Consider the following 115,343-nt stretch of genomic DNA (forward strand, 5'->3'; position numbering starts at 1 on the left):
CCCGAGTAATTTTGTTCATTTCCGAAAAAGAATTGGCGAAAAAGGTATCGAAAAAATCTTTGCCTACAGCGTAAGAATGCACGATGCCAAGACGAACACCTCAAATTTTGTTTTGTCCGATACTACCGTTCAGGAGAATAATACCTCTTTTCCTACCGATGCAAAATTGTGCAAAAAAGTGATTGATTATTGCAACAAAATAGCCGGAAATGAAGGCATAAAACAAAGACAACGCTACACAAAAGTCAGCAAACAAATGGTGCGCAACACCTACAACGGAAAACATCCCAAGCGGGCAAAAGCGGCAAGGAAATCTCAAAGACAGCTCAAAACCATCGCCATGAGACTGATTCGTGAATTGCAACGGAATTTTAATGCAGAACAGCAAGAATTTTATAAAGATTTAATGACATTGTACACCAAGGTTGTCACACAAAAAAGAAACGATGCCGATAAAATTTACAGCATTCACAAGCCTTTTACCCGATGTATTGCCAAAGGAAAAGCGCATAGCCAGTATGAATTTGGGAATAAGGTAGGTTTGATAACCACCGCCAACAAAGGCAAGAAAATCATTCTCGGGATTAAAGCATTTTTGCAAACTCCTTACGATGGTCACACCATAGAACCACTTTTGGAACAGATGGAAACCGGTGGTCAAAAGCTCCCAAAAGAACTCCTTTACGATAGAGGTGGCAGAGGAAAATCAGAAATAAAGGGCGTGAAAATCTCCATCCCAAGCACTCCAAGAAAAAAAGACACTGCTTATCAAAAGCAGACAAAGCGCAAAAAATTTAGAACCAGAGCGGCAATAGAACCTATCATCGGACATTTAAAAACCGATTTTAGGCTGGCAAAAAATTACTTCATGGGAGAAACGGGACCACAAATCAATGCATTACTAGCTGCAACCGCTTGGAACATGAAGAAAATGATGGAACTACTGAAACAGAAAATTATTTTCTTATTTTATAAGATACAAATTATGCTGTTTTCTAATCCTGTTTTTAAATATAAATTAAATAGTGGGTTTTGTTAAGGAACGACTAATTAAGGAAGATTTCAGAGAGGAATTACAAAAATATATTTCCGGAATAATTGGAAATAAAAAACACCACCTAATTTCTATCTATGCCAATCCGGATCATATTCACATCTTCTTAAGTTTAAAAGATTTATCTTCCTCCATTTCTCAGCTGGTAAAAGAAATAAAAGTTTCCTCAACAAATTTCATCAATGAAAAAAAATTCTTGGATACTCCATTTTATTGGCAAGAAGGTTATGGATGTTTTTCATATTCTAAAAGTCAAAGAGACAGTGTAGTAAATTATATTCAAAATCAGAAACAACATCATGCAAAGAAAAGTTTCAGAGAAGAGTATATAGAATTTTTGACAAAATTTGAAGTGAATTTTGATGAAAAATATGTGTTTGAATTTTATGATAACCCCGGTTAAAAGACATAGCGTTCCTACGGAACGCCCTTTCACTAACTGATCTAACCTACTACACACATTCGGTTCCTCCGGAACCGCTCACTCTTTTGTCAAAAAACCAATCGACACAAAGCAACACGTTCAGTTTCTAACGAAAGCTTTTATAAACTTCCACTTTAAGCCTTCAAAGCAGCAATTTCATCTCGCAATTTCGCAGCTTTGATGAAATCTAGATTTTTGGCGGCAGCTTCCATTGCTTTTTGCTTTTCTTCGATCATTTCTGTGACGTCTTTTCCATAGTTTGCTTTCTCTTCTGCAACTTGTTTTAAGATTTCTTTCTGGGTGTATTTCGGATCCGGGAAATCTTTGGATCTTCCGACTAGAATTTCAGAAATTTTCTTGTTCAGTGCCATCGGAACAACACCATTTCTTTCGTTGTACGCCATCTGCTTTTCCCGACGATAATTGGTTTCATCAATCGCTTTTTGCATTGAACCGGTAATCTTATCTGCGTACAAAATCGCTTTTCCGTTGACGTTTCTTGCAGCTCTACCAATGGTTTGAATTAGGGAACGGCGAGAACGAAGCATCCCTTCTTTATCTGCATCGAGTATCGCAACCAGCGAAACTTCCGGCAAATCAAGACCTTCTCTCAACAAATTGACGCCGACCAAAACATCAAACAAACCGACACGCAAATCCTGCATAATCTGAATTCTTTCCAAAGTTTCCACATCGGAGTGGATATAACGAGTCCGAATACCGAATTTCGTAAAATATTTGGTGAGTTCTTCCGCCATTTTTTTTGTTAAAGTCGTTACCAAAACCCGTTCATCAACTTCGGTTCTTTTTTGAATTTCTTCAATCAAATCATCAATTTGGTTCATAGAAGGACGAACTTCAATCACAGGATCTAAAAGTCCTGTCGGTCGGATGATTTGCTCCACATATTCGCCGCCGGTTTTTTCCAATTCATAATCTGCGGGAGTTGCAGAAACATAAATCACCTGATTCTGCATCGCTTCGAATTCTTCAAACTTTAAAGGTCGGTTGTCCATCGCTGCCGGAAGTCGGAAACCATGCTCTACTAAAACTTCTTTTCTGCTTCTATCACCTCCGTACATCGCATGAACTTGCGGAATTGTTACGTGACTTTCATCAATGACCATCAAAAAATCTTTCGGAAAATAATCTAAAAGACAGAATGGTCTGGATCCAGGTAATCTTCGGTCGAAATAGCGTGAATAATTTTCAATTCCGCTACAATAACCAAGTTCTTTCATCATTTCCAGATCGAGTTCGGTTCTTTCCTGAAGCCTTTTTGCTTCAAAGGGTTTCCCTATTTCATTGAAAAATTCAACTTGCTTGAGCATATCGTCCTGAATTTCACGGATCGCGTTGTTTTGTGTTTCTTTAGAAGTGACAAATAAATTGGCGGGATAAATATTCATCTCATCAAACTCAGCCATGACATTTCCGGAAAGAGGATCGAAACTTTGGATTCTTTCAATTTCGTCTCCGAAAAACTGAATCCTCACTGCATTATCCGCATAGGCCGGATATACATCAATCACATCACCTTTCACACGAAACGTACCTCTCGTAAACTCTCCCAATGTTCTAGAATACAATGCGTTTACTAATTTATGAAGAAAAGCCGTTCTGGTAATTTTTCCATTTTTTTCAACTTCAATTAAAGACTTGTTGAACTCCGTTGGATTTCCAATACCATAAATACAAGAAACCGATGCGACGATCAACACATCTCTTCTCCCCGACAGCAAACTTGCGGAAGCTGAAAGTCTCAGTTTTTCCACTTCTTCGTTAATGGAAAGATCTTTTTCTATATAGGTGTTCGTAGAAGCAATAAATGCTTCCGGCTGGTAATAATCGTAATAACTCACGAAATATTCTACGGCATTTTCAGGGAAAAATTCTTTAAATTCCATGAAAAGCTGCGCTGCCAAAGTTTTGTTGTGTGCCAAAACGATGGTTGGTTTCTGAACGTTTTGTACCACATTGGCCACGGTAAAAGTTTTCCCGGAGCCGGTAACGCCCAAAAGCGTTTGATATTTATCCCCACCTTCAATAGCTTTCACCAATTTTTCAATGGCTTGAGGTTGATCTCCGGTTGGTTTATATTCTGATTGAAGTTTGAATTGCATATGTTTTAAATCCCGAATTCACTGATGTTTGGTTAAATAAAAATATTCAAATAATAAAATGTACGTGATTGGGTGTACAAAAATACGAAAAAGAAAAATTGCGTTATTTCAATTTCTGAATGCTATTCAAAAGAAATTCTAGATTAGAAGGCGAGCTTTTTTCTCCAGACTTTATTGCGATGGTTATTTTTCTGTCATCAATGATCGTGTCCCTATAAATGAAATTATTTTTCTTTATTTTATTATTTAGTAGAAGATAGTAATCGGTTTCAATGGTGGAAGAAGTTCCAAAAAGAATAATATTTTTAAATTCCAAATTTCTTTTCAACTGAAACTTTCTGAACTCTTTTTTACTGTTTGCAACTTTGAAAGCACCAAAGGAAGTAAACTTTATATTTAAAGAATCGTTGCTTATACACACATAGCCTCCACAACTTTGCGTGCTATTATATTTTGAAAATTTACTAAATGAATTGCATGAACACAATAAAATTAAAACAATGATTATTAAAATGCTTTTCATTTTGGATAAGTTATTTTATGGTTAAGTTCAACAGGATTATTGTTTTCACGAATTTTTTTCTGTTCCCTTTCATTCATTTCTTTAAAGTTCGGAGTGAATTCTCTTCCGTTTTCATCCTGCCATTTTATAATTTGCATAGAACCACCTGTATTTTTACCATTTATTTCTCTGGTAGGATCTGAAAAATAATCCAGCGCTAATTTTTCATATTGCTTCCAACTAATTGGAAGCGCTTTATCTTTATCATATAATTTACCATCACTATTTTTAATCTGAACCAATGAAAAATGATAATCATTATTATCATCGTAAATTTCTAATATTAATCCTGGTAAAGATTGGAACACATAAGGACCGTCCGAAATTGGAATTTCATTTGTAAACCATGCTGTCCAGTTCCTCCCCCCATAAATAACTTTTGCTTTTTGAGTTTTCATCTGCAGGATTTCTCTTGTTTCTTCTTCGATTTTCCAATTCAGTTCTTCTTCAATCTTGATTGTAAAAAGATTTTTAAAATTATGGATAAATTTATGGGTATGACCTGATTTCAAATCTTTATCTACGCTTAAAAAATCTTTAAAAGACGTCGTGGTAAATGAACGTCTCCTTGTGGCATGAAAAGTTGAATCTGACTTCTTCTCTTCTATCGTTCTAAATATTGATTTTCCGTTTAGAACATCTAATACAAATCTTTCCTTTGCAATGCTGTCCTTAGTGAGGCTGGGCCTAAATTCGAGTTCGTATATAAAACTTTTATTCTGTGAAAAAACAAATCCGAAGGTAAAAATAACAACAAAAAATAAAATCTTTTTCAACATTTGCTTAGCGTATTTATTACCAAAGATAGTAATTTCTCGGCGTAATTTTTGTTTCTTAACCTTTACCAAACCGCCAAAATTCTCATTATGAAAACATTGTCAATAAAAACTCTGCCTCTTGTGGGACTGCTGCTAGTGCTTTCCTGCACCGGAAATTCCAAAACCGCAAATCAGCAGAATGAAGTCGCTCTGGAAAACGGAAAACTGCCAAATCCTGAAACTTACGATAAAAACTCTCCGGAATATCAACCCGCCTTTGCCGGACAAACACGAATTGAAGGTTTAAAAACCAAAACTCCCTACCAAGTTGATGTAATTAATTCAGATTTAAGAAATCCATGGGGAATTATAAATTTACCTGACGGTAGATTTTTAATTACTTCAAAATCTGGATACTTCAATATTGTTTCTGCGGACGGAAAAACGATTTCGAAAGTGGAAGGTTTACCAAAAGTTGATGCCAAAGGTCAAGGAGGATTATTAGATGTCGCTTTGGATCCCGATTTCCAAAATAATAGAATGATTTTCTGGAGTTTTTCGGAACCTTATTCTGGAGGTAATCATACCGCGGTCGCAAAAGGAAAACTTTCTGCAGACGAGAAAAAAATTGAAAATCCAACGGTAATTTTCCGGGCAACGCCAACTTATGATGGTGATAAACATTATGGAAGTCGCCTTGAGTTTGATAAAGATGGCTACCTTTTCGTTAGTACGGGAGAGCGTTCCGATCTGGAAACCCGACCGTATGCACAGAAACAAGATTCTTATTTGGGTAAAATTTTAAAAATTACCAAAGACGGAAAACCCGCACCTGGAAATCCAAACCTTGCAGGCTGGAAACCCGAAATCTATTCTACAGGTCACCGAAATCCTCAGGGAATGGCGATTGATGAAAAAGGACAGATTTGGGAAGCTGAAATGGGTCCAAGAGGCGGTGATGAAATCAATTTAATTCAACCCGGCAAAAATTACGGCTGGGGCGATGTAACATACGGAACCGAGTACAGTGGTAAAAAAATCAACAACGGGACCACAAAAAAAGAAGGTACAGAACAGCCAGTTTATTATTGGGATCCATCAATTTCGATGAGTGGAATCGCTTTCTACACCGGCAATATTGACGAATGGAAAAACAATTTGATGATTGGTTGCCTTAGTGGACAAAAAATTATTCGGTTGGTGATTAAAGACAATAAAGTGGTTGGTGAGGAATGGCTATTGGAGGATAAAAACGATCGAATTCGAGACGTGCTCAACGGAAACAACGGCAATTTGTATGCAGTTTCGGACAGCGGAAAACTTTACAAAATTTCTAAAAATTAGAAAAACTATTCTTCCAGATAAACCAAATGATTATCGTGGTCTTCTTCTAAGTTAGTGAGAATTTTTGCAGTTTTTATCTTTTCAAAAAGGCGATCGACGATAAATTTTTTCTCGAAAAATTGTCGGTGAATGCCTGGAAGCATTTCCATAAAAAGATTCATGCCGACTTGGTTGTTGTGCAAATCCATTTTCTTTTCCAACGGTTCATTAGGAAATAATTCTTCGTGCAAATCCGTCATTTCTTTACAGAATTTTAAAGCTTTCTGAGGCGAGGAAATTTTGCAGCAATACATCATGATTAACGCTGACCATAATCCATGTCTGAAAGAATTTCCCACTCCATTAGTAGAGCTACTGTTCGGGAAGAATTTTTGAGCGAGGGTAAAACTTTTTACCGTAGCATAAAATCCTAAAATAGAAAACAGAGGATGTGGAACAACTAATTTTAAAAGCATCAAAAGCTTTTGAAAACTCAGCGTTCTTAAAGTATTGAAAAGTATTTTTACAATTTTTCTCATAATAGAAATCTCTCCTAATTAGGAGAGATTTTCAATGATTTGTTACTTTATTTTTTCTTAATGCACCAAAAGATTCACCGTTTTAGAAACTTTTTCTTTGATTTCTGTTCTTTTCACGATGAAATCTACAAAACCTTTTTCCTGCAAAAACTCGGAAGTTTGGAAGCCTTCCGGAAGATCTTTTCCGATGGTTTCGCGAATCACTCTTGGCCCTGCAAAACCGATCAAAGCGCCCGGTTCTGCCATAATAATATCGGCAGTCATTGCAAAAGACGCGGTAATTCCACCAAAAGTAGGATCGCATAAATAAGCGATGTACAGCAATCCGGCTTCTGAAAGTTGAGCCAATTTAGCCTGAACTTTCGCCAATTGCATTAAGGAATAAGTTGCTTCTTGCATTCTGGCACCTCCGGATTGACAGATTATCATGTAGGGAAGCTTGTGTTCAATACAATAATCTACTGCTCTTCTTATTTTTTCGCCCATTACAGAACCTAAAGAACCTCCGATAAATTCGAAATCCATGCAGGAAACTACCATTTCGGTTCCGTTAACTTTTCCTACCGCATTTCGAATAGAATCTGTGAGTTTGGTTTTTGCTTTTACTTCTTTCAGACGGTCGGTATAAGACTTGGTATCTTTAAAATTAAGCATATCCACACTTTCTACGTCCGCGTCAAGCTCAGTATACTTATTATCATCAAAAAGGATGGAGAAGAATTCGTTACTTCCAATTCTAACATGAAAACCATCTTCCGGAGAAACGTAATTATTTGCTTTAAGTTCCTCGTGCTCAATTATTTTACCGGTTGGTGTTTGATGCCAGAGACCTTTCGGCACATCTTTTTTATCCTCGGTGGAAGTAGTAATATTTTTTGTTTTTCTTTTAAACCAGTCGAATGCCATTTCTTAGAAAATTTTGATTTCAGGAGTGCAAATTTATGGTATAAGTTCTAAACTTTCGTGTAATTTGAAACTTATCCTTTAAAATTTGAAAAATTAGTTCAAAGTATTTACGTTGTTCAGATCTTCGAAAGCTTGTACCAATCTTTTGCTGAAGGTTTCTTCGCCCTTTCTCAACCAAACTCTAGGATCATAGAATTTCTTGTTTGGCTTTTCTTCACCTTCTGGGTTTCCGATTTGAGTTTTCAAATACTCCACATTATTAACCATATAATCTCTGATACCTTCGGTATAAGCAAACTGTAGGTCTGTATCGATATTCATTTTTACTGCACCATAACTGATGGCCTCTCTGATTTCTTCGACAGTAGAACCTGATCCACCATGGAAAACGAAATTCACAGGTTTTTCGCCTAATCCGAATTTCTCTTGAACATATTTTTGAGAGTTATCTAAGATTTTCGGTGTCAATTTCACATTACCTGGTTTGTAAACTCCGTGAACGTTTCCGAACGCTGCTGCGATGGTAAAATTAGGAGAAATCGCATTTAATCTTTCATAAGCATAAGCAACTTCGTCCGGTTGGGTATATAATTTAGAAGAATCTACACCTGAATTATCAACACCATCTTCTTCGCCACCTGTTACCCCCAATTCGATTTCCAAGGTCATTCCCATTTTTGCCATTCTTTCGAAATATTTGCAAGAAATATCAAGGTTTTCTTCGATTGGCTCTTCAGACAAATCAATCATGTGAGAAGAGTATAAAGATTTTCCGGTTTGCGCAAAGAATTCTTCGTTAGCATCCAGCAATCCATCAATCCAAGGCAATAATTTTTTAGCACAGTGATCAGTATGAAGAATTACGGTAGCTCCGTATGCTTCAGCCAAAGTGTGGATGTGTTTTGCACCAGCAATTGCGCCTAAGATAGCCGCTTTTTGTCCATCATTACTTAAGCCTTTTCCTGCATTGAAAGCAGCACCACCATTAGAGAACTGAATAATTACCGGAGAATTCAATTTTGCTGCAGTTTCCATAACCGCATTTACGTTACTTGATCCGATAACATTTACCGCCGGAAGCGCAAAGTTATTTACTTTGGCATAATTAAAAATGTCTGTAACCAATTGACCTGTGGCAACACCTGCCGGAAAACGTCTGCTCATAATAAAATTATTTTTGTAAATTTTGAATAGGTAAAAATACAAAAATAATGATGATTATCACGAAAGCTTGGCAATGTATTTTAAATAATGATGTTCATCATTGCAGAATTCATTATCCGAAAAAAAAGGAGTTTTGTTTTGAAAATGGGGTTTTAGTTTCGTTTGTCTTTTCCCCAAAGCAATTTCTGGCGGATGGTTTCGAAGAAACTCAAATTATTCGGAAGAACAAGCAAAATCTGGAAGCGGGCTTTTTTCAGTACAATCTCCACATTGGTTTCCATGTGAATTAGCCTGGAATCCAGCGATAAGGAATACTGCGGAACGCGGCTTTCAACTTTTAATCGAATTTCAACATCGTCATTTAAAATTAATGGACGGACATTCAAATTATGTGGAGCAATCGGTGTGATGACAAAATTTTCGTTATTAGGAGTGATGATTGGCCCACCGCAACTCAATGAATAAGCTGTAGAACCGGTTGGTGTAGAAATAATGACTCCATCGCCCCAAAAAACATTTAAAAATTCCCCATTAATATAGGATTCCACGGTAATCATGGCGGTAGTTTCCTTACGCGAAATAGTAATATCATTTAGAGCATAGGGAAAAAACATCGATTTGTTGGGCGAAACAACTTCTATAACAGATCTTCTGCTGATTTTCACTTCTCCTCTGATGATTTCATCGAGTTCCAGGAAAACTTCTTCTTTGCTGAAACTTGCTAAAAAACCAAGCCGTCCGGTGTTAACTCCTACTACCGGAATTTCCAAATCTTGTACAAATAAAATAGAGTTTACGATGGTTCCGTCGCCTCCAAAAGTAAAAAAGAGGTCAACTTTTTTCTCTTTCAGGTCTTCTTTTCGGGTAAAAGTTTCGAAAATTTTCGAGAATTGCATAGCATTGGCCATTTCATCGTACAACACGGCTTGCACTCCCCGTTTTTCTAATTCAGAGACAAATTTACTCAGATACAAAAAGGTATCGAGATCGTTTTTTTGGGAATAGATCGCTGCCTTCATTCTTAAAATTCCAGGTATTTTTGGAAAAATCCGAATCTGTCTTTCAACAAATCTTCTTTTTCATCATCATAATATTTTTGTACAACGGTGTAGCCATAACGCTCGAAAGTCTCATCAATAGAGCTTGGATTTTCGGTGCTGATTTTAAGGGTGATCTGTATGAAATCATCACCAATTAAATTGATAAAGCATCCGTAAACTTTGCCATTATTGGATTCCACAATTTTGCAAATTTCAGTCATCGAATAATGTTTTCCATTTGTTTGAATCGTCAGAATAGCGCCGCTCTCCGAAAAAAGCGGGTATTTCGAAAACTCACAAAAAATATCATCGCAGGAAATATATCCTAAATATTTTTCGCTTTTGGAAACAACGGGGACAACATTGGAATTAAATGTATAAAATAGCTTGATGGAATCCAACAAATTACCATCATCGAAAATTGCGAATTTTTCATAATGCATCTCCAAACTTGCCAAATTACCTTCCGGACTTTCTTCTAGAAAAGACTGACTGATTGCGCCTTGGTAAACTCCTTTTTTCTTGACAAAAATGTGTGAATAACCGAATTCTTTCGCCATTTCATTAGCATCTTCTATCAAATCCGTTGAATTGAAAACTGGATAATCTTTGGAAATATATTCTTTGATAAACATTAGGCTAATTTAGGAAAATATTAAAGACCTGAAGGAATTTATGAAATAATTTAAAAATATTAAAAAAATTTCTTGCATGATATGGAAACAATTATATATCTTTGTCGCCTTTCATTTTTACTTTTTATTAGATTTATTTCAAACTGCAACGCTCACAAGGCTTTGCGGTTTTTTTATTTCTGTTTGGAAGGCATTTGACGGAGAAAAATAAGTCCCGCGAGGATAATTACCGCGCCGAAGACTTGCATAGAGGTCAATTTTTCACCATCCAATATCCCCCAAATTATCGCAACGATCGGCATCAACAAAGTAACCGTTGAGGCAAACAATGGTGTAGAAACGCTCAACAATCTATAATTCAGCATCATCGCCAATCCGGTTCCGAAAACCGATAGCAAACTCACAAATCCGAGTCCCACCAATAGATTATTATCCATTTTTAATTCATTAAAAAAACCAGCAAAAACCAAGGCAATTAATGATGGAAAAATTAAAACAAACGAAAAAACAAACGCAGATAAAATTTTTGCCGGAATATCGCTAAGTTTCGATTTCACGGTGGTTGTACTAATGGCATATAGCAATGTTGCCAATAACAGTAATAGAATAGGAATCAGCTTGAACTCCCCACCTTCGCCTCCTGAAAAAGCAAGAATGCACGCTCCGGAAAAGCTAATCAACACTCCAATAATTTGTCTTTTGGTGGTTTCAAATTTCCACAAAAGCGCTCCTACAATAATAACGAAAATCGGCATCATCGAATTGATAATTCCTGCAATACTGCTGCTGACTTCTGTTTCTGCAATCGGGAAAAGAAACATCGGAATAAAATTTCCGGTAATTGCAGCGAGAATCAGCCATTTCAAATTTTTCTTGGGAAATTTTCGGATATTCTTAATGGCAACCGGAAGCAAAACGAGTCCGGCAATTAATACTCGTAGCGCTCCGACTTCGTAAGGATTAAAATGATCGAGCGATTTTTTGATTAAAATAAATGATGAACCCCAAATCAAGGAGAGTAAAGCCAATAAAATCCATTTTTCTTTTTCGGGATTCATGAGGTTTGTTTTTGTAAAATTTTTAAATATTCTTTTTTAGGAATCATTTTGGCCCCCAAACTTTCCAAATGCGCAGAATGTATTTGGCAATCAATAAGTTCTATATTTTCATTATTTAAAATAAAATGAATAAAGCCGGCTTTCGAAGCATTGCTTACTTTCGCAAACATACTTTCACCGCAAAAAACGTTTCCGATTTGAACTCCATAAAGTCCGCCAACCAATTCGTCATTTTGCCACACTTCGATGCTTTTAGCAAAACCATGTCGATGAAGAATACTGTAGGATTCGATAAAACAATCCGAAATCCAAGTTCCGTCCTGATCTTTTCGGTACGCATTTTTACACGCCAGCATTACCTCTTGAAAACATTGATTTTCAGTGAAAGAAAAAACCCCGTCACGCAAGATTTTCTTCATCGATTTTGAAACTTTCAATTCTTCAGGAAAGAGAACAAAGCGGGGATCGGGACACCACCATAGAATTTCCTCGCCTTCATTAAACCAAGGAAAAAGGCCTAGCTGATATGCAAACAGAATTCTTTCCGGTGACAAATCTCCACCAACAGCTAATAAACCATCTGTAGAATTGATCAACGCCGGATCCGGGAAAGAGATATCATCGGGATCGAGAAGAACCATATTATTTAGGAAAAATTAAATCCCGCCCTTTAAAAAAAGCAGGATTCTATTACAGTGTGTTTTTCGAAATTAAAATGGCAGATCATCATCTTCTTCTGCGAAAACATCGGTTTTATTTTCAGAAGAAGCACTTCCGCTCTGTTGAGGTCTGGCCTCTACGGGCTCATTAAAATTACCACCTTCAACTTTTTCAAGTCTCCAACCGGTAATTGAGTTGAAATATTTCACTTCACCTTGCGGAGAAGTCCATTCTCTTCCTCTGATATTGATGCTTACCTTCACTTTATCACCTTCTTTGTAGGCATTTAGCAAATCGCATTTATCTTGCAAAAATTCCACATTAATCGGTTGTGGATATTGCTCTTCGGTAAGGATTACCATTTCTCTCTTCTGAAAACCGCTTGCAAATGTCTGAATATCAGATATCTTTTTGATTGTTCCTTGTAATTCCATAATTGATTGTTAAAGGTGTAAAAGTAATAAATAAAGAAGAGAAAAAGAAAATAGAAGATCAAAAAAATAAAAAAAAGTAAAAAAATTAAATTTTTCTTGTTTTAAAAAATAAAAAGTCATTATATTTGCACTCACAAAAAAAGAGAAGAAGATATTTGCGGATGTGGTGTAATTGGTAGCCACGCCAGACTTAGGATCTGGTGCCGTGAGGCGTGGGGGTTCGAGTCCCTTCATCCGCACTTTTTTTTGCGAAAATAGCTCAGCTGGTAGAGCACGACCTTGCCAAGGTCGGGGTCGCGGGTTCGAATCCCGTTTTTCGCTCATCCACTTGCCTTGGTGGTGGAACTGGTAGACACGCAGGACTTAAAATCCTGTATCCGCAAGGATGTACGGGTTCAAGTCCCGTCCGAGGTACATAAACGCTGTTAATCTTTATGATTTTCAGCGTTTTTTGTTTTTAAATTAAATGCTTCGGCAAACATTTTGTTGCTTAATTAACATTAAAATCATACAACATTATGTCAAGTCACAATTTAAAAACACTTTCTCAAGTTCTCGATATTCTTCGTGAAAGAGGAATTACTAGAGAAATACGGATGAATGAAGAAAAACAAATCGTTCTGGAAGGAACCAATACCACGTACAAACCCGACGATTTGTGTATTATAAAAACCTATCGTTTCGAGGGCGACAGTGATCCTGAGGACAACGCAGTGCTTTATGTTTTGCAGGACAAGGATGGTTTACAATCAATCATCATTGATTCGTACGGAGCTGAAACAAATTATGGCGGTGAATTTGATGATTTTATAAGGCAAATTCCAGTCGAAGAAAGAGACGATTTTAATATTGATTAAAAAAAATTATCCGAAATTTATTTTTCGGATTTTTTTCTGAAAACATTCTTGAGCAAGGGTTTTCCTTTGATATTTTCTTTTACGTTTTGTACTTTTTCCTTCACTTCCTGTTTGGTTTCCTTCAGTTTCTTTTTGTTTTGTTCCAACGCAGTTTTAGTGTTTTCAACCGTATTTTTCACTTTCTTTTCGGTGACTTCAATATTTTTTCCGATTAGTGTTTTCTTCAAACCCTCTTCGATTCCTTTCCAAAAAAGGTTGAAAAATGATTTCGTTTTGTCGCGCGGCACATCATCCACAGGAACCGATTCGGGATATTTTCCCGAATCTGTTCTCACGAAAATATTGGCTACCGCAGAAAGCAACTTGTGTTTTTCACCGGTTTCTTTCAATATCGAAACCCGCAAATTTTTATGTTTCATTTTCAAGAGACCATTCAAACCTTTATAATTTCCTTTAAAATCAAAAATCAAATCAGAGATATATCCAGTAGCGCGGATTTTCAAATAAGGTTCAATAAACGGATTAATTTCAGCAGCCGGCAAATCTGAAATATTCCCGGAAATTGCAAAGGCATCATCCATTTTGGCGGTATCGAAACTCCATTTTACATTCATTGGTGAAACATTCATGAATTTGCAATGAATTTCAATCGGAACATTCGTGGGCTTTCCATTCATTTTTCCAGAATTCAGGTTTTTCACATTCATATTAAAATGATTGAAAGTCAATTTTCCAGGCCCGTCACTTTTTTTGGTGTCTTCCTCGTATTGCAAAAACGAATTCTTCACTTCCATCTGCTCAATAAACATCGGCATTTTGATACTTCTCAATAATTTGGAATACAGAGGCTTTTCCGAAAGATCATCTTTAGGAATCTTACTTCTGAAAATTTCCGCATTCATTCCATTTAAAGTCAGTTGAGAAGCGTTTAAATAAGGATTTGAAGACTCAAAATCCCAATTCCCATTCATTGTAATTTGATTGACTTTCAAATTGTAAAGATCTTTTTCAGTAGGAATTTTCCTGATAAATTCTGCTCGCGAAAGTGTGGGTATCATTTCGAAATTGGAAATCTGTGCAGCATTTTTATTCAATTTCAGCAACGAAGCTGAGATACGATAAAATTGCGTTTTGTAATTGAAATTCCTGGTCGAAAATCCATAATATCCAACTTTAAAAGGTATTTTACCTTTTATCGTCGATTCGTTCATTTCAAGATTTTTTAAAGTAGCATTTAAATCATTTAACTGTAACGGATTATTTTGTTTTCCCAGAATAAGATTCGAGTTTTTCAGCTGCACATTTCTTACCATTAATGGGAAAGCAATTCCATCAAAAGTTGGTTTCTTATTTTTAGGATTTTCAGGAGACTTAATTTTTCCGTTCAGGTTGGAAATCAACACATTATCGACATCTATTTTAAGTTTGTTATCAATAAATTTCCATTTATTAACCTTCAAAAAAACTTGTTGCGAACTCAAATCCATTAAAGTTTTATCGGATTTTGAAACCGTTGGCTTAACTGAAATACCCCGAAGATTTGCAGATTCCGAATTGAATACTGCAGCTGCAACTTTCACGTTTTGAGAAGTCGTTATATAATTGATTTTCTGTGCATTAATCTTAAAATCATTATACTCAAACGGAATATTTCCCTTCGCTGTTTGGTCGTCCATCAGCAACTTATTGATGCTCATATTAAGTTTTTCAGTGGCAAATTTTGGTGTTCCGTCGGGTTTCAAAATCAGGATTTTCGCTTCCTCCATGATCACATCTTCTAGGTTCACCACATAAGTAAAACTTTTTTCTTTTTCGGCAGGTTTCACATCGGTAGTGTACATCTTGAGATCTGGATTTACAAAACGAACCTTATTTAGTGCAATTTTATCATCTTTTAAAATGAAATCTTTAAACTCCATTTCAGAAGTTTTCAAATCGAAAAGATTACGTTTTTTTGGATAAAATCGTCTGAAATTAGTGTAAGACAACAAAGGATGCATCGCAAAATTCTTAATGCTGAGTTGGCCAGTTTTGGTGGTAATATTAGTCGCTGTGAACGCATAAACATTATCGGGACGAAAAAAAACATTGTTCGCATTAATGTCGTACTGATCGAAGATGACGGGCAATTTACCCGCTTTCGGATCATTATTCAGTTTTAATTTTTCAAGCTGAAGATTAAGATCTTTTACCGACAAAAATTTTTGCTTATCGTGTCGAAAAATCTCTAAATTACCTTTCCTAATATTGATGTTCTCCAGGACAAACGGATTTTTCTTCGTACCTGTATTTTTATCTGACGGTTTTGGAAGATTAATTTTCAAATTAGGATTATTCAATTCAAAATTGTTGGCGCTAAATCTTTTATTGACAATTACATCATAAATCCCGATTCTGGAAACGGAAAGCGTATCCACGGTTCCCTGAAGTCCTATTACGCCTTGGTTTTGCGGGTTTTTACTATTCACAGAAATTCCTGTGGCGAAAATCGCACCCGTTCCTAAATTAACCTCGAGTTTTTGGTAAGAAATTTTGTAATCGGTATTGTTTTTAATGAAATTCGGAAGTTGATATTTTAACCAAAAATTCATTCCGAAATTGGCGATTAAAATCACAAGGAATATAATTCCCAAAGTAATAGACAAAATTTTCAGGTAAACTTTCTTCATTATGCTGAGGATTAAAATTTTGTGCCAATAAATTTATTTAATGAATAAAAACTATTTCTCCTTACTTATTTGGAAACCTCCAATTCGACCACATATCCTTCGTGACCTCGTACATTGATGAAATTACCGCCTTCAAAACAGAGATATTGACCTTTAATTCCTTTTAAAACACCTTCAAATTCAGGCTTTTTATCCAAAGTAAAAGAATTGATTTTTTCGGGTGCTTGGTACGGATAATCGAGTCGAGTCATTTCCTGTTCCATCAAATAAAAGCTCTTGAAATCTTCCGGAAAATAGTCTTTAATTTTCTCCCGAAAATTCGCCATATCCAAATCATCTTCGAATTCATCTTCAAGCATTTTTCTCCAGTTGGTTTTATCTGCAAGATGTTCTTTCAAGGCAACTTCGATCATTCCTGCTTCGTATCTATTTTCAGTTTTGGCAATAGGAATCGCAAAAGTCGCTCCTTGATCGATCCACCGGGTCGGAATTTGGGACTCTCGCGTCACCCCCACTTTCACATCTCCTGTATAAGCCAAATAGACTACATGCGGTTGCAATTGTATGGATTTTTCAACCTCCAAATCCCGTTCTGCAATTCCAAGATGAGCGGTTGAAAGCTCCGGACGGATAATAGTATCGCTAGCATACGGGCTTTCGAAAAAGCATTTTTTGCAGAAACCCATTCGATAAATTTTCTCATCATTTCCGCAGTTTACACATTGGTAACCGATATGTTTTATGCGTAGATTTTTGCCGATCAGCTGGTTCATATTGATCAAATCATCCGAAAGATTCAGAAAATATTGAATCGGTTTGCCGTTTTGGGTAATCATTTTTCGAATTTGTCCGGAGAATTGCATAATTAAATATTTTCGTAAAAATAATGATTTGATTTTAATTAAATTTGTGGGAATTAAAAACCACAAATGAAATATTTGGTCACCGGCGGAAGTGGATTCATAGGATCTCATCTGGTAGAATGTCTATTAAAAAATGGACATTCTGTCATTAATATTGACAACTTTGATGATTTTTATGACTATAAAATTAAAGTCAAAAATACTTTCGATTCAGTCAACAAAACTTCAGAATTTACGTATCGCGACAAGGAACACGACATTCAGAAATTAATTTTTGAAACTTCCAGCAAACATTATCAACTTTATTATCAAGATATTAGAGATCTAGATGGCCTAAAAAATATCTTCTCGAAACATCAGATCGATATCGTGATTCATTTGGCTGCTTTAGCGGGAATTCGCCCCTCTATCGAAAACCCTCTCGATTATGAGGAAGTAAACGTTCGCGGAACCATGAATCTTTGGGAATTATGTAAAGAATTTAAAATTGAAAAATTTATATGTGCTTCCAGTTCAAGCGTTTACGGAAACAACAGTAGAATTCCATTTACAGAAACTGATAATGTTGACCGGCCTATTTCGCATTATGCTGCAACCAAAAAATGTGGCGAAATCATGGGACATGTCTACCATCATTTATATGAAATCGACATGATTCATCTACGTTTTTTCACTGTTTACGGACCTCGGCAACGTCCGGATTTGGCGATTCATAAGTTTGCAAAAATCATCCAAGAAAATGGAAAAATCCCTTTTTATGGTGATGGTTCCAGCGCTAGAGATTACACTTATGTTGATGATATCATCGATGGAATCCTGAAATCGATTCATTATTTAGAACGAAACAAACCCGTTTATGAAATCATCAATTTAGGTGAAAACGAGGTGATTAATTTGAATGAAATGCTTTCGACTTTAGAGGAAAATCTGGACAAAAAAGCCCACAAAAATCACCTACCCTCACAACCTGGCGATATGCCAAAAACCAATGCAGATGTACAAAAAGCTAAAAAATTAATCGGCTATCATCCTACAATTCGTTTCCAAAATGGCATAAAAAAGTTTGTGGAATGGTTTTTGAGAAACGCTACTTGAAAAATTTAAAATTAAAAATCTAAGTTTATTGAAAATCAGCGGCAAATTCCCTTTTTTATGTCGCCTATTTTTATACTTTTGCAAAAAAATAATTATATGTATTGGACATTAGAATTAGCTTCTTATTTAAGCGACGCGCCTTGGCCGATGACTAAAGCGGAACTTATTGATTACGCAATTAGAACAGGTGCACCAATGGAAGTAGTTGAAAATCTTCAAGCGATTGAAGACGAAGGGGAAATTTATGAATCCATAGAAGAAGTTTGGAGCGATTATCCGACGGATGACGACTTCCTATGGAACGAAGACGAATATTAAAAAAAATGCAGTCGGTAGTCGGCAGCGATTACCAACTTTTCATATTTTAGAAAAATTCTAAAACTAAATTCTTTTAAATGGTCACGCTTTTTCAGCTGGCCGAAAGCAAATACTTATGGGTTTTATAGACAAAGTTCTTAAGGGTTTCTTGGGCGATAAAAATGCGACCGACCTGAAAGAAGTAAAAAAAGTACTGAATAAAATAAAAGCGGTTGAACCAAAAATTCAAGAATTATCTGATGATGTGCTAAGAGGAAAAACAGCGGAATTTAAAGAGAAATTAAAAGCTGCTACCACAAACTTTACCTCTCAGATAGAACAAAACAAAGAACAAATTAAGAATTCAACCAATGTTGATGAAAAAGAGGAACTTTTTACCAAAGTAGAACAGCTTAAAAAAGATTCATACCAGGTAGAAGAGAAGGTCCTCAATGAGATCCTTCCGGAAGCATTTGCATTAATTAAAGAAACAGCCAGAAGATTGGCGCAAAACGGAGAAATCCGCGTTACTGCGACCGATTTGGATCGTGAATTGGCGGCAACTAAAGATTTCGTTGAAATACAAGGCGACACTGCTATCTGGAAAAACAAGTGGGATGCTGCCGGAACTGCCGTACATTGGGATATGGTACATTACGACGTGCAATTCATTGGTGGTATCGTTCTTCACAGCGGAAAAATTGCCGAGATGGCAACCGGTGAAGGTAAAACTCTAGTAGGAACTTTACCAATTTACCTCAATGCGTTACCCGAAAGAGGTGTACATGTAGTAACCGTGAACGATTATTTGGCAAAAAGGGACTCCGCTTGGATGGGACCACTTTACCAATTCCACGGTTTAACAATCGATTGTATCGATTTGCATCAACCCAATTCGGATGCAAGAAGAAAAGCTTACAACTCCAGTATTACTTACGGAACCAACAACGAATTCGGATTCGATTACCTTAGAGATAATATGGTAACCAACCCAAATGAGTTAGTACAGCGCGAGCTGAACTTTGCCATTATTGATGAGGTAGATTCTGTTTTGGTGGATGATGCAAGAACACCATTGATTATTTCCGGACCTGTTCCACAGGGTGACCGACAAGAATTCGATGTTTTAAAACCTTCAGTAGATAGAATCGTTGAAATTCAGAAAAAAACGGTTTCAGCTATTTTTAATGAAGCTAAAAAATTAATCGCCAACGGAAATACAAAAGAAGGTGGTTTTAAATTATTACAAGCCTACAGAGGTTTACCAAAATCCCGACCTTTAATTAAATTCCTGTCTGAAAGCGGAAACAAAGCCCTTCTTCAGAAAACTGAAGGACAATACATGGCAGACAACAACCGCGATATGCCGATTGTTGACAAGGATTTATATTTCGTAATCGACGAAAAAAACAACCAAATCGATCTTACTGACCGAGGAGTAGAATATATGTCAGCCGGTAACGAAGACAAAGATTTCTTTGTACTAAACGATATCGCTACCGAAATTGCTGAGCTTGAAGCTAAAAATTTATCTAAAGAAGAAGAATTTGAAGCAAAAGAAAAACTTTTCACTGAATTTGCTGTAAAATCTGAAAGAGTTCACACCCTTAGTCAACTTTTGAAAGCCTACACCCTTTTCGAAAAAGACGATGAATACGTAGTTATCGATGGGGAAGTAAAAATCGTAGACGAGCAAACCGGCCGTATCATGGAAGGTAGAAGATATTCCGACGGATTGCACCAAGCAATTGAAGCGAAAGAAAATGTAAAAATTGAAGCCGCTACCCAAACTTTTGCAACCATAACACTTCAGAATTATTTCCGTATGTACAACAAACTTGCGGGGATGACCGGAACCGCGGAAACTGAAGCAGGGGAACTTTGGGAAATCTACAAACTCGATGTGGTGGTAATTCCTACCAATAGACCAATACAACGCGAGGACAAACAAGATTTAGTCTTCAAAACAAACCGGGAAAAATACAATGCAGTAATCGAAGAAATCGAAAGATTAACCGCTGCTGGAAGACCAGTGTTGGTGGGTACAACCTCAGTGGAAATTTCTCAATTACTTTCTAGAGCTCTTCAACTTAGAAAAATAGAACACAACGTATTGAACGCAAAACTGCACGCCAGAGAAGCAGAAATTGTTGCAATGGCAGGTGGACCAGGCGTTGTAACCATCGCTACCAACATGGCAGGTAGAGGTACAGATATTAAACTACAAGGCGATGTAAAAGCCAACGGTGGTTTAGCAATCATCGGTACCGAAAGACACGACTCCCGAAGAGTCGACCGCCAGTTACGTGGTAGAGCCGGCCGACAAGGAGATCCGGGTAGTTCGCAGTTCTATGTTTCTTTGGAAGATAATTTGATGCGTCTTTTCGGTTCGGAAAGAATTGCGAAAATGATGGACAGAATGGGACACAAAGAAGGCGAGGTAATCCAGCACGGAATGATTTCCAAATCCATCGAAAGAGCACAGAAAAAAGTAGAAGAAAATAACTTCGGAATCAGAAAAAGATTGCTCGAATACGATGATGTGATGAACAAGCAGCGTGATGTAATCTATAAAAGAAGAAAAAATGCGCTCTTCGGAGATCACTTGAAATATGACATTTCGAATATGATTTTTGATGTTGCCCAATCTATTGTTACCAAAACAAAATTAGAAGGCGACTACAAAGATTTTGAGTACGAAATCATCAAAAATTTCACCATGGAAGCTCCCGTTTCTGAAACGGAATTCAAAAACAAAACCGTTGCGGATATTACCAATGCTGTGTTCAAAGCAGCTTCAGAAGATTACCGCATGAAACTAGAACTTTTGAAAGAAAAAGCGTTCCCAATCATTGAAAACGTGTACCAAAACCAAGGTTCTATGTTCAAAATGATTCAGGTTCCTTTCACCGACGGAATCAAAACAATGACCATCATTACCGATCTGAAAGAAGCTTACGAAACCAAATGCGAATCTCTTATTAATGATTTCGAGAAAAGTATTTCACTCGCTATCATCGATGAAAACTGGAAATTACACTTGCGAGAAATGGATGATCTAAGACGTTCTTCTCAAGGTGCAGTTTACGAACAGAAAGATCCATTGGTAATCTACAAACAAGAATCCTTCTACCTTTTCAGCGAAATGATTGAAAAAGTAAACAAAGAGATTATTTCTTTCTTGTACAAAGGCGAAATCCCTGCATAAAACAGGAAAATAAAATTTAACAAAAAAACTTCTCCAACTTTGGAGAAGTTTTTTTGTTAACGTAATGTGAATTTGTTGTACTTTTAAAGTCTAAATTTTATTTTGAATGGCACTAATAGATTTGTCAAAACAGATTGCTTTAGGAATCGATATCGGAGGAACCAACACCAAATATGGCTTTGTGAACCACCGAGGAGAAATCCTGGAAAAAGGCAACATCAGAACCGATGAATACGAGAAAGTTGAAGATTTCATCGATGCGTTATACCAAAAAATATCGCCTTTGATGAAGAAACATAGCAACCAAACAAGACTCGACGGAATTGGTGTGGGTGCTCCCAACGCAAATTATTATACAGGAACCATAGAACAGGCTCCGAACCTCCGCTGGAAGGGCATTATTCCCTTTGCAGAACTCATGACTAAAAAATTCGGACTTCCCTGCAAAATGACCAACGATGCCAACGCTGCAGCACTAGGCGAAATGATGTTTGGCGCAGCAAGAGGAATGAAAGATTTCATCATGATGACTCTCGGAACAGGCGTTGGAAGCGGAATTGTTTCAGGTGGAAGTTTGATATACGGACACGATGGTTTTGCAGGGGAATTGGGACACACCATCATCAAACCGGGAGGACGAAAACACTGGAGTACCGGTTCCGAAGGTTCTTTGGAAGCTTATGCATCGGCAACAGGAATTGCGATTACCGCCAAAAAAATGCGTGCAGAATTTCCCGATTCTATGCTAAATCAGTATCCTGAAGAAGAAATTAATTCTCTGGTTGTCCATGAATGTGCAAAAAAGGGAGATCCAACTGCCATCGAAGTTTTCCGGTATACAGGGCAAAAATTAGGGGAAGCATTAGCAAATTTCGTGATGTTTTCTTCACCCGAAGCGATTCTTCTTTTCGGTGGGGTCATCAAAGCGGGAGATTTTATTTTAAAACCTACCAAACTCCACATGGAGCGAAACCTTTTCCCAATTTTCAGAAATAAGGTTAAATTAGTTTTCAGTGAACTAGACGAAGCTGACGCAGCGATACTCGGTGCAAGCGCTTTGGTTTGGGAAAAGTAACCTAAATCTACATTAAATATAAAAACGAACATCTCAATATTGGGATGTTCTTTTTAATTATGGTTACCAAACCAATTTTTTGAGGTTCCATCGCTCATGGTTTAGGTTGTTTACCGAAAATTTGCGGCTTTAAGGCTCAAATTTGGGGTCGGGAGGCTTATTTTTGGGGTTCCGAACCTCATGTTTGGGGTTCAGAACCTCATTTTTGAGGTTCAGAGGCTCATTTTTGGGGTTCAGAGCCTCATTTTTGGGGCTCATTGCCTCATTTTTGGAGTCCAGAGCCTCATTTTTGGGGTTCGAAACCTCAAGTTTGGGGTTCAGAGCCTCATTTTTGGAGCTTGGAGGCTCATCTTTGAAGTTGCATATTTGGAATTTGAACCTGTTGACCTCAATTTGCATCTATCCGCAATTCGTCATTAAACATCATTATGAATTAAAATTTTTATGATAGAAAAGCGTTATTAAAAAATGAATAAGATTTTAGTATTTTTGATGGGTCTAATGTTGATCTCCTGCAACGGTCAGGAGGCGAAGAAACCTTTAACAAATAAAAAAAAAATGGATAAACAGAATTTAGAATATATCACCTTCGGTGGCGGCTGTTTTTGGTGTGTAGAAAGTTGTTTCAATATGCTGAAAGGTGTAGATGCAGCAATTTCAGGATATTCCGGAGGACATAAAGCGAACCCGACGTATGAAGAGGTTTGCACGGGCGAAACCGGTCATGCTGAAGTGGTACAGATTGCGTACGACCCAAAAATTATTTCTTACGAACAGCTGATGGATGTTTTCTTTTTCCTACACGATCCTACTCAGCTCAACAGACAGGGAAATGATATCGGAACCCAATACCGGTCAGTAATTTTCTATAAGGACGAGGCTGAAAAACAGAAAGCTGAAGCTGCGCTAAAGGCATCTGAAGCTTCCGGAAGATGGCAAGGAAATTATGTAACCGAGCTTGCTCAATTTGAAAAGTTTTGGCCTGCAGAACAGTACCATCAGGGGTATTACAACGCAAACCCTACTCAACCTTATTGCAGCGCAGTTGTAGGACCAAAAATTGCCAAGTTCAAAAAACATTACGGAGAATTGGGAATGTTGAAATCAGAAGTCACAAATTAAATAAATAGTCTCTCCTTAAACCACTTATAATTTACTGATTATTAGTATTTTGGGTTTAAAATAGCTTGTTTTTTATTGCAAGAATTTGTATATTAGAGCTTTAAAACCTTGCAAATATGTTAGGAAAAAATCCAGAAAAACTGCCAGAATTATTCCGCCCGATGTTGGTTGATTTTATTGATGATAAACACGAACTCGTTTTGCTTTCAGATAAAATAGATTGGAATTATTTCGAGAACGAATTTTCGCCGTTGTACTCTAAAGTGGGCAATCCGAGCCATCCGATTCGTTTTATGGTGGGCTGTTTGCTTCTGAAACATCTTTATAATTTGGGCGATGAGACTTTGGAAAAAGCTTGGATCATGAACCCTTACATGCAGTATTTTTGTGGAAGAGTTTTCTTTGAACACGAGTTTCCTTGTGACCCGAGTAATTTTGTTCATTTCAGAAAAAGAATTGGAGAAAAAGGCATCGAAAAAATCTTTGCCTACAGCGTAAGAATGCATGATGCAAAGATGAATACCTCGAATTTTGTTTTATCGGACACGACCGTTCAGGAGAATAACACCACTTTTCCTACCGATGCAAAATTGTGCAAAAAAGTGATTGATTATTGCAACAAAATAGCCGAAAAAGAAGGGATAAAACAGAGACAACGCTACACGAAAGTCAGTAAACAAATGGTCCGCAATACTTACAACGGAAAACATCCCAAGCGAGCAAAAGCGGCAAAAAAATCTCAAAGACAGCTCAAAACCGTCGCCATGAGGCTGATTCGTGAGTTGCAACGGAATTTCAATGAAGAACAGCGGACTTTTTATCAACCCGAGATGGATTTATACACGAAAGTAGTCAACCAAAAACGAGGAGATAAAGACAAAATTTACAGCATTCACAAACCTTTTACCCGATGTATTGCCAAAGGAAAAGCCCATAAACAGTATGAATTTGGCAATAAAGTAGGTTTGATCACCACTGCCAATAAAGGAAAGAAAATCATTCTCGGGATTAAAGCATTTTTGCAAACTCCATACGATGGTCACACCATAGAACCACTTTTGGAACAGATGGAAACCGGTGGTCAAAAGCTCCCAAAAGAACTCCTTTACGATAGAGGTGGCAGAGGAAAATCAGAAATAAAGGGCGTGAAAATCTCCATCCCAAGCACTCCAAGAAAAAAAGACACTGCTTATCAAAAGCAGACAAAGCGCAAAAAATTTAGAACCAGAGCGGCAATAGAACCTATCATCGGACATTTAAAAACCGATTTTAGGCTGGCAAAAAATTACTTCATGGGAGAAACGGGACCACAAATCAATGCATTACTAGCTGCAACCGCTTGGAACATGAAGAAAATGATGGAACTACTGAAACAGAAAATTATTTTCTTATTTTATAAGATACAAATTATGCTGTTTTCTAATCCTGTTTTTAAATATAAATTAAATAGTGGGTTTTGTTAAGGAACGACTACATAAGGTTGATCGCCATCGCCCAAAGCCCATTCTGCCTCTATATTATCAGAACCAAAGGTATTGTTGTTGTATGAAGCGCTTAATACCGCACCCAATTTACTATTCAAAAATCGGTTACCATATACAAATCCGGAAGTATAGTTGCCATGCTCACGAATAGGAGAATACCCACCTGCTAAAGTAGCCGAAATACGCTCTTTGTTTGGTGCAGCTCTCAAAATAAGATTTACAGATCCACCAATCGCATCAGCATCCATATCAGAAGTCAAAGTTTTATTCACTTGTATGGTAGAAATCATATCAGAAGGAATAAGATCCATTTGCACATTTCTATTATCGCCCTCTGCAGAAGGGATTCGATCTCCGTTTAATGTTACCGAATTCAAGTGTGGAGCCAAACCTCTTATAATGATATTTCTCGCTTCACCCTGATCGTTTTGCATCGTAATTCCTGGAACTCTTTTTAAAGCATCGCCCACATTCGCATCCGGAAAACGCCCGATTTGATCTGCCGAAATAATGTTGGTAATATTCGCATTGGTCTTCTGTTGGTTCATCGCTTTTGCCTGCCCACGAAGATAATCACCCAATACCACCACCTCTTTTATGTCTTGAAAACGAGCTTTCAACTGAAAATCAGCCGATGAGGTTTGGTTTTGAGTAACCACAATTTGTTTCGATCCCGAAGTGTACCCAATATAATCCACATAAACGGTATAAGTTCCTACGGGCAAATTCAAAAATTCATAACTCCCGTTTTGGTTGGAAATTGTAGTTCGGTTAGAATTTTCAATCTTGATTGTAGCACCCGGCAATGAAAACAGGTTGCTTTCATCCACAATTTTACCCGCAATAACACCCGATTGAGCATAAGACCAGACACTAACAATAGAGGTAAGCGAAACAAATAAATACTTCAATTTCATAATTACATTTTTTATTAAATGCGAAAATACAGTTTAAAATATCCCATGTTATTAAGTCAAGGTTATATTTTTATCAACAATTTTTAACAAAAGAGTTCCCTATTGATCATTTAGAAATGAAGGGTGAAAAAATTGGTAACCACAAACGCTGCTACAAAAAAATTCTCATTATATTCTTATTAACCTCTTTTCACCTTTGTTTTTCTTTAAAATCGAAAATAGAATAGAAATGATTGAAAGAATTATTCAAAATCAGATATTGGAGCCATTGACAGAAAACTTCGCGTGAAATCGCCTTTTTTTGAAGGAACATAATGCCCTAAAAACAACAAAGGTGAAACCGAAGCTTCACCTTTATTTGAGTATTTAGAAAACAGATTAATATCCGAAAATTTCTTCCAAAGTTACTTCATGGAAAGTTCCCATTTTGTTGATGGCCGACATATCCAAGTTCTCTTTTTTGCCGATGATTGCGGTGTTATACTTCATCGGTTTCACTTCGTTATTGTAGAAATTGGTCACATCCGCCAAAGTCAGTTTTTCAATTTCCGCATACATATCTTTTCTTAAATCATAATCGATTCCCAGTTTTTTAAGGTTCATTTGATTGAAGAAAATGTTCGTTCTGTTGATCCTTCCGGAAGCAATTTGTTTCAAGGCTGCATTTTTAGCATTTTCGAATTGAGCAGGAACTTGTGGTAAATTCGCCATCAATTCATCCATTGCGTTCACCGCTTGCGGAAGTTTGTTTGCTTGCGTTCCGATATAAGTCGTCACATAATCCGGGTGATTCAGCTCACCATTGGCAGCATAAGAAACATACGCAGAATACGCCAAACTCTTGCTCTCACGAATTTCTTGGAAAACGATAGACGACAATCCTCGACCAAAATATTCATTGAAAACATTGATTTTTCCTAAATTTTTCAAGTTCACATTGTTCCCCTTTCCTACTTTGCTCATTTCGGTTTGCACCATGTCGTAGTTGGTGAAGAACACTTTGCCTTCAGTAGCCGGTTCCGGGTAGTTTTTCTTTTCTGGAGCTTTTATGGTTTCCTTTTCTACAAAAGGTTTCGCATATTTTTTGAACGCATTGAAATCATTTCCGTAGAAGAAGATTTCATAAGGCATATTCAACAGGTTTTTGATTTTCGCAGTCATTTCTTCAGACTTGATGGATTTCAGTCTTTCCGCAGAAACTACATCCGAAAACCTTGAAACTTTTCCGTATTTCGCATAGTTAGAAAGTGCAGCCATGATTCTCCCTTTGTCTTTTTTGGCTATTTCACGGCTTTCGAGAATGGTTTTTATGTTTTCTTCGTAAACTTTTTGGTCAGGTTTTGCGTTTTCCAACCAATTTTTCAACAATTCGATTCCTTTCGGCATGTTTTCTTCCAAACCACTTAAAGAAATAATCAACTGATCGGGAGCAGTACGGAAATCGTTGGAAATTCCCAATTTGAAGAATTCTTTTTTCAAATCTTCCGCAGAAAGTTTGTTGGTTCCAAGATACTGCAACACCTGAGTCGCCAATCCCAATTCCTTGTCGTTATCGCTACCGAATGGGAAAATGAAGTACGTTTGCGCAATATCGTTGTATTTGTTCTTTACAAAACTCGCTTTTTTACCTGCAATTTTATCGGTTTTAATAGCTTTGGAATAATCAATAAATTCCGGTTTAATTTCGGAAGATTTTTCGCTAATGATTGATTTTAAGAATGGCGATTGATCTTCTTTGTTGAGTTTAATTGGCGTAATTCCCGGATTTTCAACTCGAACCAACTTATCGTTTACCCCTTTTTCTTTCTTAATGATTACGTAATTATCCTTGAAAAACTCATTGGCAAATTTCACCACATCATCTTTGGTAATTTTCTCGTACTCATTAATTTGGTTGAGTTCGCTATCCCAATTTTGATTGTTGATATAGCTTCCGTACAGTGCAGTTGCCAATCCATCGGCAGTTTCCAGAGATTTCATCTGCTGAATTTTCATATCATTAATGATTGCCGGAATTTGCCAATCCTGAAATTCTCCTTTTTTGATAAGTTCAATTTGATCGAGCAATAATTTTTTGGCTTCATCTAAAGTTTGTCCTTTTTTCGGAATAATCATCATTGAAAAATTCCCATAAGTTTTGAATGGAGACGAATAAGCCATCGCACGAAGGGCTTTTTGGCTTTGGTTGATATTTAAATCGATCAAACCGGTTTCTCCGGAATTGGAAAGCAAGTTGGCTACAATTTCCGCAAGTCTTGCATCTTTAGTTCCGTAAGAATCTGTTCTCCACGCCATTTGCAAACGCTCTGATGAAGGACTTTTCACAGTTCTTTCCACGATTTTAGTCATAGGATCTTCCGAAACCATTTTCTTCATTGGCAATTCTTTGTATTCGAAAGAACCGAAATATTGATCCACAAGTTTGATGGTTTTATCGAAATCCAAATCACCCACCAAAACCATCGCATAATTATTCGGAACATAATAAGTATCAAAATACTTATGAATCGCTAGCATTGAAGGGTTTTTCAAGTGTTCGGATTTCCCGATGGTGGTTTGCTGCCCATTCGGATGTTTCGGGAACAAAGCGTCCATCAGTTCATAATTTACCAAGCGAGAATCGTTGTCTTGCGCACGATTATACTCTTCGTAAACAGCCTCTAATTCTGTATGAAACAACCTCAGAACCAATTCAGAGAATCTTTCTTTCTCCACTTTCAACCATTTTTCCAGTTCGTTGCTGGGAATATTGTTTTTGTAAACTGTTTCGTCGAGCCAAGTGTGCGCATTGGTTCCTGTTGCTCCCAAAGACGAAATTGCTTTATCGTACTCGTTCGCAATCGCATATTTGCTGGCTTCTTGGGAAACCTCATCAATTTTTTTATAAATTTCCTTTTTCTTCTCAGGATTTTGTTCAGCTTTATGTTGTTCATAAAGTGCTGAAATTTGGTCCAAAAGCGGTTTTTCTTTAGCCCAATTCGCGGAAGCCAATTTGGAGGTTCCTTTGAACATCATGTGCTCCAAATAATGCGCTAAACCGGTATTATCAGAAGGATCGTTGTTACTTCCTGTTCTTACCGGAATATAGGTTTGGATTTTTGGCGCATCAAAATTTTGAGCGAGATAAACTTTTAAGCCATTTTTTAAGGTATAAACTCGTACTCCACTTTTATCGTTGACTACTGTTTCATAGGTATAGCCGGCTTTGTCGGTCATTTTTTTTGTTTCAAATTGTTGTGCATTCATCATTGTTAGCGCTCCTATTAATGTTAATGTAGTGAGGATTTTCTTCATATATAAATTGTTAAAATAGTTGTCTTTAATTAAAACTGATGCGGTTTCAGCATGTTTTCCGGATCGAGAATTTCATCTAATTTTTCTTGAGAAAGAAGGCCTTTTTCTAAAACCAGATTGTAAACACTTTTTCCGGTTTCAAAAGCTTCTTTGGCAATTTCAGTAGAGTTTTTATAACTGATATACGGGTTCAGTGCCGTTACAATTCCGATGCTGTGTTTCACCATATTGAGGCAAACTTCTTTGTTAGCGGTAATTCCGGTGATGCATTTTTCTCTTAAAGTATCCAAAGCATTTCCCAAGAAGTTGATACTTTCCATGATGGAATGCGATAAAACCGGTTCCATCACGTTGAGTTGTAATTGTCCGGCTTCTGCGGCAAAAGTCACTGTCAAATCATTTCCTATTACTTTAAAACACACTTGATTTACCACTTCCGGGATTACTGGGTTTACTTTTCCGGGCATAATCGACGAACCAGGTTGCATCGGCGGAAGATTGATTTCAAAAAATCCTGCGCGCGGACCCGATGAGAGCAGTCGTAAATCATTACAAATTTTAGAAAGTTTCACTGCAAGCCTTTTCATCGCAGATGAATAAATTACGTAAGAACCTGTATCCGGTGTAGCTTCCACTAAATTTGGCGCGGAAACAATGGGATAACCGGTAATTTGAGAGAGATTTTTTGCGCAAAGATTTGCATAACCAACCGGTGCGTTAATTCCTGTGCCAATCGCCGTTGCTCCCATATTAATTTCTACAAACAAATTTGCATTGCTGTTGAGTTTAGAAATATCTTCTTCCAAAGTTGCTGCAAAAGCTTCAAATTCCTGTCCTAAAGTCATCGGAACCGCATCCTGAAGCTGGGTGCGTCCCATTTTTATTACCTTGCTGAATTCCTGTCCTTTTGCTCTGAAAGCAGCAATGGTTTTCTTGAGTTTTTCTACAAGCTCCTCATTCATCTGAATAAGCGCCATTTTTATTGCAGTTGGATACGCATCATTGGTCGATTGGGAAAGATTGATATGGTCATTTGGTGAACAAAACTGATAATCCCCTTTTTCTTTTCCTAATTTTTCCAATACACGATTAGCGATTACTTCATTCGCATTCATATTGACCGAAGTTCCGGCTCCACCCTGAATCATATCGATAGGAAATTGATCATGAAGTTGCCCTTCCATGATTTCATCGCAGGTTTCTGCAATTTTTTTGTAAAGATTTTCTTCCAATAAGCCCAACTCATAGTTGGTTTTTGCAGCTGCTTTTTTCACCATCGCCAAAGCTTTGATAAAATGAGGATAAGAAGAAAGATACTGCCCTGAGATTTTAAAATTTGCAATAGCACGCTGAGTCTGAACACCATAGTAAGCATTTTCTGGCACCTGCAAAGTACCTAAAAGATCGCTTTCATTTCTGAAATTTTCCATAAAAATAATATGATGAAAAGTTAAGGTAAAATGTTGAATTTGAAAAACGGATTTGATTTTTTTCCAGTAAAAACGGGCGATAGATTACCGCCCGACAAATTTTGTTTGATGATGTTTAAAATTATTTATTCGGATATTTCGAATTTAAAGCCTGCAAAATCGCCCATGTTTCCGCATCCATCACGCCATCAAATTTCCCCGGCCTGAAATGGAACTGAAAAGCTTCAATCGTCTTCTTGGTTGCGTCATCTACTGTTCCAGAAGGTTCTAAGCCATAACCTAACGATTTCAGTGCAGTTTGGTACTTAAAAATAAATTGAGGAGTAGAAAGTTCGGTTACGAAAGTTTCCGGAACAATTTGGTCGGAGAATCTTTGTTTTACTACTTCATCATACCACATTCCTATTTGGTATTCATCATATAATTTTTTCCATGGAAATTTCGGTCCCGGATCTTGTTTTCTGGTTGGTGCAATATCCGAATGAGCAAGAATATTGGTTGGGGGAATCATATAACGATTGGCAATATCTTTAACCAAAGCTGCAACTTTTTTAATTTGCGCATCAGCAAATTCAGGGAAAATTCTATTTCCTGAAGCATCAGTTTTGTAACCTGGATTTACAATTTCGATTCCTATCGAAGTATCATTAAGCATTTGATCGTTTCTCCATGAGCTTACTCCGGCGTGGTAGGCTCTTTTATTCTCATCTACCAATTGATAAATTTCGTTGTCGCCTAAATTATTCACCAAATAATGTGCGCTTACTGATTGTTGAGTGAGCACGGTAACCGATTTATCATCATCTAAAGCGGTATAATGAAGAATAATGTATTTCTGACGAAAATTTTGTGCGACAGCCGGAAAATAAGTATATACCACTTTATATCCCGAAGGATTTGCCGAAACAATAGAGCCATAACTAATCGTATTATCGTTTTTGGTAGCGTCGGCGATATTTACTTTATAAAAATAATGCCCATTTTCTCTTTTTAATTCCGAGTGAGCAGCCGTCGGAGCAGGCTTATTAACCGGTGTTTTTACCGTTGGAACATTTTTTTGTGGTGTTGGTGAATTTTTCTGAATATTTTTTTGAGAAGTGCAAGAAAAAAGCACCACGCTTAATCCCATGAAATATAATGAATTACGCATTTTCATTCTTTTTTAATTGATTTATTTTTCAAAAATACAAAAAAAATATTGCAAAAAGTTTTGGTTAGTATCAAAAACAATCCTATATTTGCACTCGCAATTACAGAAAAGAAGTTCTTAAAATTATTGCAAAGGAGGGTTGCCGGAGTGGTTAACGGAGCAGTTTGCTAAACTGTCGACCCGAAAGGGTCGCGTGGGTTCGAATCCCACACCCTCCGCAACCTTTGCACAAATTATTCGGGGCGTAGCGTAGTCCGGTCATCGCGCCTGGTTTGGGACCAGGAGGTCGCAGGTTCGAATCCTGCCGCCCCGACTTTTTTCTCACAAATTCCTTCGGGAATTTTTTATTTTCTCTTCATATGGGTGCGTAGCTCAGCTGGATAGAGCATCTGCCTTCTAAGCAGACGGTCTCAGGTTCGAATCCTGACGCGCTCACTTATTGAAACCAAAGACTTACAAGAAATTGTAGGTCTTTTTTTATTTCATTAAATCAAGAAACCAAATTCTTTTTTTTGAAAATTCTAATCATCAAATCCCCAAACTCGGAACAAGAAAATAGGTCATCACAGCACTTGCCAAAATAATGAATAATGTGATGATAATCAGTAGTAATGAATTTGGTTGGTAACTGTCGGAATTAATTTCTCTTTTAGTTTTCTCAAATGAAATATAGCCCAATACCGCGGTGATGCCACCGAAAATAATCATTGCAAGACCTATTTCTGCGGAATAAGTTTTCGGCAGGACGATTGGATTACCGCCCAATCCGGCTGAAATCTGGCGAAGGAAAACCGCAAATTTCACTACCACGAAGCCGAAACCCATCAATGCAATTGCCGTTCGAATCCAAGCGAGAAATGTACGCTCGTTGGCTAAATGATCTCTTGCAAAATTCGGATTGGGTTTTGGTGGTAGGCGCTCTTCCATTTTTCTAAGTTTTACACAAATTTAGATTTTTTTTATTTACCGGATCTGCATAAAAAAACACCGAAAATCAGTGCTTTTTATCTTGTTTTAAAGGCGAAAATACTATTTCCTCACCCTTTTCGGTTTCTTGGCCTCTTCTTTCTGTTTTGCATCATCTATAGCTTTCTGAGCAGCGTTATATAATGCATCATCGGACTCGTATTTCACTTCTTCGTAGCCGGGCGAGTCGAGGAAGATATCTTCCCATTTTCTTAGCCGATCTTTGGTATTCCAATTGAAGTCGGGGAAAAAGCGTTTCTCGCGGGAGATTTTACTCATCGGATAAATGTCGGTATTGGCTCCCACATTGCAAGAAATAATTTGAACTTTGTTTTCTTCAAATTCCGCTTCGATGGTTCCGCAGGTTGATAAGGACACTCCTATTCTTTCAGTTTCTTTGGTTTTCTCGTTCTGATCATCGGCATAGGTGATTGCTTGGGCATTTCCGATTACTTTAGCCAAATTAACTTTATTTTCTTTGTAGTAAACCGTCATCAGCTTCCCTTTCACTTGGTTGAATTCATCTTTTAAATTTAATGAATCGGCTTTACTGATGGCGAAGGCATTTCCCACTACTTTCAATGAATCAATATACTCGTTTTCAGTATCGAAATAGGCCTCAATTTTATCTCCAGTCACTTGTTTTTCGCCGCTCCACGCGATAGGTTTCCCGAAGAGATGCATGATTCCGTCGGTTTCATTAAAAGTTAAAGAATCTGCGCGAACCTGAATATTGGACTTGAACATTCTTGATTTTTGGTACGCACGGAGGAAACTTTTCTTTTTCAGCGGGTCGGTTGCGTCAACCTTTTGATAGGCAAGGATCTTTTGTGCGGAAAAATACATGGAATCCTTCTCCAAAATCTTCACTGCATACGGACGATCGGTCATCATCGCTGAATCTTTCTTCTCGAAAATCTCACCATAACCGCCTTTCATAAAGCGTCTTTCTTTAGGATCACGCAACGTAACATTGCCTTTTGCCCTACCAAAACCTGTAATTTGATTAAAGTACATATCGTCTCCCGTAAGGATTTTACCATTATAGTTAATCCTGGAATTTTTCTTGAGGTACACTTCTTTGGAATTCATGTTGTACGAACCTCTTTCGGTGTACACTTGATTTGCCGGATTTTGCTTATTAGTAATGGTGGTTGGACCAAAGAAATCCGCAGTATTGGTGTTTTGGTTTTGTTTTATGTTGGTTCCTTCCACCGTATATTCGGGGTTGTTGATTTTCACATTACCGGTGAAATCGATCATTTTAGAGCTGAGATCGTAGGTAGCGGATTTGGTGTACATCACATTGCTAGCGTCCGAAATAGTTCCTCCGGTGTTGAAATAGGCTTTATTGGAAATCCTGTCGTAGTAGAGTGTTTCGGTTTTTATGGTCTGTTTTGGGTCTGTAAGGACTACATTTTTCTTAGCAATTCCTTTTTGGGAGTTACCGTCGTATTCCATTTCTCCCGCTGTAATTACGGATCCGTCGGCATTTTGCAGTTTCACATTGCCTATGGCTTTCACAAAATTCTGTTCTTCATAGAAAATTACTTCATCTGCGCTGAGCAAAGAGCCTTGATGTTCGAACTGAACATTGCCTGAAAAATACGGATTTCCATTATACTTTTCTGGAGTTTTCTGAAAGAAATCTGAGTGGATCAGACGCACCTTTTGCCCTTGTGGAGCATTCTGGGCGCTATTGAAATACGGATCTTTCACCAAAGGATCCTTTGGCGTGGTGGTAATCTGTGAGAAAACATTCCCACTGATTAACATTAACAAAACGAAAAAGTTCTTCATTAATCTTTTTTGGTACCGTAGAAATAAAGTGAGTGAGAATCAATAGTTACGCCAAATGCACTTTCAATGGCTTCTTTAATTCCCTGAATTCTCGGATCACAGAACTCGATAATTTCTTCGATTTCCTTGTCGGAATCTTTCTTGTAAATCACCAAATGATCATGTTGTTTATCAAAATATGATTTTTCGTAAGACGAGGAAGTAAGGGTTTTCTCACCAAATTGATGCTTGCGTATAAGACCAGCGTCGAGAAAGATTTCGATGGTGTTATAGATCGTAGCTTTGGAAACGTGATACTTTTTCTGCATCATGAGGAGGTAAAGATCGTCCACATTGAAGTGATGCTCCATATTGTATATTTCTTCCAAAATAGTGTATCGTTCGGGCGTATTTCTAAAACCTTTTTCTAGGAGGTATTGTCTTAAAACCTCTTTTATCGTTGTTATATTAAGTTCTTTCTGTTTAGTGTCCATTGAAAAAATTATCTACAAATTTATTGATTTTATTCTAAATGAAAACCGGTGAACCAACCACTAAAAAAATTCCCGGCAAGAACCGGGAAAAATTTGTTAAGCGTCGTAATGTTTAAAATTGACTTGCTGAATTCTTTTGGTAACAATTGTTTGATCCAGCAATGGTGCGGATTCAACAACAACATTGTGTGGCGAAACTCCCCATGCTTTGAAATCGTCACTACCGATATATTTCACAAAATGGTAAATACTTAAGGTCAATTTTTCTTTCACCGTTAATAAAGTATCGTTAATATAGGTGTTATCAATAATTACATACTTCAAATCTGGTGGGATATTGTGGATTCTAAGCGACGGATGACTGCTTCGGGAAGGTATTGTACCTTCTTTCATCATATCCTCTAAAACCTGATCGAAATAATCGTTGATTCGTCGATCAATCTTAAAACCAAGTAGGAAATTAATTCGGTAAATCGTACCCGGCATAATTTCATCAATCGTATATTTAAAAGTAAAAGGATCTTCCTGATTGATAATATTCAGAATAAAATAATGATCTGCTCGCTTCGGTTGCTTTCGAAGAATGGAATAAATAATCTTGGCTTCGATTTCATCTTCTTTTTTAGCACGGCTCAGAAAAGCAAGATTTGTCGCATATTTAGGAATTGTTTCATCGAGTTTTAAATCTTTAATGATAGAAACATATTTTTCCAGTTTTACGAATTTGATGAATTTAGCTTTAATTAATCTACCGTTATACCAAGCATACATGCAAACCGCAATGAAACCGCCAAGCGCTACTGTAAGCCAACCTCCATCGAAGAATTTGATGACATTTGCATAAAAGAAACCGAGTTCGATAAATAAATAAACAGTAATAAAACAGATGGCAAAAACCTTGTTCACACGAGTTCTGCTGAGCCAAAAGAACAGGAGTATCGTCGTCATAATCATCGTGATGGTAATCGTAAGTCCGTATGCTGCTTCCATAGATTCGGAACGCTGAAAATACATTACCACGATAAAACACAGCACCATCAGTCCCCAATTGATTCTCGGGATATACATTTGTCCTTTAACTCCGGATGGATAATCAATTTGCTGGTTCGGCCAGAAGGAAATCGACATTGCTTCTGAAAACATCGTAAACGAGCCTGTAATTACAGATTGACTGGCAATAATCGCCGCTGCAGTTGCCAAAATAACTCCGGGCAATATGGCCCAAACCGGCATAATGCCGAACATAGGATTGATTCCTTCCGCTACTTTATGATGATTATCCAGCAACCAAGCTCCTTGACCTAGATAATTCAGGATAAGCATTGCTTTTACAAAAGCCCAACTCACCCGGATATTTTTAATTCCGCAATGACCAAGATCAGAATAAAGAGCTTCTGCACCGGTAGTACAAAGAAAAACCGCTCCCATAATGACAATGGCACTAGGTGAATGAGTAATTAAATTATATGCGTAATATGGATTAAATGCTTTGAAGATTTCGATATGATCGAAAATATGCATTCCACCGAAAATTCCTAAAACAAGGAACCAAATAACCATCACAGGACCGAAAAACTTCCCGATAGAAGCCGTTCCGAATTGCTGAATAAAAAAAACGACCGCCAAAATAATCATCGTGATAGCAACTACAGGGGTGTTTGGACTATAAATTTTCAAACCTTCCACTGCAGACATTACCGTCAAAGAAGGCGTTATAACACTATCTGCCACCAATGTGGATGCCCCAATAATCGCCACCACATACAGCCATTTTTTCTTGAGTCTTTTAACTAAAGAATACAAAGAAAGTATTCCACCTTCTCCTTTGTTATCCGCCCGAAGTGCGATAACTACATATTTAATGGTGGTTTGCAGCGTAAGAGTCCAAATAATACATGAAAGTGCTCCTTCAATATACTCATCGAAAGGTAAATTACCACCTTCTTGCCTTGCGTTCACAATTGCTTTCATTACATAAAGCGGTGAGGTACCAATATCTCCGAAAACAATTCCAAGTGAAACCAGCACTCCCATTGCGGTGAGTTTTTTCGTGTCAAAATGGTGACCACCTTCTGTTACTTCTGCCATTATTCAGTTTTAAATATTGCGTAAATTTAAATTAAAAAGTCATTCAGCAATGAATTTTCATACATAATATAAACTTAAAAAACTCCTTTTCAGGAGTTTTATTTTTAAGCTTTGATGTACAATGCATTTTTTATTTCTGCTTTCACTTTTTCAAGTTTCGGGAACCACTCCGCAAATAATGCAGCCGAATAAGGCGCAGGTGCATCTGGTGTTGTAATCCTCTTAATCGGAGCATCAAGATAGTCAAAAGCTTTCTGCTGAACCATATATGTAATTTCCGAAGAAACAGACGCAAAAGGCCATGCTTCTTCCAAAATCACCATGCGGTTGGTCTTTTTTACAGAAGCAATTACGGCATCGAAATCTAACGGACGAACTGTTCTAAGATCAATTACTTCCACTGAAATACCTTCTTTCTCCATATCTTCAGCCGCTTGCATCGCCAGTTTCATAATTTTACCAAAAGAAACCAAAGTTACATCTTTACCTTCTTTTTTGATATCCGCTTTTCCGATCGGTAGATAATATTCTTCGTCAGGAATTTCCATTTTATCGCCATACATTTGCTCTGATTCCATGAAGATTATCGGATCGTTATCCTGGATTGCAGATTTCAACAGACCTTTTGCATCGTATGGGTTTGAAGGTACAATAACCTTTAAACCTGGAACATTTGCAAACCAACTTTCTAGAGCTTGGGAGTGTGTTGCTCCTAACTGACCAGCTGATGCGGTAGGACCACGGAAAACGATTGGGCAATTCCACTGTCCGCCACTCATTTGACGGATTTTAGCAGCATTGTTGATAATTTGATCAATTCCTACTAATGAGAAATTGAAGGTCATATATTCTACAATTGGGCGATTACCATTCATTGCAGATCCTATCGCAATTCCTGTGAAACCCAACTCGGCAATCGGAGTATCTATCACTCTTTTAGGGCCAAATTCATCGAGCATACCTTTTGATGCTTTATAAGCACCGTTATATTCCGCAACCTCTTCACCCATTAAATAAATTGATGAGTCTTTGCGCATTTCCTCGCTCATTGCTTGTGCAATTACTTCTCTAAAAGTATATTCTGCCATAATTTTTGAAAAATTTAGAGTACAAAAGTAAAGTTTTTTTCGCAAATTTTCGGGCGCAACAGGACAAAAAAAAAGCAACTCTTTCGAATTGCTTGTTTTTTCTTGTTGTAATGATTCTTTTATTTCACTGCGTGCCAAGTTTGGCTTCTTCCGATCAGTGAAAATCCAATATAACCTCTAACATTCAATTTATCGCCTTCTCTGGTGATATTGCACTTGTACGTTTTTCCTGTTTTAGGATCAGTGATGGTTCCTCCGGTGAATTCTTTCCCTTCTTTTTTCATACCTCTCACGATTTCCATACCCAAAAGCGGTTTGTTTTTTCTATCGTCTTTACAATCTACACAATTTGGATTAGCAGGTTTTATCAAAAGTTGAGAGATTTTTCCGTAGTATTTACCGTCAGACTTTTTGTAAATCTCTACAATAGATTTTGCTTGTCCAGTTTCATCATCGATGGTTTTCCATTTTCCTTCGATTTGTGCATAAGATAGTGTTGCGAAAAATAAGGCAACGAAAGCGAAAATTATCTTTTTCATAAGATTAATTATTTTTAAATTTTTAGTTTGATAAATGTAATTAAAAAAAGTTAAACACCAAATTTTTAATTATTCGCAACATACTAATGATTGTATTTAGGAAATTTTAAAAATCTAAACACTTCAAAATTATTTTGATTAATGAAGTTTGCGGTTGATCACCCGATTCATATAATCTTGGTACCATGCCTTACTCTTCATCATTCCCAAATCGGTTTCCGGATTTTTCACTTTTCCGAGAAGGTTTTTTTCGTACCCCAAATCTTTGATATCATAAATACCCGTAAAATCTTTCCCATCAAACAAATAAATATAATTGCCAATCATAAACTGCTCTACTCCACTGGAATTTACAATTAAATAATTTTCTTTCTTCTCAGAAACCAAGCTTCTTCCCCAACTTCTGATTTTCTTATTGTAACCCATCAAATCGGCTAAAGTTGGATAAACATCCATCTGTTGTGCAGGTTCGGTAATTTCACCTGTCAATTGGTATTTCGGATTCGGGGAGTAAAACAAAATCGGAATAGCGAAACGGTTCATCGCTTTTTCATACTCCGGATAAGCAATCTGGTTGGTATGATCGGCTACCACAACGAAAATTGTATTTTGATACCAAGGCATTTTTTTTGCCGTTTCGAAGAATTTTTTCAAAGCAAAATCGGTGTAACCAATTGGTTCATGGATTTCCAGCGGACCCTTTTTGAACTTTCCTTTGTATTTTTCCGGAATTTTAAAAGGATGGTGCGAAGACGCCGAAAACATCGTCGCCATAAACGGAGATTTTTTGGTGTTTAAAGTTTTAGCAAAATATTGAAAAAAAGGTTCATCCCAAATTCCCCACATTCCATCAAAATCGGCATCATTATTATATTCCGTTTTGCCGTAATAATGCTTAAAACCCAAAATATTTCCAAAACCGAGAAATCCCATTGATCCATTTGGCGCGCCATGAAAAAACGAAGTATCGTAACCCATTTCATTAGCAACCGAAACAATCGACTGAATTTTCTGGTTGGAATATGGCGAACTGGTAAAAGCATCTTTCAAACTCGGAATTCCCGCCAAAACAGAACTCATCCCATGGATCGACTGTCTACCATTAGCGAAAGCGTTCGTGGCAATCAAACTGTGAGTTGCCAAACTATCAAAAAAAGGCGTGTAAGAAACAAAATTCTTAATCCTGGTATTTTTATTAAATGCTCCGGAATATTCTTTCCCAAAACTTTCAATGATAAAGATAACCACATTGGGTTTAGGTTCCGCATTTTCACGAGGATAAATTTTATAAGGTTGAATATTTTTCTCAATAAATTCCTCATTTACAAAATGAACTTCCCGGAAATTATTCGTATTCATCGTTCGAAAAAATGAGAAAACACTGTTCAACACTACATTTGCTTGCAACGGATTTTTCACATGTCGGTTAGCATCCACCAAATTAATCGGTCTTGTGGAATGTTTAAAATCTCCACGAATTCCGCCCACAACAAGCGATGCAACGATGCATAAATTCAAAACCCAAAAAACAAAATATTTCCACTTTTTCTCAGGTTTTTGTTCCTCAACTTTCACTTTTTTATAAAGAAAAATCCAGAAAATCATCAAAACAATGAACCATAAAATTACGAACGGATGTTCCAAAACCGAAACCATGAACACTTTTCCGATATTATCCTCATGTTTTGCCACATTCAAAGCTGCCGTGGTAAGCCTCGACTGCGAAAATCGGTAATAAATAAAATCCCCGAAATTCATTCCGTACGCAATTCCGTTGGTAATGAAATAAAGATAAAACAGAAATTTCTGATAACTTTTTTTCGTGTTAATGACCAGCGGAAGCAAACTGAGCAAAATAAAAGGCGAATTCACATACAAAATCGCTGTGGTATCGAACGCTGTTCCGTGATAAGAAATACTGAAATAATCGGACACAGAATCAATCGGTATAAGTTTTCGATTGAAAAACCAAAACAGAAAACGCGCAATCTGATAAAAGAAAAACGCCAAAAACAATCTATAAAAAAGAGCAAAAACCTCTTGTAATCTTATATCTTTCATTCAAAAATTCTAAAAAAACTGTGCAAAGTTACATTAAATTCACATTTCGTTAATAACTAGTTTTTTCAGGAAATTGCAGATGAAAATTTTAATAAAAACCCTATTTTTGCTCCTATGAATTTCATTAAAAACAATCTGGCAAACGCCTTCACTTTGGCCAATTTATTTTCCGGAAGCATCGGTGTCATTCAATTGCTTGCCGGCAATTACCAAATCACGGCGATTTGCATTATCGTTTCTTTAATCCTCGATTTTTTCGACGGGTTTATTGCGAGAGCGCTGAAATCCAATTCCAATTTGGGTGCGCAACTCGATTCGCTTGCCGATATGGTGAGTTTCGGTTTGTTGCCGGGAATCGTGATGTACAAAGCATTAGAACCTTTCGGAACTGAGATTTTCGGAATCGAACTTCCTTTTGAAATTAAATATTTCGGGCTTTTCATCACTTTATTTTCATGTTTGAGGTTGGCAATTTTCAATTTGGATGAAGAGCAAACGTATTATTTTAAAGGATTGAACACGCCTTCAAATACCATTTTAATTTTCGGACTTTATTACGCATTTCTCGAAAACGGAAGCTTTCAATTTATCTTTGAAAACCCTTTGTTAATGGTAATATTCACGATAATTTCTTCGTGGATTTTAGTAAGTCCCATAAAAATGATCTCGATGAAATTCAAATCGATGAAATTAGAAGATAATTATCCGAAAATCGCTTTGTTGATCGGCGCTGTATTGATTTTAATTATCTTTAAAACCGTCGGAATTCCATTGGTGATTTTATACTATATTTTGATTTCACTTATTTTTCAAAAACAGTTGAAATAGGAATTAGATTGTAACAATTATTAATGACAAACCAAAATATTTTCAAATTACCAAATTAGTACATTTCCAAATAAAAAAAATGAATTTAAAACTCTATAAACCGCTCTGCATCTTCGATCTGGAAACTACCGGAACCAATGTAGCAAAAGACCGAATCGTGGAAATCTGCATCCTGAAAGTGAATCCGGACGCTTCCCGAGAAAGCAAAACCTGGCTCGTGAATCCCGAAATGCTCATCCCAAAAGAATCAACCGCAGTACACGGAATCACTGATGAAGACGTGAAAAACGCTCCGAAGTTTAAAGAAATCGCTCCGAAAATTATGGAAATGATCGCAGGTTCCGATTTGGGTGGCTTCAATTCTAACCGATTTGATGTACCGCTTTTGGCTGAAGAACTTCTGAGATCCGGGATCGATTTCGATTTAAGCAAATTCAAGTTGGTTGATGCGCAAACGATTTTCCACAAAATGGAACCAAGAAATTTGACGGCAGCTTACAAATTCTACTGTAAAAAAGAGTTGGAAAACGCCCATTCTGCTGAAGCTGATGTTTTAGCAACTTTCGAAGTATTGGATGCGCAAGTTGCTCACTACGAAGAACTTCCAAACGATATTGCTGCACTAAGCGAGTTTTCTTTTCACACCAAATTTGCAGATTTAGCGGGAATGATTCATTTTGATGAAGAACATCAAGAGATTTTCGCGTTCGGGAAATACAAAGGACAACGCGTGAAAGACGTTTTCCAAAAAGATTTGGGCTATTACGGATGGATCCAAAGTGCTGATTTTCCGTTATATACTAAGAAAATTTTGACAGGAATTCAACTTCGTTCGAAATTTTAATTTTTTTTAAGTCACAAAAGATTTATTTAAGGATAAGTTTTTCAAAAGGTAACAATTTAATTATGAAAATAATTTGCATCGGCAGAAACTACGCAGAACACGCCAAAGAACTCGGAAATGAAATCCCTGAAAATCCCGTGATTTTCATGAAACCCGACACAGCGGTTTTAAAGAAAGGTTCGGATTTTTATATCCCGGAATTTTCGGAAGATATTCACTACGAGTTGGAAGTGGTTTTGAAAATTTCAAAAGGCGGAAAATATATTCAGGAAGAAAAAGCCGGAAATCATTTTGACGAGATTGCTTTGGGAATTGATTTCACTGCAAGAGATTTACAAACCAAACTGAAGGAAAAAGGACTTCCGTGGGAACTTGCGAAAGGTTTCGATGGTTCTGCAGTGATTTCGGATTTTTATAAAAAAGAAGATTACGATTTGAAAAACCTTCAATTTTCTTTGCATAAAAATAAAGCGGAAGTGCAGCATGGCAACACATCATTGATGCTTTTCAGTCCAGGAAAAATCATTGCATTTGTTTCGCAATATTTTACCTTAAAAACCGGAGATCTTATTTTCACGGGTACTCCAAAGGGTGTTGGAAAAATAGCTGAAAACGATATACTGGAAGCTTATCTTGAAAATAAAAAAATGCTGGATCTCAGAATTCAGTAAAAATTCGTAACTTTATACAACAAAATTTTTAAATTATGATCAATATTATACTACCTGTAGATTTCAGTGATTCTACAGACCAATTGATTGATGGATCAATAAAATTTGCAAAAGAAATCGGGGGAAAACTTTGTTTAATCCATGTTGCGCCCGCAGATATTGGTTTTGCAATTGGCGATATGGGATTTCAGTATTTTCCGGAAGTGGAGCAAAATGAGATTAAAGAAGAGCTGCTTCGGTTGAATAATATTCAGCAACGTGTACTTGCGGAAGGTGTCGATTGTGAACATCTATTGAAACAGGGTATTGCAGGCGATATTATCTTAGAATACGCCAAAGAAAAAAATGCGGCTTATATGGTGATGGGTTCACATGGCAGAAGCGGAATTTATGATGTATTTGTGGGAAGTCTTACCAAAGAACTTACTCGCCGCTCGCCAATTCCTGTACTGGTAATTCCGATTCATTAATAATTTTTCTACAAAAAAAACAATCCCGTAATTCTGAGAATTACGGGATTTTTATAAATAATATAAGAATCAATTATTTAGTTTTCTTAGAATGGATTTTTGGATCGTAGTAAGGGTGATGTCCTTCTGTCGGTGAAAAATATTCTTTGTCTTTGTCACCTCCTAAAGTAGCAACCAAAACATAGCACCAATAGGTAAACAATGCCGAAGCAACGAGAAATAAAACCCAGTTAAGAACATTACCTGCAACATCAAAAAATCCGAAAGACCATTTGAATGCATCGCTTAAGAAGAGAAAGAAAGACGTCATTATTTTCCTTTTTTAAATTAACTTTGCACAAAATTAATAAAAATGTTTCGATTACTTTCAAAAGAAAGCAATATTTTTTCAATACCCATTTACATTGTCATTCTTCTTTTAATTGTAATAGGATTTAACTTCCTTGATTTCAATTCATTAGACATAATTTCTGCAGTGATAACTTTTGCAGGTGTTGCTTTGGGATATTTTTGTTTTAATGCTATTTCACTGAATTATCAAACGCATTTGCCTTTATTTCTTTATACTGTCTTTATATTTGCGCTATATCCCGGTGATTTGGATATCGGAATTGCGGTTTCACTTTTCACCAATTCGATTATTCTGCTGTTGCTTACCGATAATGATTTGGCAGTTCGCAAAAACGCAATCATCCTTGTAGGCGCTATTTTAGCTCTGAATTTTATTTTTTTACCCACCACTTGGCCAATGTTTATTTTTGTGATTTTTCATCTCATTGGGACTTCTGATCGGGTTGGACTTCATATTTTCAAACTGCTGTTTGGGATTTTGCTCGTTGCAATTTCCTATTTTAGCATTGCGTTATTTCTTGGAATGAATTCTTGGAATGAGGTTTATTTTCCGTTTCAAAATTTTGAACCATCAAAAAATATTAAACAATTACTCTGGCTTTTGCCCGTTGCTTTGATGCTGATTCATTCGGTGATTGATCATTTTAGAAATTTTAATAAAAAAAGTCCGACAAGTAAATTTAAATATACTTTTTTATTGATTTACTCTTTGGCACAGCTCATTACCATTATTTTATATATGGGAAATGTGTATGAATATTTACTTTTTCTTGCGCTTCCGGCTTCCATTATTTTGAGTAGAATGTTGAAGTTTTTACCCAAATATTGGATGAAAGAAACCGGACTTTGGGTCATTATTATCTCTTTGATACTTTTTAAAATGACCAATTATTTACAATTTTAATACTAAAAAAACATGATACAAATAGGCAATAAACTGATTTCTGAAGATATTTTTGAAGAAGAATTTGTGTGTAACCTCAGCAAATGCAAAGGCGCGTGTTGCGTTGCAGGCGATGTAGGCGCACCGCTGGAAAAATATGAAACAGAAATCCTCGATAAAATTTTCGATCAAGTGAAACCGTATCTTCGTCCGGAAGGTGTGGCTGCGTTAGAAGAACAAGGAACTTGGACCATCGATCCACATGATGGCGATTATGTAACTCCGATGGTGAATGGCGAGGAATGTGCCTACGTGATTTTCGACGAAAAAGGAATTACCAAATGCGGAATTGAAAAAGCTTACGAAGATGGCGCGGTAGATTGGCAAAAGCCTATTTCCTGCCACCTCTACCCGATTCGCGTGACCGAATACTCCACCTTTACCGCGATGAATTACCACGAGTGGGAAATCTGCAACGATGCGTGTGTTTTGGGCAAAGAATTGAAAGTTCCGGTATATAAATTCCTGAAAACGCCGCTGATCCGAAAATACGGCGAAGAATTCTACACCACGCTTTGCGAAGCAGCCGATGAATGGAAAACGGAATTTGGTTCGTAAAAAATTTCTATCTTTAAATAAAAAATGTCGGAACATTTTGAATTTTTAGATATTTACAAAGCAATTATTTCCATTATAGCAGGGCTCATTTTAGGTTTTGAAAGGGAAATGAAGGACAAATCCGCAGGGTTGAAAACAATCACCATCATTTGTCTGGGTTCTACTCTTTTTTCGATTATTTCCTACAAACTCGCCGGTGATGGCGATCCTACCAGAATCGCTTCCTATATCGTGAGCGGAATCGGTTTTCTGGGTGCCGGCGTAATTTTTAAAGAAGGTTTCACCGTGTACGGACTTACCACAGCGGGCATTATCTGGATTGCCGCCGCGATCGGGATGTCGATTGGATTTGGTGAGGTTTATATTGCTTTTACCTTCCTTATTTCTGCCATTATCATCATTAATTCGGCACAATATGTTTCGAAAAATTTGCTTCCGCAGCATCACAGTAAACTCCTGAAATTGCAGCTTCCTATAGAAAAGTTTTCGCGTAAAGATGACATTCTCACGGAAATCAGAAGCATTACGAAAGATGTTTCAGAAATTGCTCTCGAGAAAAAAAACAGCAGTGTTCTGATTACACTCGATATCCATATCAAAAATAGAGACATCAGAAAACTGGAATCTTATCTTATAGGAAACAGTGATCTGGAATATTTCAGCTATTAAAAATCCATCATTAATTCATAAAAAAAATCCGTTCTGCAAAAACAAAACGGATTTTATATTTATTAAAGTAAAATTACTTTTTCAGTTCTTCTAAAAACTCGTCGTGAGAGATTTTAGTTTCTTTTTTAGATGCTTTCTCCAGGATTACATCTTTTAGTTTTGCCATTCCTACTTCACTAGAAATCTGACGAACTTGCTCCTGATCTTTCAACATTTCTACTGCGTATTTCTGAATTTCTTCATCGCCCAAATGGTGAATTCCGTAGATTGCCAATTGATTTCTTACCAACTGCTCAGCTTGGGCCAAAACATCGCTATAATCTAATTTGATTTCGTTATCGTTCATCAATTTACCTTCCAAAATCTGGTATTTCAATTGATTTTTTTCTGCTTCAAGAATTTCTTTTGCCTGTTCTTCAGACTGGATATTTTGGTTACTGAACATTAACCATTTTACCAAGAAAGTTTCAGGAAGTTTCACATCTTCTTTCTCGTTGATTTGTTCCAAAATCTTGTTCACGAAATGTACATCTGCATTTTGCTGGAAATATTCGTCAAGTTCTGATTTTACTTTTTCTTTAAGTTCGTCTTCAGATTTAATGTTTCCTTCACCATATACTTTATCGAATAATTCTTGGTTAAGTTCTGCCAAATTCAATCCGTAGAAATCTTTCACAGTAACTTCTAGTTGGTCGTGGTGCAAATGTTCAACTTCATCTTTGCTGAAGCCTAATTCTTTTGCTAAGTCCTCGTTTTTCTGTAAATCTTCTTTAGAAATTTTTACAGATCCATCCATTTTCAAATCTTTTACCAATTTGAAAGCTTCCTTCTTCTCAGCATCTATTACCACATTTTTCGGGTGATGGTGGTGCTCTCCTTCTGCATCTTCTTCTACAACTTGGCTGATTTGCAAAGCAACTTGAGAATCATCAGCGATGTTTTCTTGTACTACTTTTTCTGCAAATCTTTTTTGCATGTTTTCAATGCTTTGGTTGATTTCTTTATCAGAAGCTTCTACTTTGAAGTGTGGCGCTTCGTATTTTGCCAAATCAATTTTGAAATCTGGTTCGTAACCTACTTCGAAAGCAACGGTAACCTGATCAGCATTGTGGTTAAGCTCTTCAACCGGTTGTGGAACTGGCTGCCCAACCAATCTTAGATTATTTTCGTTCACATAATTATTAAGCGCTTCAGAAACCTGCTTGTTGATTTCCTCAAAAGCGATTCCTGCTTCATATTGTTTTCTTACCATGCTCAATGGCACTTTTCCCTTTCTGAAACCTGGAACTTGTGCATTTTTAGCATAATTGATAAGTTGTTTTTCAACTTTATCTTTATAATCTGCTTTATCTAGTGTAACTGTAAGTAACGCGCTTACTTCATCATGGTTTGTCGCTGTAACGTTCATTGTTATGTTTTGAAAATTTAGGTTGCAAAAATAGTAAAAATTTATTAAAAGATTCTCGCTAAAAAATCATAAAAAATACTAAAAAAAAATCATCTGCAATTAAGCAAATGATTTATTTAAGCAAAATACCACAAATACACGCTTACCGAAGATTAATCGCATATTTGTGCATGAAAAATTTTTTAATGAAGATTTACCAGTACATTCACATCGGTTTCTCCACCGGAAGTTTGACCTTGTTGGTTATCAGCTGTAGGATAATTTTGATTCACAGAATTTGGGGTATGCACCAGTTTGATATTGGCTTTCCCTGTTGCTAAAACCGAATTAATTTTCCATTCCGTGCTTAAACCTACTTTATTTCCATCAGTTCTTTCCACATCATCCGAAGCTCGGTTTACGGCAACATCAGAATCAGAGAATTGGAAAGTAATGAAATGCTCATCTTTTTCTGCGGTAATTTCTTCGTTTACACTTTCATAATGATCATCGTGTTTCACCTGGAAGTCCAATTTCACAGCGTAAGTCGCGCCTTGTTGCAATTGTAAAGATCCATCTGCTACACCTCCGATATAGTTTATTACATGAACATCGGAAGTATTATTTTTATTGGTTGCAGTAATTACCAATTTTTCAATTTCTTCGTGTTCATGAATATCTTCGGGGATTTCGTTGCTATTTCTACAAGAAAACAAGATAAAAGCCGCAAATAAAAGTAAAGTGGTATTATATAAATTTTTCATTTTTTTATTTTTTTAAAGGTTAAAGGTTCTTATTAATGAACTATTCGATTTTTTATTTAAAATTTAAATTGAACTGTCGCCACGAAATTTCGTCCGGGTTCCGGCATGAAATACCTCAATCTATTGAGATATTCTTTGTAACTGGTATTAAAAATATTGTTGACTCTGAAATTGATGTTCATATTTTTTAAAACATCAAACCCAAAAGCGGCATTGAAAATTGAATATGAAGCCGGTGTAGAACTGTAATCTATTTCTCGGGTAACAAAAGTTCCGTTTTCAATGAAATCCACATTTTGGTTTCGGATTGGATATCTTTTCTGCTGAAATACGGTTTCGTTTTCCAACTTTACAAATAGATTTCCAGCTTTTTCAGATTTCCATTCCAGGGAATTTCTCCAATTGGTAGGCATCATTAAAATTAATGGTTCTTGATTTCCCAAATCGTCACCGCGCAAAGTACTGAAGGAAGAATTCAACTTCAACTGATCGGTAAATTTCAATTCCGCATCAGCATCCACTCCGAAAATCCTCGCTCTGTTTTGCTGATAACTCCACACCACAAACACCCCTCTGTTGGTAGATTTCACCCCGGTTGGGATCTGGTTAATAAACGAATCCGAGAACATAAGATATGGATTGATTTCGAAAGATAATCCCATCAAAAAGTCCACTTTTGCGATGGTAGAAAAATTCAGATGGTAGATGCTTTCTTTTTTCATGTTCAAGGCACCTTCTTCCATAATTGCGGCAGAATGGTGTAGCCCATCCGCAAACAGTTCCGCCGCATTCGGAGCGCGTTCTGCTCGGGAAAAATTCAGTTTGAAATTCCAATTTTTATTCAATAGATAATTGAATCCCACATTTCCCGAAAAGTTATGATAATCTAAAACAGGATGTGTCAAAACTCGGCTATCGCTTTCTTTTACAAAGAATTCCGGAAAAAGGTTCGCATATTTTTCCCAAACGGATGCATCGTAATATTTGTAAGCATCGTATCGGTTGAAATCGTATCTCGCACCGGCTTCTGCATTTAGCTGATCATTGATTTGAAATTTGAAAACAGAAAAAATTCCGGCATCGTAGCGAAAATAATCTGGAATCAAACGCCTTGCTTTAGTAGCCGGATTCGGAAAATTATCTTGCAAACCAACAGAAATTCCGCTTTCAATGTTCCATTTTCCTCTCTCCAAAAGATGGGTCAAGCTTGCATTATGAGTAGTTAATCGCAAATCCATCGAAGGAGTTTCGCTCAAATCACCTTTCCTGATGTCGTATTCTTTTCTATTATTCAACTGAAAACTATATTGCAAAGAGATCTTCCCGATATTGTAAAACCGTTTGTACGCAGAAATTTTTGCCAAGTGATGACTTACTTCCTGCTTTGGATTTTCGATATTATAACTGAATTCATCCAAAAAATAAGGCTGCCCCAAATTGATGGCTTTATAAAAATCTTCCGGGCCGCCAAGATGCGCACCTTTGAAAATTCCAAATTCCTGCTGAATTCCGCTGTAAAAAACATCAAAACCCTGCTTGAAAGAATGATTTCCGAAGGAAAAATCAAAAGAGCTAACTTCCGCTCCCGTGTTTTGCAAGGTATGATGTGGAATGTATTGATCGCCCAACTTTTTATAGGATCCACCGGACTTTACAAACCACTGGTTTTCCCAAGTTTTAGCGACATCTACAGCAACTTCTCCTCCTTTTCCGTTCGATATTCCAGAGAATTTCAATCGTCCTAAAATAGTATCTTTTTTTGGGGTAATTGCCGGTTCCAAAATCACCACTCCACCCACACTTTCGTTGCCGTATTTCAATGCAGATGCACCTTTTACTACATCAATATGTTCAAACATTTTCACATCAACATTCGGTGCATGCTCCACTCCCCACTCCTGTTCCGCCATTTTCACACCATTGTTCATGATCGAAACTCGCGTTCCGTACAGCCCGTGAATAACAGGTTTGGAAATATTATTTCCCGTTTTCAAAGCAGTGACACCTGAGATTCCGGCGAGCAGATTACCGAGATTTTCGGTAGAATTCCGGTCGATTTCTTCTTTGTTTAATGTTTTAATCAAAACAGATCCCTCTTTTTTATGAATGGCGTGAATTTTCACAGTTTCAATTTCGGAGATATGATGTTCCAGATTCAGAGTAATTTCCAGATCTTTATTCACCGTTATTTTTTCTGTTAATGGTTCGCAATCTGGATGGTTTGCGGTGATGATGTAATTTCCTTTTTTAATGGAACTGAAACTGAAGTTTCCGTTTGTATCGGAGTTTTCTGTGTAATCACCGATCTTGATTACTGCGTTTTTCAAAGGAACTTTATCATGAAAATCGATGATTTTACCTTGAATTTTAAAAGTTTGCTGTGCGCTGAAGAATGTGAATCCAAAAAGGATCAACAAAATATTGAAAGTAAATTTCATTTAAATATAAATTTCAAATTAATTAAATACGGGAACTTTAAAGATTCAATCATGAACCTTTAACAATACATTTCGCTGCAAATGTGTTAATTAAATGAAATTTGAAGGAGGTCCCCGAAGTTCGAAGTAACGGATTTCAAGTTTAGAAAACCGCTGTGCATATGCGGAAATTTCTTTTTGAAAATCATCAGTTTGAATAAATGCCAACTGAAAATCTTCAGGAAGCAAAGAATGGCCATCGTGCAGAAGATGACAGGATAAACAGTCGATGAAATCTGTTGAAAAAGAACTTTTGGAAAATGTTTTTTCAGATTTTTTTAAGTGATAATCCTTGAAAACTTCGCCACTCCCATGATTATGAAAATTCTGAGAGAACAAAGCCACGAAAAGATAAAACCCTGTAAATACAGTAGCTAAAAAACTTCGCAGATGTTCTTTAATCATCATGTTGCAAAACTAATGTTTTTTTACCAAATGTTATCAAGCAAAACTTTATTCTTTAAACTTGTTTTTGTAAATTTGTAAAGAAATTATTATGTATGAACGAAAGCGCAGTAAAAAAGATTGCGGTTCTCACTTCCGGTGGCGACGCACCCGGTATGAATGCCGCTCTAAGAGCAGTTGTAAGAACTGCTAACCATTATGTTATTGAATGTTTTGGGGTAAGAGAAGGTTATAACGGCCTGATTAATGACGATTTTACGAAAATGGGTCCCCGATCCGTAAAAAACATCATCGGCGCAGGTGGTACCATTTTGCGTTCCGCCAGATCTTTAGAATTCAAAACTAAAGAAGGCAGACAAAAAGCCTACGACAACTGCATAAAACACGGCATCGACGGGCTAGTTTGCATCGGTGGTGACGGTACATTTACTGGAGCAAAAATCTTCAATGAAGAATTTGGCATCAAAGTAATCGGAGTTCCGGGAACGATCGACAACGATATTTTCGGAACCGACAATACAATCGGCTACGATACTGCCTTGAATACCGCAATGGATGCCATTGATAAAATTCGTGATACCGCAACTTCCCACAACCGCGTATTCTTCGTTGAAGTAATGGGTCGCGATGCCGGATTCATTGCATTGAATAGCGGATTAGCAACCGGCGCTGTAGACATTCTAATTCCTGAAAAGAAAGACAGCATTGAAGATCTTTTTGCTACTTTCGAAAGAGCAGAAAAAGCAGGTAAATCATCAAGCATCGTGGTAGTAGCCGAAGGTGAAAAACTAGGCAGTATTTACGATTTAGCAAAAGCTACAAAAGCAGGTTTCCCTGATTATGATATTCGAGTTGCGATTTTGGGGCATATCCAAAGAGGTGGTTCACCAAGTTGTGCCGATAGAGTTTTGGCGAGCCGTTTAGGTTTTGGCGCTGTAGTAGGATTAATGAAAGGAAAAACCAATGTGATGGCCGGTTTGCAATCGAATAATTTGGTCTTCACCCCGTTTGAAGAAGCCATTAAAAAACACAATGAAATCAATCAAGAACTTATGTTGCTATCCGAAATTTTAGCGATTTAAATTCTAAAAAACTCAATTAACAGAACAAAAAATAATTATTAAACAAAATATTATGTCAACAATCAAAGTAGGAATCAACGGATTCGGTAGAATTGGTCGTCTAGTTTTCAGAGCAATGACCGAGAGAGAAAACATCGAGGTAGTAGGAATCAACGACCTTATCAATGCCGAATATATGGCTTACATGCTAAAGTATGATTCTGTACACGGCGAGTTTAAAGGTACTGTTTCTGTAGAAGGAAACGACCTGATCGTAAACGGAAAGAAAATTAGAGTTACCGCTGAAAAAGATCCTAACAATTTGAAATGGAACGAAGTAGGTGCAGAATACATCGTAGAATCCACAGGATTGTTCCTTTCTAAAGAGTCGGCTCAGGCTCACATCAACGCAGGTGCAAAAAAAGTAATCCTTTCTGCTCCTTCCAAAGACGATACTCCAATGTTCGTAATGGGTGTTAACCACAATGAACTGACTGACGATGTTAAAATCTTATCTAACGCTTCTTGTACAACCAACTGTCTTGCACCATTGGCAAAAGTAATTCACGATAATTTCGGAATTGTAGAAGGTTTGATGACGACTGTTCATGCTACAACAGCAACACAAAAAACTGTTGATGGACCTTCAGCAAAAGACTGGAGAGGTGGACGTTCTGCTTTGAACAACATCATCCCATCTTCTACAGGAGCTGCAAAAGCAGTAGGAAAAGTAATTCCTTCATTAAACGGAAAACTAACCGGAATGTCTTTCAGAGTTCCTACAGCAGACGTTTCTGTAGTAGATTTAACAGTTAGATTAGAGAAAGCAACTTCTTACGAAGAAATCTGTGCAGCGATGAAAGCTGCTTCTGAAGGTGAATTGAAAGGAATCCTGGGTTACACTGAAGATGCCGTAGTTTCGCAAGATTTCGTGGGTGAAAAGAGAACTTCAGTATTCGATAAAGATGCAGGAATTATGTTGTCGCCAAACTTCGTGAAATTGGTTTCTTGGTATGACAACGAAATGGGTTATTCTAATAAATTGACTGATTTGTTGGTACACTCCGCTTCATTATAATCGGCTTTTTAACTATATGATAAGAACCTCCTAAATTTTTTGGAGGTTTTTTTTTGAGTTGGCGCGAGCGAAGCGAGCGACAAAACGGCCGCATTGCCATTGCGAGGAGTGAAGCGCAGCGAAACGACAAAGCAATCTAAGTAATTTATTAATGTGGCAATACCCTCTCCAACGCCAAAGCAGCAACTCGGGTCGCTACGTCCACTACAATCTTTTTTTTGCGCGGCGGCTTCGCCGCCGCGCAAAAAAAAGGATTTTCGTTACCATCGCTATTGCGGATTCTCGGCTTAAAACTTGCAGCGTTTTAAAAATGAAAAATTCCATAAAAATTTCTTTAATATTCGTTGGATTACTTCTACAGTTTTTCCTAGGAAATTTTATCGTGAAAGAATTCGTATTTGGTGATTCAAAAGCAACTTTTTTAGAAATTATTTTATATCAACTTGTCGTTTTACCTCCATTTTTTCTTGCAGTAATTTTACTACTTGAAAGCAAAAATTTCGGAAGAACAGTTTTCTACTCAATACTATTTTATGGCTTTGCAGCCACCATCATTCATCTTTTCCATAGAGTTCCTAATTCAGTAGAATATCCATCAGGAAAAATAAGTTTGGGAAGTCATGGTTTTTATGTTACTGGTGGCGGTGTAGATGCATTTAGTATTATCCCGCATTTTGTTCTGACTTTAGTAATTTTATGGCTGTTAAAAAATTCTTCAAAAAATGCAGATTGAGCCAAAATTTAAAGATTCCGAACATTTCAAAACCTTTTGGGCAAAAGGCAACGGAAAACAACTGCTCGATTGGTCAGGCTGGAAACCGACTTTCGAAAATTTTGAAAAATTCGCGCATCTTTATTATCAAGTCGATGAATTGGGCGACAATGCAGTGAATGACACTTATCTCAAACTCCCCTACAATGAAGCTTCAGCCTCAGTTCAGCAGTTTTCAAAAAACAAAATTTCGGAAAGCGATGACGCACCAGAAAGTGTAAAAAAATTATTTCTGCAGATGCAGGAAGTTCCCGCTTGGTTTGATGAAAACTTAGCAAATATCGGTGCCAGATTATGCATAAGAAGCGGAACGAATGCATTGATTATCCTTCGGGATTTTGTGCTGATGGGCGGTTACGACTACGCTTACCTCAACAAACCCTTAATTTTTACTGGTGCGTTAAAAAAAGGTGCAGTAAAACGCCTGAAAGATACGCTTGAATTCTGGGTTCATGTTACCCGTGAAGATGCGCTGAAAGTGAATTCTGAAGCCTATCAATTAATTGTAAGAACGCGTTTAATGCATTCTTACGCAAGACTCACTATTAAAAAGAAAATTGTGAACTGGGATTACGAAAACTGGGGCGAACCCATTAATTCCTGGGACATGATTGCGACTTATACCGGTTTTAGCTTGGTATTCATGCAGGGTTTGAAAAAATTAGGAGTAAAAATTACAGAGGAAGAGGAACAGGGTGTTTTTCATCTTTGGAAATACATTGGTTATCTTTTGGGAATTCCGCCCGAATTTTTACCCGAAAATAAACAGCAAGCCGTTGAACATTTGTATTTATGGAGCTCGACACAAGATAAAGGCGACAAAGATTCCATCCATTTAGCAAAAGCTTTGCTTGATGAAAATTTAGAAAACACCATTTACAAATATCCGTTTCAAAGAAAATTGTTGCTGAATCTCCATCAAAGCATGAATTGGTTTTTACTCGATAAAGAAATTAATGAACGTTTGAGCATCCCGAAAGTTTCAGTTTCAGCAATCTTTCCAAAAATAGTCGTTCAAACCAACAAAATTTCACAAAAAATTTTCGATTTAAATAATCCCGAGAAATATCAAAAATTAGTCGAAGTAGGAAACAAACAGCAAATGCAGGTTTTACGGGATTATATCAAACACACACCGAAAGATTTTCAGTATTAAATAAAAAACGGTCTGCAAATTTGCGGACCGTTTCAATTTGTATACTAAGATTGCTATTTCACCATCATCTTGGTAACAGCAACTCCTTTGTCAGATTTCAGCTGAATGAGATACATTCCTGTTTTCAATCCATTGATCGAAATGGCTTCGTCACCGTTATCCTTTGAAATTTTTACTGTTTTAACCAAAGCTCCGGACAAGTCGTAAATCGCAACTGTTCCGTTTTTAGCGTTAGTATATCGCAAGTTTGCGGTTCCGTTGGTTACCGGATTCTGGGTTAGGGTTAAAGAAACTGCATTTTTAACGGCACCTGTTTCATCCGTTGCCAAAGCAGACGCATTTCCGAAGATTCGGAAGCCTCCCGGTTCAATGGTAATTGGTGCGGTAGTGCTGGAAACAGGAACCGAAGTATTATCCATCAAGTTCACCCAACTTCCGGTATAAGGGAAATCAGGAACGATATTCTGCGCGGTCAAAGTAAAGTTAGCCAGAATCACTACGTTCTTCAGTGCACTTGTAGCATTGTTATTCCAGATAAATATTCTCGGCATCAGATTTCCGGATTCTATTGTAAAAGTTTTGGTATTGAAAACTTCATTGGAAAGTCTCAGTTCCAACATTTTCGCCCATGTATCGTAAACGGATTTTCTTGCGGCGTCAGTATCATAACCCAATCCAAATGCAGTTGGTTTCGGACTCAGTTTACAGTCGCCAGGAATCGCGTCGCTTTCAGTGTTTACAGTAACACCATCCTCACAGGTATAGATACTTTTATCAAAACCTAATTCAGCGAACTGCCAAATCATTTTCGGACCAGGAACAGTAAGGAACACTGCGCCATAAGCTTTCTGTCTCTGCAGTGCGTTGTTCAGATCTCTGGTGTCGTAGCCTGCGGTTGATGCCCCGAAATTGATATTTTTATACATGATTCTTTCCTCATCATGACTTTCACCATAACTCATGGCTCTTCTTTCGGAGAACCCATGAGCTTCGAAATCCACTCTGTTAAAGTTGCTGCTTGCAGCAAATCCCATCGTGTTCTGGTTATAGGCATTTGTATGTTTATCCCACATCATTACACCTTTTCCTTCACCAACACGGTAATTAGCCCACTGTCCTTCTTCAGAATCCGTTCCGAGATGTTCGAAAATAATATAGGAAGTTGGATCATAACTCCACTGTTTGTCGGCATAACCTCTTAAAATATTCACCCTGTCCTGCTGGTAAGCGTTGGTACACGCATCATCACCTGCAGTACAGTTTTGCGTAAATCCTTTCGTTAAATCCCAACGGAATCCGTCAACTTTGTATTCTTTAATCCAATGTTCAATAACACGGTCTACATAATATTTTGTTTCAGCTTTTGAATGGTTGAAATCATTAAACACACTATAAGAATGTTTCGCAACCTGATTGAAATAAGGATTATCAGCAGCAGGATCTCCGAAACCGTCACCATCCGGATCAACCATCCACATTCTTTCGATTGGACTTCTTCCGGTTGCGTGGTTAAAGGCGATATCTAAAATTACGGCAATTCCGTTTTGGTGGCATAGATCAATAAATTCCTTGAATTTTTCAGGCGTTCCGTACGCTTTATCCAAAGCATAATGGAAACCTGTATTATAACCCCAGGAATTATTTCCGTCGAATTCCATTACAGGCATCAATTCAATTGCATTGATTTTCAAAGATTTTAAGTAAGAAATTTTATCAATTAAAGACTGCCAGGTTTTCTGGGTAGTGAAATCTCTTACAAGAAGTTCGTATACGATAAGATTTTCCTTAGCTGGTTTATTGAAATTGGTTACCACCCACGGATAAGCAGGTTTTGCAGTCTGTATCACAGAAACCTCAAAACTCTGTCCTGCCGGATAAGCCGGAAGATTCGGATAAACCATTGCGTTCTGATTGATATACGGATCATCGTAAGGCGAAAGAACTAAAGGTGAATAAGGATCCGCTACTTTAATTCCATCCGCAGTTCTGTATTGGAAAGTATAAATTTGTTGTGGCGTTAATCCTGTAATTTCAATCCAATAAAGATTCGGATTTGTGGTATCTCTTTTCATCAGATAATTTGCGCTTACCGTCCAGTTATTGAAGCTTCCTATCACATTTACAAAAGCTTTTCCGGGTGCATAAAGCGCTAAACCTACTTTAGTTGGATCAGCCGGATCGTAAGAAATTCCTTGTTTCATATAAGCCGGAATTGTAGCCGTTTGTACCGGAGTTGCAAGAGAAACAGTGAAAGTTTTAGTAACCACAGTTCCGTCCGAAGCACCGGTTGCAACCACTTCCATATTCGCATCCTGAGTTACGGTATACGGAAAATTTAAAGAGGTAGAAGCCGAAGAACTTGTATAAACAGGATTTCCATTGGCTTTCACCACATAATTAGCTGGCTGAGAGGAATTTCCGGTAATATTAATCACCGTTCCGGAATTCACCACATTGGTACTTCCCGCAACAGGATTGGTTAAATTAAATTGAAATTTACCTACATTCAAGTTGATATCCTGCGATTGAACAGATCCGTTGATGGTTTTTACCAGAAATCCAATTTTAGAAAGCGGATTTGGGCGGTTTCCGTAGAAAGATTTCACCGTATTCATGGTAAATGTGTAAGTTCCCGTAGATCCTGAACTGGAAACATGGGTTAGTTTATTAGCAGCATTCGAGGCTGTCCAAGTTCCGTTGGTTGGGGAATCCGCGCTGGTGTTGTTCGAATCAACCGACCACGCCCACAAATAAAGCGCGTGCGAAGTTGCCACTCCAAAATTGGTTTCGTTCAGTGTAAAAGTTACCGTAATCGATTCGGTTTCGTTGAAAGTCGGCGGATTCACCGAATAGGAAACAGTTTGTTGTGCGATGGCCAAATAAGGCAATAGGAAAGCCATCATCAGCGTATAAAAATATTTCATAGCATTATAAATTTTAATGGATGTAAAATTAAGAAAATGTAACGATAAAAAATCATTCTCTAAAAATTCTCATTGAAAATCCATTAAAATTTAAATTTTCTAAATGCTCATTAAAGAAATATAAAAAAAATCGCAATACACGATATTATTTTGCACGATAGAAAACTTTAGGAAACCAACAAGCTGCAACCACGAATATCAGAATGATCGATCCTGCCCAAAACCTGAAACTTCGGACTCGAAATTTCATTTTCCGAAGCCGAAAAAGCCGAAAAATCTTCCATAATTTTCCCCAAATCTTGCGTCGCAATGAAACTACAAGAATGAATATTCGCCAAATCGATGATATTGATCGCGCCGGTTCTTCCATTTTCCACATAGGAAAATGGATCTTCGGTATTTCTAATGAGAATCCGCTTCCAGTTGGGCGTTTCGTAAATATTTTCACCTAAAGAATACGCTTGAGAAAGCAATTCCGTCATGGAATATTCCGAAAAAATCCGGTTAGTTCCGAAACCTTTTTGCAAAATTTTCAGCAATTCATCTTTCGTCATTTCTTCTTTTCTGCCTTTCATTCCGCCGGTTTCGATGATGAATAAATCAGGAAAATCAAGTTGTTGTGAGAACGAATCCAAAAAATCCAACAGCGCAAAAGAAACTCCAAAAAGAATGACTTTCTTATCCTTTAAATTTTGTAAAAGTTCCAATAATTCTTGATGGTTGTAAAGAAAATATCCATTTTCAGGTTTACCGGATTTTTTCATGAGAAAATCAACCATATAAATCAATGACGAATGTGGATTTTTGGAATAATTGGGCAATAATCCTAAGAAAATAAAATCTTCGGGCTTTCCGATAAATTTTGCAAAACTGTGATAAATGCTTTCTTCATACAAAGCAAAATCTGCAATAAAATGCTTGGAACGGTTCATTTGAGTAGTTCCCGAACTTTGAAAATACTGATCCGTAGAAAAATTTCGATCTAAAACCAAATGATTTTTGAACATTTCAATTGGCAAGAAAGGTATTTCGTGAATATCCTGAATTTCAGTCGAATCTATGTGCAAATAATCGCAAAATTTTCGGTAAACTTCCACATTTTCATATTGATAACGGAAAGTTTCCAAACATTTTTGTCGAAAATCTGCTTCAGTTTTTATGTTGAAAATATTATTCAAATTGTTTTATTTTTTATAAACACAATAACACAAAAGGTTCACAATTACTATATTCTGTTTTTATGACACGATGCAAAATGTACTTACTTAAAATTGTATTCCTTTTTTATAGTTAATTATCAGCGCTTTTTTTCTAAACACAAAGACACAAAGGTTTCACAATTAAAACTTTCTGTTTTACGACACGACGTAAGCTTTTTCTGCTAGAATTTGATAAAATTGTTTCAAAAGTTCATGATTAAAGTGTTCCGTTGATGACACGCTTTACGCCATTTTTGAAAAGAAAGGTATTGAAATTGATCAATAAACCCAATTTACAGCCACTCAGTTTTAGGTAAGTTAATAATTGTGCAAAGTGCAGATTACTAACCTCTTCGCAAGCTTTTATTTCGAGAATTAGTGAATTTTCCACCATCATATCGACTCTAAATCCGGAATCTAAAACGATTTCTTCATAGTGAAGTGGCATTGGTTTTTGCCTTTCAACAAAAATCCCTTGCTTGGTGAGTTCATAAAACAAACATTGTTCATAAGCACTTTCCAAAAGACCTGGACCAAGACTTTTATGAACCTTTAAACCTGCATCATAAACTATCCTTGATAATTCGTTTTCAGTCATATTAACTTGTTTCAAAAATTACTCAAAATTCGAAAAAAAATTCACAAACCACTTCGTGTCATAAGATTACACAATATTCCTCGTGAAATCTTCGTGTCTTTGTGTTTAAATATAAAACAATTTCATAAACAGCTTAGTGTCATAAAAACACATCATATTCTTCGTGAAACCTTCGTGTCTTTATGTTAAAATTAAAAATTCATCACTCCCAAATTTTCAATTCAAAATCTTTCTGAAATTCACCATAAGTAAAGTAAGAAATCCAATCGCCAAGATTAACGTATTTTGCTTCGTTTTCATTCATTTTTAAATCCAAAACCATCGGCAAATGACGATGACCATAGACGAAATAATCAATCTTTTCATTTCGAAGTTTTTCCTTGGAATAGAGAATTAAAAATTCTTTGTCCTCACCCAAAAATGCTTTGTCTTCTTCACCGGAAATCATCTTATTTTTGGTTGAAAAATAAATGGCTACTTTCATTGCAATATCCGGATGAAGCCACTTGAAAGCCCATTGCGCAAGCGGATTGGTAAATAATTTCTTCATCCTTTTATAACCTTTGTCGCCCGGTCCTAAACCGTCGCCGTGAGCCAAAAGGAATTTTTTTCCATTGATTTCAAAGAATTGTTTTTCGAAAAAAACTGTGCAACCAATTTCTTCTTCAAAATAGTTTTTCATCCACAAATCATGATTTCCTACGAACATAAAAAGCTCAATTCCATCATCTTTCAATTCAGCTAATTTGCCCAAAACACGTACATATCCTTTCGGAATAACATGTTTCCATTCATGCCAAAAATCGAACAGATCACCCATGAGAAAAAGCACCTGCGCGTCAGATTTTATTTCATCTAACCAACGGATAAATTTCTCTTCGCGGATTTTGCTTGCCTGTGGAGTTGGAGCTCCAAAATGCTGATCGGAAGCGAAATATATTTTTTTGTTCGGTTCTAATTTTATTTTCATGAATTAATTTCAGGTGCCAATTTTAGATTTTTTATCAGAAATACTAAGAAAAGTTTTCTTTATTTTCTTCAGCAAACCATTCTCCGTAGGAATTTTCCGTTTCGTGAAGTTTCAGATAAGCAAGTTGCACCTCTTTTGGAAGTTTATTTTGAATTTTTTCGGCAATATCGTACAACATATTTTCGCAAGTTGGTTGGTAATTGCAAAAAATTACTTTGTGACCTTTTCCTTCCAAATCTTGCCCCAATTCTTGGTGCGGAGAATAACCATTAACCAAAACTGCATGATCCCAAACATCGATGATTTCGGAGTTAACGATCTTTTTGATATCGCCAAAATCCACTACCATTCCGTTTTTCGGATCGTCTAAATTATTGATCGGTTTTCCTTTTACCGTAACAAAAAGTTTGTAGGAATGCCCGTGCATGTTTTTGCATTTTCCGTCGTAATTGTACAGAACATGGGCCGTTTCAAAAGTGAAAATTTTGGTAATTCGTATCATTTTGCAAAGATAAAGAAAGTTAGAAGATCGCAGGAACGATGAAAAAATTTTATTAAAATGAATTGAACAATTATAAAGTATAAATCTAAAAAAAATCCTTCCGCCAAAAAAGCAGAAGGACTTCAAAATAACAATTATTAAAGAATATAATTAATGAAACTGCGCCGATTCAGTAGAATCTTTCATTGCGACTACCGAAGAATTCCCAGCAGTGATCACGGTTTGCAATGCATCAAAATATCCGGTTCCTACGAAACTTTGGTGTTTTACCGCACGGAAACCTTCTTTCTGCAATGCGAATTCTCTTTCCTGAAGTTCAGAGTAGCCCGCCATTCCACGTTTTTTGTAAGCTAAAGCCAGTTCAAACATCGATGTATTTAATGCGTGGAAACCTGCCAAAGTGATAAATTGGAATTTATAACCCATTTTCGCCAGCTCTTCACGGAAAGTTTCCATTTCTTCCACCGAAAGTTTTGCAGCCCAATTAAATGAAGGTGAACAGTTGTAAGCCAGCATTTTACCAGGAAATTTAGCATGAATTCCTTCCGCAAATTTTCGGGCATAATCCAAATCCGGATTGGAGGTCTCCATCCAAATCAAATCTGCGTATGGCGCGTAGGACAAACCTCGATCGATTCCTTGTTCTACTCCATTTTTCACTTCAAAAAAGCCTTCCACAGTACGAGTTCCGGTTACGAATTTCTTGTCGCGATCATCGATATCCGACGTCAACAAATCCGCGGCATCAGCATCAGTTCTTGCCACCAAAATTGTTGGAACTCCGCATACATCGGCCGCCAAGCGAGCCGCAACCAGTTTATTAATCGCCTCTTGGGTAGGCACCAAAACCTTTCCTCCGAGATGCCCGCATTTTTTAGCAGATGACAATTGATCTTCGAAATGCACACCCGCTGCTCCTGCTTCTATCATTTGTTTCATCAATTCAAAAGCATTCAAATTTCCACCGAACCCAGCTTCCGCATCAGCAACAATTGGTACCAAATAATTTTTTCTGTTTACTTCGTCCACGTCGTTTACCGATTGAATTTGATCCGCTCTGAGCAAAGCATTATTAATTCTTTTCACCACACTCGGCACCGAATTCGCCGGATAAAGACTTTGATCAGGATACATTTCGCCGCTCAAGTTTGCATCTGCAGCCACTTGCCAACCGGAAAGATAAATTGCTTCCAAACCGGCATCAACTTCCTGAACCGCCTGATTTCCGGTAAGTGCGCCCAATGCTGCCACAAAATCCTGATTGTTCAGTTTTTCCCATAATTTTTCAGACATGAGTTTTGCAACGGTATAATCGAGTTGATATGAACCTCTCAATTTTAGTACTTCTTCTGCAGAATAAGGTCTTTTTACTCCTTTCCATCTTGGGTTTTCCAACCAGTCTTTTTCCAATTTCTGGATTTGCTCTTGATTTTTCATAATATTTTGGATTTTATTTTTTGTTGAATTTTTAATGACTCTTAATTTTAAATAAACTGATAAGCCTCTAAGGTTAAGAATTCTACGAAAGCATCATTTAAAACAATTCCGTTGAAAATTTCAGTGGCTAATTCAAATTTCCCGGAAGCGAACCTTTCTTCCCCGACATATTCTTTAATTTTTTGAAGTTCTTCAACTTGCCAATTCAGAATCATCTCCGGAAGAAGCGTTCTTCCATCGTCTAATTTGGCTTCGTTTTTCAGCCATTGCCAGATTTGTGTTCTTGAAATTTCGGCGGTTGCCGCATCTTCCATTAAATTGTAAAGTGCGGCCGCTCCAACACCCATCAACCAAGATTCGATGTAAAGAATTCCTACATTGATGTTTTTTCGAACACCTTTTTCGGTGATGGTACCTTTTGGAATTTCCAGCAAATCCGCTTCTGAAATCTGATATTCATCGAATTTTTTATCGATTTGATTAGGAGAAGGCATATATTCATCAAAAATATCTTTCGGCACTTTCACCAAACCTGGATGTGCAACCCAAGTTCCGTCGTGACCATTTTTCACTTCTCTTTCTTTATCTGCGCGAACTTTTGCATAAGCAATTTCATTTTCTGCTTCATTATTTTTCACCGGAATTTGTGCTGCCATTCCGCCCATCGCATGAACGTTTCTTTGATGACAAACTTTGATTACCAACTTTGAATATGCGCTCATAAAAGGAGTAGTCATCGTCACTTGATCGCGATCCGGAACTAGAAATTCTGGTAGATTTCTAAACTTTTTAATGTAAGAAAAAATATAATCCCATCTTCCACAATTCAGTCCGGAGCTGTGTTCTTTGAGTTCAAATAAAATTTCATGCATTTGAAAAGCCGCAGTAATCGTCTCAATTAGAACCGTTGCTTTAATCGTTCCACGCGGAATTTTCAGATAATCCTGAGAAAAATTAAACACATCATTCCACCAGTTTGCTTCGTTGTAATGCTCCAATTTTGGGAGATAAAAATAAGGTCCGCTTCCGTTTTCAATCAGTTGATTTGCATTTCTAAAGAAGAAAATCCCGAAGTCAATTAAAGAACCAGAAGCATTTTTCCCATTAATTTTAATATTTTTTTCTTCCAAATGAAGACCTCTCGGCCTAACCAAAAGCGTTGCTAATTCTTCATTAAGTGAATATTTTTTTCCATTTTCATTTTCAAAACTGATGGTTCGGTTTACCGCTTCGGAAAGGTTAAGTTGTCCCTCCATACAGTTTTTCCAAGTCGGCGAATTGCTGTCTTCAAAATCTGCCATGAAAGCCGAAGCTCCCGAATTTAGCGCATTAATAATCATTTTTCTTTCTACCGGACCGGTAATTTCTACTCGTCGATCCATCAAATCTTTGGGAAGCGGATTGCAAACCCAATTTCCAGTTCTGATATCTTCAGTTTCAGGAAGAAAATGAGGTAATTGACGATGATCAAATTCTATTTGTCGCATTTGTCGGGCGATCAAAAGCCTTTCTCTTTCCTCCCCGAAAGCATCGTGAAGTCTATATAAAAACTCAACAAGTTCAGGCGTAAAAACTTCTTTGTACTGCTCTGTTGGAAGAATTTTGAAATAAGTGGCTGTTTCCATAATGAAATATTTTTCGGTATTGCTTTCACAAACTTATACAAAATATTTCAATTAGCGAACGTTCGCTAAAAAATATTTTTGCGAACATCTGAATTTTTTTTCATTACCTTTGTCTCCATCGGATTTCCAAGAGCATATTTAGAAAGAATATAAATTGCACTCAGCAGAAAAATAATGACACAAGACGGCAACTTTATCAAAACAGTTTTCGGTCTGAAACTCAAGCAACAAAGGCAGAAAAAGAATTGGTCGCTACAGGATTTAGCCAATGAAACCGGCATGTCCAAATCCTACTTGAATGAAATTGAGAACGGAAAAAAATTCCCAAAACATGAAAAAATCATTCAACTTTGCGAAAAATTAGGCTGCAATTATGATGATTTGGTTTCGACAAAACTCGATAAAGGCTTGGCTCCATTCACCGAAATCCTGCAATCTGATTTTTTCAAGGAAATTCCGCTCGAACTTTTCGGAATTAATAAAAGCAACCTCATCAGCATCATCAGCGATGCACCGAAAAAAGTTACCGCATTCATCAACACCCTTATTGAAATTTCACAGAATTACAATTTGGGAAAAGAGCGGTTTTATTTTGCAGTTTTACGGAGTTTTCAGGAGTTGTACGACAATTATTTTCCGGAAATCGAGGAAAAAGCACAAGAGTATTTCATTGAAAATAATTTGCATTCAAAACCAAAAGTTGAAGATTTTGAACAACTTTTAATTCAATCTTTTGGCTATGAAATCAGAACGATGAATTTCGAAAATTTCGGTGCTTCCGGGAAGCTGAGATCACTTTTTATTCCTGAAAAAAAATTGCTTTTGCTGAACGAAAAACTCAGCGAAGACCAGCGAACTTTCATTTTTGCTAAAGAAATTGGTTTTAATGTCTTAAATCTAAATCCACGTCCCAACACTTATTCCTGGCTAGATTTTACCAATTTTGAAAACTTGCTAAATAATTTCCATGCATCGTATTTTGCCGGTTGTTTACTCATCCCGAAAGCAGCTTTGACGGAAAAATTGAATGATTTTTTTCAATTAAATCAATGGGAACCGGATGTTTTCGACCAATTAATTCAAGAGTTTACCAATTCGCCAGAAACTTTTTATTACCGATTGACCAATATTCTGCCGCCGGAATTTGGAATTAAAGATCTCTTTTACCTTTGCTTTACCAAAAAGAAACATTCTGATAAAATACATATTTTAAAAGAATTACACCTTAATCAACAACAAGCTCCGCATGCCAACGCAACCAATGAACATTATTGCAGAAGATGGATTGCCGTGAAAAACCTCGTGAGTTTAAAGGAAAATGAAAAACTAACCGATGCGCAAATTTCGCACTACAAAGACAGCGGACTTTCTTATTTAGTGATTTCAACTTCTCAGAAAAATCCTTTTTCAGACGGGACAAACCGCAGTTATTGCTTGGGAATTTTGCTCAACACCAATTCTCTGAAAAAGATAAAATTTGCCAAAAGTGATCGCATAAAAACAATCAGCGTTGGCGTTACTTGCGAGACGTGCAGCATTTCGGATTGCGAAGTAAGACAGGCGCCGCCAATTCGTTTGGAGAAAGAACTTTTCAATGAGGAAATGAGAAAATCCATCCAAAAAATCAGGAAAAATTTGTTGTGATTTCAGTGCATTATTTTTGTAATTTTAAAGCTTAAATAACTGAAAGTGAATATTCTGCAAATCCTTTTTCCTAATCGATGTCTTAAATGTAACCGAATTATTCATTCAGAAGAAGTAGTTTGCGATTTATGTTTTGATCAAATCCATTTCACTCATGATCATTTTGCGGATAATAATTTGCTTAAAGAAAAATGCACTTTGCTTTTCCCGACGGAAAATGCGGTTGCTTTGATGCAATTTGAAGACGAAAATCTGAGCCGAAAAATTGTTCATCAGTTGAAATACGGAAATCGTGAAAAAATTGGAAAAATTTTAGCTAAATGGACATTGGAAAAAACAGACCTCAACATTCTGAACCCCGACCTTTTTGTCACGGTTCCGCTTCATCCTAAAAAATTGAAAAAACGTGGCTACAACCAGCTTCATCTCTACACCGAAACACTTTCTGAAGAACTCAAAATTCCTTTTGATCACACTTTAATTCAAAGAAATTTCTATAAAAAAGCACAAGCAAAAAGAAGCAGAAAAGAACGTGAACAAACGCAAAACCTCTTCAGTAGCACGAAAGAAGTTTCGGGAAAACATATCCTCTTAATTGACGATGTATTCACGACCGGTAATACGATAAGTTCCGTGGCGTGGGAAATCCTGAAATATCCAAACAACAAAATTTCTGTTTTAATGATTGCCACAGATTAATTCAAAAAAAAAACCTCACTTATGAAATGAAGGTTTTTATTGTATATCGAAAGTCGTTTATCTCTGAAGCTTTTCGCCATAAGACAAATCTCCGGCATCGCCTAAACCTGGCGTGATGTAACCTTTTGAGGTGAGTTTTTCATCGATCACACCTACCCAAATTTTAGCATTCGGATATTCATTTTGAATCGTTTCAACGCCTTGTTGTGAAGCAATTGCCGCCACAATATGAAGCTGAGTTGGCTTTCCGTGATTCAACAAATCCTTGATGGCCTCAATTAAACTTGCGCCGGTTGCCAACATCGGATCGGCAACAATCAAAGGTCGCCCATCGATATTGGGACAAGTAAGATAATCTTGTTTGATAGAAAAATAATCGTTGGCATCGTGTTTTCGGTATGCTGCAACAAACCCACAATCTGCTTTATCAAGATAATTTAAAATTCCTTGAAATAAAGGAACTCCAGCTCTTAAGATCGTTGTAATCACCGGCTGAACAGCGATTTCTTTAACTTTAATTAGATCCAGAGGCGTGGTAATTTCTATTTCTTTCTGTTCTAAACCTTTGCTGATTTCAAAAGCAGCAATTTCGCCGATTCTTTCCATATTTCTACGGAATTTCATTCGGTCGTTTTGCACTTCTACATTTCGTAATTCATTGATCCAAGTATTAACAAGTGAGAATTGATCGGATAAAACAGTAATCATAGCAATTATTTATGTGGTAAAGTTCGGGAAAAATTAATTTAATAAAAAACCTTTCAGAAAAAAATCTGAAAGGCTGTGAAATTTTATTTTTGTCGGAAATATATTTCGATAGGAACTCCTGTAAAACCAAAATGTTTTCTCAATTGGTTTTCGGTGAACCTTTTGTAAGATTCTTTTACATACTGCGGAAGGTTGCAGAAAAAGACAAATTGTGGACTCGGCGTTGGAAGTTGTACGCAATATTTTATTTTTACATACTTTCCTTTGATTGCCGGCGGTGGCGTTTGCTCGAAAACAGGCAACATCACCTCGTTTAGTTTTGAAGTTTTGATTTTCTTTGCACGGTTTTCATACACTTCCATCGCAACTTCTACTGCTTTCAGAATTCTTTGCTTGGTTAAAGCCGAAATAAACAGGATTGGCACGTCGGTAAATTGCCCAATTCTTTCTTTGATCTGGTTTTCGAAATCACGGGTCGAATTGGTACTTTTATCTTCAACAAGATCCCATTTATTCACCAAAATTACAATTCCTTTTCTGTTTTTCTGTGCCAATCCGAAGATATTCATATCCTGAGATTCCCAACCTAAAGTCGCATCAACCATGATGATTACAACATCAGAATATTCGATAGAACGAATGGAACGCATCACGGAATAAAATTCCAAATCTTCTTTCACCTTGGCCTTTCTACGCATTCCGGCAGTATCAACCAAAACAAATTCATGACCAAATTTATTATATAAAGTTTGAATTGAATCTCTCGTTGTTCCGGCAATATCGGTTACGATATTTCTTTCCACATCGAGCAAAGCGTTGGTTAAAGTCGATTTTCCAACGTTTGGTCTTCCAGCGATAGTGATTTTTGGCAAACCCTCGAAAGGATCTTTGTATTCGGTTGTTGGGAATTCTTTTACGATATCATCGAGCAATTCTCCGGTTCCGGAACCCGTTGCTGAAGATAAAGTGTAATATTTTTCAATTCCTAATTGATAAAATTCTGTTGCAGCAAGTTCCTCGGTTGCGGAATCTACTTTATTTACAGTGATATAAATAGGTTTATTGGATCGGCGAAGCATTTCATAAATCTCCTGATCAGTATCTGTTAACCCTTCTTCCACATTCAGCATAAAGATGATTGAAGTAGCTTCATCTACTGCCAATTCTACTTGTTTGATGATTTCTTCCTGAAAAACATCTTCCGTATTTACTTCATAACCACCGGTATCAATTACGGTGAATTCTACCCCATTCCAGTCGGATTTTCCGTAATGGCGGTCTCTGGTAACACCAGAAGTAGAATCTACGATAGCTTCTCTTCTTTCTAAAAAACGGTTAAACAGGGTTGATTTTCCTACGTTGGGGCGCCCAACAATTGCAACGATATTGCTCATTAAATTTTGTTTAATAAATTAATTATTAATGGGTAACTTCAACTTTTGAAGCCCAAAAATTTTTGCAAAGATAACGTTTAAAACTTAGAAATTAAAAAATCCGCAAAAAAAGCGGATTTATTTTATCTAAAATTAAATTTGAGAGACTATTTATACTCTTTCTATCTCTGCACCTAAAGCTCGTAATCTTCCGTCGATATTCTCGTAACCACGATCGATCTGCTCGATATTGTGAATGGTAGAATTTCCTTCCGCAGAAAGTGCGGCTATCAATAATGCATTTCCCGCTCTGATGTCGGGGGAAATCATAGTGGTTCCACGCAAAGGATATTCATGATTCAAACCTACAACGGTTGCACGGTGCGGATCGCACAAAATAATTTGTGCACCCATATCGATTAATTTATCCACGAAGAATAATCGGGATTCGAACATTTTTTGGTGAATTAATACGGTTCCTTTCGCCTGAGTAGCCACGACCAAAATAATAGAAAGCAAATCCGGCGTGAATCCTGGCCAAGGCGCATCGGAAATGGTAAGAATAGAACCATCGATGAATTTCTGAATCTTATAATTTTCCTGAGCAGGAATGAAAATATCGTCACCACGTCTTTCCAGATGAATTCCCAATTTTCTGAAGGTATTAGGAATTACGCCAAGTTCATTCCAGTGAACATTTTTGATAGTAATTTCCGATTTTGTCATCGCAGCGAGCCCAATCCAAGAGCCAATTTCCACCATATCCGGAAGCATGGTATGCTCTGTTCCTTTCAAACTTTCAACCCCTTCAATAGTAAGTAAATTGGAACCAATTCCCGAAATGTTCGCGCCCATTCTGTTCAACATTTTACAAAGTTGTTGCAAATAAGGTTCACAAGCAGCATTGTAAATTCTAGTTTTTCCTTTTGCCAGAACGGCCGCCATCACAATATTTGCAGTTCCCGTTACAGAAGCTTCTTCTAAAAGAATAAACTTACCGCGAAGCTCAGTTGCTTTTAATGAATAAAGATATTCGTTTTCATCATAATGAAATTCCGCACCCAGTTCTACAAATCCTTGGAAATGAGTATCCAGGCGTCTTCTACCAATTTTATCTCCTCCGGGAGTCGGCATATACGCTTCGCCAAATCTCGCCAACATTGGGCCTAGAAGCATAATGGAACCACGGAGTTTAGAACCATCTTCTTTAAATTCTGGTGATTTTACATAATCAAAGTTTACTGCATCCGATTTAAAGGTATAATCGCCGTGGGCATTCTTGGTAACTTTTACACCGAAATCCCCAAGAATTTCGATCAATCTGTTAACATCATGAATATCGGGAATATTTTTGATTCGCACTTCGTCTTCGGTGAGCAAAACCGCACACAAAATCTGTAACGCTTCATTTTTTGCACCTTGCGGAGTAATTTCACCCTGTAGTCTTTTTCCTCCTTTTATCTTAAATGATCCGCTCATGCTTATTTTCGGTTTTTATTATATTGAAAGTTTCTTCTTTTGTTTTGGTTATTTTGGTTTTGATTTTTTCCGTTGGATTTTCCGTTTCGGTTGGTGGCATAATAAATTTTACTTTTTTCAAGGGAATCCAGACCTGTTAAATCTAATCTATTTTCGGAAAGATCTTTTAAATGCCTGAAAATCACCTCATCCTGAACATGTTCTTTGTTATAAACATTATAGGATTTCTTCATATTATTTGCGATAACTTGGATTAAAGCATCTTTTTCATCGCCATCTTCCAGCTCGATGGCTTTATCGATTAATTGCAAAATACTTTTTCCGTAAAATTTAAAATCACCTTGAAGTTTTGGGTATTCCATTCTTTTGGGCTTTTCCTTCAATTCTTCCATAGTGGGAAAAGGATAAGGGGAATCCACGTCTAAATCGTGATTAGCAAGGATAAAAAGATGATCCCAAAGTTTATGTTTATAGTTTTCTTCGTCTCTAAGTTGCGGGTTGCGCTGCCCCATGAAATCCACGATGGCTACAGCCATTTCGTTGCGCTGTTCTTTAGTTTCCAGTTCTTTGCAACGCTCTACAAGCTGCTGTATAATTCTGCCGTATTCGGGCATGTGCAGATGCGTTCTCTTGGTATTATATTCCATTTTGCAAATATAAGAATTAGTTTGAGGTAAAAATCGGGCGATAATTTAATTTTCAAGCGTTCATAATACTTGAAAATTCCGGATTTAATCATTATAAATAATGAATTTCTTTCTTTGATCCGGTGAAAGAACTGTGCAATGATCCGGCGCCAATCGATGACGATTTGCTGCAACTTGACTGTAAACAAAATCCGTTAAAAATTTTGGAAAGTATTTCAGATAACTCAGCAAACGGTATTTTCCTCCTAAAACATAGCCAATTTTAAAGATTGCTTGTGATTTGGTGAGATAAAAAGATTGAGGTTTCCAGAGGTAAATTGTGTTTAAATCCTGAGTTTCGAGCCCTCTTTCTTTTAAAAAATTTTGTCCAAAATCGGATTGCAAAGACGAAAAAAGAAACTGATCCCGAGCATCATTTTCTAAAATCCATTGAACCCAATGATTACAAAATCCGCAATCTCCATCATAGAAAGCATAATATTTAGAAGAATCAATCATGCTTATTTTCTTTGTTCCGGAGCCAAATTATGGGTAGTTCTAATGTCATTCTCTATTTTTTTGAAATATTGAAGCACTTCTTGCTTTTGCGCTTCCGTGTATTTCGCTTCGGAATGGATTATAGTGTATGAATCCAAAGGCATTTCATCTTTTTCGACCATTTCGATGGCTTCAAACAATTTATGCGCTTGTCTTTTCGGTTCATAAGTAGCAAAAGTAGAAAAATTCAATTTTCTTCGGCCTTCATCGATGTGATCTTTCAGGAACCATGCGACAGGCTGAAAATTACTGTACCAAGGATATTTCGATTCATTGCTATGGCAATCGTAGCAACCATTTCTTATTAATTTCGCGGTGCTTTCCGGGGTATTTTTTATGGTAAGAAAATCCATTTGTGGCGTAGGCGCTGGATTATTTTTATCAATCGGGAAAAATTGGATTAAAATGAACGCAACCAGAAGAATAACGAGGATTTTTTTCATAACTTTATACTTTTAAAAGGTGAATTTACAGTAATATTTTTAATTATTTCAGAAAAAAGATCGATTCGAATAAAGATCGATTCGAATTCATACCAAATCTTTAACTGTTATAGATATTATAAATCGGAAAATAGTTTTCAATTGATAAAAACTTTGTATTTTTGTACTATTAAATTTTAAAAACCAATTATTATGTCACTAGTAGGAAAAAAATTCCCAAACGTAGCAATCGACGCAATGAGCGAAATGGGAGATGATTTGAAAATCAACATCTTTGAAGAAGCAACAAAAAATCAACAAAAAGTAATTTTGTTTTGGTACCCAAAAGATTTTACGTTTGTTTGCCCAACAGAACTTCATGCTTTCCAAGAGGCTTTGCCTGAATTCGAGAAAAGAAACACCAAAGTAATCGGAGCTTCTTGCGATACCAACGAAGTACATTTTGCTTGGTTGAACACTGCAAAAGATAACGGAGGAATCGAAGGAGTAACTTACCCAATTCTTGCCGATACTCACAGACAATTGGCGAACATTCTTGGAATTGTAGATCAGGATTTCGAATTTGACGAAGAAGGCAATGAATTCTACACTGGTTCTAACGTTACTTACAGAGCAACTTACCTAATCGACGAAACCGGAAAAATCTTCCACGAATCTGTGAACGATATGCCATTGGGAAGAAACGTAAAAGAATTCTTAAGGTTAATTGATGCGTACACGCACGTACAAAAACATGGTGAAGTATGCCCTGCGAACTGGGAAGAAGGCAAAGATGCAATGAAAGCGGATAGAAACTCTACTGCGGAATACCTTGCGACTCACAACAACTAATTAAAAATAACACAACCGAAATGTACACAGAATTAACAGAAGACACTTTGCAACAAATTGTTGCAGAACAAGATCAGGTTGTAGTACAATACGGCGCATCCTGGTGCGGGAACTGCAGAATTATGAAACCAAAATTCAAAAAATTGGCTGCAGAGAACGAAAATATTCCTTTCTACTACGTAGATGCGGAGAAATTGCCGGAAAGCCGTAAATTGGCTAAAGTAGATAATTTACCAACCTTTGCAATATTTAAAAAAGGGGAATTATTCAACCAAGTACAGACCAATCAAGCGGAAAGTCTTATTAACCTTTTTAACGAAGCGAACTCATGAAACTACCTATAATTAGACAGTTTTACCAAACTCAAACTCCGGAAAACTTAGAAAAAACTTTAGAGGTTTTAGAAGCTTTCTGCGAATTTCGAGGCGCCACGGAAGAAGACCTTAATGTAGCAGGAGAACTGATTACCAATATCTGCGGAGCATTGGAAGTTCACCATAACGTGAAAAATGGAATGAGTGAAAAAGATGCACTGAACGGATTTGCACAAAAAGTTTTAGGGTCGATCGACAAGTAAAACCAACTTGCTGAATAGCAAAAAACGCGGGATATTTTCCCGCGTTTTTTATTTGTGATTTTTCTTTCCTTTTTTGTGCTTATCCTTCTTGTATTTTCCTTTTTTATAGTCGCCGTATTGGTCGTCATCTTGCCAATTTCGGTTGTTATTCCAAGACCCATTTCGCTTCTTGGTTTGTCCGTAAGCGTAATCTTTTGCATTACCACCGTAGATCTTTTTAGCCTGTCCCGGAGGTAATCTTTTTGCATTTCCGTTTGGATAATAAACGGTATTATTACCATTTCTTCCCAAAACTCCCAGTCGGCCCGATACGTCGCCGGTTCTTATTATACGCCCGTTTTGGTATACATTCCCATTTCTATCACGATAAATCTCGCCTTGTCGGTAAACTGTTCCGTCCGATGATCGGTAAACAGTTCCATTGTTTGGATAATTATTGCCATAAACATCATTCGCCGTTCCACATGAAGCGAGGGTGAAAGCGAGTCCTGCCATAGCAACTATCTTAAATAGACTTTTCATTTTTTCTAAATATTTAAAGTTCTCAATAGCTATTTCAATGATGATGCCAAACGGAAAAATTTTTGATTTTAGAAAAAAGTCAAGAAAAGAAAACACTTAAGGAAACATACAAAATCGGTCTGTTTTAAGAAACACCAATTGTTTTGCTTCTTCTCTCCAGCAGAAGTACATCTCGCCAAACGCCATTCATTTGAGCAATTTTTTCGCGATTTCCAACGGTTCTGAAACCAAATTTCTGATGAATAATTAAACTCGGTTGATTCTCTGGGAAAATACCTGCTTGAAGCATCCAAAAACCATGTTCTTCGCTGGCGAGGATTAATTTCTGAAGCAACATCGCACCCAAACCTTTTCCTTGCGCAACATTCGACAAATAAATACTTACCTCGGCAACACCTTTGTAGCAATCGCGGTTGCTGATGGGTTGCAACGCCGCCCAACCTACAACATTTTCGTTTTCATCCTCCAAAATCAATCGAGCTATTTTGAAATATTTCTGGTCCCAAGCTTCCCAACTTGGTGCTGTTTGGTCGAAAGTTGCATTGCCGCCGGCAATTCCTTCTTCGAAAATTTCGATGACTTTGGCGCCATCCTCTGGTTGCATTTCGCGTATTTCGTAGTTCATTTTTAATGATATTTTTTCTTTAATCTTCTTTTAATTCTGGAATACTGAACTTGCTGATCGGTTGTGTTATCAGAAATTACACTGATCGTTCCATCAACTTCCATGATGGAGAGTTTAACCTCCTCAATCCTTTCAACTCCATGTTCATGTACCGCTTCTTCCAGCTCATCTAGCGATATTTCTACTTTTTGCATATTTTCGAGCAGAACCTTACCATCGCGAATTAAAATGACCGGATCAGACTCTAAAAAGCTTTTCACTTTAGGATTTTTAAACATTATTTTTTTTAATAAAAGATTAGTTAGAAAAAGTACAAAAGCTGCTAAGAGACCACCTTCTAATGAAGAATTTGTACCAACCATCGCATTTTGAACTGCATTGGAAATTAGAAGAAGCAGCACTACATCGCCGGCATTAAGCTGTGATAGCTGGTTTTTTCCGAAAATGCGAATACCCGCCACGATAAAAAGATAAACTACGAGGGAACGTAAAACAATGTTGAGTAAATCCTCCATTAAAAATTTTTAATAAAGGTAAAAAAATGCGAAAAAATTATGAACTCTTTTTAGGATTATATCACTTCTGACCGTAGAAAAAATTCTAAGTTAAAAAAAAAGACCTTGCCGAAAAGGCTGACAAGGTCATTATTTTGTAACAAAAGGCTTGAAATTATGCTTCCATTTCTTTCTTTAAGTACTTTGCCGTCAATGATTTTCTAGATTTAATGATTTCTTCGGGCGTTCCTTTCGCAATGATTTCGCCGCCTTTGTTACCGCCTTCTAAACCAACATCGATGATGTGATCCGCCATTTTAATCACATCTAAATTATGTTCGATGATGATGAAAGAATTCCCCAAATCCACCAATTTATTGATGGCATCCATTAAGACTTTCACATCTTCAAAATGCAATCCTGTGGTCGGTTCATCCAAAATGTAAAGGGTATTTCCGGTTTGTCTTTTCGCCAATTCGGTTGCGAGTTTTATCCTTTGCGCTTCACCGCCCGAAAGCGTGGTCGATTGCTGACCAAGCGTGATATAACCCAAACCAACATCTTGCAACGTTTTCACTTTAGCAAAAATTTTCGGAATCGGTTGGAAAAATTCCGTAGCTTCATCGATGGTCATTTCCAAGACATCTGCGATGGATTTTCCTTTGTAGCGAACCTCGAGGGTTTCTCTGTTGAAGCGTTTTCCGTTACATGTTTCGCAGTGTACATATACATCTGGCAGAAAATTCATTTCAATCACTTTCAGGCCGCCACCTTGGCAAGTTTCGCATCTGCCTCCTTTGACATTAAATGAAAAACGACCGGCTTTGTAACCTCTAATTTTCGATTCTGGCAATTCTGCGAACAAGTTTCTGATGTCGGTAAACATTCCGGTATAAGTTGCCGGATTCGAACGCGGGGTTCTTCCGATCGGAGTTTGGTCTACATCAACAATTTTATCAATATGTTCGATTCCTTCGATTTTTTTGTATGGCAAAGGTTCCTGAACACTTCTATAGAAATGTCGGTTAAGAATTGGGTATAGAGTTCCGTTGATTAAAGAAGATTTTCCACTACCAGAAATCCCTGTTACAACCACCAATTTTCCTAATGGAATTTCCAGGGTTACATTCTTTAAATTATTTCCGGTAGCACCTTTCAGTACAATCGAATTACCGTTGCCGGATCTTCTTTTTTCAGGGATTTCGAGTTTTCTTTTTCCGGTGATATAATCTGCAGTGATGGTATTGGCTTTGAGCAAATTTTTCGGTTTTCCCTGCCAAAGAACTTCACCGCCGTATTTTCCTGCTCGCGGACCAATATCAAGAACTTCATCTGCTTCCAGAATCATGTCTTTATCATGCTCCACAACGATTACGGAGTTTCCAATATCGCGAAGATGTTTCAGGGAATTGATGAGTCTTTCATTATCCCTTTGATGAAGTCCGATAGAAGGTTCATCGAGGATATAAAGCACATTCACGAGTTGCGATCCAATTTGGGTAGCCAAACGAATACGCTGCGATTCCCCACCAGAAAGCGTTCGAGAACTTCTGCTTAAACTCAGATAATCCAATCCAACATCCAGGAGAAATTGCAATCTCGTTTTGATTTCCTTTAAGATTTCGTGGGCAATTACTTTATTTTTCTCGCTGAAAGTATCTTCAACATCATTCAGCCACGTTTTTAAATCGAGGAGAGAAAGTGCGTTGATCTCAGCAATATTTTTTCCATCAATTTTAAAACTTAGACTTGATGGTTGCAACCGCGTACCTTTACATTGCGGGCAAACTTCTTCGGTGGTAAAATGTCTTTCGAGGAGCACTGCGTCATAGCTATCCTTATCCTCAATCATATCATTAATGAGTGACACCAAACCGTCAAAATTCACCTTGATTTTTTTGGTGATTCCTGCGTATTTTAAATCTTTATTAAATTCTTTGTGGCAACCGTTGTAGATATAATCCAAAGCTTCCTGAGGAATATCCTTGAATGAGGTCATCAATCCGAGACCAAATATTTCGAGAATATTTTTGATCTGCCCGAGAATCCATTTGTTGGATTTAATATCCTCCAAAGGCAATAAAGCCCCTTGATTGATGGAAAGATTGGCGTTTTCAACAAAATAATCAGTGTTTACCTTTTTTATGGTTCCCAAACCTTTGCAATGTGGGCAACTGCCTTTTGGTGAATTGAATGAGAAGGTATTCGGTTCTGGCAATGCCATGGAATAACCGCTTTCTGCATCCATTAAATTTTTGGAAAAATATTCGATTTCGTCGGAACCCAGTTTCTGAATTCCGATAGTCCCTTCGCCCATTTGCATGGCTGTCCGCAAGGATTTTTCCATTCGATTTTCGGTTGCGTTTTCGCCTATAATCCAACGGTCGATAACAATGTCGATATCGTGAGTTTTGTAGCGGTCGAGTTTCAGGTCGATTTCAATGTCTTGAAGTTCGCCATCAATTCTGGCTTGTCCGTACCCTTTTTTAGCCATTTGAACGAAAAGCTCGTGGTAATGTCCTTTTCTGGAACGCACCACAGGAGCCATGAGCATTACTTTTTCGCCTTTATAATTTTGCTGGATCGCTTCCAAAATTTGCTCCTCGGAATAGCTCACAAGTTTTTTTCCACTGGAAAGTGAATATGCATCGGAAACCCTTGCAAATAACAACCTCAGAAAATCGTAAAGTTCGGTAACGGTACCTACGGTTGATCTTGGATTTTTATTGGTTGTTTTCTGCTCAATTGCGATTACCGGCGACAGACCGTCGATTTTATCGACGTCTGGTCTTTCGAGGCCACCGAGGAATTGCCTTGCGTACGCAGAGAAGGTTTCGATGTATCTGCGCTGTCCTTCCGCAAAAATGGTATCGAATGCGAGCGAAGATTTCCCGCTTCCCGATAATCCGGTGATGACTACGAGTTCGTTTCGGGGGATTTTTACGGAGATATTTTTCAGGTTGTGTTCCCGCGCTCCGTAAATTTCAATATATTCTTTGGAATCTTTCATTTTAATGCTCCGAAATTAGCCAATTCGGGATTGGCAAAAATACGGAAATTTTATGGCATTTCGCATGAAGGATTCTGAGTGAAAAGAGATAAGATTCAAGACACAAGATTTAAGAATTTAGGAAGTTAAATCAAATACAGTCCGACTATTTGATATGTTATCATCTACTTTTGGAGTTTTCCTTTTTATGTTAAATTTAAAAAAACATTAAAAAATGAAAGTTCATTATGAGCTGAGTGCGTGATCATTAACCAAAATAATGTTTTTTAATATGATGTTTATTGATAATTCTTATCATACATCAATAAATTGATTGATGAAAGTAGTTACTTTTGCAAAGAATTTTAATTAACAATCAATTCACAATGAAAAAACTATCAATCCTCGCATTATCAGCTTTTTTATTTGCAGTATCATGTAAAGAGTCGAAAACGGACAATGCCTCAACTTCTACCGAACAAGCTGTAGCTGAACAAAAAGGTGAAACCTATACCGTAAATGCAGACAGCAGCTTGGTAAAATGGACAGGGTACCACAAAGGCGGTCTAAACCCAAGATTCGGAATCATGAAAACTTCAGGAACTCTTACTTTAGATGGTGACAACCTAACTTCAGGAAGTTTAAGCGCTGACGTTAATACTTTGGTAACCGATCCTGCATCTGTAGATCCTGCACAAAGCGAAGGAAAAACTTCTGCAGATTTAGATGGCCACTTGAAAAGCGCTGACTTCTTTGACGTAGCAAAATATCCAACTGTGAAATTTGAAATCACTAAGGTTGAAGATTTAGCAGCAGGAACTGAAAGCAAAACTGAAGGTGCTAACAAAACTGTAAGCGGTAACCTTACCATCAAAGACAAAACAGTAAACGTAACCTTCCCAGCAAAAGTAGTTGTAGCGAACGGAAAAGCAGAACTTACTTCAAAATTCACCATCAATAGACAAGATTGGGGATTGGCTTACGGAGCAGAAGGAGATCCAAAAGATTGGATGATTTCTCAGGAAGTAGATTTAGAGCTTCATGTTGTTGCAACAAAATAAGCTGATAACGAAATAGATCAAAAAAGGCTGCATGTATTTGCAGCCTTTTTTTTGCACCCAAAAACCACGGATTTATGTTTTGAAGATACTTACCCCGTTTTTTGGAAGAATTCTCTTATTTCTTCCGGTTTTAAACCTAAATAGTCAGAGACCTCTTCGCCTTGATTTCTTTGTATTTTGTTTTCAAAATGATGATCTACATGCGGGATTACGAATTCTTCAAAGTTTGGAATGCAAAGTTGAGACGGGATGTTCCAATGGTAGAGGGTTTAAAGCTTTATCAATGTGAATGAAGCAACCGGGAAACCCGATTGGCATTGCGTTTTGCAATATTTGTAAAATTTCATCTTTATTTTTACTATATTCACATAGAGTTTGTAAAGGGTTTCTAGTACCTTTGTAGTACCATTGTAGTACCTTAAGCATTTTAATGTATTATCAAAATAAGCGATCTTTTTTTGTGGATTTGTAAATTTTAATGAGATTGTTGATGAAACAAAAGTTTGAAGACTTTGTTAAGACGATTTAAACCATTACATTTTTGTAGTTTTATAAAAAACATATCAATTTCCGTATGTGCGATTAAAAGTAGAAGTATATGGCTTAAATAGGAAACTCCCCACTACCACAGAGAAAAAGCATCTTTTCCTTAACAAAAATTCTGTTCCACCGTACGGGTGATATTGGGCCAAAAATTGAGACACTTGTTCCATACCTATGAAACAAGATTTTCATGCTGATGATACTTGAGTTTCGTCCTTATGAAACTTTTGTATCGTTACTACGTTTTTGAGGGATAATAGGTATAGAAAATTGGAAGGTTTAGAAACCATTTCTTTCATGTTGGCCAACCAATTTTTCAAGCGGTGGGATTTTCTCGAAAGTTCTCGCTGTATTTAATGCTTGAATTGTTTTACAATATTAACGAAAACAAATCATTTATCCAAGAGTTTTTATAAAAAACAACTGTAATTCATTGAAATGCAGTTTACTTAGGTATTATTTGTATAACTGTTTTTTTTACCGCAAAAGAGGCAAAAGTTTTTTTAGTAATGCAAAGGCGCTACGCTTTCAAAAGGATACTGGTGAATCTGCGGAATCTGGGGGATTTGCGAGAATATTAAATATTTCTCGCTGATTTGGGTGATTTAGCGGATTTTTTTTAACGCAAAGACACGAAGGGTGGTGGTTTTTACCATTAAGGGATTGAGAATATTAAGGGATTGTTTTAGTGGAAAGGGTTGGAATTTGAAATTTGGAAATGAGGTCATTTGAAGAGAAGAATCAAAAGTTTTTTTATGGGGCTGGATGAATGTTTTTTGGATTAAAAATTTTTTGGTTTGGGATAATATGGATATATTTGAATGATGCGCTACTTTGTGACGATTGTACTTAATAGAAACGAACTACAAAAAGACAAATGCAAAAATATTCAGTAAACCAACATTTAATAGAGACTATTTTAGCTTGGGTAAATTCAGGCGAAATTGCAATTCCAGAAATTCAAAGACCATTTGTTTGGGATAGTTCAAAAGTTCGTGATTTAATGGACAGTTTGTACCAAGGTTACCCAATTGGTTATGTAATCGCTTGGAGAAACCCAAACGTAAAACTGAAAGACGGAAGTTTAAGTGAAGGCAAAAAAGTCTTAATTGACGGACAGCAACGCGTAACAGCTTTGACTGCTGCAATTCTTGGACAATACGTTATCAACAAAAACTATCAACGCATCAAAATCAAAATCGCTTTCAATCCTATTGAAGAACGTTTTGAAGTACAAAACCCCGCAATCTTAAAAGATAAAGTTTGGCTTCATGATATTACAGATGCTTTTTCAGGAAAAATAAGTTTATTGAAATTAGTTAGGGATTATTCGGCTCTTAATCCTGAAATTGATGAAAACCTCATCGAACAATCATTTTCAAGATTAATCAGCATTGTGAAAAAACCAATCGGAATGATTGAGTTGAGCTCTGAATTAGACATTGAAACAGTAACAGAAATTTTCATTAGAATCAACTCAAAAGGAGTTGTTTTAAGTCAGGCAGATTTTGCAATGAGTAAAATTGCTTCGGATACTGAAAATGGAGGAAACGAATTGAGAAAAGCAATTGATTATTTTTGTCATTTAGCCATTGCGCCAGATTTTTACAAGCAAATTGTAGATAATGACAAAGATTTTGCTAAAACCGATTATTTCCAAAAAATGTCTTGGCTTAAAACAGAAAATGAAGATTTATATGACCCAAGTTATAACGACTTAATTCGTGTTGCATTTACTTCACAATTTAATAGAGGACGGCTATCCGACTTAGTAAGTTTACTTTCGGGAAGAAACTTTGAAACAAGAAGTTATGAAACCGAAATTGCAGAGCAATCATTTTTGAAACTAAAAAAGGGGGTAAATAATTTCATCAATGAAACCAATTTCAAACGTTTCTTGATGATTGTAAAGTCAGCAGGATTTATTTCTCCAAAACTCATCCGCTCACAAAACGCTATTAATTTTGCTTACATTCTTTACCTGAAACTAAAAGAATTAGGAGTAAATTCAGTTGCCATTGAAAGTTATGTAAGAAAATGGCTGGTTTATTCTATATTGACCGGAAGGTATTCAGGCTCGCCTGAAAGTACATTTGATTTTGATATCAAACAGATTTCCCAAAAACCATTTGGAGAATATCTAAAAGAGAAAGAGGACGGAGAACTTTCAGATGCCTTTTGGAATGCATCTTTGCCACAAAGTTTAGATACTTCTGTTGCAAGTAGCCCCTATTTTCATGTCTTTTTGGCATCGCAAGTAAAAGCCAACGACAGAGGATTTTTATCAAAAGATGTTTTAGTAAGCGATTTGATTTCTTTGCGTGGTGACATTCATCATCTGTTTCCAAAAGACTATTTAAGTAAAAAAGGACTTGATAGAAGCAAATACAACCAAATTGCCAATTATGTTTATATGCAATCGGAAGTAAATATTAAAGTGGGCAACAAACCACCTAAAGACTATTTTGAATTGATTAAAACTCAAATTATTGAGGATAATAAATTGATGAGTGGGATTTCTAATGAAGAAGAATTGTTGGACAACCTCAAAATGAACTGCGTACCGACGGAAATTATGGAAATGAACATTGATGATTATCAGGATTTTTTAACTTTAAGAAGGAAATTGATGGCTCAAAAAATCAAAGAATATTATAACAAACTCTAAAGTAAAAAGAGAAAAAATAATAGATGATATTTTGCTTTTCCCTAGAAGGTTTTGGTATATGAATGAGAGCTTGTAGATTGGCTGTGTTCGAAAAAAAATAAAGGTTATATATGACAATAGCACAATATATTGACAATTTAGATAAAAGGTATCGGCTGGGAAATGCTACGGAACATACGTTTCGTGGGGATTTGCAACAACTTTTGGAGAGTTTGGTGGTGGGCATTAGGGCGACTAACGAACCGAAAAGGCAGAGTTGTGGTGCCCCAGATTATATTTTGACCAAAAACGATATTCCTGTCGGTTTTATTGAAGCAAAAGATATTGGTGATAAAGATTTGGACGGGACTAAGAAAACCGGAAACAAAGAACAGTTTGACCGCTATAAGGCTTCGCTGAATAATTTGCTTTTTACCGATTATTTGAGTTTTCATCTTTACCGAGAGGGGGAATTTATCACCAAGGTTTCCATTGCGGAGGTTGGTGAAAAAGGTATTCAACCGATACCCGAAAATTTCATCGTCTTCGAGAATCTGATCAAAGATTTCTGTACCCACGTAGGACAAACGATTAAAAGTCCGAAAAAGTTAGCAGAAATGATGGCAGGTAAAGCCCGACTGCTTTCGGATGTTATAGGCAAAGCCCTTACCAGCGATGAGGCGAACCAAGAAGACAGTACCCTGAAGGATCAAATGACTGCTTTTAGGGATATTTTGATTCACGACATTACGTCCAAAGGATTTGCTGATGTGTATGCACAAACCATTGCGTATGGAATGTTTGCTGCAAGATTGCATGACCCTACCCTGCCCACATTTAGCAGGCATGAAGCTGCCGAACTGATTCCGAAATCGAATCCCTTTTTAAGGAAATTATTTGGCTATATCGCAGGACCGGATATTGATGACCGCATCAAATGGATTGTGGATAGTTTGGTGGAGATATTTTTGGCGTGTAATGTGGAAGAAATTCTGAAAGATTATGGCAAGGCTACCAAAATGGAAAACCCCATCATCCATTTTTACGAAACTTTCCTGAGCGAGTACGATCCGAAACTTCGTAAGGCTCGAGGCGTTTGGTACACTCCGGCTCCGGTGGTAAATTTTATTGTAAGAGCGGTAGATGATGTCCTGAAAACCGAATTTGGGTTATCCCAAGGATTAGCCGATACCAGCCAAACAAAAATCACGCTCGATACCCAGAATTTCAATGCCAAAAAGCAGAAATACGACACTGTGGAAAAGGAAGTACACAAGGTGCAAATTCTGGATCCGGCAACCGGTACAGGTACTTTTTTGGCGGAAGTTATCCAACATATTCACAAAAAATTTGAAGGGCAGCAAGGCATTTGGAGTAACTATGTAGAAAAGCATTTGATTCCCAGGCTGAACGGTTTTGAACTGCTGATGGCGAGTTACGCCATGGCGCACCTGCAACTGGACATTCTGCTGAAAGACACCGGCTACAAAGCCACCAATGACGATCGTTTGCGCGTATTTCTTACCAATAGTTTGGAGGAAAGCCATCCCGATACCAACACACTATTTGCCAACTGGCTGAGCGACGAGGCGAACGCCGCCAACCGCATCAAGCGGGATTCTCCGGTGATGGTGATTTTGGGAAATCCGCCGTATTCTGTAAGTTCCAGTAATAAAGGTGAGTGGATTCAGAATTTAATTTCCGATTATAAGAAGAATTTGAATGAGAGAAAAATTAATCTTGATGATGATTACATCAAATTCATTCGGTACGGACAACATTTCATTGATAAAAACGGAAGCGGCGTTCTAGCCTATATTTCCAACAATAGTTTTATTGATGGAATTACTCATCGACAAATGAGAAAGAGTTTGCTTGAGACTTTTGATAAAATTTATATTCTTGATTTACATGGAAATACAAGAAAACTTGAAACATCTCCTGATGGCTCGACAGATCAAAATGTATTTGATATTATGGCTGGAGTTTCCATTAATATTTTCATAAAAAAAAGTAAAAATCAAAAGAATCAATTTGCTAATGTTTTACATTATGACTTATATGGTGTTAGAAATAAAAAGTATGAATTTTTAAATAACGAGAACATTAAAAGTATTGACTGGTGTGAAATAAATTCGAACGAACCTAATTATTTTTTCGTTCCAAAAGATTTTTCAAATGTTGAGACTTATGAGTCAGGATTTAAATTAGACGAATTATTTTCATTTTCTAATTCAGGTTTTGAAACGGCGAAAGATAATTTTATAGTCAAATTTGAAAAGGGAAGCAGCAATAAATTAAAACAGGATATTGAATTATTGACTGCGGAGGATTTAGCAAATAAATTTGGTCTAAAATTATCAAAATCACAAGAAGTCAAAAATGATATAATAAACTCATCAGTAATAAAAATTTTATATAGGCCATTTGACGAAAGGTTTACATTAATTTCTAAAAATAGCGGAGGAGTAATGTTTCGTCCGAGATTTGAAACAGTCCGACACTTATTACATAATAATATTGGGCTTTTGTGTTGCAAAAGACAAACATCATTTGATTTTCAACATACATTTATAACTAAATTACCTGTTGAAAGATGTTCTGTTTCGCTACAAACTGGTGAAGTTAGTTATGTTTTTCCACTCTACCTTTACCCCGAAACCACTCTTGAAGGCGATGCCAAAAGAATCCCGAACCTCAATATGGAAATCGTAGAGAACATGGCTAAAAATTTAGGTTTACATTTCTCTCCTGAAAAACCGGACTATTCGCAGCAAACTGAGGAAGACAGCCAATTTTATCCCGAAGATATTTTAGATTACATCTATGCCGTGCTGCACTCGCCAAGTTACCGCGAGAAATATAAAGAATTCCTAAAGATCGACTTCCCAAGAGTGCCTTATCCGAAAGATGCAGAAACTTTTTTCAAGTTGGTAAACTTAGGACGGGAAATTCGGGAGATTCATCTTTTGGAAAGTCCTGTGGTTGAAAATTACATCACCCAATACCCCGAAGATGGTGATAATGTGGTGAATAAGCCTGTTTATAAAGATGGCAGAGTGTACATCAATTCTTCTCAATATTTTGAAGGCGTGCCGGAAGTGGCTTGGAATTTCTACATCGGGGGCTACCAACCCGCCCAAAAATGGCTGAAAGACCGCAAAGGAAGAACATTAGATTTCGATGATATCCTGCATTACCAAAAAATCATCGTGGCTTTAGCGGAAACGGATCGGCTGATGAAGGAGATTGATCAGATTGGATTGTAGAGGTTAGATGCAAGAAGAAAGAGGAAAGGTTTTTTGGAGGATGGAGGTTGAATTTGGAAATATGGAAATTGGTTAATTTGATAATGCTCTCGCTGATTTGGTTCTTGGTTCTTTATTTTACCGCAAAAGAGGCAAAAGTTTTTTCAGAAATGCAAAGGCGCTACGCTTTCAAAGGATGCTGGGGAAGTTACGGGATCTGCGGGAAATTTCATCCTTTAAAAAACCACGATTTCAAAGACAAAAAAAAGAGTTACAGAACGCTGTAACCCTTTTGTTGTGGAGGATATCGGGATCGAACCGACCACCTTTAGACTGCCAGTCTAACGCTCTAGCCAGATGAGCTAATCCCCCTTTTCTTAAATTCTAGATTTCAGATTCCAAAATTTAGATTTGCAATAATACAAATTTTTGTACTAAATTCTAAACTTCCTTGATATTTTTATCGGGAGAAATCAGGATTTATCAGTATTCTTTTCGGCCACCAAAGAGAAAACATGAGGAACTTTGTTGCCAAATTGCGGAATTCTGTACTTCCCTTTTTCAAATTCTTCATTATGTCGAAAACACGCATACGGTGACCAATCATACTCTTGGAAAGATTGTAATGATAAATTGGCTTTCAATAATCCCTCCAAAACCTCGGAAGTTGGATGATTCCACATCACATATTGCTCTACCAAATCGGCTTTTTGATCTGCATAAGTTCCTTCGTAGGTTTCCACAATCGGTTTTTCGTTGAAATAATTGTACTTCACATGGGTAAAATCGTCATCAAACATCCACACTACCGGATGAAATTCCACAAAAACAAATTTCCCACCGGGTTTTAGAAATTGCGAAATTACTTGCGCCCATTTTTCCAAATCAGGAAGCCAACCGATCGTTCCATAACTTGTATAAACGATGTCGAATTTTTGGTCTAAAACTTTCGGCAATTCATAAACATCAGAAACCAAGAAACGTGTATCAGTTCCACATTTTTGTGCTAAATCTTGCGCTGCTTCGATCGCTTTGTCCGATAAATCGATGCCTGTAACCTTCGCTCCCATTCTTGAAAGCGAAATCGAATCTTGCCCGAAATGACATTGAAGATGAAGGATTTCTTTCCCCGAAACATCTCCCAAAATCTCCAGTTCAATGGAATTCAAAGAAGTTCTCCCGTTCAGAAATTCATCTACAAAATAAAAATCCGATTTCAGGTGAGGTTCCACTTTGGCGTTCCACGATTTCCTGTTGATTTCGAGATAATTTTCCATTATAATTGATTTAAGAAATCGTCTATTGACCAAGTTTTCTGCTCGCTGTTTTCCAGATTTTTCACGGTGATATTCCCTTCAGAAATTTCCTGTTCACCGAAGAAAACAAGATTCGGAATTCCTTTCTTTTCAGCGTAAGTGAATTGTTTTTTGAGTTTAGCAGATTCAGGATACAATTCCGCAGAAACGCCTTTCGCTCTGAATTTTGCTATGATTTTCAATGCTTCTACTGCTTCTGTTTCGCCGTAATTGGCAAACAAATATTTCACTGCAGTTTCGCTATTTTCAGGGAAAAGTCCGAGTTCTTCCATCACCAAATAAATCCTGTCGAGACCGAAAGAAATCCCAATTCCCGGAATATTTTTCACCCCGAAAACCTCGGTAAGATTATTGTATCTTCCGCCACCACCGATGGAACCCATTGCAACATTATTGGCTTTCACCTCAAAAATTGCTCCGGTGTAATAATCCAGTCCACGAGCGAGAGTGATGTCGAATTTTAAGTTCTCCGGAGAAATCCCCAAATCCATACATTTAGTAAGCACAAATTCCAATTCTTCAACACCTTGAAGGCCAATTTCGTTTCCTGCAAACTTCTCTTTCAATTGAAGGACATTTTCCAGAGCATCATCACTCTGGCTAAAGAGAAAATCCAGTTGATCGATTGATTCTTGAGAAATATTTTTCTCTAAAAGTTCTTTTACCACTCCTTCTTTTCCGATTTTGTCAAGTTTATCCAACGCCACCGTGAAATCAATCAGCTGATCCGAAATACCTGCAAATTCTGCCAAACCAGATAAAATTTTTCTGTTGTTGATATGCAAAGTGACCGGAATCTGCAGTTCCGCGAAAGATTTCAAATACAACTGCACCAACTCTACTTCCTGCCACAGACTTTCGCTTCCTACCACATCCGCATCACATTGATAAAACTCTCTGAAACGTCCTTTCTGAGGACGATCTGCTCGCCAAACCGGCTGAATTTGGTAGCGTTTGAAAGGGAAAACCATTTGCCCATGATTCATTGCCACAAACCTTGCGAAAGGCACCGTGAGATCGTAACGCAAAGCTTTTTCAGAAATCTGGGAAATAAGTTTCTGGGAATTTTTCGCGTTCCAGTCTTCGTCTTTGGTTTTCGCCGCGTAATCGCCGGAATTCAAAATTTTAAAAATCAATCGATCGCCTTCTTCACCATATTTTCCGGTTAAAGTTGAAAGATTCTCAAAACTCGGAGTTTCCAATGGCTGGAATCCAAAGAGTTCAAAATTCTTTTGTAAAGTATTGATGATCAACCTTCTGTTGATAATTTCTTTTGCGGTAAAATCGCGTGTTCCTTTTGCTAAGCTTGGCTTCATGCTGGTTTGTAATACGTAATGATTAGAAGCAATTTCGAATTGCTTTTAGGTCGCAAAATTAAGGAATTGGAAAGGATTTTTCATCACAAAAAGCCGAAGAATACCATCATCGGCTTTAATAAAATATATGGGAATTTGTGTTTTTGTGGAGTTAACGCAAAATAAAACAAGATTTTTCCCCTAAACCGATTCTATAATCTCGATAATTTCTTCGCCGTAATTTTCTATTTTATGCTTTCCAAACCCTTTGATTTCGAGCAGTTGTTCTTTTTTTCCGGGTTTATATTTCGCAATAGAACGCAATTCTTGATTGGTCGCAATAAAATATACGGGAAGTTTTTGATTTTTTGCCTTTTCGGTGCGCCAAAGTTTCAGAGAATCGAGGATTTTTATTTCATCGGAATTGAGTTCCGCATCGTGATCCAAAGTATATTTATCTGATTTGGTGTCATTTAATATATTTTTTGGATCTTCGTAATATAAAATTACCGACCAATAAGCTTCATCATCTTTTACAAAAGCCGATTCGAATTTTAGTACATTATTTTCGCGCAAAAAACGATCTAATGCAGCCTGATCTCGACCGATAAACTCATCAGACAATCTTACTTTTAAAACTTTTACTTTCATGATTTGTGTTTTTAAAAATGAAAAAATTGCTGCCAAAATCACTCATCCAAAAGACTTTGGCAGCTTAGATTATTTACCGCCGAGAAGCACCATTTCATCTACTCTAATTTCGGTGATGTAATGTTTGATTCCATCTTTATCGTCCCAGCTTCGGTACACTATTTTGCCTTCTACCGCGATTTCTTTGCCTTTTTCGACATATTTTTCTACGATATCAACCAATTTTCCGTTAAAAACCAAATTGTGCCATTGGGTTTCTTCCACTTTTTCGCCGAGTGCGTTGGTGTAAAAATCGCTGGTTGCGAGACTTACTTTTCCAATTCTTCCGTTTTCGAATTTTACGAATTCTACTTCTTTTCCTGTTCTACCGATCAAGGTAACTTTGTTTCTTAGTGACATGGCTTTCAAATTTTAAATTAAACATTAGAAACGGGTCTCACTGATCTTCCCCGAATCTCTGCTGCAAAGTTTCACCGGTTGGCAAAATTTAGTCGGTAAAGAACTATTTAATATCGTTTGTAGTCGTTTGCATCAAATATGTATTTAATTATCAATTAGTTAAAAACTATAATTTTCTAAATTTTTTCCCATTAAAACTTCCGTTTCTTCAGTATTTACCTTAAAGAATTAAATATATTTGTGAAAAATATTGAACAATGCAAATAGTAAAAGTAGGTTTGTGCGCCTTTGGAATGAGTGGAAAAGTTTTTCACGCGCCGTTTATAAAAGAACATCCCGGATTTTTTTTATCCGCGGTGGTCGAAAGAAACAAGGAAGAATCCAGAATAAAATATCCCGAATCCACTTTGTACCGTTCGGTGGAAGATATGTTGCAATCGGATGTCGACGTGGTTGTGGTGAATACGCCCGTTCAAACCCATTATGAATATGCAAAAATGGCTCTGAATGCAGGCAAAAATGTAATCGTCGAAAAACCATTTACCATAAATGTCGCCGAAGCGCAGGAATTGGTGGAACTTGCCAATGAAAAGAAACTTTTCTTAAGCGTTTACCAAAATCGCAGATTCGATCGGGATTATCTTCAAGTTCAAAAAATTATATCTGAAGGCAATTTGGGAAACATCAAAGAAGTAGAAATTCGATTTGATCGTTTCCGGACTGATCCCAGCGGAAAAGCCCACAAAGAAGATCCCGCAAAACCCGGTTCGGGCACGTTGCACGATTTGGGAGCCCACCTCATCGATCAGGCGGTGCAACTTTATGGCGTTCCGGAAAAGCTTTTTGCAGATGTATTTTCAATGAAAGGAGCTGCTTTTGCGAATGATTATTTCGAAATTTTGCTCTATTATAAGAATGATTTAAGGGTAAGATTAAAGTCCTCAGTTTTTACCAAAGAAGCTCATTACGCTTACACGATACACGGTGATAAAGGCAGTTTCCTGCAGGAAAGAACCGATGAACAGGAAAACGAATTGGTTGCAGGAGCGATTCCCGTTTTCGGGGAAGATTGGACAAAACCTTTGACAGAAAATGATGGAATTTTAAATTATTTAAATGAAAACGCCGAATCTGAAAGAGTATTGACCAAAAGCGAACCCGGAAATTACATGAATTATTATCAGCAAATCTACGAACACATTGTTTTCGAAGAGCCGCTACCATCGCCCGGTGCAGAAGTCATCATTAACATGAAACTAATCGAAGCCGCCGAAGAAAGTTCCAAAAAAGGGCAAGTAATCACCTTTAACGATAAAAATCTTTAAAGTTTTTAAAAACTTCTTGCGAGAAGTGTCGCATTTGTTTTTAAGGGGTAAATTCTTATATTTGAAGACTTTTCCCACTCCATTTTAATACAATTTTTTATAAAAAAATAATGATTCTAATTGTAGATGATGCTCCTGAAAATTTAATCTCCTTGAAAAAGGTACTCGAAAAAAATGATTTTGAGGTTGATACCGCATCATCAGGCGAGGAAGCATTGAAAAAGATCCTGAAAAAATCCTACGTTCTCATCATTTTGGATGTGCAAATGCCCGGAATGGACGGATTCGAGGTTGCGGAAGCGATTTCCGGTTATAGCAAAGCCAAAGAAACGGCGATTATTTTTCTTTCTGCAGCGAGTGCAAATCTTAATTTGATTACCAAAGGTTACTCTTCCGGCGGGCTCGATTACATCAGCAAACCGGTGGATATCAACATTCTTTTGTTGAAGGTGAAAACTTTTTACCGAATTTATGAACAAAGTCGCGCGTTGAACGAAATGCAAATTGCCCTTCGCGAAGAGATCGAGTTCCGAAAAGAAGCCGAAAGAAAAAAAGACGAATTCATCAGTATCGCAAGTCATGAGCTGAAAACACCGATGACAAGCATCAAAGGATACATTCAACTTTTGGAAAGAAGTTTGGATAAAAACGATATCGAAACCGTGAGAACCCGAATTCATAAAGTTCAAAATCAGGTGGAAAAACTCAATTTATTGATCGCCGATTTGCTCGATATTTCGAAAATTGAAAGCGGAAAACTTAAATTCAACAAAAAATATTTCGAATTCGACGATTTGGCTTCTAATATTGTTGAAAATCTGCAACAAGCCAATCCACAGGTTAAAATCATTAAAAAAAATAAAATTGATGCCCAAATTTTTGCCGACGAAATGCGAATTGAGCAGGTGATTATCAACTTCATGACCAATGCCATCAAATACGCGCCGGATTCCGAAGAAATCCACATCAGTTCCGAACTAAAAGGGAATGATGTTTGCTTCTCGGTGAAGGATTTCGGCATCGGAATGTCGCTGGAACATCAGCAAAAAATATTTGATAAATTCTACCGAATCGAAGAAACTTCCGAGCGTTTCCAAGGTTTGGGAATCGGTTTATACATTTGCCAGGAAATTATCGAAAGACATCACGGAATCATCGGTGTACACAGCATTCCCGGTGAAGGTTCGGAATTTTATTTTACAATCCCTTTAAATCCTGAAAAGGAAGAAATTAAAAACTAATACGATGAGTTTTAAAAAAAATCTGTTTTTCGGACTTGGATTATCGCTTTTGCTTTTATTTATAAGTTCGGTCGCTTCGTACATCAGCATCCATAATCTTATCGAAAGCTCTGAAATGGTTCGAAGCAGCAATCGGGTGATCAAAAATCTAGACAATACCCTTTCTCTGCTTAAAGACGCCGAAACCGGACAAAGAGGATATCTTTTAACAGGAAAAAAACAATTCCTGAATCCTTATCTTGAAGCTAAAAAAAATATTGAAGTACAAATCGATAAAGTTTCTAAGCAGATTTCCACAACGCAAACTCAAAAAGATAATTTTCAAAACCTTAAGAAAAATATCAATTTGCGTTTGCAGATTTTGGATAATAATCTGAAAATCAAAACCAAGGAAAATTACGTTGATGCAGAGCAATTGGAGCTTGGTAAAAAATATATGGATAATGTTCGGGCAACAATTCTCAAAATGCAACAGGAGGAACAAATCGTTCTTGCGTCCCGAACCGAAACCATGAAGAAGTTTGCTTCGTACACGCCAATTCTCATTGTCCTTTCGTCCTTGCTCGCGATTTCTATTACCTTATTTTTTTTCAGAAAAGTTTCTAAAGATTTTGCCGAAAAAACAAGCCTTACCGAGGAACTAGAACAAAAAAATGAAGAAACCCAAAACCGCCTGATCGCCATAGAAAAAGTAGCCGCGAAAATTTCCGCCGGTGATTATGATATTCTTTCGGATTCGGTTGCAAGAGAAAACCTTGGGAACGTAGCAGTACCATTGAATAAAATGGCGCGGTCTCTTCAATCTTCATTTAATACACTTCAGGAAAAAGAATGGCTCAGTACTTCAATTGCGCAACTTAACGGGAAAATGATGGGCGACAAAACCATTGAAAAACTCGCCTCTGACATTCTGAATCAGCTTACAGAAAGTACAGAAAGTTCTGTAGCTGCTATTTATCTTCAAGGTGAAGATAACCGTTTGCATCTTGCCGGAAGTTATGCTTTGGCGGATCATAACTCCAGAAAACCATTGCAGATTGGTGAAGGTATTGCCGGGGAAGCTTTCCGTTCCGAAAAACATATTTTGGTTCAAAATATTCCTGATGACGACCTCACAATAAGTTTCGCCACCGGAAATACCAAACCAAAAAACATTGTAGCAGTGCCTATCACGCGCTATAATCTTCCACTTGGAGTGATCGAATTGGGAGCGATGCACGAATATTTGCCTCATCAACTTGAATTTTTGGATGCAGTTGCCGCCAATATCGGTCTTGCTTTTTTCAGTGCCCAAAGCAGAATTAAAATGCAGGAACTTCTCGAAGAAACTCAAGCTCAATCTGAAGAACTGCAAACACAACATTCTGAATTAGAAAACATTAACGCAGAATTGGAAGCTCAATCCCAAAAACTACTCGCTTCCGAGGAAGAACTCCGCGTACAGCAAGAAGAATTAATGCAAAGCAACCAAGAACTCGAGGAACGAACGAGTCTTTTGGAAGAAAAAAACATGCTTATCGAGCAACATAATATCGAAATTCAGCAGAAATCAATCGAACTGGAGCAAAGTACCAAATACAAATCGGAATTTCTCGCCAATATGTCCCACGAATTGCGAACTCCCCTGAACTCTATTTTGTTGCTTTCAAAACTCATGACAGAAAGCGATGATCTCGACGAACAATATGTGGAATATGCTGAAGTGATGCAGAGTTCGGGGCAAGGACTTCTAACATTAATTGATGAAATTCTGGATCTCTCGAAAATTGAATCCGGGAAAATGACTTTGGAAATACAAGAAGTTCCTCTGGAAGAAATTACCACCGATATGAAAATGATGTTCGGTGCCGTTGCTAAAGACAAAAATCTTTCTTTAAACATCGAAACGTTACCGGAAACTACTCCAATTTTAAAAACAGACAAACTTCGATTGGAGCAAATCCTGAAAAATTTACTTTCAAACGCGATCAAATTTACCGCCGAAGGAAGTATTAATTTAAAGGTTTCTAATGACGAATCGAAACAAAAAGTAATTTTCAAAGTAATCGATACCGGTATCGGAATAGCACAGGATAAGCTGAGAATGATCTTTGAAGCCTTCCAACAAGCAGATGGATCCACACAAAGAAAATACGGCGGAACAGGACTTGGGCTATCCATCAGCCGTGAATTAGCAAGACTTCTCGGAGGCGAAATTTCATTAAAAAGTACTGAAGGCGTTGGAAGCGAATTCACCTTAACCATTCCGATAGAAATGGTGGAAAACCGAGAAACGACCATTCCAAAAGAACCAAAAACACTTCCGACGCCTCCGCAAATCGAAGAAAAACAAGAGAATAATCAACCTGAAAGATTCGTAGCTCAAAAAATTCCGCAACCAATTGAAGATGATCGCGACCAAATTCAGGAAGGCGATAAAGTAATTCTGATTATTGAAGATGATACGGCTTTTGCCAAAATTCTTCGTGATTTTTCCAGAACCAAAAATTACAAAGTGCTAGTGGCTGTACGTGGTGACGTGGGAATCGAGATGGCGCAACATTTCAAACCGTTGGCAATTTTGCTCGACATTCAACTTCCAATAATGGATGGTTGGCAAGTGATGGAAGCTTTGAAATCGAACCCGCAAACCAAACCAATTCCGGTGCACATCATGTCTTCGATGAAATTTAAGCAGGAAAGTCTTCTTCGCGGAGCTGTAGATTTCATCAATAAACCTTTCGCGTTAGAACAAATGCAGGAAATTTTCATTAAACTTGAAAACGCACTGAGTCGTTCACCAAAAAAAGTGCTGATTGTAGAAGAAAACGAACAACATGCGAAAGCTTTAAGCTACTTTTTGGCGGCAAATAACATCACCACGGATATTGCAACCAACGTTTCCGACAGCATTGGATCGCTTCAAAATAAAGAAATCGATTGCGTAATTCTCGACATGGGCGTTCCGGACAGAACCGCTTATGATACGCTGGAAACCATTAAACAAAACAAAGGATTAGAACATTTGCCAATCATCGTATTCACCGGGAAAAACCTTTCGAAGGGCGAAGAAAATAGAATCAAAAAGTACGCAGATTCTATTGTGGTAAAAACAGCTTATTCTTACCAAAGAATTTTAGATGAAGCGGGGCTTTTCCTCCATTTAGTGGAAGAAAAACACAAGAAAAACCACGATTCCAATTCCAATTACCAAGGCGAAGGCGAAATGAGAAACATCCTGAAAGGGAAAACCGTTTTGATCGCCGATGATGATGTGAGAAATATTTTCTCCCTGACCAAAGTTCTGGAAATGCACGGAATGAAAGTTATTCCGGCAATGGATGGAAAAGAAGCTTTGAAAATTTTAAATGAAAACCCAAGTATCGATGTGGTTTTGATGGATATGATGATGCCCGAAATGGACGGCTACGAAAGCATCCGCGAGATTAGATCATCTTATAAATTTAAAAATTTGCCTGTTTTGGCAGTAACTTCCAAAGCGATGATGGGCGACCGCGAAAAATGCATCGCAGTGGGCGCTTCCGATTATATTTCGAAACCTGTGGATGTAGATCAGCTGGTTTCTTTGCTACGAGTTTGGCTTTATGATAAAATTTAAAAATTCTGAGTATGAATAGCAGTAAGAAAATCCTCATCATCGATGATGACAGCAAAAATATTTTCGCGCTGAATGCAGTTTTGAAAGCCCGAAAATACCAATGTCTTTCAGCACTCAGTGCCAAAGAAGGTTTGCAACTCCTATCCGGAAACGATTCGATCGGAGTGGTTTTAATGGATATGATGATGCCCGAAATGGATGGATATGAAGCGATCGCGAAAATGAAAACTGACGAAAAACTGAGAGAAATTCCCGTAATCGCCATCACCGCACAAGCAATGACTGGTGACCGCGAAAAATGCCTAAATGCAGGCGCCGACGGATATTTATCCAAACCCGTCAATGTTGATGAATTGGTAAAAATGCTCAACCTTTTAATCCATTAAAAAAAGTGAACTCCGAACACAGCGACGAACATCTCGAAACCCTACTCGGCGATATCCTGGAAGTCTATGGTTATGATTTCACGGGCTATTCTCGCGCATCGCTCAAGCGGCGAATTGTGCGGCTTTATCAGTTGGATCATTTTGTGAGTTTCGCCGAATATCGCTACAAAATAAGAACAGAACCAGGTTATTTTAAAAGATTTCTGGAAGAAGTGACGATCAATGTAACGGAAATGTTCCGAGATCCCTCTTTTTATAAAACTTTAAGAACCGAAATCCTTCCCAAACTTGGCACTTATCCGTTCATCAGAATTTGGGTTGCCGGTTGCAGTACAGGAGAAGAAGCTTATTCGATTGCGATTTTCTTGAAAGAACTCAACTTGTTGCACAAATCTTTGATTTACGCGACCGATATCAACAGTGCGGTGCTCGAAAATGCTGCTCAAGCGATGATTCCTTTAAGTAAAATAAAATTGTACACCGAAAATTATATCGCCGCGGGAGGTAGTGAACAATTTTCTGATTATTACGCCGCCAATTATTCCCTCGGGAAATTGAAAGACGAACTAAAATCGAAAATTATTTTTTCTACGCATAATTTGGTAACGGACAATTCTTTCAATGAATTTCAATTAATTCTTTGTCGAAATGTGATTATTTATTTCGATAGACCTTTGCAAAATACCGTTTTTGAACTTTTCGATAATAGTTTGGAGAAGCGTGGCTATTTGGCATTAGGAACGAAAGAAACTTTGGATTTTTCATCAATTTCTAAAAATTATGAAAGATTACAAGGAGAAAAAATTTGGCGCAAAATACATTAAAAATGGAAAATTGCAGCGCATTAATTATTGGCGGATCAGCCGGAAGCATCGAGGTTTTACTGAATGTATTGCCCGGGCTTAATTCTTTTCTGGATTTCCCAATTGTGATTGTATTGCATCGAAAATCCGGGAAAGACAATATCCTGACCGATATTTTATCCACCAAAACACAACTGCGGGTAAAAGAACTTGAAGAAAAAGAAAAAATAAAACCTTCAACCATTTATCTTGCACCTCCGAATTATCACACCTTAATCGAGGCCGATCAAACTTTTTCACTCGATGCTTCCGAGAAAGTGAATTTTTCAAGACCTTCGATCGATGTCACTTTTGAAAGTGCTGCGGAAGTTTTTAAAAATAATCTTGTCTGTTTACTGCTTTCCGGAGCCAATAACGATGGTACTGAAGGACTCAAAAAAGTAAAAGATAAAGGTGGAAAAGTGATCATTCAAAACCCCAATTCGGCCATTGTAAGGTATATGCCCGAATTCGCAATAGAACACGTAAACCCAGATGCAGTCTTGAACGATTCAGAAATGGCTGCATATATAAATAAGCTCTCACAAAAATGAATCCTACCACAGCAAAAAAAATATTTATCTTCGATGATAATCTGGAAATTCTGGAACTGTGCACCGAAATTCTTGAAGATTTGGGTTGCGAAGTAAAAACATCGCCCACAACAAATAATGTAGAACAACAAGTGTTGGATTATATGCCGGATCTTATTTTCATGGACAATTGGCTTCCTGACATCAGCGGGATTGAAGCTACAAGAATGTTAAAATCTAACGAAAATTTAAAAAACATACCTATTCTTTATTTTTCGGCAAACAGCAATATTGACGCATTAGCCAATGAAGCAGGTGCTGATGATTATCTTGCAAAACCTTTCGATATCGACCAATTTGAAGAAGTGGTCAAAAAATATATCGGAGCATAATCCCTCAAAATTAAGACTGATAACCCCAAGATGACCATTAAAAAAAATACTCCCGAGAAAACACGACTTCATCTTCGCAATAAAAACCGTGAAGCGTATGATCTGGAAGCTTTAAAAAAAGCCGTTCCGGAACTCGAGCAACACATTAAACCCAATAAATACGGAGCGGAATCCGTGGATTTTGCTAAACCTGAAGCTGTAAAATTGCTTAACCAAGCGTTGCTGAGTCATTATTACGGGATAAAAAATTGGGATTTTCCGGATGAAAATCTTTGTCCGCCGATTCCGGGAAGAGCAGATTATCTGCATTATATCGCCGATCTTTTAACACAAACCAACTTCGGAAATCTGCCTGAAGGAAACAAAATTACCGCTTTAGATATCGGCGTTGGAGCCAATTGCATATATCCCATCATCGGGGTTACCGAATACGGCTGGAATTGCATAGGTTCGGATATTGCTCCAAAATCTGTAGAAACTGCTAAAAAAATAGTCGAAGCAAACGACAGTTTAGCAGGCAAAATCGAGATTAAATTACAACAAAATTCCGACGCTTTTTTTGATGGAATTATTGGTGAAAACGACAAAGTAGATCTCACTTTCTGCAATCCTCCGTTTCATTCCTCTTCCGAAGAAGCAGAAAAAGGAACCCAAAGAAAATTAAAAAATCTTACCGGTAAAAAACCTCAAAAAGCAACGCTCAACTTCGCCGGAATCAGCAATGAACTGATTTATGAAGGTGGAGAAGCCGCTTTTATCCATAAAATGATTCGCGAAAGCAAACAATTCGCAGAGAATGTTTTCTGGTTTTCCACTTTGGTTTCCAAACAAGGCAACCTGAAAGGAATCTACAAACTCCTCAACGAAATGGAAATTGTTCAAATAAAAACCATTCCGATGGGAACAGGAAACAAAAGCACCCGCATCATCGCATGGAGCTACCTTCCGAAAGCCAAACAACAAGAATGGCGAGAACAAAGATGGATTAGCAAAAACAAATAATCCCAATCAGTTTTATAGTATTTATGGGCAATTGCGTTATTTTTTTATTTTAATTTTTAAAAAATCTATTCACTTTCATTAAAATAATTTTTAAAGATTAAAAATCAGCGGAAACCATCAAAAATGACGGAAAACGAAAGAAAATATTGGACAATTTGCCCGGAATGTCTGGGAATTGGCAAAAAAAAGCGCCGAATCCGAAAAAGCGTGCGACTTCGTTACCTTGCCGAATTAGAAAATTTTGAAAAATCCGGTAAACAAGGAAAACCACCCGTTCTCCCGATTCCTCATAGCTATTCTTGCCCAAATTGTTCAGGTTCCGGTTTGATCGTTTCTGAAGCACTTCCCGCTCCGGATTTCGAACGATTTCCGCATGTTTCGATTATTGGCGGCGGGATTGGCGGCGTTGCGCTTGCGGTGGCTTGTTTGCATCGTGGCATTCCTTTTACGCTTTTCGAAAGAGATTTAAGTTTCGATTCGCGTTCACAAGGTTATGGACTCACCCTTCAACAAGCGAGTAAAGCGATTGAGGGTTTTGGAATTTTTAGTTTAAAAAAATCCGTGGTTTCTACCCGACATTTGGTTCATAATCCCGACGGAAAAGTCGTTGGCGAATGGGGAATGCGAAAATGGCTCGAAAATGCTGCCGAAAAAACACCACGAAAAACCAATGTTCATATCGCCAGACAAGCTTTGCGTGCAGCGCTTTTGGAACAACTCGACAATAAAAATAACATTCATTGGAATCACCGACTTCTGGACATTAAAAAAAATAAAACCGGAAAATTAGAATTGCAATTTGAAAACGGCGATCAAACAAAAACAATTCACACCGATTTGGTTGTAGGAGCCGATGGAATTCGAAGTACGGTAAGAAATTTTTTAATTAAAGATGACAAGTTTCCATTAAGATACTTGAATTGTATTGTCATTCTTGGAATTTGTCCTTTGAGTGCATTGAAAAATCAGGAAAGTAATTTGCTGGATTCCGCAACGGTTTTTCAGACAGCGAATGGGCACGAAAGAATTTATGTGATGCCTTACGATTCGGAATCTGTGATGTGGCAACTCAGTTTTCCGATGGGGGAAGAAGAAGCCAAAATTTTGAGTGCAAAAGGATCATCCGCTTTAAAAGAAGAAGCCATTCGCAGAACTCCGTGGCACGCTCCGATTCCTGAAATTTTATCGGCAACTCCGGAGGTTTTCGTTTCAGGTTATCCGGTGTATGACCGCGAATTATTATCACCAGAATCTTTTGAAAATGCAGGATCTATCACTTTAATTGGCGATGCTGCACATCCAATGAGTCCATTTAAAGGTCAAGGTGCGAATCAGGCGTTGCTGGATGCATTATCACTGGCTCGGGAAATTTCCAGAAATTGCAATCCATCTTCCGATTGGCGAAAAAACGGCATTCGGAAAACGGTATTAACAAAATTTGAATCAGAAATGCTGGAGCGCAGCGCAATAAAAGTAGCCGATTCGGCCGCGGCAGCAGAATTTCTACATTCTGAAATTGCTTTGTACGAAGGCGATGAACCGCGTGGAAAGGTTTTAAAAAGGAAAAAAAATCTGGGGAATTAATCCGCCATCACTTCGCCCTCTTGAACAATTTTATTTTTTAACAAAAAATAATACGTGTAAAAACATTAAAAAATCCACGTGTTTAATTTTATTTTGTAAATTTGTATTCAAATATAGCTACGATGAATAAAAAACTCACTTTAACCATCGATCAATCCGTTATTGAAAGGGCTAAAAAATACGCGCGAAAAAAGGAAAGAAGTCTTTCAGATTTAATTGAAAATTACCTGAAAGCTTTAACAACAGAGGAATTTTCGAAACAGGGAGAACTTTCTCCGAAGGTTAAATCTTTAAAGGGTTCATTCAAAATACCTGAAGATTTCGATTACAAAAAAGAATTATCCGAACGATTGACTGAAAAATATTTGTAATGGATAAGGTTTTAATTGATACCGACGTTATTCTTGATTTTCTGTTTGATAGAAAACCATTTTCAGAAGACGCAGCCCAAATTTTGAGTTGGTGCGAAAACAGTAAAATTCAAGGTTTTGTAACTTCAATCGTGTTGAGTAACATTTATTATCTGCTCAGAAAAACTGCAAAACATGAAAAAGTGATTGAAAATCTAAAAATGTTATTGAATATTGTTGATGTTATAACAACCAATAAAGATGCAGTTTTAGACGCTTTACATTCAGAATTTAAAGATTTTGAGGATGCACTTCAGAATTTTTCTGCTCAAAACAGCAATGAAATCAAGGTAATTATTACCAGAAATATTAAAGATTACAAAACAAGTAATTTAGCAATAATGGAACCTGAAACTTACATTAATCTTGTCAAAATTTAGAACATTGACAAGGTTAAAGTTCAGAAATTAATCCGCCATCACTTCCCCGGATTTTCTATAAATAAAATTTCCATAGATGTGTCTTCTCGCAAAACGGCTCGGCGAATCCGCATTCACCATTTTGATGTAAGTATTTCTTGGAACGCCGATGTATTCGTACATTTTCCCATTAAAATGCTGGACTTTTAAGATGGATTTCTCCAAATAAAAATCCTGAATAATGGATTGGGTAATGGTTTCCGTATATTCTTCTTTATATTTCTCCTGAGTTTCCGGGTTGATGCTCACCAGAAAATGATAAGCCTCGATTACTGATTTGCTTTTTTCCTCAGCATCCGCTTTTCCGGCTTCGTCATTCACAAATTTATCGGGATGCGCATCTTTCATCGTGCTTCTATACACTGTTTTCAGGTCTTTCAGTGTTGCAGATTGATCAACTCCCAACAATTTTCGGTATTCGCCAATTCTTTTCATATTTGTATCTCTATTTTCGGGGTGCAAAATTAGGCTTTTATAATTAAATGATAATCTGTGATTTAGATTTTGGCTAAAGCCATCTTGAAATTCAACTTTTGGCGGGCTAAAGCCCACCTCTATTGATCATTAAAAAAGCAAATCATTTTTTCAACTTAAATTTCTAAAAATTAGAAAACCCCAATAATTCCGAAACTTGCAATTTGTAACTCGAAACCTTATCTTTGCTAATTAAATAATTTTTAAGAGAATGAATTCCTTTATTGAAGAACTGAAATGGCGCGGACTTTTTGCCGACATGATGCCCGGAACCGAAGAACAACTGAACAAAGAAATCACTACCGCTTATATCGGTTTTGATCCTACCGCAGATTCTTTGCACATCGGAAGTCTTATTCAGATCAAAATTTTGGCTCATTTTCAGCAACACGGTCACAAACCTATCGCTTTGGTGGGCGGTGCAACCGGAATGATCGGTGATCCTTCGGGAAAATCCAACGAGAGAAATCTTTTAGATGAAGCGACTTTAAGCCACTATGTGGATTGCTTGAAAAACCAACTTTCGAAATTTTTGAAATTCGACGGAGATAAAGCCAACAAAGCTGAATTGGTGAATAATTATGATTGGATGAAGGAATTTTCTTTCCTAGAATTCATTCGTGAAATTGGGAAAAATATCACCGTAAATTACATGATGGCGAAAGAGTCGGTAAAAAAGAGAATTACCGGCGAAGGTGGCGCAGAAGGAATGAGTTTCACCGAATTTACTTACCAGCTTTTGCAAGGTTACGATTTCCTGCATTTGTATCGTGAAAAAAATGTGAAACTGCAAATGGGAGGTTCCGATCAGTGGGGAAACATCACCACCGGAACAGAACTTATCCGAAGAAAAGCACAAGGAGAAGCTTTCGCTTTGACGGTTCCATTAATCACCAAATCCGACGGTTCCAAATTCGGAAAATCGGAAAGTGGCGAAAATTATTGGCTTGATCCAAAGAAAACATCGCCTTATAAATTTTACCAATTTTGGGTGAATGCAACCGATGAAGATGCAGAAAGATTCATAAAATTCTATACATTTTTAAGCAAAGAAGAAATCGAAAACCTGATTGCTGAACACAAAACTGCTCCACACGAGAGAAAACTTCAGAAGAAACTCGCCGAGGAAGTTACCGTTTGGGTTCACAACCGCGAAGAATTTGAAAAAGCAGTGAAAGCTTCGGAAATCCTTTTCGGGAAATCTACTGCTGAAGATTTGGTGAATTTGGACGAAGCTACTTTTCTGGAAGTTTTTGAAGGAGTTCCACAAAAGGAAATCGACAAAAATGAAGTGTTGGGAAGCAGCTTGATCGATTTAATTTCCGAACAATCCGGATTCCTGAAATCGAAAGGTGAAGCAAGAAGAGAATTACAAAGCAACGCGATTTCCATCAACAAAGAAAAAGTGAACGACAGCTTTTCTGTATCAGAAAAAGACCTTATCGACGGAAAATTCTTATTATTGCAGAAGGGCAAAAAAAATTATTTCATCGTAAAAGCAATATAACCAGAAACGAAAATCCGGAAAAACAATCCGAATTTTTTTTCATAGCAACATTTTAAGCCGGTCCAACCGCCAATTTTTTAATTTTTAATTTTTTATTCCTATTTCTAATGGTCATCATTATTTTCATCGCAGTTCTATGGTATTCAGGGCTGTTTTTCCAGACTTTTTTCCTTCACCGGTACGCAGCACATCAAACCTACAAGATGTCGAGATTTGGTGAAAAATTATGCTATGTTTTAACTTGGATTACCCAAGGTTCCAACTATCTTTCTGCGTACGGTTATGGAGTAATGCACAGAATGCACCACGCATATGCAGACACCGAAAAAGATCCTCATTCACCGAAATACGACCACAACCTTTTCACGATGATGTGGCGTACCAAAACGATTTACCAGCAAATCAACCAGCAAAAGGTTAAAATCGAGGAGAAATTCACCAAAAACGTTCCTCAATGGGAAAGTTTCGACAGGTTCGCAAGTTCTTGGGGTTCCCGCATTGGTTGGGCAATTGCCTACACTGCATTTTTCTATTTCTTTGCGACGGCGTGGTGGCAGTGGATTTTACTTCCGGTTGCGTACATGATGGCGCCAATTCATGGGGTTATCATCAATTGGTTCGGACATATTTACGGATACGTGAATTTTAAAGTTTCAGACACCTCAAAAAACCTTTTTCATTTCGATTGGTTGATGATGGGCGAAGGTTACCACAACAATCACCACAAACATGGCGGAAGAGCCAATTTCGGTGGCGTAAGATGGCACGAAATCGATGTAACTTATTACATCATGATTCTTTTGGATAAAATGAAACTCATCCAGCTAAAACCTGTAGCAAAAGTTACGAGAGAAATATAAATCAATCGGGTTTACGAAACCTGAATTTTACTAAAAATCTAAATCCTGAATTTCTTGTTCAGGATTTTTTTTTGCTTTAATCTCAACTCAATAATTCAAATTGAATATTCATTTATAATTTTTTTACTTAGAAATTTGAAACGAATAAACTGCTTATTTTAAATTAAAAATTCAATTCAATTGTTCGCTTAGATATTCATTAATTCTTTTTTTTAACAAAGAAATTTAAAACAAATAAACTGCTTATTTCAATTTAAAAATTAATGCAAGGAAGTTTCAATTTTCATGAGAAATAACTCAGATTTTTCTGATGCCTTAATGATTACGAATGTGAATTGCACTCAATTTTTATTTATAATTACTTAAAGTAAAATTTACTATTTTATTGTATTTAGTTTATTTTCAAATGTTAAAATATATTTTATTTAAAGCTAAACTTTAGATAAAATGTTAAATATAAAAAATGTTTAATTATACTACATTTCTAGAACTAGAAAAATTTAAATGAAAAAATAATTGAAAATTCCATTGATATTTCTTCATTGCGACTCCTAAAAAATAGAATATCTTTGTTCTATGGATTTACATTATTTGGTTCGCGAACCGCAAAACTTGAACTCGAAAACTCCACTTTTAATTTTACTTCACGGCTACGGAAGCAACGAAGAAGATCTTTTTTCCTTCGTCCCTACTCTACCCGAAGATTGGTTGGTTGTTAGTTTTCGTGCGCCTCTGAATTCGCAATATGAAGGTTATTCTTGGTACGACATCGATTTGATGAACACGGAAAACCGAATCGATATTCCCCAAGCCAAGGAATCACTGAACGGAATTTTAGAAAATATTTTGAAAATCAGCAATCATTACGGTTTGACGGATAACGAAACCCATTTGTGCGGATTCTCGCAGGGAGGAATTCTGTCGTATGCATTGGCTTTAGAAAACCCGCAATTATTCTCGAAAGTAGCCTGCCTGAGTTGTTATCCGGAAGAAAAACTGCTGGAAAACATAGTGAAGGATAAAAAGAAACTCGAAAGATTGAGATTTTTCATTTCTCACGGAACCGAAGACGCGGTAATCCCATTGGAATGGGGCCGAAAAGCAGCTGATTTGTTGTACGATTTAAGCTGTTATTTCTCCTTCCGAGAATACATTAGCGGACACGGTGTAAACCAGAAAAACTACATGGATTTGATGGATTTCTTTAAAAAATAATGAAAAACTGGCTGTTTCTGATTTGCGTTTCTGTACAATTTTCAGCTCAAATCATTTTAAAAGTAACGGAAATCCATACAGCCACTCCAAAGAATAGCACTATTTATGTTGCAGGGAATTTCAATGGATGGAATCCGAATGCTGCCTCTTTAATTGCTGATGAAAAAGGAAATTATAGCATTACGTTGCCTGAAAAAGATGGACCAATCGAATACAAATTCACCCGCGGAAGTTGGGAGACCGCCGAGGGAGACGCTTCCGGAAAGCCAATGCCTAACCGCCATACCACATTCGCGTGCAAGCCACAAACAGTTGAAGCGAAAATTATTTCCTGGGAAAAAACGAGCGAAAATACGAGCACTGCAGCCAAAAATGTACACTTGATTAGCGATTCATTTCTGATTCCGCAACTCGGAAGAACAAGAAAAATCTGGATTTATCTTCCACCTGATTACGAAAGCGGGAAGAAAAAACATCCTGTAATTTATATGCAAGACGGGCAAAATCTCTTCGACAATTCTACCTCGTTTTAAGGAGAATGGGAAATCGACGAAACCCTGAACCAACTTTTTTCAGAAGGCGATTACGGCGCTATCGTAGTAGGAGTCGACAATGGTGGCAGCCATCGAATTGATGAATACACCCCTTGGAAAAACTCGCAATACGGAGGTGGAGAAGGCGATTTATATTCAGATTTCTTAGCAAAAACATTGAAACCTTACATTGATAAAAATTATAGAACGCTTCGAAATGCAAAAAACACAGCATTAATTGGCTCTTCAATGGGTGGATTGATTTCTTTCTATACCGGATTAAAATATACCGAAAAGTTTAGAAAACTTGGCATCTTCAGTCCGAGTTTTTGGTTTGCAGAAGCCGATTTGAAATCATTTATTCAAAAAAATTATTGATTATCCGTTTTTAATCATAATCCTGTAATGTTAGCAATAATAAGCCTTTCAAAGAGTCTATCTCCAAAATATCTTCGATTTAGCTTGTAGATGAATTCGTTGAGATAGAGTTGAAGATACTTTCTTTTTATTTTGTGGTAATTGCCCAACAAATTTCTTTTGGCGTTGCTAATGGCAATATGAACCCATTTTAAAGTTTCTTCGGTAGTTTCTTTTGAACTTTTTTCCATAATATGAAGCTCTACAAAATCTGAAATATCCACATAAGAAGTGCTTTTATCTGTAAAAACAATACTCTGATTATCTATAGATTCTTTAATGGCTTCATTGATTTCTTCTCCACTGTGTCCATCTAAAACCTTCGCTTTAAAGAAGCGAACATGTTTTTCTTTTTTTCCAGTATCAATATCTTCTAACGGTGTTGATTCTGCTATCATCGCTACATTTTGTTTCCCAACTGAACCTTTTCCACGAATTCCTTTTTTCTGCTCTATTTCGCTAGATTCTACTGTAAAATAGGCTTCGTCAAATTCTATCATCCCTTCCAAAGTGTATTGTGCATCTCGGTTTCCCATGGCTTTTCTTATCTTATGAACCATTGCCCAAACTGGTTCATACCTCTTTAATCCCAATTGTTTTTGGATTTCTTTGGCTGAAAATCCTTTCTTGGTAACACTCATCAAAAACATGGTTTTGTACCAAATTAGAAAAGACAAATTCGAATTTTTCATGATGGTTCCGCTTTTCAAAGAAGTTCGACTTCTGCATTTTTTGCATTCATAACTTAATCTGCTCTTTATCCAAAAATGTTCTGTGCTTCCACATTTGCACGTGAGTCCTATTTTATCTCTCTCAGATTTAAAATGATTTATACAATCATCTTCTGTCCCAAAATGTGCTGAAAAACTGAATAAATTCATATCTAATTGTTTGATTACTACAAATATACAAAAATTATGATAAATTACGGATATTCATTCCTGTTTTTTGATAAAATGAATAAATTTTATTATTTTTGGTCATAAACGGATGATGTTTAGTGTGTTACTTCACAAATTGCAAAATTTTTGACCTATTTTTATCAATCATATTTGTACCATAAAGATTGTAACTAATTGACTACTATATATGTTCATTTTCGAAGAAGTAAAATAATGATCGATTAAAACCGGTTAACAATAATCATAAAAACGCTGTAAGCTATTTGTTTACAGCGTTTTGTTTGTTTTTTAAATCGAATAAAGAATTTTTTTAGATCAAAAAAAATTAGGGATAAATCTTTTTCTAAAGGTGATGCCTACTTTACCACATTTTTCAACGCGTGATCAAGCTCGTTATATTTAAAAATAAACCCTTTTGATTTAATTTTTTGGTTGCTGGCATTTACTCCGTTTAAGATCATTTCGCTCATTTCACCCATGGTAAGTTTCAAAATTACGCCAGGAACAGCCATTGGAATGTAATTTTTATCCATTGATTTCGCTAAGGTTTTCATTAATTGTGCATTTGTCGGAACTTCGTCTGCACAGGCGTTGAAGGTACCACTCATGTCTTCATTTTCAAGAGCGAATACTAACATACCCACCAAATCGTCCACATGGATCCACGGAAAATATTGCTTACCACTACCAACTGGTGAAGCAAGATGAAGATTCGTTAATTTTTTTAAAGGTTCCAGAAATCCACCATGGGCCGAAATTACAGGAGAAATTCTAAGTTTTACAATTCTTTCCGAAATTGCTTCGAAGCGGTTTGCGGATTCTTCCCACAAACGACAAACTTCCGTAAGAAAATCTTTTTTTTGCGGCTCATCATTTTCCGTAGCAGCCTTTTCATCATTCCAATCACCGTAATAATTAATTCCTGAAGCCGAAATGAATGATTGTAATTTAATGTTTTTTTCCTTAATTTTCTTTTCTATAAATAGGGCAGAATCCACGCGGGAACTGATGATTTCCTTCTTGTATGCCTTAGTCCACCGTTTAGCAATTGTTGCGCCTGCCAAGTGGATGATGCTGTGAATGCCTTCCAGAGCACCTTCTTCCAAATAGTCATTTTCATAATTCCAGACAAATTCATGGTCGAATATGTTTTGTTTTTTCCTCACCAAGCAATGTGCGGTATAACCTCTTTCCTTAAGCGCAGAATACAATTTTTTCCCTACCATTCCGCTAGCTCCCGTGATTAAAATTTTTTTCATTTTAATTTTTTTTAATGTTGTGGAGATTTAGATTAAATTATTAATTTCCGTAATGTCAGAATCTTTGTATTGGTGATAGACATTAAAGTGAAATTCGTTTAATTTTTTTAAAGTTTTAAGTAAATTATCCTTTTCTTCAGTATCTAATTTTGCAGATAAAACTCTGGAAGTGATGCTTACAGATTCAACGGATTGATGAAAATACTTTTTACCAAGTTCGGAAATTTTCAATCGGGTTACCCGCTTATCTTTGCTGTCCGGAATTTCCTCCAGCAGATTGTTTTTCACTAATCTTCTGATGATTTCCATTCCTGTCTGTTTTTCATGGGCATTCTTTTCAACCAGTTGCATTTTGGTTAGCAAAGGTTCGTCCATAATTCTATAGAGGTAGGTGAACTCTTCGTTGTATAATTCCGGAAAATCTTGCAGTCCTCTACGAATCATTTGCTTTGTAAAACGAGAAAGCAGGATCACTTGCTTGGCAATTTCATTTTCTAAATCGTTGACCTTCTTGTGCTCACTCTCCGAGATAAATCGTGGGCTTTGACTTTTGTAATGCTTGTCATTTAAAAAATTACGAAAATCCTCAATGGTGGAATCGTTTTTAGAGCTTCCTGAATTTTCAAATTCTTGAACTTCTAAAAGTAAATTGATAAAAAAATTGGTATTCATTATTAAGAGATTAAAAATTGAGGTTGCGAATGTGGTTTTGCATAAGACAATTTCGCAATTTTTTCCGGTACAAAATACGTAACTAATCCGTAATTCATCCGTGTATTTTCTAGGTTTAAAAATCCGACTTTCTCTAAACGGGAAGGCTTAACAACCAGATGTTGGATTTCGCCGATGACTTAATCCATGTTATTTATAAAATTCTTGCTCAGTGGTGTTTAAATCTTCAGTAAATTGGTAAATACTTTTTGGACGCTCGCCATACGGTAAAATATAATCAGAATAAGCTTCTATAATGCTGCCTTTTGTAAAAACTTCTGTTTTCATTTTATAAGTGAATTGTTAATTGGTAAAAGATTATACAAATATAAAAATAAAAGTATATATTTGGACAATTATTTTTACTCATGAAAAAAGCTATAATTATTGGGTCCGGTTTTTCATCTTTGTCTGCGGCGTGCTACCTCGCAAAATCTGGATTTAATGTAACTGTTTTAGAAAAAAATGAACAGCTTGGAGGAAGGGCTTCCATGATGGAGATTGATGAATTCAAGTTCGATATGGGACCGAGTTGGTATTGGATGCCTGATGTTTTCGAACGTTTTTTCGCAGATTTTGGAAAAAACGTCTCAGAATATTATACGCTTGAAAAACTTTCTCCGGCTTACCGAGTGGTTTTTGGTAAAAATGATTTTATTGATATAGAAGATACTCCAGAAAAAATTATCCAAACTTTTGAAAGTATTGAAAAAGGTTCGGGAAAGCATCTGAAAAAATTTATGAGTGAATCGCAAGAGAATTATGATATCGCTATGAAGGATTTGGTTTATCAGCCGGGGCTTTCAGTAACGGAATTGGTGTCGTGGGAAACAGCAAAGCGACTAGGTCTTTTCGTAAAAAATATCAGTCAGCAAATCCGAAAAAATATAAAAAATCCAAAACTGAGAAGTATTTTGGAATTTCCCGTCCTGTTTTTGGGCGCGAAACCAAAGGATACACCCGCTTTTTATAATTTTATGAATTATGCAGACTTTGGTTTGGGAACTTGGTATCCGAAAGGCGGTTTTAATGCCGTTGCTTTAGGGATGGTGAAATTGGCCAAAGAATTAGGTGTGGATTTCAAAACCAATGCCGCGGTGCAATCTATACAGACAGAAAAGGGTAAAGTAGTGAGTGTTTCTACGGAAAAAGAAACCTTCGCTGCCGATGTTTTTATTTCGGGAGCGGATTATGCCCACACTGAAAATCTACTTAAAAATAACAGAAACTACAGTGAAGAATCTTGGAAAAAGAAAACTTTTGCTCCCAGCTCGTTGCTTTATTATGTTGCTTTTGATAAGAAAGTTGAAACTTTGGAACATCATAATCTGTTTTTTGACACCGATTTTGAGCAGCACGCTGAGGAAATTTACGACACAATGACCTTCCCGAAATCGCCATTGTTCTACGCTAATTTTTCCAGCAAAACGGACAGCTCGCTTTGTCCAGAAGGTAAAGAAATTGGATTTTTCCTTATTCCGATTGCGGTGGATTTAGAAGATTCGGAAGAGATCCATGAGCATTATTTTAATTTAATATTAGATAGGATTAAGGATTCAACCGGTGAAGATCTGAGGCCGAAGATTTTATTCAAAAAAAGTTTTGGAACCCAAGATTTCAAAAATCGCTATAATTCTTGTCGGGGGAACGCTTATGGTTTAGCAAATACGCTAATGCAAACTTCTGTGCTAAGACCTTCCATAAGAAATAAAAAATTAGATAATTTCTTTTATACAGGTCAGTTAACCGTTCCTGGTCCTGGGGTACCACCCGCATTAATTTCCGGAAAGGTGGTAAGTGAATATATTTTAAGCAAAGGAAAATTTAATTAATAAAGAAGATCATTATGAATAATTTTCAAAAATTCAATAAAATTTCAGATTGTACTTCTCAGTTGGTAACCAAACAGTACAGCACTTCTTTTTACTGGGCCTCTTCGTTATTCAGTCGGGAGATTCGTCAGCATATTTATAATATTTATGGCTTCGTACGGTTTGCTGATGAAATAGTCGATACCTTCCATGATTATGATAAGCAGAAATTGCTTAATGAATTCGAAAGAAATTACAGAGAAACTTTGGAAGACGGAATTTCACTTAATCCTGTGATTCAGTCATTCTGCAGAACTCAAAAAGAAAATAATATTCCGCAGGATTTGGTCGATGCATTTCTATATTCCATGAAAATGGATTTAGGCGAGATTAAAGATTTAAATGATGAATTGTATAATCTCTACATTTATGGAAGTGCAGAAGTGGTGGGATTAATGTGTTTAAAAGTCTTTGTGAAAACGCAAGAGGACTACGAAAAAATGAAACCTTATGCACAAAGTCTTGGTGCAGCTTTTCAAAAAATCAATTTTCTTCGGGATATTTCCGCTGATTACAACGATTTGAATCGCACCTATTTCCCAAATGTGAATTTTCTGGATTTTTCAGAAAGAGAAAAAGCAGAAATAGAATTAAATATTAAGAGCGATTTTGAAAAGGCGCTCATCGGAATCAAGATGCTTCCTTTATCAAGCAGAAGCGCAGTTTTTATGGCGTACAAGTATTACATCAGTCTTTTCAAGAAAATCAGAAAACAGCGTGCAGAAACCCTGATGAAAAGTAGAATCCGTGTTTCTAACGCAAGGAAAATTTATCTGATGGGAGAGATGCTTCTAACTAAGAATTTATACTTTATTCGATGAAATTTTTGATCATAATTTTTACGCTGATGTGCAATATTATTTTTGCTCAAAACCTCAAAGAGCTGAGAAATTATTTAATTAAAGGTGAAAAATCTTCAGCTGCAGCAATACAATTGATGGAGAAATCTGAGGCGCTTATTAAACAAAATAAATTGCCTATTTATCAAGGTTTTTACAGTGTCGGACAATTTTTCATGGCAAAACATGCTGCCAATCCTTTTAAAAAATTATCTTATTTTAAAGAAGGAAAAAAAAGCCTGAATCATGCAATTAGCAGCGATTCGAAAAATTTGGAATTGAGATTGTTCAGACTGATGACCCAAGAACAGGCACCAGCTTTTCTGAATTATACCGATAATATTAAAGAAGATCGCTCATTTATTTTGAAAAATTATGAAAATATAACGGACGAAGATTTGAAAATTTTCATTAAAAAATATTTAAAAAAATGATTCTACTATATTTGGCAATCACAGCAGTTACTTTTGTAGCAATGGAAGGCATCACATGGCTAACCCACAAATACATCATGCATGGACTTCTCGGCTGGTATTTTCACGAAGATCATCACCAACCTGGCTATTCACACGTTTTCGAGAAGAACGATTTTTTCTTTGTGGTTTTTGCTATTCCTTGTATGATTTTGTTTTATCTCGGAACTGTGGGCGGAATTACCTGGTTAGCATTTTTAGCAGCGGGAGTTTTACTCTACGGAATTTGCTATTTTTTGGTCCATGATGTACTGATACACCGAAGGTTCAAATGGTTTGATAAAGTTGACCACTGGTACTTCCGAGGGTTGAGAAAAGGACATAAAATTCACCACAAACATTTAGGAAAAGAAGATGGCGAATGTTTCGGAATGCTTTACGTACCCAAAAAATATTTTATTGAAGCCAGAAAAATGCGCAAATAGTTGATTCATGATGTTTTGTTGGACTTTTTACATAAATGATTAACGATGAACTAACCATTATCATGGAGAAATATTACTATATCCTTTTAAATATCGCGACATTTTCAGTGCCGTTTTTTTTTAGTTTTGAAAAGAAGTGGATGCATTTTGCGCGATTTTGGAAACCATATTTTCTAGCAATTATCAGCGTTGGATTATTCTTTATTATTTGGGATATCTTCTTCGCATATTCCGATATTTGGGGTTTCAACGATCAATACTTATTAGGATTTAGAATATTGAAATTGCCTATCGAGGAATGGCTGTTCTTTCTTCTCATTCCTTATTCCAGTAATTTTATCCATTACTCACTGGAATATTTCTTTCCAAGATTACAGTTAAGTAAAATTGCTACGCAGATCATCAGCATCGCGCTACTAATAATTTCTTTGGGCGTTGTGCTGAGTAATTATGATCGATTGTACACCTTGTGCAGTTTCGGTTTATTTGCCTTGCTCATGTTGGCCCAAATCATCTATCAGTGGAAATATGCCCGACGTTTTTATCTAAGTTTTATCCTGATTTATCTGCCATTTTATTTTGTAAATGGTGCTTTGACAGGAAGTTATTCGGCAAATCCCGTAGTATATTATGATAATGCTGAAAATCTTGGAATTCGTGTGGGAACCATGCCACTGGAAGATTCTTTCTATTGTTTTTCGATGCTTTATAGCAGCGTATTGCTTTTTGAATTTTTAAAGAAAAAAATGAATTTAGATCAACCGATTAGAATCAATCATGGACATAAAAATAACTAAACAATCTGGCATTTATACCTTGACTTCTAGACAGGTTTTGCCAATGCCCCTGGAAAAAGCATGGGCATTTTTCTCTTTACCGCAAAATTTAGACAAAATTACCCCAGTTGATATGGCGTTTTCCATCACCAATAATCCACCAAATTACACCTATCAAGGACAAATCATTACCTATAAAATAGGAGTTTTTCCTTTGATTAAAAGTAATTGGGTAACGGAAATTACGCACCTGAAAGAAGGCGAGTTTTTTGTCGACGAACAACGTTTCGGGCCTTATGCGATGTGGCACCATGAACACCATTTTGAAGAACTACAAGATGGCAAAGTTCTTATGACAGATATTGTTAATTTCAAATTACCGATGGGATTTGTTGGCGATCTGGTAGCAGGATTTTTTGTGAAAAACAAAGTGAGAAAAATCTTCGAAAGTAGATTTAAAATTTTGGGAGATTTATTTCCTGCTCACAGTTCGTAAGCTCAATTCAATACCACCATGTATAAAATATAGTTTTAATAATGAAAATCAACATATTCTGGTTCAGAAGAGATTTACGATTAGATGATAATCATGGGCTGTATCAGGCATTATCGCAAGATTTAAAAGTAGTTCCCATCTTCATCTTCGATCAGCAAATTCTAACTCAACTTTCCGATAAGAAAGACAAGCGCGTTCAATTTATTTACGAGGCAATTGAAAGGTTAAACAGAAAGTTAGCAAAGGTGGCTTCTGGAGTTGATATATATTATGGCAACCCAAAGGAAGTTTTCGAAAAAATTATTAAAAAATATGATGTTCATTCCGTTTTCACCAACGAAGATTATGAACCGTATGCGCTGAGAAGAGATGATGAAATTCGTAAATTTCTACAATCAAAAAGCATTGAATTTAAAACTTTTAAAGATCAAGTCATTTTCGCACCACAGGAAGTTTTAAAGAAAGATGGGCAGCCGTTTCAAGTGTACAGCCCGTATGCTAAACAATGGGAATCTCAATTACCTGAACATTTAGAAGAGTACAAATCAGAAGATTTATTAGATCATTTTTTTCAATTTACACCGAATCATTTAACGCTGAAAGATATTGGTTTTGAAAATGCAGGAGAAATTTTTCAAAAGCCCAGTTTAAGTGAGGATTTACTGAAACAATATGGTGCAAAAAGAAATTTCCCCGCAGCAGATGCAACTTCAAAAGTGTCCGTCCATTTAAGATTTGGAACAGTGGGAATTCGGAAATTGGTAAATTACGCAAGGAAAAATAGTAATAAATTCCTTCGGGAATTGATCTGGAGAGAATTTTTTATGATGTTGCTCTATCATTTTCCACACACCGTCACCAAATCCTTCAAGCCTAAATATGATCAGGTGAAATGGGAGTTCGACGAAGATAAATTTAAAAAATGGTGCGAAGGAAAAACAGGTTTTCCACTGGTGGATGCTGGGATGAGAGAGCTTAATGAAACTGGTTTCATGCACAACCGAGTTCGCATGCTCGTAGCAAGTTTTTTAATCAAAGATTTGCATATTGATTGGAAAATTGGGGAAGCGTATTTTGCCAATAAATTGTTGGATTATGATCAGGCGCAAAATATTGGAAATTGGCAATGGGTAGCAGGTTCAGGTGCAGATGGTTCACCTTATTTTAGAGTTTTTAATCCATATCTGCAGCAGGAGAAATTTGACAAAAATTTCACCTACATAAAAAAATGGATTCCCGAATTTGGAACAGCAGATTACCCAAAGGAAATGGTTAACCAC

At 36.9% G+C, this 115,343-nt stretch carries 106 protein-coding genes, 7 tRNA genes and 2 pseudogenes (1 of these 115 running past the window's edge); 58 read left to right on the forward strand and 57 right to left on the reverse strand.

What is annotated here, in order from left to right:
• Positions 1-1,039, forward strand: a 1,039-nt coding sequence (locus tag AP75_RS14210) for an IS5/IS1182 family transposase (RefSeq protein ID WP_088263579.1), incomplete at its 5' end; no start/stop codon positions are given.
• The gene (locus AP75_RS03175; RefSeq protein ID WP_242589755.1) at positions 1,026-1,457 is read left to right on the forward strand and encodes a transposase; all 432 of its coding nucleotides are present in this window, start codon (positions 1,026-1,028) and stop codon (positions 1,455-1,457) included. The genes AP75_RS14210 and AP75_RS03175, both read left to right, overlap by 14 nt.
• Before the next feature lie 155 nt (positions 1,458-1,612).
• Here AP75_RS03175 and uvrB read toward each other — a convergent pair whose 3' ends face one another.
• The 3 genes from uvrB to AP75_RS03190 form a co-directional block, all read right to left on the reverse strand.
• Positions 1,613-3,601 (reverse strand): excinuclease ABC subunit UvrB, encoded by a 1,989-nt coding sequence (uvrB, locus tag AP75_RS03180; protein ID WP_031503185.1) that lies wholly within the window; start codon positions 3,599-3,601, stop codon positions 1,613-1,615.
• A gap of 103 nt (positions 3,602-3,704) precedes the next feature.
• Positions 3,705-4,124, reverse strand: coding sequence for a hypothetical protein (locus tag AP75_RS03185; RefSeq protein ID WP_143755791.1), 420 nt, complete (start codon positions 4,122-4,124; stop codon positions 3,705-3,707).
• Entirely contained in the window at positions 4,121-4,942 is an 822-nt protein-coding gene (locus AP75_RS03190) for a GLPGLI family protein (RefSeq protein WP_031503189.1), read from the reverse strand. Before AP75_RS03190 ends, AP75_RS03185 begins: the two co-directional genes overlap by 4 nt.
• A gap of 87 nt (positions 4,943-5,029) precedes the next feature.
• Here AP75_RS03190 and AP75_RS03195 point away from each other — a divergent pair, with 87 nt between their 5' ends.
• Positions 5,030-6,265 carry a PQQ-dependent sugar dehydrogenase gene (locus tag AP75_RS03195; protein WP_031503190.1) on the forward strand — a complete coding sequence of 412 codons (1,236 nt, stop codon included), beginning with the start codon at positions 5,030-5,032 and terminating at the stop codon, positions 6,263-6,265.
• Between the two features lie 5 nt (positions 6,266-6,270).
• Here AP75_RS03195 and AP75_RS03200 read toward each other — a convergent pair whose 3' ends face one another.
• The 8 genes from AP75_RS03200 to AP75_RS03235 all read right to left on the reverse strand — a co-directional run bounded on the left by AP75_RS03200 (position 6,271) and on the right by AP75_RS03235 (position 12,680).
• Positions 6,271-6,783 (reverse strand): DUF6973 domain-containing protein, encoded by a 513-nt coding sequence (locus AP75_RS03200; RefSeq protein ID WP_088263581.1) that lies wholly within the window; start codon positions 6,781-6,783, stop codon positions 6,271-6,273.
• A 57-nt stretch (positions 6,784-6,840) separates the two neighbouring features.
• Complete coding sequence (accD, locus tag AP75_RS03205; protein WP_088263582.1) at positions 6,841-7,689, reverse strand: acetyl-CoA carboxylase, carboxyltransferase subunit beta; 849 nt, start codon at positions 7,687-7,689, stop codon at positions 6,841-6,843.
• A gap of 93 nt (positions 7,690-7,782) precedes the next feature.
• Positions 7,783-8,853: a class II fructose-bisphosphate aldolase gene (gene fbaA / locus AP75_RS03210; protein WP_031503192.1), complete on the reverse strand. Its 1,071-nt coding sequence runs from the start codon at positions 8,851-8,853 to the stop codon at positions 7,783-7,785.
• Between the two features lie 152 nt (positions 8,854-9,005).
• Complete coding sequence (locus AP75_RS03215) at positions 9,006-9,872, reverse strand: NAD kinase (protein WP_088263583.1); 867 nt, start codon at positions 9,870-9,872, stop codon at positions 9,006-9,008.
• A 2-nt stretch (positions 9,873-9,874) separates the two neighbouring features.
• Positions 9,875-10,528: a CBS domain-containing protein gene (locus AP75_RS03220; protein ID WP_031503194.1), complete on the reverse strand. Its 654-nt coding sequence runs from the start codon at positions 10,526-10,528 to the stop codon at positions 9,875-9,877.
• Between the two features lie 173 nt (positions 10,529-10,701).
• Positions 10,702-11,586: a DMT family transporter gene (locus AP75_RS03225; RefSeq protein ID WP_031502718.1), complete on the reverse strand. Its 885-nt coding sequence runs from the start codon at positions 11,584-11,586 to the stop codon at positions 10,702-10,704.
• Positions 11,583-12,227, reverse strand: a complete 645-nt coding sequence (gene aat, locus AP75_RS03230; protein WP_088263584.1) for a leucyl/phenylalanyl-tRNA--protein transferase — start codon at positions 12,225-12,227, stop codon at positions 11,583-11,585. Before aat ends, AP75_RS03225 begins: the two co-directional genes overlap by 4 nt.
• Before the next feature lie 69 nt (positions 12,228-12,296).
• Positions 12,297-12,680, reverse strand: coding sequence for a DUF3127 domain-containing protein (locus tag AP75_RS03235; RefSeq protein ID WP_031502720.1), 384 nt, complete (start codon positions 12,678-12,680; stop codon positions 12,297-12,299).
• Between the two features lie 157 nt (positions 12,681-12,837).
• On the opposite strand from AP75_RS03235, the gene AP75_RS03240 reads away from it, so the two are divergent.
• The 4 genes from AP75_RS03240 (at position 12,838) to AP75_RS03255 (ending at position 13,537) form a co-directional block, all read left to right on the forward strand.
• Positions 12,838-12,919, forward strand: a tRNA-Leu gene (locus tag AP75_RS03240).
• 9 nt (positions 12,920-12,928) lie between these two features.
• A tRNA-Gly gene (locus AP75_RS03245) sits at positions 12,929-13,001 on the forward strand.
• Positions 13,002-13,010: 9 nt separating this feature from the next.
• Positions 13,011-13,094, forward strand: a tRNA-Leu gene (locus tag AP75_RS03250).
• 104 nt (positions 13,095-13,198) lie between these two features.
• The gene (locus AP75_RS03255; RefSeq protein WP_031502722.1) at positions 13,199-13,537 is read left to right on the forward strand and encodes a hypothetical protein; all 339 of its coding nucleotides are present in this window, start codon (positions 13,199-13,201) and stop codon (positions 13,535-13,537) included.
• A 17-nt stretch (positions 13,538-13,554) separates the two neighbouring features.
• On the opposite strand, the gene AP75_RS03260 is transcribed toward AP75_RS03255, so the two are convergent.
• Both AP75_RS03260 and AP75_RS03265 read right to left on the reverse strand, forming a co-directional pair.
• A complete protein-coding gene (locus AP75_RS03260; RefSeq protein ID WP_088263585.1) occupies positions 13,555-16,206 on the reverse strand; it encodes a hypothetical protein in 2,652 nt (883 codons plus the stop codon).
• Between the two features lie 65 nt (positions 16,207-16,271).
• On the reverse strand, positions 16,272-17,069 hold the full coding sequence (locus tag AP75_RS03265) for a DUF2797 domain-containing protein (RefSeq protein WP_031502728.1): 798 nt from the start codon (positions 17,067-17,069) through the stop codon (positions 16,272-16,274).
• Positions 17,070-17,135: 66 nt separating this feature from the next.
• On the opposite strand from AP75_RS03265, the gene AP75_RS03270 reads away from it, so the two are divergent.
• The 4 genes from AP75_RS03270 (at position 17,136) to AP75_RS03285 (ending at position 22,744) form a co-directional block, all read left to right on the forward strand.
• Positions 17,136-18,164, forward strand: a complete 1,029-nt coding sequence (locus AP75_RS03270) for a GDP-mannose 4,6-dehydratase (RefSeq protein WP_088263586.1) — start codon at positions 17,136-17,138, stop codon at positions 18,162-18,164.
• A gap of 96 nt (positions 18,165-18,260) precedes the next feature.
• Positions 18,261-18,482 (forward strand): DUF2795 domain-containing protein, encoded by a 222-nt coding sequence (locus AP75_RS03275; RefSeq protein ID WP_015807225.1) that lies wholly within the window; start codon positions 18,261-18,263, stop codon positions 18,480-18,482.
• A 115-nt stretch (positions 18,483-18,597) separates the two neighbouring features.
• Positions 18,598-21,669 (forward strand): preprotein translocase subunit SecA, encoded by a 3,072-nt coding sequence (gene secA / locus AP75_RS03280; RefSeq protein ID WP_031502731.1) that lies wholly within the window; start codon positions 18,598-18,600, stop codon positions 21,667-21,669.
• Between the two features lie 106 nt (positions 21,670-21,775).
• The gene (locus AP75_RS03285) at positions 21,776-22,744 is read left to right on the forward strand and encodes an ROK family protein (protein ID WP_088263587.1); all 969 of its coding nucleotides are present in this window, start codon (positions 21,776-21,778) and stop codon (positions 22,742-22,744) included.
• 129 nt (positions 22,745-22,873) lie between these two features.
• Here AP75_RS03285 and AP75_RS03290 read toward each other — a convergent pair whose 3' ends face one another.
• Positions 22,874-23,143 (reverse strand): hypothetical protein, encoded by a 270-nt coding sequence (locus tag AP75_RS03290; protein ID WP_088263588.1) that lies wholly within the window; start codon positions 23,141-23,143, stop codon positions 22,874-22,876.
• A gap of 69 nt (positions 23,144-23,212) precedes the next feature.
• Here AP75_RS03290 and msrA point away from each other — a divergent pair, with 69 nt between their 5' ends.
• Positions 23,213-23,866, forward strand: coding sequence for a peptide-methionine (S)-S-oxide reductase MsrA (msrA, locus tag AP75_RS03295; protein ID WP_031504763.1), 654 nt, complete (start codon positions 23,213-23,215; stop codon positions 23,864-23,866).
• Positions 23,867-23,982: 116 nt separating this feature from the next.
• Positions 23,983-25,329 carry an IS5 family transposase gene (locus tag AP75_RS03300; protein WP_143755795.1) on the forward strand — a complete coding sequence of 449 codons (1,347 nt, stop codon included), beginning with the start codon at positions 23,983-23,985 and terminating at the stop codon, positions 25,327-25,329.
• A gap of 8 nt (positions 25,330-25,337) precedes the next feature.
• On the opposite strand, the pseudogene AP75_RS03305 reads toward AP75_RS03300, so the two are convergent.
• The 4 genes and pseudogenes from AP75_RS03305 to AP75_RS03320 form a co-directional block, all read right to left on the reverse strand.
• Positions 25,338-26,267 (reverse strand): annotated as a pseudogene (locus AP75_RS03305) (carboxypeptidase-like regulatory domain-containing protein); the annotation flags it as partial.
• Between the two features lie 378 nt (positions 26,268-26,645).
• Complete coding sequence (locus AP75_RS03310; RefSeq protein ID WP_088263589.1) at positions 26,646-29,561, reverse strand: M16 family metallopeptidase; 2,916 nt, start codon at positions 29,559-29,561, stop codon at positions 26,646-26,648.
• 29 nt (positions 29,562-29,590) lie between these two features.
• Positions 29,591-30,991 (reverse strand): aspartate ammonia-lyase, encoded by a 1,401-nt coding sequence (gene aspA, locus AP75_RS03315; RefSeq protein ID WP_088263590.1) that lies wholly within the window; start codon positions 30,989-30,991, stop codon positions 29,591-29,593.
• A gap of 121 nt (positions 30,992-31,112) precedes the next feature.
• Positions 31,113-32,141 carry an N-acetylmuramoyl-L-alanine amidase gene (locus AP75_RS03320; protein WP_088263633.1) on the reverse strand — a complete coding sequence of 343 codons (1,029 nt, stop codon included), beginning with the start codon at positions 32,139-32,141 and terminating at the stop codon, positions 31,113-31,115.
• A gap of 133 nt (positions 32,142-32,274) precedes the next feature.
• On the opposite strand from AP75_RS03320, the gene AP75_RS03325 reads away from it, so the two are divergent.
• The 3 genes from AP75_RS03325 to AP75_RS03335 all read left to right on the forward strand — a co-directional run bounded on the left by AP75_RS03325 (position 32,275) and on the right by AP75_RS03335 (position 32,576).
• A tRNA-Ser gene (locus AP75_RS03325) sits at positions 32,275-32,359 on the forward strand.
• A gap of 20 nt (positions 32,360-32,379) precedes the next feature.
• Positions 32,380-32,454 (forward strand) — tRNA-Pro (locus AP75_RS03330).
• Positions 32,455-32,502: 48 nt separating this feature from the next.
• Positions 32,503-32,576 (forward strand) — tRNA-Arg (locus AP75_RS03335).
• A 93-nt stretch (positions 32,577-32,669) separates the two neighbouring features.
• Here AP75_RS03335 and AP75_RS03340 read toward each other — a convergent pair.
• The 7 genes from AP75_RS03340 to AP75_RS03370 form a co-directional block, all read right to left on the reverse strand.
• On the reverse strand, positions 32,670-33,068 hold the full coding sequence (locus tag AP75_RS03340; RefSeq protein WP_031503522.1) for a YidH family protein: 399 nt from the start codon (positions 33,066-33,068) through the stop codon (positions 32,670-32,672).
• Positions 33,069-33,170: 102 nt separating this feature from the next.
• Positions 33,171-34,907, reverse strand: a complete 1,737-nt coding sequence (locus tag AP75_RS03345; RefSeq protein WP_031503524.1) for an OstA-like protein — start codon at positions 34,905-34,907, stop codon at positions 33,171-33,173.
• Positions 34,907-35,380 (reverse strand): Fur family transcriptional regulator, encoded by a 474-nt coding sequence (locus AP75_RS03350; RefSeq protein ID WP_031503526.1) that lies wholly within the window; start codon positions 35,378-35,380, stop codon positions 34,907-34,909. Before AP75_RS03350 ends, AP75_RS03345 begins: the two co-directional genes overlap by 1 nt.
• 96 nt (positions 35,381-35,476) lie before the next feature.
• A complete protein-coding gene (locus tag AP75_RS03355; protein ID WP_031503528.1) occupies positions 35,477-37,468 on the reverse strand; it encodes a KUP/HAK/KT family potassium transporter in 1,992 nt (663 codons plus the stop codon).
• A gap of 104 nt (positions 37,469-37,572) precedes the next feature.
• On the reverse strand, positions 37,573-38,556 hold the full coding sequence (locus AP75_RS03360; protein WP_088263634.1) for a pyruvate dehydrogenase complex E1 component subunit beta: 984 nt from the start codon (positions 38,554-38,556) through the stop codon (positions 37,573-37,575).
• Positions 38,557-38,675: 119 nt separating this feature from the next.
• On the reverse strand, positions 38,676-39,095 hold the full coding sequence (locus AP75_RS03365; protein ID WP_031503530.1) for a DUF2147 domain-containing protein: 420 nt from the start codon (positions 39,093-39,095) through the stop codon (positions 38,676-38,678).
• 138 nt (positions 39,096-39,233) lie between these two features.
• Positions 39,234-41,156, reverse strand: coding sequence for an LTA synthase family protein (locus tag AP75_RS03370; protein ID WP_088263591.1), 1,923 nt, complete (start codon positions 41,154-41,156; stop codon positions 39,234-39,236).
• A gap of 114 nt (positions 41,157-41,270) precedes the next feature.
• On the opposite strand from AP75_RS03370, the gene AP75_RS03375 reads away from it, so the two are divergent.
• From AP75_RS03375 to AP75_RS03390, 4 genes are all read left to right on the forward strand, one after another.
• Complete coding sequence (locus AP75_RS03375; protein WP_031503531.1) at positions 41,271-41,984, forward strand: CDP-alcohol phosphatidyltransferase family protein; 714 nt, start codon at positions 41,271-41,273, stop codon at positions 41,982-41,984.
• Positions 41,985-42,063: 79 nt separating this feature from the next.
• Entirely contained in the window at positions 42,064-42,828 is a 765-nt protein-coding gene (locus AP75_RS03380; protein ID WP_031503534.1) for a 3'-5' exonuclease, read from the forward strand.
• A 62-nt stretch (positions 42,829-42,890) separates the two neighbouring features.
• The gene (locus AP75_RS03385) at positions 42,891-43,499 is read left to right on the forward strand and encodes a fumarylacetoacetate hydrolase family protein (protein ID WP_031503536.1); all 609 of its coding nucleotides are present in this window, start codon (positions 42,891-42,893) and stop codon (positions 43,497-43,499) included.
• 35 nt (positions 43,500-43,534) lie between these two features.
• On the forward strand, positions 43,535-43,969 hold the full coding sequence (locus AP75_RS03390; RefSeq protein WP_031503538.1) for a universal stress protein: 435 nt from the start codon (positions 43,535-43,537) through the stop codon (positions 43,967-43,969).
• Positions 43,970-44,042: 73 nt separating this feature from the next.
• Here the strand turns inward: AP75_RS03390 and AP75_RS03395 are convergent, their stop codons facing one another.
• Complete coding sequence (locus tag AP75_RS03395) at positions 44,043-44,279, reverse strand: hypothetical protein (RefSeq protein WP_031503540.1); 237 nt, start codon at positions 44,277-44,279, stop codon at positions 44,043-44,045.
• Between the two features lie 42 nt (positions 44,280-44,321).
• Between AP75_RS03395 and AP75_RS03400 the strand changes: the two genes are divergently transcribed.
• From AP75_RS03400 to AP75_RS03410, 3 genes are read left to right on the forward strand one after another with little or no spacing between them, the layout of a single operon-like run.
• Entirely contained in the window at positions 44,322-45,224 is a 903-nt protein-coding gene (locus AP75_RS03400) for a DUF6427 family protein (RefSeq protein WP_088263592.1), read from the forward strand.
• A gap of 12 nt (positions 45,225-45,236) precedes the next feature.
• Positions 45,237-45,821: a DUF3109 family protein gene (locus AP75_RS03405; protein ID WP_031502069.1), complete on the forward strand. Its 585-nt coding sequence runs from the start codon at positions 45,237-45,239 to the stop codon at positions 45,819-45,821.
• A gap of 24 nt (positions 45,822-45,845) precedes the next feature.
• Positions 45,846-46,490: an MgtC/SapB family protein gene (locus AP75_RS03410; protein WP_088263593.1), complete on the forward strand. Its 645-nt coding sequence runs from the start codon at positions 45,846-45,848 to the stop codon at positions 46,488-46,490.
• A gap of 73 nt (positions 46,491-46,563) precedes the next feature.
• Here AP75_RS03410 and AP75_RS03415 read toward each other — a convergent pair whose 3' ends face one another.
• From AP75_RS03415 to AP75_RS03430, 4 genes are all read right to left on the reverse strand, one after another.
• On the reverse strand, positions 46,564-47,898 hold the full coding sequence (locus AP75_RS03415; RefSeq protein ID WP_031502070.1) for a trigger factor: 1,335 nt from the start codon (positions 47,896-47,898) through the stop codon (positions 46,564-46,566).
• 182 nt (positions 47,899-48,080) lie between these two features.
• Positions 48,081-48,641, reverse strand: coding sequence for a hypothetical protein (locus tag AP75_RS03420; protein WP_031502071.1), 561 nt, complete (start codon positions 48,639-48,641; stop codon positions 48,081-48,083).
• Between the two features lie 56 nt (positions 48,642-48,697).
• Positions 48,698-51,079, reverse strand: a complete 2,382-nt coding sequence (locus tag AP75_RS03425; protein WP_185116471.1) for a TonB-dependent receptor — start codon at positions 51,077-51,079, stop codon at positions 48,698-48,700.
• A 90-nt stretch (positions 51,080-51,169) separates the two neighbouring features.
• Positions 51,170-51,526, reverse strand: coding sequence for a hypothetical protein (locus tag AP75_RS03430; protein WP_031502183.1), 357 nt, complete (start codon positions 51,524-51,526; stop codon positions 51,170-51,172).
• Positions 51,527-51,618: 92 nt separating this feature from the next.
• Here AP75_RS03430 and pfkA point away from each other — a divergent pair, with 92 nt between their 5' ends.
• From pfkA to AP75_RS03450, 4 genes are all read left to right on the forward strand, one after another.
• Positions 51,619-52,605: a 6-phosphofructokinase gene (gene pfkA / locus AP75_RS03435; RefSeq protein WP_088263594.1), complete on the forward strand. Its 987-nt coding sequence runs from the start codon at positions 51,619-51,621 to the stop codon at positions 52,603-52,605.
• Between the two features lie 52 nt (positions 52,606-52,657).
• Positions 52,658-53,662, forward strand: a complete 1,005-nt coding sequence (gene gap / locus AP75_RS03440; RefSeq protein ID WP_031502182.1) for a type I glyceraldehyde-3-phosphate dehydrogenase — start codon at positions 52,658-52,660, stop codon at positions 53,660-53,662.
• A gap of 310 nt (positions 53,663-53,972) precedes the next feature.
• Entirely contained in the window at positions 53,973-54,395 is a 423-nt protein-coding gene (locus tag AP75_RS03445; RefSeq protein WP_088263595.1) for a hypothetical protein, read from the forward strand.
• Complete coding sequence (locus AP75_RS03450) at positions 54,385-55,590, forward strand: oxygenase MpaB family protein (RefSeq protein WP_088263596.1); 1,206 nt, start codon at positions 54,385-54,387, stop codon at positions 55,588-55,590. Before AP75_RS03445 ends, AP75_RS03450 begins: the two co-directional genes overlap by 11 nt.
• Positions 55,591-55,643: 53 nt before the next feature.
• On the opposite strand, the gene AP75_RS03455 is transcribed toward AP75_RS03450, so the two are convergent.
• The 7 genes from AP75_RS03455 to aceB all read right to left on the reverse strand — a co-directional run bounded on the left by AP75_RS03455 (position 55,644) and on the right by aceB (position 64,845).
• The gene (locus AP75_RS03455; protein WP_088263597.1) at positions 55,644-58,514 is read right to left on the reverse strand and encodes an alpha-amylase family glycosyl hydrolase; all 2,871 of its coding nucleotides are present in this window, start codon (positions 58,512-58,514) and stop codon (positions 55,644-55,646) included.
• Positions 58,515-58,681: 167 nt separating this feature from the next.
• Positions 58,682-59,692, reverse strand: coding sequence for a LuxE/PaaK family acyltransferase (locus tag AP75_RS03460; RefSeq protein ID WP_088263598.1), 1,011 nt, complete (start codon positions 59,690-59,692; stop codon positions 58,682-58,684).
• A 238-nt stretch (positions 59,693-59,930) separates the two neighbouring features.
• Positions 59,931-60,311 (reverse strand): GxxExxY protein, encoded by a 381-nt coding sequence (locus AP75_RS03465; RefSeq protein WP_031502109.1) that lies wholly within the window; start codon positions 60,309-60,311, stop codon positions 59,931-59,933.
• A 202-nt stretch (positions 60,312-60,513) separates the two neighbouring features.
• Positions 60,514-61,281, reverse strand: coding sequence for a UDP-2,3-diacylglucosamine diphosphatase (locus AP75_RS03470; protein ID WP_088263599.1), 768 nt, complete (start codon positions 61,279-61,281; stop codon positions 60,514-60,516).
• Between the two features lie 43 nt (positions 61,282-61,324).
• Positions 61,325-61,783 (reverse strand): 6-pyruvoyl trahydropterin synthase family protein, encoded by a 459-nt coding sequence (locus AP75_RS03475; RefSeq protein WP_031502161.1) that lies wholly within the window; start codon positions 61,781-61,783, stop codon positions 61,325-61,327.
• Between the two features lie 150 nt (positions 61,784-61,933).
• Entirely contained in the window at positions 61,934-63,220 is a 1,287-nt protein-coding gene (aceA, locus tag AP75_RS03480) for an isocitrate lyase (RefSeq protein ID WP_031502160.1), read from the reverse strand.
• A gap of 47 nt (positions 63,221-63,267) precedes the next feature.
• Entirely contained in the window at positions 63,268-64,845 is a 1,578-nt protein-coding gene (gene aceB, locus AP75_RS03485; RefSeq protein WP_031502159.1) for a malate synthase A, read from the reverse strand.
• Positions 64,846-65,019: 174 nt separating this feature from the next.
• Between aceB and AP75_RS03490 the strand changes: the two genes are divergently transcribed.
• The gene (locus AP75_RS03490; RefSeq protein WP_088263601.1) at positions 65,020-66,489 is read left to right on the forward strand and encodes a helix-turn-helix domain-containing protein; all 1,470 of its coding nucleotides are present in this window, start codon (positions 65,020-65,022) and stop codon (positions 66,487-66,489) included.
• Between the two features lie 45 nt (positions 66,490-66,534).
• Positions 66,535-67,188 (forward strand): ComF family protein, encoded by a 654-nt coding sequence (locus AP75_RS03495; RefSeq protein WP_031502158.1) that lies wholly within the window; start codon positions 66,535-66,537, stop codon positions 67,186-67,188.
• A 57-nt stretch (positions 67,189-67,245) separates the two neighbouring features.
• Here the strand turns inward: AP75_RS03495 and upp are convergent, their stop codons facing one another.
• From upp to AP75_RS03525, 6 genes are all read right to left on the reverse strand, one after another.
• Positions 67,246-67,896, reverse strand: coding sequence for a uracil phosphoribosyltransferase (gene upp / locus AP75_RS03500; RefSeq protein WP_031502157.1), 651 nt, complete (start codon positions 67,894-67,896; stop codon positions 67,246-67,248).
• Between the two features lie 83 nt (positions 67,897-67,979).
• The gene (der, locus tag AP75_RS03505; protein WP_031502156.1) at positions 67,980-69,290 is read right to left on the reverse strand and encodes a ribosome biogenesis GTPase Der; all 1,311 of its coding nucleotides are present in this window, start codon (positions 69,288-69,290) and stop codon (positions 67,980-67,982) included.
• Positions 69,291-69,440: 150 nt separating this feature from the next.
• Positions 69,441-70,748, reverse strand: coding sequence for a UDP-N-acetylglucosamine 1-carboxyvinyltransferase (gene murA / locus AP75_RS03510; protein ID WP_088263602.1), 1,308 nt, complete (start codon positions 70,746-70,748; stop codon positions 69,441-69,443).
• A gap of 2 nt (positions 70,749-70,750) precedes the next feature.
• Complete coding sequence (locus tag AP75_RS03515) at positions 70,751-71,395, reverse strand: DUF4290 domain-containing protein (protein ID WP_088263603.1); 645 nt, start codon at positions 71,393-71,395, stop codon at positions 70,751-70,753.
• An 84-nt stretch (positions 71,396-71,479) separates the two neighbouring features.
• The gene (locus AP75_RS03520; RefSeq protein ID WP_031504788.1) at positions 71,480-71,893 is read right to left on the reverse strand and encodes a thiol-disulfide oxidoreductase DCC family protein; all 414 of its coding nucleotides are present in this window, start codon (positions 71,891-71,893) and stop codon (positions 71,480-71,482) included.
• Between the two features lie 2 nt (positions 71,894-71,895).
• Positions 71,896-72,375, reverse strand: a complete 480-nt coding sequence (locus AP75_RS03525) for a heme-binding domain-containing protein (protein ID WP_031504790.1) — start codon at positions 72,373-72,375, stop codon at positions 71,896-71,898.
• Positions 72,376-72,567: 192 nt separating this feature from the next.
• On the opposite strand from AP75_RS03525, the gene AP75_RS03530 reads away from it, so the two are divergent.
• Genes AP75_RS03530 through AP75_RS03540 form a run of 3 tightly spaced genes read left to right on the forward strand, consistent with a single transcriptional unit; the run spans position 72,568 to position 73,783 of the window.
• A complete protein-coding gene (locus tag AP75_RS03530; RefSeq protein ID WP_031501788.1) occupies positions 72,568-73,206 on the forward strand; it encodes a peroxiredoxin in 639 nt (212 codons plus the stop codon).
• A gap of 20 nt (positions 73,207-73,226) precedes the next feature.
• Positions 73,227-73,538, forward strand: a complete 312-nt coding sequence (locus tag AP75_RS03535) for a thioredoxin family protein (protein WP_031501789.1) — start codon at positions 73,227-73,229, stop codon at positions 73,536-73,538.
• Positions 73,535-73,783, forward strand: coding sequence for a DUF6952 family protein (locus tag AP75_RS03540; protein WP_088263604.1), 249 nt, complete (start codon positions 73,535-73,537; stop codon positions 73,781-73,783). Before AP75_RS03535 ends, AP75_RS03540 begins: the two co-directional genes overlap by 4 nt.
• Before the next feature lie 48 nt (positions 73,784-73,831).
• Here the strand turns inward: AP75_RS03540 and AP75_RS14625 are convergent, their stop codons facing one another.
• The 4 genes from AP75_RS14625 to uvrA form a co-directional block, all read right to left on the reverse strand.
• Positions 73,832-74,305, reverse strand: coding sequence for a hypothetical protein (locus tag AP75_RS14625; RefSeq protein ID WP_242589756.1), 474 nt, complete (start codon positions 74,303-74,305; stop codon positions 73,832-73,834).
• 124 nt (positions 74,306-74,429) lie between these two features.
• Positions 74,430-74,930 carry a GNAT family N-acetyltransferase gene (locus AP75_RS03550; RefSeq protein ID WP_031501792.1) on the reverse strand — a complete coding sequence of 167 codons (501 nt, stop codon included), beginning with the start codon at positions 74,928-74,930 and terminating at the stop codon, positions 74,430-74,432.
• Between the two features lie 2 nt (positions 74,931-74,932).
• Positions 74,933-75,445: a DUF421 domain-containing protein gene (locus tag AP75_RS03555; protein ID WP_088263605.1), complete on the reverse strand. Its 513-nt coding sequence runs from the start codon at positions 75,443-75,445 to the stop codon at positions 74,933-74,935.
• Positions 75,446-75,599: 154 nt separating this feature from the next.
• Complete coding sequence (uvrA, locus tag AP75_RS03560) at positions 75,600-78,434, reverse strand: excinuclease ABC subunit UvrA (protein ID WP_088263606.1); 2,835 nt, start codon at positions 78,432-78,434, stop codon at positions 75,600-75,602.
• 365 nt (positions 78,435-78,799) lie between these two features.
• On the opposite strand from uvrA, the gene AP75_RS03565 reads away from it, so the two are divergent.
• The 4 genes from AP75_RS03565 to AP75_RS03585 all read left to right on the forward strand — a co-directional run bounded on the left by AP75_RS03565 (position 78,800) and on the right by AP75_RS03585 (position 86,199).
• A complete protein-coding gene (locus AP75_RS03565) occupies positions 78,800-79,474 on the forward strand; it encodes a YceI family protein (RefSeq protein WP_088263607.1) in 675 nt (224 codons plus the stop codon).
• A 1,420-nt stretch (positions 79,475-80,894) separates the two neighbouring features.
• Positions 80,895-82,685 (forward strand): GmrSD restriction endonuclease domain-containing protein, encoded by a 1,791-nt coding sequence (locus tag AP75_RS03575; protein WP_088263608.1) that lies wholly within the window; start codon positions 80,895-80,897, stop codon positions 82,683-82,685.
• Positions 82,686-82,795: 110 nt separating this feature from the next.
• Entirely contained in the window at positions 82,796-85,933 is a 3,138-nt protein-coding gene (locus AP75_RS03580) for a type ISP restriction/modification enzyme (protein ID WP_088263609.1), read from the forward strand.
• Positions 85,934-86,016: 83 nt separating this feature from the next.
• On the forward strand, positions 86,017-86,199 hold the full coding sequence (locus AP75_RS03585; protein WP_143755798.1) for a hypothetical protein: 183 nt from the start codon (positions 86,017-86,019) through the stop codon (positions 86,197-86,199).
• A gap of 11 nt (positions 86,200-86,210) precedes the next feature.
• Here AP75_RS03585 and AP75_RS03590 read toward each other — a convergent pair.
• The 5 genes from AP75_RS03590 to AP75_RS03610 form a co-directional block, all read right to left on the reverse strand.
• Positions 86,211-86,284 (reverse strand) — tRNA-Ala (locus tag AP75_RS03590).
• Between the two features lie 101 nt (positions 86,285-86,385).
• Positions 86,386-87,189 (reverse strand): class I SAM-dependent methyltransferase, encoded by an 804-nt coding sequence (locus AP75_RS03595; protein WP_088263611.1) that lies wholly within the window; start codon positions 87,187-87,189, stop codon positions 86,386-86,388.
• Complete coding sequence (gene hisS / locus AP75_RS03600; RefSeq protein WP_031502738.1) at positions 87,189-88,544, reverse strand: histidine--tRNA ligase; 1,356 nt, start codon at positions 88,542-88,544, stop codon at positions 87,189-87,191. Before hisS ends, AP75_RS03595 begins: the two co-directional genes overlap by 1 nt.
• Positions 88,545-88,724: 180 nt before the next feature.
• Positions 88,725-89,174, reverse strand: a complete 450-nt coding sequence (locus AP75_RS03605) for an HRDC domain-containing protein (protein ID WP_031502740.1) — start codon at positions 89,172-89,174, stop codon at positions 88,725-88,727.
• Positions 89,175-89,243: 69 nt separating this feature from the next.
• A complete protein-coding gene (locus AP75_RS03610; RefSeq protein ID WP_031502742.1) occupies positions 89,244-89,573 on the reverse strand; it encodes a single-stranded DNA-binding protein in 330 nt (109 codons plus the stop codon).
• A gap of 257 nt (positions 89,574-89,830) precedes the next feature.
• Between AP75_RS03610 and AP75_RS03615 the strand changes: the two genes are divergently transcribed.
• The 11 genes from AP75_RS03615 to AP75_RS03665 all read left to right on the forward strand — a co-directional run bounded on the left by AP75_RS03615 (position 89,831) and on the right by AP75_RS03665 (position 101,266).
• Positions 89,831-90,898, forward strand: coding sequence for a Gfo/Idh/MocA family oxidoreductase (locus AP75_RS03615; protein WP_031502744.1), 1,068 nt, complete (start codon positions 89,831-89,833; stop codon positions 90,896-90,898).
• Between the two features lie 110 nt (positions 90,899-91,008).
• Positions 91,009-92,139 (forward strand): hybrid sensor histidine kinase/response regulator, encoded by a 1,131-nt coding sequence (locus AP75_RS03620; RefSeq protein ID WP_031502746.1) that lies wholly within the window; start codon positions 91,009-91,011, stop codon positions 92,137-92,139.
• 4 nt (positions 92,140-92,143) lie between these two features.
• Positions 92,144-95,737 (forward strand): response regulator, encoded by a 3,594-nt coding sequence (locus AP75_RS03625; RefSeq protein WP_031502748.1) that lies wholly within the window; start codon positions 92,144-92,146, stop codon positions 95,735-95,737.
• Between the two features lie 11 nt (positions 95,738-95,748).
• Positions 95,749-96,123 (forward strand): response regulator, encoded by a 375-nt coding sequence (locus AP75_RS03630; protein ID WP_031502750.1) that lies wholly within the window; start codon positions 95,749-95,751, stop codon positions 96,121-96,123.
• Positions 96,124-96,128: 5 nt separating this feature from the next.
• On the forward strand, positions 96,129-96,947 hold the full coding sequence (locus AP75_RS03635; protein WP_088263612.1) for a CheR family methyltransferase: 819 nt from the start codon (positions 96,129-96,131) through the stop codon (positions 96,945-96,947).
• Between the two features lie 2 nt (positions 96,948-96,949).
• Entirely contained in the window at positions 96,950-97,519 is a 570-nt protein-coding gene (locus AP75_RS03640) for a chemotaxis protein CheB (protein WP_088263613.1), read from the forward strand.
• Positions 97,516-97,890 carry a response regulator gene (locus AP75_RS03645; RefSeq protein ID WP_088263614.1) on the forward strand — a complete coding sequence of 125 codons (375 nt, stop codon included), beginning with the start codon at positions 97,516-97,518 and terminating at the stop codon, positions 97,888-97,890. Before AP75_RS03640 ends, AP75_RS03645 begins: the two co-directional genes overlap by 4 nt.
• Before the next feature lie 30 nt (positions 97,891-97,920).
• A complete protein-coding gene (rlmF, locus tag AP75_RS03650) occupies positions 97,921-98,892 on the forward strand; it encodes a 23S rRNA (adenine(1618)-N(6))-methyltransferase RlmF (protein WP_031501989.1) in 972 nt (323 codons plus the stop codon).
• Positions 98,893-99,015: 123 nt separating this feature from the next.
• Positions 99,016-100,476: an FAD-dependent oxidoreductase gene (locus AP75_RS03655; protein WP_088263615.1), complete on the forward strand. Its 1,461-nt coding sequence runs from the start codon at positions 99,016-99,018 to the stop codon at positions 100,474-100,476.
• A 122-nt stretch (positions 100,477-100,598) separates the two neighbouring features.
• Positions 100,599-100,847: a DUF6364 family protein gene (locus AP75_RS03660; protein ID WP_088263616.1), complete on the forward strand. Its 249-nt coding sequence runs from the start codon at positions 100,599-100,601 to the stop codon at positions 100,845-100,847.
• Complete coding sequence (locus AP75_RS03665) at positions 100,847-101,266, forward strand: type II toxin-antitoxin system VapC family toxin (protein ID WP_031501754.1); 420 nt, start codon at positions 100,847-100,849, stop codon at positions 101,264-101,266. Before AP75_RS03660 ends, AP75_RS03665 begins: the two co-directional genes overlap by 1 nt.
• Positions 101,267-101,293: 27 nt before the next feature.
• Here the strand turns inward: AP75_RS03665 and AP75_RS03670 are convergent, their stop codons facing one another.
• Positions 101,294-101,740 carry a KTSC domain-containing protein gene (locus AP75_RS03670; RefSeq protein WP_088263617.1) on the reverse strand — a complete coding sequence of 149 codons (447 nt, stop codon included), beginning with the start codon at positions 101,738-101,740 and terminating at the stop codon, positions 101,294-101,296.
• Between the two features lie 250 nt (positions 101,741-101,990).
• On the opposite strand from AP75_RS03670, the gene tyrS reads away from it, so the two are divergent.
• The 4 genes and pseudogenes from tyrS (at position 101,991) to AP75_RS14630 (ending at position 106,272) form a co-directional block, all read left to right on the forward strand.
• Positions 101,991-103,286 carry a tyrosine--tRNA ligase gene (tyrS, locus tag AP75_RS03675; protein ID WP_088263618.1) on the forward strand — a complete coding sequence of 432 codons (1,296 nt, stop codon included), beginning with the start codon at positions 101,991-101,993 and terminating at the stop codon, positions 103,284-103,286.
• 107 nt (positions 103,287-103,393) lie between these two features.
• Positions 103,394-104,146 (forward strand): acyl-CoA desaturase, encoded by a 753-nt coding sequence (locus AP75_RS03680; protein ID WP_031504726.1) that lies wholly within the window; start codon positions 103,394-103,396, stop codon positions 104,144-104,146.
• 576 nt (positions 104,147-104,722) lie between these two features.
• Positions 104,723-105,361 (forward strand): alpha/beta hydrolase, encoded by a 639-nt coding sequence (locus tag AP75_RS03685; protein ID WP_031504728.1) that lies wholly within the window; start codon positions 104,723-104,725, stop codon positions 105,359-105,361.
• Between the two features lie 269 nt (positions 105,362-105,630).
• Positions 105,631-106,272 (forward strand): annotated as a pseudogene (locus AP75_RS14630) (alpha/beta hydrolase).
• Positions 106,273-106,286: 14 nt separating this feature from the next.
• On the opposite strand, the gene AP75_RS03700 reads toward AP75_RS14630, so the two are convergent.
• The 4 genes from AP75_RS03700 to AP75_RS14215 all read right to left on the reverse strand — a co-directional run bounded on the left by AP75_RS03700 (position 106,287) and on the right by AP75_RS14215 (position 109,471).
• Entirely contained in the window at positions 106,287-107,192 is a 906-nt protein-coding gene (locus AP75_RS03700) for an IS1595 family transposase (protein ID WP_088263619.1), read from the reverse strand.
• A 377-nt stretch (positions 107,193-107,569) separates the two neighbouring features.
• Positions 107,570-108,472, reverse strand: coding sequence for a TIGR01777 family oxidoreductase (locus tag AP75_RS03705; protein WP_088263620.1), 903 nt, complete (start codon positions 108,470-108,472; stop codon positions 107,570-107,572).
• 27 nt (positions 108,473-108,499) lie between these two features.
• Positions 108,500-109,144 carry a MarR family winged helix-turn-helix transcriptional regulator gene (locus tag AP75_RS03710; RefSeq protein ID WP_031501741.1) on the reverse strand — a complete coding sequence of 215 codons (645 nt, stop codon included), beginning with the start codon at positions 109,142-109,144 and terminating at the stop codon, positions 108,500-108,502.
• 189 nt (positions 109,145-109,333) lie between these two features.
• Positions 109,334-109,471, reverse strand: coding sequence for a hypothetical protein (locus tag AP75_RS14215; RefSeq protein ID WP_158212062.1), 138 nt, complete (start codon positions 109,469-109,471; stop codon positions 109,334-109,336).
• Positions 109,472-109,551: 80 nt separating this feature from the next.
• On the opposite strand from AP75_RS14215, the gene AP75_RS03715 reads away from it, so the two are divergent.
• The 7 genes in view from AP75_RS03715 to AP75_RS03745 are tightly spaced (at most 41 nt apart) and all read left to right on the forward strand, a layout consistent with a single transcriptional unit that may run on beyond the window.
• The gene (locus AP75_RS03715; RefSeq protein WP_088263621.1) at positions 109,552-111,015 is read left to right on the forward strand and encodes a phytoene desaturase family protein; all 1,464 of its coding nucleotides are present in this window, start codon (positions 109,552-109,554) and stop codon (positions 111,013-111,015) included.
• Positions 111,016-111,029: 14 nt separating this feature from the next.
• Entirely contained in the window at positions 111,030-111,875 is an 846-nt protein-coding gene (locus AP75_RS03720; protein ID WP_031501849.1) for a phytoene/squalene synthase family protein, read from the forward strand.
• A gap of 26 nt (positions 111,876-111,901) precedes the next feature.
• Positions 111,902-112,327, forward strand: a complete 426-nt coding sequence (locus tag AP75_RS03725) for a hypothetical protein (protein ID WP_143755800.1) — start codon at positions 111,902-111,904, stop codon at positions 112,325-112,327.
• The gene (locus tag AP75_RS03730; protein ID WP_031501848.1) at positions 112,324-112,791 is read left to right on the forward strand and encodes a sterol desaturase family protein; all 468 of its coding nucleotides are present in this window, start codon (positions 112,324-112,326) and stop codon (positions 112,789-112,791) included. Before AP75_RS03725 ends, AP75_RS03730 begins: the two co-directional genes overlap by 4 nt.
• 35 nt (positions 112,792-112,826) lie before the next feature.
• Positions 112,827-113,588, forward strand: coding sequence for a lycopene cyclase domain-containing protein (locus AP75_RS03735; RefSeq protein WP_242589757.1), 762 nt, complete (start codon positions 112,827-112,829; stop codon positions 113,586-113,588).
• A complete protein-coding gene (locus AP75_RS03740) occupies positions 113,569-114,063 on the forward strand; it encodes an SRPBCC family protein (RefSeq protein ID WP_031501767.1) in 495 nt (164 codons plus the stop codon). The genes AP75_RS03735 and AP75_RS03740 overlap by 20 nt, the downstream gene beginning before the upstream one ends.
• A 41-nt stretch (positions 114,064-114,104) precedes the next feature.
• Positions 114,105-115,343: the 5' portion of a cryptochrome/photolyase family protein gene (locus tag AP75_RS03745; RefSeq protein ID WP_088263623.1), read on the forward strand. 57 nt of this gene lie beyond the right edge of the window; only the first 1,239 of its 1,296 coding nucleotides appear in the window; the start codon lies at positions 114,105-114,107; its stop codon lies beyond the right edge, outside the window.

Origin of the sequence: Kaistella haifensis DSM 19056 (genome assembly GCF_000735695.2) — a bacterium.
GTDB lineage: Bacteria > Bacteroidota > Bacteroidia > Flavobacteriales > Weeksellaceae > Kaistella > Kaistella haifensis.

What these genes read in the sequence shown, in the direction of transcription:
- uvrB (WP_031503185.1), bottom strand. Translation starts at nt 3,601, where the DNA reads ATGCAATTCAAACTTCAATCAGAATATAAACCAACCGGAGATCAACCT.
- AP75_RS03185 (WP_143755791.1), bottom strand. Translation starts at nt 4,124, where the DNA reads ATGAAAAGCATTTTAATAATCATTGTTTTAATTTTATTGTGTTCATGC.
- AP75_RS03190 (WP_031503189.1), bottom strand. Translation starts at nt 4,942, where the DNA reads ATGTTGAAAAAGATTTTATTTTTTGTTGTTATTTTTACCTTCGGATTT.
- AP75_RS03195 (WP_031503190.1), top strand. Translation starts at nt 5,030, where the DNA reads ATGAAAACATTGTCAATAAAAACTCTGCCTCTTGTGGGACTGCTGCTA.
- AP75_RS03200 (WP_088263581.1), bottom strand. Translation starts at nt 6,783, where the DNA reads ATGAGAAAAATTGTAAAAATACTTTTCAATACTTTAAGAACGCTGAGT.
- accD (WP_088263582.1), bottom strand. Translation starts at nt 7,689, where the DNA reads ATGGCATTCGACTGGTTTAAAAGAAAAACAAAAAATATTACTACTTCC.
- fbaA (WP_031503192.1), bottom strand. Translation starts at nt 8,853, where the DNA reads ATGAGCAGACGTTTTCCGGCAGGTGTTGCCACAGGTCAATTGGTTACA.
- AP75_RS03215 (WP_088263583.1), bottom strand. Translation starts at nt 9,872, where the DNA reads ATGAAGGCAGCGATCTATTCCCAAAAAAACGATCTCGATACCTTTTTG.
- AP75_RS03220 (WP_031503194.1), bottom strand. Translation starts at nt 10,528, where the DNA reads ATGTTTATCAAAGAATATATTTCCAAAGATTATCCAGTTTTCAATTCA.
- AP75_RS03225 (WP_031502718.1), bottom strand. Translation starts at nt 11,586, where the DNA reads ATGAATCCCGAAAAAGAAAAATGGATTTTATTGGCTTTACTCTCCTTG.
- aat (WP_088263584.1), bottom strand. Translation starts at nt 12,227, where the DNA reads ATGGTTCTTCTCGATCCCGATGATATCTCTTTCCCGGATCCGGCGTTG.
- AP75_RS03235 (WP_031502720.1), bottom strand. Translation starts at nt 12,680, where the DNA reads ATGGAATTACAAGGAACAATCAAAAAGATATCTGATATTCAGACATTT.
- AP75_RS03255 (WP_031502722.1), top strand. Translation starts at nt 13,199, where the DNA reads ATGTCAAGTCACAATTTAAAAACACTTTCTCAAGTTCTCGATATTCTT.
- AP75_RS03260 (WP_088263585.1), bottom strand. Translation starts at nt 16,206, where the DNA reads ATGAAGAAAGTTTACCTGAAAATTTTGTCTATTACTTTGGGAATTATA.
- AP75_RS03265 (WP_031502728.1), bottom strand. Translation starts at nt 17,069, where the DNA reads ATGCAATTCTCCGGACAAATTCGAAAAATGATTACCCAAAACGGCAAA.
- AP75_RS03270 (WP_088263586.1), top strand. Translation starts at nt 17,136, where the DNA reads ATGAAATATTTGGTCACCGGCGGAAGTGGATTCATAGGATCTCATCTG.
- AP75_RS03275 (WP_015807225.1), top strand. Translation starts at nt 18,261, where the DNA reads ATGTATTGGACATTAGAATTAGCTTCTTATTTAAGCGACGCGCCTTGG.
- secA (WP_031502731.1), top strand. Translation starts at nt 18,598, where the DNA reads ATGGGTTTTATAGACAAAGTTCTTAAGGGTTTCTTGGGCGATAAAAAT.
- AP75_RS03285 (WP_088263587.1), top strand. Translation starts at nt 21,776, where the DNA reads ATGGCACTAATAGATTTGTCAAAACAGATTGCTTTAGGAATCGATATC.
- AP75_RS03290 (WP_088263588.1), bottom strand. Translation starts at nt 23,143, where the DNA reads ATGCAAATTGAGGTCAACAGGTTCAAATTCCAAATATGCAACTTCAAA.
- msrA (WP_031504763.1), top strand. Translation starts at nt 23,213, where the DNA reads ATGAATAAGATTTTAGTATTTTTGATGGGTCTAATGTTGATCTCCTGC.
- AP75_RS03300 (WP_143755795.1), top strand. Translation starts at nt 23,983, where the DNA reads ATGTTAGGAAAAAATCCAGAAAAACTGCCAGAATTATTCCGCCCGATG.
- AP75_RS03310 (WP_088263589.1), bottom strand. Translation starts at nt 29,561, where the DNA reads ATGAAGAAAATCCTCACTACATTAACATTAATAGGAGCGCTAACAATG.
- aspA (WP_088263590.1), bottom strand. Translation starts at nt 30,991, where the DNA reads ATGGAAAATTTCAGAAATGAAAGCGATCTTTTAGGTACTTTGCAGGTG.
- AP75_RS03320 (WP_088263633.1), bottom strand. Translation starts at nt 32,141, where the DNA reads ATGCGTAATTCATTATATTTCATGGGATTAAGCGTGGTGCTTTTTTCT.
- AP75_RS03340 (WP_031503522.1), bottom strand. Translation starts at nt 33,068, where the DNA reads ATGGAAGAGCGCCTACCACCAAAACCCAATCCGAATTTTGCAAGAGAT.
- AP75_RS03345 (WP_031503524.1), bottom strand. Translation starts at nt 34,907, where the DNA reads ATGAAGAACTTTTTCGTTTTGTTAATGTTAATCAGTGGGAATGTTTTC.
- AP75_RS03350 (WP_031503526.1), bottom strand. Translation starts at nt 35,380, where the DNA reads ATGGACACTAAACAGAAAGAACTTAATATAACAACGATAAAAGAGGTT.
- AP75_RS03355 (WP_031503528.1), bottom strand. Translation starts at nt 37,468, where the DNA reads ATGGCAGAAGTAACAGAAGGTGGTCACCATTTTGACACGAAAAAACTC.
- AP75_RS03360 (WP_088263634.1), bottom strand. Translation starts at nt 38,556, where the DNA reads ATGGCAGAATATACTTTTAGAGAAGTAATTGCACAAGCAATGAGCGAG.
- AP75_RS03365 (WP_031503530.1), bottom strand. Translation starts at nt 39,095, where the DNA reads ATGAAAAAGATAATTTTCGCTTTCGTTGCCTTATTTTTCGCAACACTA.
- AP75_RS03370 (WP_088263591.1), bottom strand. Translation starts at nt 41,156, where the DNA reads ATGAAAGATATAAGATTACAAGAGGTTTTTGCTCTTTTTTATAGATTG.
- AP75_RS03375 (WP_031503531.1), top strand. Translation starts at nt 41,271, where the DNA reads ATGAATTTCATTAAAAACAATCTGGCAAACGCCTTCACTTTGGCCAAT.
- AP75_RS03380 (WP_031503534.1), top strand. Translation starts at nt 42,064, where the DNA reads ATGAATTTAAAACTCTATAAACCGCTCTGCATCTTCGATCTGGAAACT.
- AP75_RS03385 (WP_031503536.1), top strand. Translation starts at nt 42,891, where the DNA reads ATGAAAATAATTTGCATCGGCAGAAACTACGCAGAACACGCCAAAGAA.
- AP75_RS03390 (WP_031503538.1), top strand. Translation starts at nt 43,535, where the DNA reads ATGATCAATATTATACTACCTGTAGATTTCAGTGATTCTACAGACCAA.
- AP75_RS03395 (WP_031503540.1), bottom strand. Translation starts at nt 44,279, where the DNA reads ATGACGTCTTTCTTTCTCTTCTTAAGCGATGCATTCAAATGGTCTTTC.
- AP75_RS03400 (WP_088263592.1), top strand. Translation starts at nt 44,322, where the DNA reads ATGTTTCGATTACTTTCAAAAGAAAGCAATATTTTTTCAATACCCATT.
- AP75_RS03405 (WP_031502069.1), top strand. Translation starts at nt 45,237, where the DNA reads ATGATACAAATAGGCAATAAACTGATTTCTGAAGATATTTTTGAAGAA.
- AP75_RS03410 (WP_088263593.1), top strand. Translation starts at nt 45,846, where the DNA reads ATGTCGGAACATTTTGAATTTTTAGATATTTACAAAGCAATTATTTCC.
- AP75_RS03415 (WP_031502070.1), bottom strand. Translation starts at nt 47,898, where the DNA reads ATGAACGTTACAGCGACAAACCATGATGAAGTAAGCGCGTTACTTACA.
- AP75_RS03420 (WP_031502071.1), bottom strand. Translation starts at nt 48,641, where the DNA reads ATGAAAAATTTATATAATACCACTTTACTTTTATTTGCGGCTTTTATC.
- AP75_RS03425 (WP_185116471.1), bottom strand. Translation starts at nt 51,079, where the DNA reads ATGAAATTTACTTTCAATATTTTGTTGATCCTTTTTGGATTCACATTC.
- AP75_RS03430 (WP_031502183.1), bottom strand. Translation starts at nt 51,526, where the DNA reads ATGATGATTAAAGAACATCTGCGAAGTTTTTTAGCTACTGTATTTACA.
- pfkA (WP_088263594.1), top strand. Translation starts at nt 51,619, where the DNA reads ATGAACGAAAGCGCAGTAAAAAAGATTGCGGTTCTCACTTCCGGTGGC.
- gap (WP_031502182.1), top strand. Translation starts at nt 52,658, where the DNA reads ATGTCAACAATCAAAGTAGGAATCAACGGATTCGGTAGAATTGGTCGT.
- AP75_RS03445 (WP_088263595.1), top strand. Translation starts at nt 53,973, where the DNA reads ATGAAAAATTCCATAAAAATTTCTTTAATATTCGTTGGATTACTTCTA.
- AP75_RS03450 (WP_088263596.1), top strand. Translation starts at nt 54,385, where the DNA reads ATGCAGATTGAGCCAAAATTTAAAGATTCCGAACATTTCAAAACCTTT.
- AP75_RS03455 (WP_088263597.1), bottom strand. Translation starts at nt 58,514, where the DNA reads ATGAAATATTTTTATACGCTGATGATGGCTTTCCTATTGCCTTATTTG.
- AP75_RS03465 (WP_031502109.1), bottom strand. Translation starts at nt 60,311, where the DNA reads ATGACTGAAAACGAATTATCAAGGATAGTTTATGATGCAGGTTTAAAG.
- AP75_RS03470 (WP_088263599.1), bottom strand. Translation starts at nt 61,281, where the DNA reads ATGAAAATAAAATTAGAACCGAACAAAAAAATATATTTCGCTTCCGAT.
- AP75_RS03475 (WP_031502161.1), bottom strand. Translation starts at nt 61,783, where the DNA reads ATGATACGAATTACCAAAATTTTCACTTTTGAAACGGCCCATGTTCTG.
- aceA (WP_031502160.1), bottom strand. Translation starts at nt 63,220, where the DNA reads ATGAAAAATCAAGAGCAAATCCAGAAATTGGAAAAAGACTGGTTGGAA.
- aceB (WP_031502159.1), bottom strand. Translation starts at nt 64,845, where the DNA reads ATGGAAACAGCCACTTATTTCAAAATTCTTCCAACAGAGCAGTACAAA.
- AP75_RS03490 (WP_088263601.1), top strand. Translation starts at nt 65,020, where the DNA reads ATGACACAAGACGGCAACTTTATCAAAACAGTTTTCGGTCTGAAACTC.
- upp (WP_031502157.1), bottom strand. Translation starts at nt 67,896, where the DNA reads ATGATTACTGTTTTATCCGATCAATTCTCACTTGTTAATACTTGGATC.
- der (WP_031502156.1), bottom strand. Translation starts at nt 69,290, where the DNA reads ATGAGCAATATCGTTGCAATTGTTGGGCGCCCCAACGTAGGAAAATCA.
- murA (WP_088263602.1), bottom strand. Translation starts at nt 70,748, where the DNA reads ATGAGCGGATCATTTAAGATAAAAGGAGGAAAAAGACTACAGGGTGAA.
- AP75_RS03515 (WP_088263603.1), bottom strand. Translation starts at nt 71,395, where the DNA reads ATGGAATATAATACCAAGAGAACGCATCTGCACATGCCCGAATACGGC.
- AP75_RS03520 (WP_031504788.1), bottom strand. Translation starts at nt 71,893, where the DNA reads ATGATTGATTCTTCTAAATATTATGCTTTCTATGATGGAGATTGCGGA.
- AP75_RS03525 (WP_031504790.1), bottom strand. Translation starts at nt 72,375, where the DNA reads ATGAAAAAAATCCTCGTTATTCTTCTGGTTGCGTTCATTTTAATCCAA.
- AP75_RS03530 (WP_031501788.1), top strand. Translation starts at nt 72,568, where the DNA reads ATGTCACTAGTAGGAAAAAAATTCCCAAACGTAGCAATCGACGCAATG.
- AP75_RS03535 (WP_031501789.1), top strand. Translation starts at nt 73,227, where the DNA reads ATGTACACAGAATTAACAGAAGACACTTTGCAACAAATTGTTGCAGAA.
- AP75_RS03540 (WP_088263604.1), top strand. Translation starts at nt 73,535, where the DNA reads ATGAAACTACCTATAATTAGACAGTTTTACCAAACTCAAACTCCGGAA.
- AP75_RS14625 (WP_242589756.1), bottom strand. Translation starts at nt 74,305, where the DNA reads ATGAAAAGTCTATTTAAGATAGTTGCTATGGCAGGACTCGCTTTCACC.
- AP75_RS03550 (WP_031501792.1), bottom strand. Translation starts at nt 74,930, where the DNA reads ATGAACTACGAAATACGCGAAATGCAACCAGAGGATGGCGCCAAAGTC.
- AP75_RS03555 (WP_088263605.1), bottom strand. Translation starts at nt 75,445, where the DNA reads ATGGAGGATTTACTCAACATTGTTTTACGTTCCCTCGTAGTTTATCTT.
- uvrA (WP_088263606.1), bottom strand. Translation starts at nt 78,434, where the DNA reads ATGAAAGATTCCAAAGAATATATTGAAATTTACGGAGCGCGGGAACAC.
- AP75_RS03565 (WP_088263607.1), top strand. Translation starts at nt 78,800, where the DNA reads ATGAAAAAACTATCAATCCTCGCATTATCAGCTTTTTTATTTGCAGTA.
- AP75_RS03575 (WP_088263608.1), top strand. Translation starts at nt 80,895, where the DNA reads ATGCAAAAATATTCAGTAAACCAACATTTAATAGAGACTATTTTAGCT.
- AP75_RS03580 (WP_088263609.1), top strand. Translation starts at nt 82,796, where the DNA reads ATGACAATAGCACAATATATTGACAATTTAGATAAAAGGTATCGGCTG.
- AP75_RS03585 (WP_143755798.1), top strand. Translation starts at nt 86,017, where the DNA reads ATGCTCTCGCTGATTTGGTTCTTGGTTCTTTATTTTACCGCAAAAGAG.
- AP75_RS03595 (WP_088263611.1), bottom strand. Translation starts at nt 87,189, where the DNA reads ATGGAAAATTATCTCGAAATCAACAGGAAATCGTGGAACGCCAAAGTG.
- hisS (WP_031502738.1), bottom strand. Translation starts at nt 88,544, where the DNA reads ATGAAGCCAAGCTTAGCAAAAGGAACACGCGATTTTACCGCAAAAGAA.
- AP75_RS03605 (WP_031502740.1), bottom strand. Translation starts at nt 89,174, where the DNA reads ATGAAAGTAAAAGTTTTAAAAGTAAGATTGTCTGATGAGTTTATCGGT.
- AP75_RS03610 (WP_031502742.1), bottom strand. Translation starts at nt 89,573, where the DNA reads ATGTCACTAAGAAACAAAGTTACCTTGATCGGTAGAACAGGAAAAGAA.
- AP75_RS03615 (WP_031502744.1), top strand. Translation starts at nt 89,831, where the DNA reads ATGCAAATAGTAAAAGTAGGTTTGTGCGCCTTTGGAATGAGTGGAAAA.
- AP75_RS03620 (WP_031502746.1), top strand. Translation starts at nt 91,009, where the DNA reads ATGATTCTAATTGTAGATGATGCTCCTGAAAATTTAATCTCCTTGAAA.
- AP75_RS03625 (WP_031502748.1), top strand. Translation starts at nt 92,144, where the DNA reads ATGAGTTTTAAAAAAAATCTGTTTTTCGGACTTGGATTATCGCTTTTG.
- AP75_RS03630 (WP_031502750.1), top strand. Translation starts at nt 95,749, where the DNA reads ATGAATAGCAGTAAGAAAATCCTCATCATCGATGATGACAGCAAAAAT.
- AP75_RS03640 (WP_088263613.1), top strand. Translation starts at nt 96,950, where the DNA reads ATGGAAAATTGCAGCGCATTAATTATTGGCGGATCAGCCGGAAGCATC.
- AP75_RS03645 (WP_088263614.1), top strand. Translation starts at nt 97,516, where the DNA reads ATGAATCCTACCACAGCAAAAAAAATATTTATCTTCGATGATAATCTG.
- rlmF (WP_031501989.1), top strand. Translation starts at nt 97,921, where the DNA reads ATGACCATTAAAAAAAATACTCCCGAGAAAACACGACTTCATCTTCGC.
- AP75_RS03655 (WP_088263615.1), top strand. Translation starts at nt 99,016, where the DNA reads ATGACGGAAAACGAAAGAAAATATTGGACAATTTGCCCGGAATGTCTG.
- AP75_RS03660 (WP_088263616.1), top strand. Translation starts at nt 100,599, where the DNA reads ATGAATAAAAAACTCACTTTAACCATCGATCAATCCGTTATTGAAAGG.
- AP75_RS03665 (WP_031501754.1), top strand. Translation starts at nt 100,847, where the DNA reads ATGGATAAGGTTTTAATTGATACCGACGTTATTCTTGATTTTCTGTTT.
- AP75_RS03670 (WP_088263617.1), bottom strand. Translation starts at nt 101,740, where the DNA reads ATGAAAAGAATTGGCGAATACCGAAAATTGTTGGGAGTTGATCAATCT.
- tyrS (WP_088263618.1), top strand. Translation starts at nt 101,991, where the DNA reads ATGAATTCCTTTATTGAAGAACTGAAATGGCGCGGACTTTTTGCCGAC.
- AP75_RS03680 (WP_031504726.1), top strand. Translation starts at nt 103,394, where the DNA reads ATGGTCATCATTATTTTCATCGCAGTTCTATGGTATTCAGGGCTGTTT.
- AP75_RS03685 (WP_031504728.1), top strand. Translation starts at nt 104,723, where the DNA reads ATGGATTTACATTATTTGGTTCGCGAACCGCAAAACTTGAACTCGAAA.
- AP75_RS03700 (WP_088263619.1), bottom strand. Translation starts at nt 107,192, where the DNA reads ATGAATTTATTCAGTTTTTCAGCACATTTTGGGACAGAAGATGATTGT.
- AP75_RS03705 (WP_088263620.1), bottom strand. Translation starts at nt 108,472, where the DNA reads ATGAAAAAAATTTTAATCACGGGAGCTAGCGGAATGGTAGGGAAAAAA.
- AP75_RS03710 (WP_031501741.1), bottom strand. Translation starts at nt 109,144, where the DNA reads ATGAATACCAATTTTTTTATCAATTTACTTTTAGAAGTTCAAGAATTT.
- AP75_RS14215 (WP_158212062.1), bottom strand. Translation starts at nt 109,471, where the DNA reads ATGAAAACAGAAGTTTTTACAAAAGGCAGCATTATAGAAGCTTATTCT.
- AP75_RS03715 (WP_088263621.1), top strand. Translation starts at nt 109,552, where the DNA reads ATGAAAAAAGCTATAATTATTGGGTCCGGTTTTTCATCTTTGTCTGCG.
- AP75_RS03720 (WP_031501849.1), top strand. Translation starts at nt 111,030, where the DNA reads ATGAATAATTTTCAAAAATTCAATAAAATTTCAGATTGTACTTCTCAG.
- AP75_RS03725 (WP_143755800.1), top strand. Translation starts at nt 111,902, where the DNA reads ATGTGCAATATTATTTTTGCTCAAAACCTCAAAGAGCTGAGAAATTAT.
- AP75_RS03730 (WP_031501848.1), top strand. Translation starts at nt 112,324, where the DNA reads ATGATTCTACTATATTTGGCAATCACAGCAGTTACTTTTGTAGCAATG.
- AP75_RS03735 (WP_242589757.1), top strand. Translation starts at nt 112,827, where the DNA reads ATGATTAACGATGAACTAACCATTATCATGGAGAAATATTACTATATC.
- AP75_RS03740 (WP_031501767.1), top strand. Translation starts at nt 113,569, where the DNA reads ATGGACATAAAAATAACTAAACAATCTGGCATTTATACCTTGACTTCT.